The sequence below is a fragment of the Streptomyces regalis genome, from assembly GCF_001509475.1.
GTDB lineage: Bacteria > Actinomycetota > Actinomycetes > Streptomycetales > Streptomycetaceae > Streptomyces > Streptomyces regalis.
The window spans coordinates 57,672-148,058 of record NZ_LLZG01000036.1 but is presented as its reverse complement, the minus strand read 5'-3'; the positions used below and the strand labels follow the sequence as shown (position 1 = coordinate 148,058).

The 90,387-nt window shown below is 71.2% G+C and carries 79 protein-coding genes and 5 pseudogenes (1 of these 84 cut by a window edge); 42 read left to right on the top strand and 42 right to left on the bottom strand.

All coding sequences use genetic code 11. The annotated features are described in order from the left end of the window. Together ADL12_RS56205 and ADL12_RS08000 are read right to left on the bottom strand one after the other, a co-directional pair. A partial coding sequence (locus ADL12_RS56205; RefSeq protein WP_244187813.1) for a hypothetical protein occupies window positions 1-1,423 on the bottom strand: 1,423 nt, incomplete at its 3' end. A gap of 132 nt (window positions 1,424-1,555) precedes the next feature. Further along, window positions 1,556-1,816 carry a helix-turn-helix domain-containing protein gene (locus tag ADL12_RS08000; RefSeq protein ID WP_062700034.1) on the bottom strand — a complete coding sequence of 87 codons (261 nt, stop codon included), beginning with the start codon at window positions 1,814-1,816 and terminating at the stop codon, window positions 1,556-1,558. 65 nt (window positions 1,817-1,881) lie between these two features. Here ADL12_RS08000 and map point away from each other — a divergent pair, with 65 nt between their 5' ends. Continuing rightward, on the top strand, window positions 1,882-2,658 hold the full coding sequence (map, locus tag ADL12_RS07995; protein WP_062700009.1) for a type I methionyl aminopeptidase: 777 nt from the start codon (window positions 1,882-1,884) through the stop codon (window positions 2,656-2,658). A 482-nt stretch (window positions 2,659-3,140) separates the two neighbouring features. Further along, the gene (locus ADL12_RS07990; protein WP_062700008.1) at window positions 3,141-5,693 is read left to right on the top strand and encodes an ATP-dependent Clp protease ATP-binding subunit; all 2,553 of its coding nucleotides are present in this window, start codon (window positions 3,141-3,143) and stop codon (window positions 5,691-5,693) included. 39 nt (window positions 5,694-5,732) lie between these two features. Here the strand turns inward: ADL12_RS07990 and ggt are convergent, their stop codons facing one another. After that, on the bottom strand, window positions 5,733-7,532 hold the full coding sequence (gene ggt, locus ADL12_RS07985; RefSeq protein WP_062700007.1) for a gamma-glutamyltransferase: 1,800 nt from the start codon (window positions 7,530-7,532) through the stop codon (window positions 5,733-5,735). 117 nt (window positions 7,533-7,649) lie between these two features. Here ggt and ADL12_RS07980 point away from each other — a divergent pair, with 117 nt between their 5' ends. Together ADL12_RS07980 and ADL12_RS07975 are read left to right on the top strand one after the other, a co-directional pair. Beyond that, a complete protein-coding gene (locus ADL12_RS07980; RefSeq protein ID WP_208614496.1) occupies window positions 7,650-8,408 on the top strand; it encodes a hypothetical protein in 759 nt (252 codons plus the stop codon). A gap of 116 nt (window positions 8,409-8,524) precedes the next feature. Continuing rightward, a complete protein-coding gene (locus ADL12_RS07975) occupies window positions 8,525-10,093 on the top strand; it encodes a CocE/NonD family hydrolase (RefSeq protein WP_062700006.1) in 1,569 nt (522 codons plus the stop codon). Between the two features lie 225 nt (window positions 10,094-10,318). On the opposite strand, the gene ADL12_RS07970 is transcribed toward ADL12_RS07975, so the two are convergent. Then, the gene (locus ADL12_RS07970) at window positions 10,319-11,062 is read right to left on the bottom strand and encodes an amino acid ABC transporter ATP-binding protein (RefSeq protein WP_062700005.1); all 744 of its coding nucleotides are present in this window, start codon (window positions 11,060-11,062) and stop codon (window positions 10,319-10,321) included. 137 nt (window positions 11,063-11,199) lie between these two features. Continuing rightward, window positions 11,200-11,607: a DUF6278 family protein gene (locus tag ADL12_RS07965; protein ID WP_062700003.1), complete on the bottom strand. Its 408-nt coding sequence runs from the start codon at window positions 11,605-11,607 to the stop codon at window positions 11,200-11,202. 243 nt (window positions 11,608-11,850) lie between these two features. On the opposite strand from ADL12_RS07965, the gene ADL12_RS07960 reads away from it, so the two are divergent. Beyond that, window positions 11,851-13,617 carry an SGNH/GDSL hydrolase family protein gene (locus tag ADL12_RS07960; protein ID WP_062700001.1) on the top strand — a complete coding sequence of 589 codons (1,767 nt, stop codon included), beginning with the start codon at window positions 11,851-11,853 and terminating at the stop codon, window positions 13,615-13,617. Between the two features lie 240 nt (window positions 13,618-13,857). On the opposite strand, the gene ADL12_RS07955 is transcribed toward ADL12_RS07960, so the two are convergent. The 9 genes from ADL12_RS07955 to ADL12_RS07915 all read right to left on the bottom strand — a co-directional run bounded on the left by ADL12_RS07955 (window position 13,858) and on the right by ADL12_RS07915 (window position 25,963). Further along, the gene (locus ADL12_RS07955; protein ID WP_062699999.1) at window positions 13,858-14,637 is read right to left on the bottom strand and encodes an exodeoxyribonuclease III; all 780 of its coding nucleotides are present in this window, start codon (window positions 14,635-14,637) and stop codon (window positions 13,858-13,860) included. 56 nt (window positions 14,638-14,693) lie between these two features. After that, window positions 14,694-15,329, bottom strand: coding sequence for an MBL fold metallo-hydrolase (locus ADL12_RS07950; protein ID WP_062699997.1), 636 nt, complete (start codon window positions 15,327-15,329; stop codon window positions 14,694-14,696). A gap of 80 nt (window positions 15,330-15,409) precedes the next feature. Further along, window positions 15,410-16,708: a bifunctional 3-oxoadipate enol-lactonase/4-carboxymuconolactone decarboxylase PcaDC gene (gene pcaDC / locus ADL12_RS07945; RefSeq protein WP_062699995.1), complete on the bottom strand. Its 1,299-nt coding sequence runs from the start codon at window positions 16,706-16,708 to the stop codon at window positions 15,410-15,412. A gap of 109 nt (window positions 16,709-16,817) precedes the next feature. Continuing rightward, window positions 16,818-17,858 (bottom strand): hypothetical protein, encoded by a 1,041-nt coding sequence (locus tag ADL12_RS07940; protein WP_062699994.1) that lies wholly within the window; start codon window positions 17,856-17,858, stop codon window positions 16,818-16,820. A 131-nt stretch (window positions 17,859-17,989) separates the two neighbouring features. Beyond that, window positions 17,990-20,116, bottom strand: a complete 2,127-nt coding sequence (locus ADL12_RS49895) for an SWIM zinc finger family protein (protein ID WP_079051914.1) — start codon at window positions 20,114-20,116, stop codon at window positions 17,990-17,992. A 191-nt stretch (window positions 20,117-20,307) separates the two neighbouring features. After that, the gene (locus tag ADL12_RS07930; protein ID WP_062699990.1) at window positions 20,308-23,148 is read right to left on the bottom strand and encodes a DEAD/DEAH box helicase; all 2,841 of its coding nucleotides are present in this window, start codon (window positions 23,146-23,148) and stop codon (window positions 20,308-20,310) included. A 110-nt stretch (window positions 23,149-23,258) separates the two neighbouring features. After that, window positions 23,259-23,840, bottom strand: coding sequence for a hypothetical protein (locus ADL12_RS07925; protein WP_062699989.1), 582 nt, complete (start codon window positions 23,838-23,840; stop codon window positions 23,259-23,261). Then, a complete protein-coding gene (locus ADL12_RS07920; RefSeq protein WP_062699987.1) occupies window positions 23,837-24,988 on the bottom strand; it encodes an ROK family glucokinase in 1,152 nt (383 codons plus the stop codon). The genes ADL12_RS07925 and ADL12_RS07920 overlap by 4 nt, the downstream gene beginning before the upstream one ends. Window positions 24,989-25,225: 237 nt before the next feature. Next, entirely contained in the window at window positions 25,226-25,963 is a 738-nt protein-coding gene (locus ADL12_RS07915; protein ID WP_208614497.1) for a GntR family transcriptional regulator, read from the bottom strand. 129 nt (window positions 25,964-26,092) lie between these two features. Here ADL12_RS07915 and ADL12_RS07910 point away from each other — a divergent pair, with 129 nt between their 5' ends. Further along, on the top strand, window positions 26,093-27,115 hold the full coding sequence (locus ADL12_RS07910) for a Gfo/Idh/MocA family protein (RefSeq protein ID WP_062699983.1): 1,023 nt from the start codon (window positions 26,093-26,095) through the stop codon (window positions 27,113-27,115). Window positions 27,116-27,148: 33 nt separating this feature from the next. On the opposite strand, the gene ADL12_RS07905 is transcribed toward ADL12_RS07910, so the two are convergent. The 3 genes and pseudogenes from ADL12_RS07905 to ADL12_RS07895 form a co-directional block, all read right to left on the bottom strand. Then, window positions 27,149-28,330 carry a cytochrome P450 family protein gene (locus ADL12_RS07905; protein WP_208614495.1) on the bottom strand — a complete coding sequence of 394 codons (1,182 nt, stop codon included), beginning with the start codon at window positions 28,328-28,330 and terminating at the stop codon, window positions 27,149-27,151. A 42-nt stretch (window positions 28,331-28,372) separates the two neighbouring features. Beyond that, window positions 28,373-29,053 carry a response regulator transcription factor gene (locus ADL12_RS07900; RefSeq protein WP_062699981.1) on the bottom strand — a complete coding sequence of 227 codons (681 nt, stop codon included), beginning with the start codon at window positions 29,051-29,053 and terminating at the stop codon, window positions 28,373-28,375. 134 nt (window positions 29,054-29,187) lie between these two features. After that, window positions 29,188-30,400: pseudogene (locus ADL12_RS07895) on the bottom strand (sensor histidine kinase). Window positions 30,401-30,612: 212 nt separating this feature from the next. Between ADL12_RS07895 and ADL12_RS07890 the strand changes: the two are divergent. Continuing rightward, the gene (locus ADL12_RS07890) at window positions 30,613-30,813 is read left to right on the top strand and encodes a hypothetical protein (RefSeq protein ID WP_062699980.1); all 201 of its coding nucleotides are present in this window, start codon (window positions 30,613-30,615) and stop codon (window positions 30,811-30,813) included. Between the two features lie 217 nt (window positions 30,814-31,030). Next, a complete protein-coding gene (locus ADL12_RS07885; protein ID WP_062699978.1) occupies window positions 31,031-31,417 on the top strand; it encodes a ribonuclease domain-containing protein in 387 nt (128 codons plus the stop codon). A 150-nt stretch (window positions 31,418-31,567) separates the two neighbouring features. On the opposite strand, the pseudogene ADL12_RS55475 reads toward ADL12_RS07885, so the two are convergent. Continuing rightward, window positions 31,568-31,745 (bottom strand): annotated as a pseudogene (locus tag ADL12_RS55475) (WhiB family transcriptional regulator); the annotation flags it as partial. On the opposite strand from ADL12_RS55475, the gene ADL12_RS52475 reads away from it, so the two are divergent. The 6 genes and pseudogenes from ADL12_RS52475 to ADL12_RS07855 all read left to right on the top strand — a co-directional run. Next, window positions 31,744-32,220 carry a hypothetical protein gene (locus ADL12_RS52475; protein WP_167364383.1) on the top strand — a complete coding sequence of 159 codons (477 nt, stop codon included), beginning with the start codon at window positions 31,744-31,746 and terminating at the stop codon, window positions 32,218-32,220. The pseudogene ADL12_RS55475 and the gene ADL12_RS52475 sit on opposite strands and share 2 nt — an antisense overlap. Window positions 32,221-33,063: 843 nt before the next feature. Then, window positions 33,064-33,813: an SDR family oxidoreductase gene (locus tag ADL12_RS07875; RefSeq protein ID WP_062699973.1), complete on the top strand. Its 750-nt coding sequence runs from the start codon at window positions 33,064-33,066 to the stop codon at window positions 33,811-33,813. A 411-nt stretch (window positions 33,814-34,224) separates the two neighbouring features. Further along, window positions 34,225-35,064: a helix-turn-helix transcriptional regulator gene (locus ADL12_RS07870; protein WP_062699971.1), complete on the top strand. Its 840-nt coding sequence runs from the start codon at window positions 34,225-34,227 to the stop codon at window positions 35,062-35,064. A 333-nt stretch (window positions 35,065-35,397) separates the two neighbouring features. Beyond that, window positions 35,398-35,991 carry a TetR/AcrR family transcriptional regulator gene (locus ADL12_RS07865; RefSeq protein ID WP_062699969.1) on the top strand — a complete coding sequence of 198 codons (594 nt, stop codon included), beginning with the start codon at window positions 35,398-35,400 and terminating at the stop codon, window positions 35,989-35,991. Between the two features lie 111 nt (window positions 35,992-36,102). Further along, window positions 36,103-36,840 (top strand): NADPH-dependent F420 reductase, encoded by a 738-nt coding sequence (locus ADL12_RS07860; protein ID WP_062699967.1) that lies wholly within the window; start codon window positions 36,103-36,105, stop codon window positions 36,838-36,840. A gap of 177 nt (window positions 36,841-37,017) precedes the next feature. Then, window positions 37,018-37,803, top strand: a pseudogene (locus tag ADL12_RS07855) (amidase); the annotation flags it as partial. Window positions 37,804-37,860: 57 nt separating this feature from the next. Here ADL12_RS07855 and ADL12_RS07850 read toward each other — a convergent pair. The 3 genes and pseudogenes from ADL12_RS07850 to ADL12_RS07840 form a co-directional block, all read right to left on the bottom strand. Further along, window positions 37,861-38,652, bottom strand: a pseudogene (locus ADL12_RS07850) (alpha/beta fold hydrolase); the annotation flags it as partial. Window positions 38,653-38,805: 153 nt separating this feature from the next. After that, window positions 38,806-39,432: a dihydrofolate reductase family protein gene (locus tag ADL12_RS07845; protein ID WP_062699964.1), complete on the bottom strand. Its 627-nt coding sequence runs from the start codon at window positions 39,430-39,432 to the stop codon at window positions 38,806-38,808. A gap of 90 nt (window positions 39,433-39,522) precedes the next feature. Further along, on the bottom strand, window positions 39,523-40,347 hold the full coding sequence (locus tag ADL12_RS07840) for an AIM24 family protein (protein WP_079051909.1): 825 nt from the start codon (window positions 40,345-40,347) through the stop codon (window positions 39,523-39,525). A gap of 189 nt (window positions 40,348-40,536) precedes the next feature. Between ADL12_RS07840 and ADL12_RS07835 the strand changes: the two genes are divergently transcribed. Beyond that, window positions 40,537-41,283: an SDR family oxidoreductase gene (locus tag ADL12_RS07835; RefSeq protein WP_062699960.1), complete on the top strand. Its 747-nt coding sequence runs from the start codon at window positions 40,537-40,539 to the stop codon at window positions 41,281-41,283. Window positions 41,284-41,352: 69 nt separating this feature from the next. On the opposite strand, the gene ADL12_RS07830 is transcribed toward ADL12_RS07835, so the two are convergent. The 4 genes from ADL12_RS07830 to allB form a co-directional block, all read right to left on the bottom strand. Further along, window positions 41,353-42,144: a hypothetical protein gene (locus ADL12_RS07830; protein WP_062699958.1), complete on the bottom strand. Its 792-nt coding sequence runs from the start codon at window positions 42,142-42,144 to the stop codon at window positions 41,353-41,355. 34 nt (window positions 42,145-42,178) lie between these two features. Further along, entirely contained in the window at window positions 42,179-43,192 is a 1,014-nt protein-coding gene (locus ADL12_RS07825) for a DUF6236 family protein (protein WP_062699956.1), read from the bottom strand. Between the two features lie 82 nt (window positions 43,193-43,274). Then, complete coding sequence (gene alc / locus ADL12_RS07820; RefSeq protein WP_062699954.1) at window positions 43,275-44,399, bottom strand: allantoicase; 1,125 nt, start codon at window positions 44,397-44,399, stop codon at window positions 43,275-43,277. Window positions 44,400-44,449: 50 nt separating this feature from the next. Beyond that, on the bottom strand, window positions 44,450-45,787 hold the full coding sequence (gene allB, locus ADL12_RS07815) for an allantoinase AllB (RefSeq protein WP_062699952.1): 1,338 nt from the start codon (window positions 45,785-45,787) through the stop codon (window positions 44,450-44,452). Between the two features lie 249 nt (window positions 45,788-46,036). On the opposite strand from allB, the gene ADL12_RS07810 reads away from it, so the two are divergent. Genes ADL12_RS07810 through ADL12_RS07805 form a run of 3 tightly spaced genes read left to right on the top strand, consistent with a single transcriptional unit; the run spans window position 46,037 to window position 47,294 of the window. After that, complete coding sequence (locus ADL12_RS07810) at window positions 46,037-46,834, top strand: IclR family transcriptional regulator (RefSeq protein WP_062699951.1); 798 nt, start codon at window positions 46,037-46,039, stop codon at window positions 46,832-46,834. A 5-nt stretch (window positions 46,835-46,839) separates the two neighbouring features. Next, window positions 46,840-47,028 (top strand): DUF6304 family protein, encoded by a 189-nt coding sequence (locus tag ADL12_RS58040; protein ID WP_341846348.1) that lies wholly within the window; start codon window positions 46,840-46,842, stop codon window positions 47,026-47,028. Beyond that, window positions 46,953-47,294 carry a hypothetical protein gene (locus ADL12_RS07805; protein WP_062699949.1) on the top strand — a complete coding sequence of 114 codons (342 nt, stop codon included), beginning with the start codon at window positions 46,953-46,955 and terminating at the stop codon, window positions 47,292-47,294. Before ADL12_RS58040 ends, ADL12_RS07805 begins: the two co-directional genes overlap by 76 nt. A 135-nt stretch (window positions 47,295-47,429) precedes the next feature. Here the strand turns inward: ADL12_RS07805 and ADL12_RS07800 are convergent, their stop codons facing one another. Then, a complete protein-coding gene (locus tag ADL12_RS07800) occupies window positions 47,430-47,723 on the bottom strand; it encodes a DUF5955 family protein (protein WP_063806629.1) in 294 nt (97 codons plus the stop codon). Window positions 47,724-47,936: 213 nt separating this feature from the next. Here ADL12_RS07800 and ADL12_RS07795 point away from each other — a divergent pair, with 213 nt between their 5' ends. Together ADL12_RS07795 and aceB are read left to right on the top strand one after the other, a co-directional pair. After that, complete coding sequence (locus ADL12_RS07795) at window positions 47,937-48,539, top strand: nucleotidyltransferase family protein (RefSeq protein ID WP_062699945.1); 603 nt, start codon at window positions 47,937-47,939, stop codon at window positions 48,537-48,539. Window positions 48,540-48,750: 211 nt separating this feature from the next. Next, complete coding sequence (gene aceB, locus ADL12_RS07790; RefSeq protein WP_062699944.1) at window positions 48,751-50,376, top strand: malate synthase A; 1,626 nt, start codon at window positions 48,751-48,753, stop codon at window positions 50,374-50,376. A 4-nt stretch (window positions 50,377-50,380) separates the two neighbouring features. Here aceB and ADL12_RS07785 read toward each other — a convergent pair whose 3' ends face one another. The 3 genes from ADL12_RS07785 to ADL12_RS07775 are packed head-to-tail and all read right to left on the bottom strand — an operon-like array spanning window position 50,381 to window position 53,097. Beyond that, window positions 50,381-50,659, bottom strand: coding sequence for an Rdx family protein (locus tag ADL12_RS07785; protein ID WP_062699942.1), 279 nt, complete (start codon window positions 50,657-50,659; stop codon window positions 50,381-50,383). Then, complete coding sequence (locus ADL12_RS07780; RefSeq protein ID WP_062700029.1) at window positions 50,656-51,561, bottom strand: HipA family kinase; 906 nt, start codon at window positions 51,559-51,561, stop codon at window positions 50,656-50,658. The genes ADL12_RS07785 and ADL12_RS07780 overlap by 4 nt, the downstream gene beginning before the upstream one ends. 42 nt (window positions 51,562-51,603) lie before the next feature. After that, the gene (locus ADL12_RS07775; protein ID WP_062699940.1) at window positions 51,604-53,097 is read right to left on the bottom strand and encodes an IucA/IucC family protein; all 1,494 of its coding nucleotides are present in this window, start codon (window positions 53,095-53,097) and stop codon (window positions 51,604-51,606) included. 139 nt (window positions 53,098-53,236) lie between these two features. Here ADL12_RS07775 and ADL12_RS07770 point away from each other — a divergent pair, with 139 nt between their 5' ends. The 3 genes from ADL12_RS07770 to ADL12_RS07760 all read left to right on the top strand — a co-directional run bounded on the left by ADL12_RS07770 (window position 53,237) and on the right by ADL12_RS07760 (window position 56,923). Next, window positions 53,237-54,763, top strand: a complete 1,527-nt coding sequence (locus ADL12_RS07770) for an IucA/IucC family protein (protein ID WP_062699938.1) — start codon at window positions 53,237-53,239, stop codon at window positions 54,761-54,763. Window positions 54,764-54,830: 67 nt separating this feature from the next. After that, window positions 54,831-56,102 (top strand): VWA domain-containing protein, encoded by a 1,272-nt coding sequence (locus tag ADL12_RS07765; protein ID WP_062699936.1) that lies wholly within the window; start codon window positions 54,831-54,833, stop codon window positions 56,100-56,102. Further along, entirely contained in the window at window positions 56,102-56,923 is an 822-nt protein-coding gene (locus tag ADL12_RS07760; RefSeq protein ID WP_062699934.1) for a hypothetical protein, read from the top strand. Before ADL12_RS07765 ends, ADL12_RS07760 begins: the two co-directional genes overlap by 1 nt. Window positions 56,924-56,975: 52 nt before the next feature. On the opposite strand, the gene ADL12_RS07755 is transcribed toward ADL12_RS07760, so the two are convergent. Then, on the bottom strand, window positions 56,976-57,602 hold the full coding sequence (locus ADL12_RS07755) for a winged helix-turn-helix transcriptional regulator (RefSeq protein WP_062699932.1): 627 nt from the start codon (window positions 57,600-57,602) through the stop codon (window positions 56,976-56,978). Window positions 57,603-57,689: 87 nt separating this feature from the next. Between ADL12_RS07755 and ADL12_RS07750 the strand changes: the two genes are divergently transcribed. The 7 genes and pseudogenes from ADL12_RS07750 to ADL12_RS07720 all read left to right on the top strand — a co-directional run bounded on the left by ADL12_RS07750 (window position 57,690) and on the right by ADL12_RS07720 (window position 64,314). After that, window positions 57,690-58,898 carry a pyridoxal phosphate-dependent aminotransferase gene (locus tag ADL12_RS07750; protein ID WP_062699930.1) on the top strand — a complete coding sequence of 403 codons (1,209 nt, stop codon included), beginning with the start codon at window positions 57,690-57,692 and terminating at the stop codon, window positions 58,896-58,898. Window positions 58,899-59,000: 102 nt separating this feature from the next. Then, the gene (locus ADL12_RS07745) at window positions 59,001-61,319 is read left to right on the top strand and encodes a hypothetical protein (RefSeq protein ID WP_062700028.1); all 2,319 of its coding nucleotides are present in this window, start codon (window positions 59,001-59,003) and stop codon (window positions 61,317-61,319) included. 13 nt (window positions 61,320-61,332) lie between these two features. Then, window positions 61,333-61,737, top strand: a complete 405-nt coding sequence (locus tag ADL12_RS07740) for a DUF5955 family protein (protein ID WP_062699928.1) — start codon at window positions 61,333-61,335, stop codon at window positions 61,735-61,737. Between the two features lie 102 nt (window positions 61,738-61,839). Beyond that, window positions 61,840-62,458 (top strand): annotated as a pseudogene (locus tag ADL12_RS07735) (histidine phosphatase family protein). A 160-nt stretch (window positions 62,459-62,618) separates the two neighbouring features. Then, window positions 62,619-63,257, top strand: coding sequence for a hypothetical protein (locus ADL12_RS07730; RefSeq protein WP_062699926.1), 639 nt, complete (start codon window positions 62,619-62,621; stop codon window positions 63,255-63,257). A gap of 55 nt (window positions 63,258-63,312) precedes the next feature. Continuing rightward, entirely contained in the window at window positions 63,313-63,735 is a 423-nt protein-coding gene (locus ADL12_RS07725) for an acyl-CoA thioesterase (RefSeq protein ID WP_062699925.1), read from the top strand. A 129-nt stretch (window positions 63,736-63,864) separates the two neighbouring features. Then, on the top strand, window positions 63,865-64,314 hold the full coding sequence (locus ADL12_RS07720) for a hypothetical protein (protein ID WP_062699923.1): 450 nt from the start codon (window positions 63,865-63,867) through the stop codon (window positions 64,312-64,314). A 77-nt stretch (window positions 64,315-64,391) separates the two neighbouring features. On the opposite strand, the gene ADL12_RS53795 is transcribed toward ADL12_RS07720, so the two are convergent. Then, window positions 64,392-64,538, bottom strand: a complete 147-nt coding sequence (locus tag ADL12_RS53795; protein ID WP_159053103.1) for a hypothetical protein — start codon at window positions 64,536-64,538, stop codon at window positions 64,392-64,394. Here ADL12_RS53795 and ADL12_RS07715 point away from each other — a divergent pair. Then, window positions 64,537-64,716 (top strand): hypothetical protein, encoded by a 180-nt coding sequence (locus ADL12_RS07715; RefSeq protein WP_062699921.1) that lies wholly within the window; start codon window positions 64,537-64,539, stop codon window positions 64,714-64,716. The two genes, ADL12_RS53795 and ADL12_RS07715, sit on opposite strands and share 2 nt — an antisense overlap. Here ADL12_RS07715 and ADL12_RS07710 read toward each other — a convergent pair. The 7 genes from ADL12_RS07710 to ADL12_RS07680 all read right to left on the bottom strand — a co-directional run bounded on the left by ADL12_RS07710 (window position 64,682) and on the right by ADL12_RS07680 (window position 70,366). Next, the gene (locus ADL12_RS07710) at window positions 64,682-66,085 is read right to left on the bottom strand and encodes a nucleobase:cation symporter-2 family protein (protein WP_062699919.1); all 1,404 of its coding nucleotides are present in this window, start codon (window positions 66,083-66,085) and stop codon (window positions 64,682-64,684) included. The two genes, ADL12_RS07715 and ADL12_RS07710, sit on opposite strands and share 35 nt — an antisense overlap. A 193-nt stretch (window positions 66,086-66,278) precedes the next feature. Further along, the gene (locus tag ADL12_RS07705; protein WP_062699917.1) at window positions 66,279-67,658 is read right to left on the bottom strand and encodes an 8-oxoguanine deaminase; all 1,380 of its coding nucleotides are present in this window, start codon (window positions 67,656-67,658) and stop codon (window positions 66,279-66,281) included. A gap of 129 nt (window positions 67,659-67,787) precedes the next feature. Beyond that, complete coding sequence (gene pucL / locus ADL12_RS07700) at window positions 67,788-68,711, bottom strand: factor-independent urate hydroxylase (RefSeq protein WP_062699915.1); 924 nt, start codon at window positions 68,709-68,711, stop codon at window positions 67,788-67,790. 5 nt (window positions 68,712-68,716) lie between these two features. Further along, entirely contained in the window at window positions 68,717-69,109 is a 393-nt protein-coding gene (gene uraH, locus ADL12_RS07695) for a hydroxyisourate hydrolase (protein WP_062699913.1), read from the bottom strand. Between the two features lie 7 nt (window positions 69,110-69,116). Then, window positions 69,117-69,626, bottom strand: coding sequence for a 2-oxo-4-hydroxy-4-carboxy-5-ureidoimidazoline decarboxylase (uraD, locus tag ADL12_RS07690; protein WP_062699911.1), 510 nt, complete (start codon window positions 69,624-69,626; stop codon window positions 69,117-69,119). Between the two features lie 123 nt (window positions 69,627-69,749). Further along, window positions 69,750-70,118, bottom strand: coding sequence for a helix-turn-helix domain-containing protein (locus ADL12_RS07685; protein WP_062699909.1), 369 nt, complete (start codon window positions 70,116-70,118; stop codon window positions 69,750-69,752). Then, on the bottom strand, window positions 70,115-70,366 hold the full coding sequence (locus tag ADL12_RS07680) for a YkoF family thiamine-binding protein (protein WP_062699907.1): 252 nt from the start codon (window positions 70,364-70,366) through the stop codon (window positions 70,115-70,117). Before ADL12_RS07680 ends, ADL12_RS07685 begins: the two co-directional genes overlap by 4 nt. A gap of 138 nt (window positions 70,367-70,504) precedes the next feature. Here ADL12_RS07680 and ADL12_RS07675 point away from each other — a divergent pair, with 138 nt between their 5' ends. The 3 genes from ADL12_RS07675 to ADL12_RS07665 all read left to right on the top strand — a co-directional run bounded on the left by ADL12_RS07675 (window position 70,505) and on the right by ADL12_RS07665 (window position 73,940). Beyond that, on the top strand, window positions 70,505-71,344 hold the full coding sequence (locus tag ADL12_RS07675; RefSeq protein WP_062699905.1) for a TIM barrel protein: 840 nt from the start codon (window positions 70,505-70,507) through the stop codon (window positions 71,342-71,344). 37 nt (window positions 71,345-71,381) lie between these two features. After that, window positions 71,382-72,296, top strand: a complete 915-nt coding sequence (locus ADL12_RS07670; RefSeq protein WP_062699903.1) for a 2-hydroxy-3-oxopropionate reductase — start codon at window positions 71,382-71,384, stop codon at window positions 72,294-72,296. A 186-nt stretch (window positions 72,297-72,482) separates the two neighbouring features. Further along, entirely contained in the window at window positions 72,483-73,940 is a 1,458-nt protein-coding gene (locus ADL12_RS07665; protein ID WP_062699901.1) for a catalase, read from the top strand. Between the two features lie 611 nt (window positions 73,941-74,551). Here ADL12_RS07665 and gcl read toward each other — a convergent pair. After that, window positions 74,552-76,336: a glyoxylate carboligase gene (gcl, locus tag ADL12_RS07660; RefSeq protein ID WP_062699899.1), complete on the bottom strand. Its 1,785-nt coding sequence runs from the start codon at window positions 76,334-76,336 to the stop codon at window positions 74,552-74,554. A 232-nt stretch (window positions 76,337-76,568) separates the two neighbouring features. Here gcl and ADL12_RS07655 point away from each other — a divergent pair, with 232 nt between their 5' ends. Then, a complete protein-coding gene (locus ADL12_RS07655) occupies window positions 76,569-77,249 on the top strand; it encodes a hypothetical protein (protein WP_062700026.1) in 681 nt (226 codons plus the stop codon). Window positions 77,250-77,290: 41 nt separating this feature from the next. Then, window positions 77,291-77,794 carry a GNAT family N-acetyltransferase gene (locus ADL12_RS07650; RefSeq protein ID WP_062699897.1) on the top strand — a complete coding sequence of 168 codons (504 nt, stop codon included), beginning with the start codon at window positions 77,291-77,293 and terminating at the stop codon, window positions 77,792-77,794. 19 nt (window positions 77,795-77,813) lie between these two features. Here ADL12_RS07650 and ADL12_RS07645 read toward each other — a convergent pair whose 3' ends face one another. Beyond that, the gene (locus ADL12_RS07645; RefSeq protein ID WP_062699895.1) at window positions 77,814-79,406 is read right to left on the bottom strand and encodes an AMP-binding protein; all 1,593 of its coding nucleotides are present in this window, start codon (window positions 79,404-79,406) and stop codon (window positions 77,814-77,816) included. Further along, window positions 79,403-81,073, bottom strand: a complete 1,671-nt coding sequence (locus ADL12_RS07640; RefSeq protein WP_062699893.1) for an AMP-binding protein — start codon at window positions 81,071-81,073, stop codon at window positions 79,403-79,405. The genes ADL12_RS07645 and ADL12_RS07640 overlap by 4 nt, the downstream gene beginning before the upstream one ends. Window positions 81,074-81,196: 123 nt before the next feature. Between ADL12_RS07640 and ADL12_RS07635 the strand changes: the two genes are divergently transcribed. The 4 genes from ADL12_RS07635 (at window position 81,197) to ADL12_RS07620 (ending at window position 86,895) form a co-directional block, all read left to right on the top strand. Beyond that, window positions 81,197-82,042: a helix-turn-helix transcriptional regulator gene (locus ADL12_RS07635; protein WP_079051908.1), complete on the top strand. Its 846-nt coding sequence runs from the start codon at window positions 81,197-81,199 to the stop codon at window positions 82,040-82,042. A gap of 203 nt (window positions 82,043-82,245) precedes the next feature. Next, the gene (locus ADL12_RS07630; protein ID WP_062699890.1) at window positions 82,246-85,065 is read left to right on the top strand and encodes a helix-turn-helix transcriptional regulator; all 2,820 of its coding nucleotides are present in this window, start codon (window positions 82,246-82,248) and stop codon (window positions 85,063-85,065) included. 222 nt (window positions 85,066-85,287) lie between these two features. Beyond that, window positions 85,288-86,076, top strand: coding sequence for a S1 family peptidase (locus ADL12_RS07625; RefSeq protein WP_062699889.1), 789 nt, complete (start codon window positions 85,288-85,290; stop codon window positions 86,074-86,076). A gap of 171 nt (window positions 86,077-86,247) precedes the next feature. Continuing rightward, complete coding sequence (locus tag ADL12_RS07620; protein WP_062699887.1) at window positions 86,248-86,895, top strand: LysE family translocator; 648 nt, start codon at window positions 86,248-86,250, stop codon at window positions 86,893-86,895. A gap of 40 nt (window positions 86,896-86,935) precedes the next feature. Here ADL12_RS07620 and ADL12_RS07615 read toward each other — a convergent pair whose 3' ends face one another. Next, entirely contained in the window at window positions 86,936-88,117 is a 1,182-nt protein-coding gene (locus ADL12_RS07615) for a winged helix DNA-binding domain-containing protein (RefSeq protein ID WP_425265078.1), read from the bottom strand. Between the two features lie 143 nt (window positions 88,118-88,260). Here ADL12_RS07615 and ADL12_RS07610 point away from each other — a divergent pair, with 143 nt between their 5' ends. Together ADL12_RS07610 and ADL12_RS07605 are read left to right on the top strand one after the other, a co-directional pair. After that, window positions 88,261-89,421, top strand: a complete 1,161-nt coding sequence (locus ADL12_RS07610; protein WP_079051906.1) for a magnesium and cobalt transport protein CorA — start codon at window positions 88,261-88,263, stop codon at window positions 89,419-89,421. Window positions 89,422-89,814: 393 nt separating this feature from the next. Further along, window positions 89,815-90,387, top strand: the 5' portion of a protein-coding gene (locus ADL12_RS07605) for a maleylpyruvate isomerase family mycothiol-dependent enzyme (RefSeq protein ID WP_062699886.1). It continues 111 nt past the right edge of the window; only the first 573 of its 684 coding nucleotides appear in the window; the start codon lies at window positions 89,815-89,817; its stop codon lies off the right edge, out of view.

The following is a 90,387-nucleotide window of genomic DNA, read 5'->3' as shown; positions in this document are numbered from 1 at the left end:
GCCTGAACGGGGCCCCCACGAACACCACTTGGGCCTCCCGGGTGCCCCCCTCCCCGCCCTGCCTCGCGAGGGTTTCCGGGGCCAGGCCGCCCCCCCGCCGATCCGCCGGGTCCATCGGCTCACGCCGTGACTTCGGGGCCGTGTCCGCGGGCGTCTCGGCGGCGGCCCCGGCGAACCGGGCCCCGCGCGGGCTGCGGCCGGTGGTGACGGGCCGCGCGGGGAGGGTGGGTTCGGCGGTCGGCGGTACGACGACGGGGGCCGCCTCCTCCTCGTCCATCCCGGCGAAGCGGGCGCTGCCTCGGCGGCGTTTGCGTTGCTTGGGGGTGGGGTCGGGGGCAGGAGCGGGGTCGGGGGCGATCGAGGAGGCCTGGGCGTGGTGTTCGGGCATCGAGTCGGCGGAGTGCTGCACTTCCGGCCAGTCGGATGCCGCGGCGGCGCCGATCGGGGCGGTGTGGTCCATGGGCTGCCCGGTGGGGCGGGCCGTGCCGGCGCCCTGCGCGTCCGGCCAGTCGGACAGCCCGGCGATGCCTCCCGGGGCATAACGGTTCGCAGGACGCCCCTGGAGGGAGCCATGGCCTTCCGCCACCGACCCGGCACCGGGGCGTCGCCGCGCTGCGCGCCACTCAGCCGCTTCGGCGGCCGGGGTGGCGGTTCGACGCCCGTCGTGCCGGTCTGCGGCGGTCCCGGCAGGGGCTTCCCCCTGGGCCGCCGACTGCGCGTCGCGCTGATGCGGCATACCCGGGAATCCGCCGCCGTGAGAACCGGTCACACTCGACTGCCTACGGCCGGACCCGGACCCGACGTCCCTGACCCCCTCATCCGCGAACCCGTCGCCCTCGAACCCGTCGGCGACACGGAATACGGACCCCTCCCCCACCCGGTCCCGCCGTATCGCCTGGCCCCGTTCGCTCGCCGCCCGTCGGTCCAGGTCGGCCATCCGGGCCCGGAGTTCGGCACACCGGGCGGTCGCGCGTTCGTGGTCGTCGCGGGCCCAGGCGAGGTCGAGGCGGATGGCGTCGGACGCCTCCTGGCTGGTGGCGGAGGCGAGCGAGCGGCCGAGGTCAGCCTGCCGTTCGGCGGCGTACCGCTGCTCGCGGAGCATGACGTCGAGCCGGTCGCCGAGGGCGTCGCGGCCGCCGGGCCGGGAGTCGTACGTGGCGAGGGCGGCGGCATGCAGGGCGCGGGCGCGTTCCGTCTCGGGGCCTGCGCCGCCGGGGCCGTACTGGGCGGCGAGGTCGTGCAGGAGTGACTCCACCACGTCCCAGGGCGGCACTTCCCGTCCGTCGAGGCAGGCCTGCATGCCCTCCGGGTCGCGCTGCCAGAACACCCCGCACCAACCGCCGCCCTGATCCAGGCGCGCCAGGAGGCCGTCCAGGTAGTTCACGAACTCCCGTACCCGGGCCGGGAGTTGATCCACTGACATCGCCCAACTCCCGCCAGACCGGAGTGCTCCGGTCCGTTAGGCAACACCAGTCATGTTACGAATGGGCTACGGGGAGTTTTCCGAATGGACGCAGAGTGCGCCGCAGCTGCCGGAACGTGACGTGCGCGCCCGTCAGGCGGCGACCTCCACAACCGGTGTGCAGCGCCCGGCCAGTTCGTCCATCGACAGACCGAGGGCGTGCGCCAGCGCAGCCACCGTGAAGAAGGCCGGGGTCGGCGCCCGGCCGGTCTCGATCTTGCGCAGCGTCTCGGCGGAGATGCCGGCGCTCGCCGCGACCTCCACCATGCTGCGGCCGCCGCGCGCCTCACGGAGCAGCCGGCCGAGCCGCTCGCCGCGTTCACGCTCTTCGGGGGTGAGAGGGGTGCGCACCATGGCGCCCATTCTAATACCGCACCCGCCCAGCCGACCCCCATTTAAATACCGGTATAGTAATTGGCATGGTGGAACTGAAGACGGACACGTCGATCGATGAGATGTATGCGGCCGGGCAGGTCGTAGGCCAAGCCCTCACAGCCGTACGCAAGGCCGCTGACGTGGGGGTTTCCCTGCTGGAGCTGGACGAGGTGGCACGTGAGGTGCTCCGCGCCGCGGGCGCGACCTCCCCCTTCCTCGGCTATCGGCCCTCCTTCGCCCCCACCCCCTTCCCCGCCGTCATCTGCGCCTCGGTGAACGACGCGATCGTGCACGGCATCCCGACCAAGTACCGCCTGCGGGACGGCGACCTGGTGTCCATCGACTGCGGCGCCGAACTGGGCGGCTGGGCGGGCGACTCGGCGATCAGCTTCACGGTCGGCCGGGCGCGCCCCGCCGACGTACGCCTGGTCGAGACGGCGCAGCGGGCGCTGGCGGCCGGCATCGAGGCGGCCGTGGTCGGCAACCGCATCGGCGACATCGCGCACGCGATCGGCTCCGTGTGCCGGGCCGCCGGGTACGGCATCCCGGACGGTTTCGGCGGACACGGCATCGGCCGCAAGATGCACGAGGATCCGGGGGTGCCGAACGAGGGCCGCCCGGGCCGGGGCATGCCGCTGCGGCACGGCCTGGTCCTCGCCATCGAGCCGATGCTCATCGCGAGCGGCAAGGACGGCTACCACGCGGCCCCGGACGGCTGGACCCTGCGCACCAACGACGGCTCCCGGGCGGCGCACATGGAGCACACGGTGGCGATCACCGACGCGGGACCGCGCGTTCTCACCGCCCGGGAAGCCCTCTGACACCGAGGGTCTGTCTGACAATTCCCGCCTGCCCCGCGGCGTCTGGCTCGCACTCCCCAGAGGGGGACCCCCAGCCGCGTTGCCGAACCGCCCACGTGGCTCCTCGCCCATGACGCCGCGGGGCCCGCCCTCCGGGCGGACGACGGGAATTGTCGGACAGGCCCTGGGAACATTCCTTGCCTGGCTCGCCGGGCTGCCCTACGAGCGCTCCGCGTCGCCCTCACCAGACGCGATCCTGACCTGGGCCCTGCTCGCCCGCCCCGCGGCCGCAGCGCCGCCTGCGGACGCCAGCCGCGCCCTGCCACGCGCACCCGACCGCCGCAAGCGGTGGGAAGCGACTGGAGCCCGGGGGTTCCTGCACATGCCCCCCGAGCCGGAACGTGCCATCGTGGCATGAGCGAGCCCGAACCGGGTTACCCGGCCCCGGCACGTCGAGCAGCGAGGGCGACCCTGCCCGCGCAGGGACGCCGGATGGGAACGCCATGACCAGCGGCTTCAGTGGTCCGGAGGACTACGACCCCTTCGGAGAATTCCTCGCCCGCTTCTTCGGCGGACCGCGCCCCGGTCCCCGGCAGATCGACATCGGCCGCCTGCTCAGTCAGCCGGCCCGGGAGCTGGTACGGGGCGCCGCCCAGTACGCCGCCGAGCACGGCAGTCGCGACCTGGACACCCAGCACCTGCTGCGCGCCGCGCTGTCCGCCGAGCCGACCCGGAGTCTGCTCAGCCGGGCCGGCGCGGACCCGGACTCGCTGGCGACGGAGATCGACGAGCGGTCGGGCCCGGTCCAGCACCCGCCGGGCGAGGCCCCGCCGCCGACGTCGCTCTCCCTCACCCCGGCCGCCAAGCGCGCCCTGCTGGACGCGCACGACCTGGCCCGGGCGCGCGGCGCCGGTTACATCGGCCCTGAGCATGTGCTCAGCGCCCTCGCCGCGAACCCCGACTCGGCCGCCGGGCACATCCTGAACGCGGCCCGCTTCGCCCCCTCGGGCATGCCGCCCCAGGTCCCCGACGCCGCCCAGCCCGGCCCTCACGTCGACCAGCGGCCCCGCGTCGACACCGGGACCCCCACCCTCGACAAGTACGGCCGCGACCTCACCGACCTCGCCCGCCGGGGCCGTATCGACCCGGTGATCGGCCGGGACGAGGAGATCGAGCAGACCATCGAGGTGCTCTCCCGGCGCGGCAAGAACAACCCGGTGCTGATCGGCGACGCGGGCGTCGGCAAGACCGCGATCGTGGAGGGCCTGGCCCAGCGGATCGTGGACAGCGACGTGCCCGACGTGCTCAGCGGCCGCCGGGTGATCGCGCTGGACCTGACGGGCGTGGTCGCCGGCACCCGCTACCGGGGCGACTTCGAGGAGCGGCTCAACAACATCGTGGGCGAGATCCGCTCGCACTCCGGCCAACTGATCGTCTTCATCGACGAGTTGCACACGGTCGTGGGCGCCGGAGGTGGCGGCGAGGGCGGGTCCATGGACGCCGGGAACATCCTCAAGCCGGCTCTCGCGCGCGGCGAACTGCACATCGTGGGCGCGACCACGCTGGAGGAGTTCCGACGGATCGAGAAGGACGCGGCGCTGGCCCGCCGCTTCCAGCCGATCATGGTGCCCGAGCCGACCACCGCCGACGCGATCGAGATCCTGCGCGGCCTGCGCGACCGTTACGAGGCCCACCACCAGGTCCGCTACACCGACGAGGCGCTCGTCGCCGCCGTGGAACTGTCGGACCGCTATCTCACCGACCGCCGCCTGCCGGACAAGGCGATCGACCTGATCGACCAGGCCGGCGCCCGGGTACGGCTGCGCGCGCGGACCAAGGGCACGGACGTCCGGGCCATGGAGCGCGAGGTCGAGCAGCTGACCCGGGACAAGGACCAGGCGGTCGCCGACGAGAGTTACGAGCAGGCGACACAATTGCGCGACCGTATCGTCGAGTTGAAGCAACGCATGGCGGACGCGTCCGTCGACGAGGAGGTCGACGAGGGCCAGCACCTGGAGGTCACCGCCGAGGCGATCGCGGAGGTCGTCTCCCGGCAGACCGGCATCCCGGTGAGCAGCCTCACCGAGGAGGAGAAGGACCGGCTGCTCGGCCTGGAGGAGCATCTGCACGAGCGGGTCGTCGGCCAGGACGAGGCGGTGCGCGTCGTCTCCGACGCGGTGGTGCGCTCGCGGGCCGGACTCGCGAGCCCCGACCGGCCGATCGGCAGCTTCCTCTTCCTCGGCCCGACCGGCGTCGGCAAGACCGAGCTGGCGCGGGCGCTCGCCGAGACGCTGTTCGGCAGCGAGGAGCGCATGGTCCGCCTCGACATGAGCGAGTACCAGGAGCGGCACACCGTCAGCCGCCTGATCGGCGCCCCGCCCGGCTACGTCGGGCACGAGGAGGCCGGCCAGCTCACCGAGGTCGTGCGCCGGCACCCGTACTCGCTGCTCCTGCTCGACGAGGTCGAGAAGGCCCACCCGGACGTCTTCAACATCCTGCTGCAGGTCCTGGACGACGGGCGGCTGACCGACTCCCAGGGCCGGACCGTCGACTTCACCAACACGGTCATCGTGATGACCAGCAACCTGGGCTCCGAGGCGATCAGCCGGGGCGGCGCCGGGATCGGGTTCGGCGCGGGTGACGTGGAGGCCGACGAGGAGGCGCGGCGGGAGCGGATCCTGCGGCCGTTGCGTGAGCACTTCCGGCCCGAGTTCCTCAACCGCATCGACGAGATCGTCGTCTTCCGCCAGCTGACCCACGACCAGTTGGAGCGGATCACCAACCTGCTGCTGGACAAGACCCGCCGACTGCTGCACGCGCAGGGCGTCGCGGTCGACTTCACCGGCGCGGCCGTCGACTGGCTGTCCGAGCGCGGCTACCAGCCCGAGTACGGCGCCCGGCCGCTGCGCCGCACCATCCAGAAGGAGGTCGACAACCAGCTCTCCCGGCTGCTCCTGGACGGCCGGATCGGCGAGGGCGGCCGGGTGACGGTGGACGTGGCGGACGGGCGGCTCACCTTCCGCGCGGAAGAGCTGCCGCCCGCCCCCGAGTTGTGAACCGGGTGCTGCGAACCGGGTGGGGTGAGGCGGCAGGGCCTACGGCGCCGGGTGCACCACCATCGCCGAGCCGCCGCCCCGCCGTACCGTCTCGGCTGCGGCCAGCCACTTGCCGCCCGGCAGCCGCTGCACACCGGCCGTCGCGCCGATCTCGGGGTTCTGCCGGAAGCCGTGCCCGATCGCTTCCAGCTGAGCCTTCAACGGACTGTTCCACAGGCCCGGTTCGAGCTCGGTGGTGGTCTGGTTGCGCTGACTGGCACGCGGTGCGGCAATCGCGTCGACCAGCGGCAGCCCGCGGTCCAGGAACCCGGTCAGCGTCTGCAGCACGGTCGTGATGATGGTGGCGCCACCGGGCGAACCGAGCGCCACGACCGGCTTGTTGTGCTGGTCGAGGACGATCGTCGGTGACATCGAGGAGCGCGGGCGCTTGCCCGGCCCCGGCAGGTTCGGGTCGTGGACGGCCGGGCTCGCCGGGGTGAAGGAGAAGTCCGTCAGCTCGTTGTTGAGGATGAAGCCACGGCCCGGGACGGTGATGCCACTGCCGCCGGTCTGCTCGATGGTGAGGGTGTACGCGACGACGTTGCCCCACTTGTCGGCCGCCGTGAGGTGGGTGGTGCTGTCGCCCTCGTACGTGGTCGGCGCCGCCGTGCCACTCGCGTCGCAGGCCGCCGGGTTGCGCGGGTCGCCCGGCGCGACCGGGCTCGTCAGCACCGCGTCGTCCTTGATCAGGCACTCCCGCGAGTCGGCGTACCGCTGCGACAGCAGTTCCTTCGTCGGTACGTCCTCGAAGGCCGGGTCGCCGACCCAGCGCCCGCGGTCGGCGAAGGCGATGCGGCTGGCCTCGATGTAGCGGTGCAGGTACCGGGCCTCGCTCGCCTTCGACAGGTCCGTGCTCTCCAGGATGTTGAGGGCCTCGCCGACCGTGGTGCCGCCGGAGGAGGAGGGCGCCATGGAGTAGACGCCGAAACCGCGGTACGAGGTCTTTGTGGGCGCCTGGGACTTGACGCGGTAGGCGGCCAGGTCCTTGGCTGTCAGGTCGCCGGGGCGGGCGTTCCAGCCGGAACCCGGGTCCACGGGCGGCTTGTTGACCGTGTCGACGATGTCCTGGGCGATGTCGCCCCGGTAGAGCGCGCCGACGCCCTTCTTCGCCAACTCCGCGTAGGTGCGGGCGAGATCGGGGTTCTTGAAGGTGGAGCCGACGACCGGGAGGGCCCCGTTGGGCAGGAACAGCTTCGCGGTGTCCGGGAAGTAGCGGAACCGGGTCTCGTTCGCGGCGGTCTGCGCGCGGAAGGTGTCGTCGACGACGAAGCCGTCCCGGGCTAGCCGCTCGGCGGGCTTCAACAGGGTGCCCAGTCCCCTGCTGCCCCACTTGTCGAGCGCCTTCTGCCAGGTGACGGGCGTACCCGGAGTCCCGACGCTGAGGCCGCTGCTGACGGCCTCGGCGAACGGGATCGCCGCGCCGTTCTCCACGAACAGGTCGGAGTCGGCGGACAGCGGCGCGGTCTCGCGGCCGTCGATGGTCTGCACCGTGCGGGACTTGGCGTCGTAGTAGACGAAGTAGCCGCCTCCGCCGATGCCGGCGGAGTAGGGCTCGGTCACGCCGAGCGCGGCCGCCGTGGCCACGGCGGCGTCGACGGCGTTGCCGCCCTTCTTCAGGACCTCGATGCCGGCCGCGGAGGCGTCCGCGTCGACGCTCGACACCGCGCCGCCGTAGCCGACGGCGACGGGGACCTTCTCGGCGGGACTGCTCTGCGCGGCGGGTGGCGCCGCCGCTCCCACCGACACCACGGCGGCCGAGACCGCCAGGACCGACAGTTTCCGTGCGACACGGCGACGCATCCGCACCTCCAGTCAAGGGCTGTTGGCGCAGCCTAATCGATCGCCATGCCCTCGTCAGGAGCGCGCGGACTCCCGTCTCGAACAACGGTTTGCGTTCGCCCGCTACCATGCGCGCCCATGAATGACGACGTGCGCAACATCGTGCTGGGCGTGGTCGCGGCGGCCATCAGTGCCGCGCTGGGCTGGATCGCCCGTACGTACCTGTGGAAGCGGAAGCTCCGCCGCAAGCAGGCCTTCTTCGGGCTGCCCGACAACGCCGAGTCCCTGCTGGTGGTCAACCGCGGGGCCGGCGGACCCGAGCTGACGGTGATGCGCTACGACGTGTTCGCGCTCCTCGAACTCGCCGCCCTCATCAAGGACTGCAACGCCCACGCCCAGATCGTCCCGCACGACGCGGCACGCCAGGGCTTCGGGGAGCGCACCGAGTTCTGCGTCGGCGGCCCGGCGTCGAACCGCCGCATGACGGCGCACCTGGCCTCCCTGCTGCCAGGAGTGCGGGTGAACGTCGACACCGAACCCGGTCCGGACCGGGGTGCCCTGCAGGTCGGCTCCGAGCGCTACCGGGTGGAGGTCGGCAAGGAAGAGTACGCGCTGCTCGCCCGGCTCACCGTCGACCAGAGCCACGGCACCCGCCCCGTCTTCCTCTTCTGCGGCCAGACCTCGATCACCAACCAGGCCGCCACCCGCTACCTCGCCCGCAACCACGAGCGACTGACCCGCAAGTACGGCAACAGCTCCTTCGTCCTGCTGCTGAAGGTGGTCAACTCGCAGGCGTACGGCCCTGATGTCGTGGAGCTGGTCGCGGACGTCACCAGGGCGGCGCAGGCACCGCTGCCGGCACCGGCGGCTCCTCGCAATACCCACCGTGCCTCCTGAGGTTCCTCACATTCCACTAATCGTTACTGGCACGTAACTTACCGACGGGTTACTTGCGGTAAGGGGCCCCGGTTACCGTTCGGTCACTTTGCACTGACACGAGTGAGGAGTGACCCGTGGGACACCATCGCAAGGCCCTGCGTACGACCGCCGTGGGCGCCGTTTCCGCGACTCTGATCGCCGGTAGCGCCCTCGGTGCCGCCCCCGCCGCACAAGCGGCCACGAACGGCGTCCGCTTCGTCGACATCACCGGCGACGGCGGCACCACCCTCAAGGCGAACGTCATCACGCCGGCCGGCGCCGACGGCAGCCGCCGCTACCCGCTGCTCGTGCTGCCCACGAGCTGGGGCCTGCCCCAGATCGAGTACGTCGCACAGGCCCAGAAGCTCGCCAACTCGGACTACATCGTGGTGACTTACAACGTGCGCGGCTTCTGGCAGTCGGGCGGCGAGATAGAAGTGGCGGGCCCGCCCGACATAGCCGACGCGTCCAGGGTCATCGACTGGGCGCTCGCCAACACCCCGGCCGACGCGGGGCACATCGGCATGGCGGGCGTCTCGTACGGCGCCGGCATCAGCCTGCTGACCGCCGCGCACGACAAACGGGTCAGGGCGGTCGCCGCCCTCAGCGGCTGGGCCGACCTCATCGGCTCGATCTACTCCGGCCGCACCCAGCACGTCCAGGCCGGCGCGCTGCTGGACGGCGCAAGCCTGGTCACCGGCCGCCAGAGCGCCGAACTCCGGCAGATCTTCAACGACTTCTACGCCTCCAACCTGTCCAAGGAACAGGACATGATCAACTGGGGGAAGAAACGTTCGGCCGCCACATACGTGGACCAACTGAACAAGAACGGCGCCGCGGTCATGATGGCCAACGCCTGGGGCGACACGGTCTTCCCGCCCAACCAGTACGCGGACTTCTACGAGAAGCTGACCGGCCCCAAGCGGCTGGAGTTCCGTCCCGGCGACCACGCCACCCCCGAGCTGACCGGTCTGTTCGGCCTGCCCAACGACGTGTGGACGGACACCGAGCGCTGGTTCGACCACTACCTCAAGGGCGAGGACAACGGCATCAACGGCGAGCTGCCCGTCCAGCTCAAGTCCCGTTCCGCGGGCGGCTACGAGGGCTACCCGGACTGGAAGTCGGTCGGCGCGACGAACAAGAAGATCGCCCTCGCCGGAACGACCACCATCCACACGAACGTCAACTCGGGCGCGGACGGCGGGATCGTCTTCCTGTCCAGCATCCTCGACCAGGTGGCCCAACTGCCCCCGATGACCTCGATCCCGCTGATCCCCCGGCTCTGGGCGGGCGTCTGGCAGTCCGGGAAGTACGCCACGGCCCAACGCGTGCGCGGCACGGCGAAGTTGCACACCACGATCACCCCGACCAAGGAGAGCGGCACCCTCGTCGCCTACCTGTACGACGTGGGCCCGCTCGGCCTCGGCAAGCTGGTCAGCAACGCGCCGTACACCTTCCACGGACGTACGCCCGGAAAGCCGTTCGGCGTCGACCTGGAGCTGTACGCCACGGCATACGACGTCCCGGCAGGGCACCGGCTCGCCCTGGTCGTCGACACGGTCGACCCGCTCTACATCGAGCACAACCCGTCCGGCGCGCGGCTGACCTTCTCCTCACCGGCGAACGACCCGTCGTACGTGTCGATTCCACTGCGCGAGCAGTGATCTCCGGCCGGCGCCGGGCGGGTATGGCTCTGTGACTGCTGCCCCCTGCCGCCCCTGGTCCAGGGGCCGTGGGGGGATCCCCACCCGGCAGCAGCGTCCCTGGTCGCGGCCGGGGCCACCTCCACGGCCTTGGGGACGGACGGAACATCGTAGTCGAGGTCGGACACGGCGAGGATTCCGGCATGGAGAAACGCCGTTCCTCCCGGCATGGGTCGCACTCCCCGCTCAGTGGTGGAGGATCTTCGAGAGGAAGTCCCGGGCACGCTCGCTGCTGGGGTTGGTGAAGAACTCGTCGGGGGTGCGGTCCTCGACGATGCGGCCGTCGGCCATGAACACGACGCGGTTGGCGGCCGAGCGGGCGAAGCCCATCTCATGGGTGACGACCATCATCGTCATACCGTCGCGGGCGAGTTGGCGCATGACCTCGAGCACCTCGTTGATCATCTCGGGGTCGAGCGCCGAGGTGGGCTCGTCGAACAGCATCACCTTGGGTCCCATGGCGAGGGCCCGGGCGATGGCGACGCGCTGCTGCTGGCCGCCGGACAGCTGCGCCGGGTACTTGTCCGCCTGGTCGGCCACGCCGACGCGGTCGAGGAGTTCGCGGGAGCGCTTCTCGGCATCTTCCTTCTTGCGCCCGCGGACCTTGACCTGGCCCAGCGAGACGTTCTGCAGGACCGTTTTATGGGCGAAGAGGTTGAAGGACTGGAAGACCATGCCGACTTCGGCGCGCAGCCGCGCGAGGGCCTTGCCCTCCTCGGGCAGCGGCTGCCCGTCCAGGATGATCGTGCCGGACTGGATGGTCTCCAGCCGGTTGATGGCCCGGCACAGCGTCGACTTCCCCGAACCCGACGGGCCGATGACGACGACCACCTCCCCCCTGCCGACGGTGAGGTTGATGTCCTGCAGCACATGCAGGTCCCCGAAGTACTTGTTGACGTCACGCAGCTCGATCAACGGATCGACAGCCATGCCCAGCCCCAGTCCATGTCAGCTGTGTAGCGGTCATCGCAAACTATCCGGGTAAGGAGGGGCTTAATACACGACACGCACTTTTCGAGCATAAGCCGTATTTACGCCGAATTTATGTCGAACTCCAGGTCGGGGCCTCACGCTTCCGCGACTTCCGCGTACAGCTGCGACAGCTCGGGCACCCCGCTCGCGGCCCACTCCTGCCCCGAGGCCACGACATCGAACTCACGGCCGGACGCGAGCCGGACCACCGGCTGACCGTCCGGCCGGATCTTCCAGGCGGCTCCGGGCACGGTGCGCACGATGACGGTGCCGAGATACAGGCCGGCGTCATTGCCGAGCCAGGGCAGGATCTCCTCGTCGTCCCGCCAGCGCGGCACCAACTGGTCGACCGCCTCCAACGAGGCTGCGGTGTCGTCGAGTTGAACTCCTGCCCGGGACGCGTGGGAGCGCAGGAGTTCGCACTCGGCGAGGAGTTCGGCGATGCCCTCGGGGTCGGGGGCCCCGCGCTTCTCGGGCCGGTTGCCCAGAAAAGGGATCTTCATACCCCCAGCGTGTCATTCGCACTGCCGAACGCACCACAGGCGCGCGGGCCACCGATTCCGGTCGAGTTCACGCCGAGTTCAGGCATGGCTCGTTGACGGGTCACGGGCGCCTCTCTAACTTCACGGTGCGTCCCGCGTCTCGCCTGAACGTCTCACCTGAGCACCTCACCTGAGCACCTCACCTGAATTTGTCATGTGCAGTCATACGCGGTCCTGAGTGGTCGCGAACGGGAGGAGTCGGAGTTGCGCCGACGTGTGTGGAGTTCCGCGGTCGTCCTCGCTCTCTTCGCCACCCTGGTGCCGAGTGTCTCCGCGCAGGCGGCCGGCGAGCGCAGAGCGGGGCCGCTCCCACTGGAGCGGCTCTTCGACAACACGGCGGTCAGCTACAACGCCCGGCCCTCCGGGGCGGACTTCGACGGGTCGGGCGCCTCCCTGTCGGCACAGGACCTGGCGGCCGCGGGCTGGACACCCGGCCGCACACTCACCGTGCAGGGCGCCCGGCTGACCTGGCCCAAGCGGCAGCCGGGCGAGCCGGACAACGTGCGGGCCCGGGGACAGGACGTGCGGGTGCGCGGCCGCGGTGACGCGCTCGCCTTTCTGGTGGCGGGCACGGCCGGGACCGACGTCGGTGGAACGGGGACGGTGGTGTACGCCGACGGCACCCGGTCCGGCTACAGCCTGACCGCCCCCGACTGGCGCACCGGCCCGCTCGCCACCAAGGCCGTGGCCCTGCCGCACATCAACACGCCCGGCGGCCAACTCGCCGAGCGGGCGCGGTTGTACGTCATGACCGTGCCGTTGGCCGTGGGGCGCGAGGTCGCCTCGGTACGGCTGCCGCACGCGCTCGGGCTGCATGTGTTCGCGCTGGCAGTACGGGCCGCGACCCCGGGCTGGACGGGCAGTTGGGCGACCGCGACAGGCGGCTATCCAGCCGTGGGGCCGTGGGCCGACCGGACGCTGCGGCTGGTGGTGCACACCTCGGTGGGCGGGCCACGGGTGCGGCTGCGGTTCGACAACACCTTCGCGGCGGAGCCGGTGCGGATCGGAAGCGCCACGGTGGCGGTGCAGGAGGCGGGCGCGGCGGCCCAGGGAACGCCGGTTCCGGTGTCTTTCCGGGGTACGGCGGGGGTCGAGATCCCGGCGGGCGCGCAGGCCTACAGCGATCCGCTCCGCTTCGACGTGCCCGCGGACACCAATCTGCTGGTCAGCTTCCATCTGCCCCGGACCGTGCCGGCGGCACCCGTGCACCGGCTCGCACAGCAGCGGTCGTATGTGAGCGGGCCGGGCGACCACACGGCGGACGGCTCCGCGGCGTCGTACGGCACTGTCCTGACCAGCTGGCCGCTGCTGACGGGCGTCGACGTGGGCGGTGGGCCGGGGTCCGTGGTGCTGCTGGGGGACTCGATCACCGACGGCGACAAGTCCACGATGGACGCCAACCGACGGTGGCCCAATGTGCTGGCCACACGGCTGCTGAACCAGGGTGTGGTCCCGCACTATGGGGTGCTCAACCAGGGGATTTCCGGTAACCGTGTGGTCATGGACCGCTATCCCGGTGACGGGGTGTCCACGGACACGGCCGGAGTGAGCGCCTTGTACCGGTTCGACCGGGATGTCCTGGCCCAGACGTCGGCGCGCACGGTGGTGGTGTTCGAGGGCGTCAACGATGTGCGGTGGGGCACGACCGCGGAACAGGTGATCGCCGGGCTGCGCGCGATCGCGGACCGGGGGCACGCGCGGGGGCTGCGGATGCTGGCGGCGACGATCCTGCCTTGTGAGGGCGAGGTCCGGTGCACTGCGGCGGCCGACGCTGAGCGGGTCAAGGTGAACCAGTGGATCCGCTCCGGCCCCGGGTTCGACGGCGTGCTCGACTTCGACGCCGTGGTACGTGACCCGGCGCGGCCGACCCGGATGCTGCCCGCGTACGACAGCGGGGACCATCTGCATCCGGGGGACGCGGGGCTCGCCGCGCTGGCCGAGTCGGTGGACCTGCGGGGGCTGGTCCGGTGACCCCCTACGGCGCTAGGGCCTGTCCGGCGGATCATGCCGGCGTCGCGGCGCCTGGCACGCGCTCCCCCAGAGGGGGGACCCCAGCCGCGTTGTCGTCGGTTGCCGACCCCATCGCGTCGCCCGCCGCGGTAGCGGCTGATCGACACGGCTCCTCCGCCTTGCAGCTGCACGCACCAGACACCGCTCGGCTCGGCCGGTCTGCACTATTTCTTGCAGCCGGCCTGATCCGCCGGACAGGCCCTAGACGTCCAGGTCCACGACCACGGGCGCATGGTCGGACGCGCCCTTGCCCTTGCGCTCCTCGCGGTCCACGTAGGAGTCGGTGACCGCCTTGGCGAACGGCTCGTTGCCGTACACCAGGTCGATGCGCATGCCGCGGTTCTTGGGGAAGCAGAGCTGGCGGTAGTCCCAGTACGTGTACGGGTGGTCGTACTTGAGGGGGCGGGGGACGACGTCGGACAGGCCGGACTCGCGCAGGGACGCGAGGGCGGCGCGCTCGGCGGGGGTGACGTGGGTGAGGCCCTCGAAGGCGGCCACGTCGTAGACGTCGTCGTCCGTCGGCGCCACGTTGTAGTCGCCCATCACCGCGAACGGGCGGCTGCCGCCCGCGTCGCCGGCGACGGCCGCCTTGAGGGCCTCGAACCACTGGAGCTTGTAGGCGTAGTGAGGGTGATCCACCTCACGGCCGTTCGGCACGTACACCGACCAGACTCGGACCGGGCCGCAGGTCGCGGAGATGGCGCGGGGCTCCGCGGCGCCGTCGTAGCCGGGATCGCCGGGCACGCCCTTGACGACCTCCTTGAGGCCGACGCGGGAGAGCACCGCCACGCCGTTCCACCGGCCGGTGGCGTTGACCGCCGCCTCGTAGCCGAGGTCGCGCAGCGGGTCGAACGGGAACTGTTCCTCGGCGACCTTGGCCTCCTGGAGGCACAGCACGTCGGTGCCGCTGCTCTCCAACCAGGCCAGGAGCCTCGGCAGGCGGGCGGTGATCGAGTTCACGTTCCAGGTCGCAATGCGCATGCCTGCCAACCTACCGGGCGGGACTGACAACCCGGCTCCGCCCGGGGTGGGGCCGCTCACACCTCCGCCGAGTCCCCCGGTGTCAGGCGCAGGTGCTCCGAGCCGCCGAGGCCGCCGATCTGGCGGTCGTAGATCGGGCGGGCCAGATCGGTGAGCAGGGCGTCGTGGATGTCGTAGGCGCGCTGCGGCTTGACCTCACGGACGTAGTCGATGACCTCCGAGATCTTGCTCCAGGGCGCCATGACCGGGAGCATCAGCGTCTCGACGGGGTGGTCCGGCACGGTGAGGGCGTCGCCGGGGTGGAACACCTTGCCGCCATCGATGAGATAGCCGACGTTCGTGATGCGTGGGATGTCCGGGTGGATGACGGCGTGCAGTTCGCCGTGGACCTGGACGTCGAAGCCGGCCGCGGTGAAGGTGTCGCCGCGGCCGACGGTGTGCACGCGGCCCGGGAACGCCGCCGAGATCTGCTCCGCAACGGACTTGAGCGTCCAGATCTCGGCTGCGGGGTTGGCCTCCATCGCCGCCCGCAGGTGCGCCTCGTCGAAGTGGTCGGGGTGCTCGTGCGTGACGAGGATCGCATCCGCGCCGACGGCGGCGTCCTCCTCGCTGAACCCTCCAGGGTCGAGAACGAGCGTGCGCCCGCCCTTCTCGAGGCGGACACAGGCGTGCGACTTCTTCGTGAGCTTCATGACACCATCCTGCCCCCGCGGCCCGCTCGAAGGGCGGCGCTGGGCGGTGCTTGCGGCGCCTGGCCGGCGATCACTGACGATCACTCCGTGGGAGTGGTCTCCTCCCTTATCACCTGCTGCGCCACCTTGAACGCGCTGTTCGCCGCCGGTACGCCGCAGTAGACGGCCGCCTGCAGCAGCACTTCCTTGATCTCGTTCGGCGTGAGGCCGTTGCGCAGCGCGGCGCGGGTGTGGAAGGCGAGTTCGTCCATGTGGCCGCCCGCGACCAGGGCGGTGAGGGTGACACAGCTGCGGGAGCGCCGGTCGAGACCGGGTCTGTCCCAGATCTCGCCCCACGCGTACCGGGTGATGAACTCCTGGAAGTCCCCCGAGAACTCGTCCGCCTGCGCCAGCGCCCGGTCCACGTGCGCGTCCCCGAGGACCTCGCGGCGGACCTTGATGCCCGCGTCGTACGGGTCCGGCCGTCCCGTGGTCTGCGGCTGTACGGCGGCCGGGGCTATTTCGGCGATCGGCGCGGGCTGCGGGGGCGCAGCAGCCAGGACCGGCTTGACGGGGGCGGCCAGGATGGCGATCTGGCCGGTGGAGGAGTCGTAGGCGGGCTGCCAGGCGGTGGAGAAGTGCCGGACCAGCAGGTCGGTGACGGCGGCGGGCTGCTCCACGGGCACCAGGTGGGAGGCGCCGGGGACGACGGCGAGGCGGGCGTCCGGTATGCCGGCGACCAGGGTGCGGGCCTCGGCGGGGCCGGTGACCTGGTCGTCCGAGCCGACGAGGACGAGTGTGGGCACGGTGACGCCACCGAGCTGGGGGCGTACGTCGAAGGAGGCGAGTGCCTCGCAGGCGGCGATGTAACAGCCGGGGTCGGTGGTGCGCACCATCTGTACGGCCCACTCGGTGATCGCGGGCTGGGCGGCGGCGAAGCCGGAGGTGAACCAGCGGTCCGGCGAGGTGCGGGCGATGGGGTCGAGGCCGTTCGTGCGCACGATCACCCCCCGCTGCCGGAACTCGTCGGCCGTGCCGAAGCGGGGCGAGGCGGCAATCAGGGCGAGCGAGGCGACGCGCTCCGGGTGGCGCAGGGCGAGTTCGATGCCGAGCGCCCCGCCGAGCGCGCAGCCCGCGTAGCCGAAGCGCTGCACGCCGAGGCCGTCGAGGGTGGCGAGCAGCCGGTCGGCGAGGTCGGCGACGGAGCCCGCCGGGTACGCGGGCGCGCCGCCGTGTCCCGGCAGATCGAACCGGAAGACGCGCCACTGTTGCGTCAGCTCGGGGACCTGCCGGTCCCACATGTGCCATGTCGTACCGAGCGAGGGGCCGAGGATGAGGACCGGGGCGTCTTCCGGGCCGTCGAAGCGGTACTGGAGGGCAGGGGTCTTCGTCTCACTCACTGCTCCACGCTAACCGCCACCTCTTACGGCCCCACCCCTGGGCCCCCAGTCCCCACACCTGGCTCCCGAACATCAGCGGCGAACCCTCACACCACCTTCACCCAAGACTTCACCGAAGACCCGGGGCGGTGGCCGTACCGCAGACGGTGACCCCGAACCGGGTCCGCATCCGCCGCATCTCCCACAGCGAAACGGCGGTCACCGACAACGGGCCGCCCAGCAGGGAGCAGAACTGCACGACCGGCGGGCCCTGCGGCATACCGCTGTCGATCAGATTGAAGACCGCGAGCACCCACACCAGGGCCACGGTGACCACGGGCGGCAGCATCGGATGGACGTGGGCGCTGTTGAAGGCGCTGCGCGCGGAGTACAGCGACGCCAGGAAGAAGAAGGGCAGCCCCCACACGATCGCGACCAGCGCCACGAGTCCCACCAACACCCCTTGCCAGCCCCTCATGTCGTTCTGAGCGGCCAGGCTCGCTCCGTAAATGATCCCGCCGAGCGCGACCACCGTCAGCAGATACCAGCCGACCGCCTTCAGCGGGGCACGGAGCCGGGAGCGCAGCTGGGGCCGCAGGTGCGGGGGCACGTAGAGGATGAAGCCGAGCATGACCAGCGGTCCCGCGCAGATCAGCAGGACGGGGGCGATGATCGCGTTGCCGATGCCGTTGGTCGCCGCGTCCTCCCAGCGGTCCTTCTCCACGCCGTACACCAGAAGCAGTGCGAGGGTGGCGACGGCGCCGAGCACCGTGCGGGCCACCTGCACGCGGTCCACGGTGCGGTCCTCGATCCGGCCGTCGCCCTCCTGCACGAAGAGCCGGGTAGCGACGCGGTGCGCGGAGCGGATGACGGCGGCGGCGAGGTAGGGCGCGGAGAAGAACCACAGGCGGCTGCGGCGGCGCCGGGCAGGAACGGGGGGCGCGGGAGGCGGGCCGTAGGGGTACGGATTCGGGTACGGGTACGGGTACGGATTCGGGTGGGGGTTCTGATTCGGATACGGGTCCGCATTCGGTGCGGGCGGGCCGTAAGGGGCGCCCGGCGTCGGCCCGTACGGAGCGCCCCAGCCCTGACCGCCTGGTCCTTGGCCGCCGGGTCCTTGGCCGCCGGGTGGCCCCGATCCGGGTCCAGGACCCCATCCCCCCGTTGCCATGGCCTCTCCCACCGTTCGTTTCCGGCCAGTTGCTGTGTCGCCTGGCGACTTCGCGGCAGTGAAATGGGCGTGGGGAGGCTCAAGCCTCCGCTTCCGTCACGGTCGTTGGCGGTCACGGCGCCTCGCCCGTGTCAGCCTTCCGGCGAAGCGCCCAGGCCCGTCAGGGCGCCGACCGGGTCGAGGTCGGGAGTGCCGCGGGGCCACCAGTCGTCGTGGCCCGGTTCCGATTCGTACGGGTACCAGAGGCCGTCGCGGCCGAGGCGGAGTTGGACATGGCCGCGGGGGTGGGTGAGGTGGTTGCGCCAAGGGCGGAAGGCAGGGAGGTCGGCGGCGAGGAGGAGGGGGCGGGCACGGTCGAAGCGGCCGGCCGGCGGGTCCCAGGGCTCTTCGAGGACGGCGAGGCCTTCCAGGCCGCCCTGGCGCCAGGCGGCGACCGCGCGCGCCAGCTCTGCCGGGGTGCGGTCGGCCGCGGAGGCGAGGGAGGCGTACAGGGCACGGGTCGCGGCCGTGAGGCCGGAGCCCGGGCGGGCGGCGGCGAGTCGTACCGCGTCCTGCCACAGGGTCAGTTCGGCGACCGGATCGCGGCCGGTGCTGAGCAGGGCGTGCGCGCGGGCGGCCGCCTCGGTCGCCAACTGGTCCAGCGCGAAAGGGTCCGGGCCGCCCGGCGCCGCGGGGTAGACGGGAGGCTGCTCGGGGTGCGCGGGCGCAGGCAACGGGGGTGGGAGGGGAGGCAGTTGGCGGTCCGAAGCCAGGACGTCGGCGGCGCGTACGCCCGGCAGGGGCGCCGGCTCCCGTTCCTGTGCGGCACGGGCCGCGCGGGCCGCGCTCAGGCGTGAGAGGGCGTCGAGCAGCTCGCGTTCGCCGCGGCCGCGCAGCAGGAGCAGGACGAAGGGGTCGGCGTCCAGCAGGCGTGCGGTCTGGTAGCAGAGGGCGGCGGCGTGCTTGCAGGGGTGGCCGCGGTCGGGGCAGCTGCAGTGGGGGTCGAGGTCACCTGGGCCCGGCAGCAGGGGCACCCCGCACTCGGCGAGGGAGTGGGGCATCTCCTTGTCGAGCAACGCCGCGATGTGTCCCGGCCGGTCGGCCGCGGCGTCCAGGAACCGCTCCCAGTCGCCGTCACCGAGCGTCCGCAACCGCACCTGCACACGGTACGGCCGCGGACGGCTGCCCCGCACATACGCCAGGACCAGCCCCGGCGTCACGGTGATGGCATCGACGTGCCCCTCCTGCGCGTAGCCACGTCCGCGGGCGAGCCGCTTGGGATCGAGGGCGCCCTCTTCCAGGGCGGCCACCCAGGCATTGCCCCACCAGGTCTCGGCGAAGCGGATGTCCTCCGCCGGGCGGGGCGCGAACGCCGGGAAGGTACGGCGGAGTTCGCCGTCCCGGCCCGGGGCCGCCATGGAACGGGGGACCTGGGGTGCGGCGGGAACAGAGGGCAGGGGCAGGGTGTCGTCGCCGGGAGGCACCGAGGGTGGTGCGGGGTGGGCAGCAGGCTCGGACGAGATGCCGGATCCGGAGCGCGCCGAGGGTGCTGCGGATGGCCGGCCCGGTGTTGAGCCGGAGTCGGTGGGTGCCGGGGAGGCGGAGGGCTGCGGGGCCGACGTGGAGGGCGAGTCGGGGGTGGAGCGAGCCGGGTTGCCTCGGCGCCCGGTGTCCGGATCGGGCGTCGCCGGTTCGTCCGCAGGGGGCTCGTCCATGGGTGGCATCCGGAAGGCGTCGGCGAGCAACTCCCTTACCTCACGCGCACGGAGAGCGGCAGTCCCGCCGACGGGGCCCTTTCGAACCGGGGGATCGGTCGGGGCCGCCGAACGTCGCGAGCGACGCGTGCGGTCCTTGTCCCCGCCCTCTTCTTCGTCCGCCCGGGCCTGCCGCCTCTCGCCGAGGGCGGCCCGCAACGCCTCACGGGCAGCGTCGGCGGGACGTGCCCCTCGCCGATCGGATGCGAGGTCGGGCATCTGCGGGACAGGCTCTGCTTCGGTGCCGGGTCGGTCCGCTTCGGTGCCGGGTCGGTCCGCTTCCGCACCCGACGTGCCGGTCCCGGCACCGGTACGGCGCAGTGCCGCCCGGGCGGCGTCACCCGGCCGGGTCCTCGGGCGCTCACCCCGCTCTCCGCTGTCCGAAGCCGGCTCCTCGTCGGCAGACTCCACCTGCGGCAGGTCCCGGCCCGGGGAGGAACCTCCCGGCGCCCCCTCGCGTCGCTCCCGCGCGGCCCGCAGCGCCCGGCGTGCCGCGTCGGCCGGGCGGGCCTCGGACGATCGCATCGGCTGCTCCTGAACCGCTGCCCGGTCCGCGTCCCGCTGGACCGGTGCCCGGTCCGCATCCAGCTCGGCGTCGAACTCGGCTGCGGCCACGTCCGCCTCGGTCGGGCGCGCCGGATCCGGCCGGCCGACGGCACCCGAATCAGCGTCACGGCTCGCCCCACCGGGCGCACTCCCCCGCTCCACCGGCCCCGTCATGACGCCCTCCGCAGTGACACGAGGTCGGACAGCTCACGGTCCGTCAGTTCCGTGAGGGCCGATTCGCCGGAGCCGAGGATCGCGTCGGCCAGGGCCCGCTTGGACTCGAGCATCTCCGCGATGCGGTCCTCGACGGTGCCCTCGGTGATGAGGCGGTGGACCTGGACGGGCTGGGTCTGGCCGATGCGATAGGCGCGGTCGGTGGCCTGTTCCTCGACGGCTGGGTTCCACCAGCGGTCGAAGTGGACGACATGGCCCGCGCGGGTCAGGTTCAGGCCGGTGCCCGCCGCCTTCAGGGACAGCACCAGGACCGGGGTCGCGCCGCTCTGGAAGCGGTCCACCATGCGTTCGCGTTCCGGGATCGGCGTGCCGCCGTGGAGCAGGTCCACCGGGACCGCCCGGGCGGCGAGGTGGGAGGCGATCAGCCGGGCCATCCCCACGTACTGCGTGAAGACCAGCGCCGAGCCGTCCTCGGCCAGCAAGGTGTCCAGCAGTTCGTCCAGCAGGGTCAGCTTGCCGGAGCGGACGGCCGACCGCTCGGTCGCCGCCGCTTCGGTCTCCTTCAGGTACAGCGCCGGATGGTCGCAGATCTGCTTCAGCGACGTCAGGAGCTTCAGCACCATGCCTCGGCGCGCAATGCCCTCCGCCGTCTCGATGGCGAGCATCGACTCGCGCACCACCGCCTCGTAGAGCGCGGCCTGTTCCCGGGTGAGCGGGACCGGGTGGTCCGTCTCGGTCTTGGGCGGCAGCTCCGGGACGATGCCGGGGTCGGACTTCTTGCGGCGCAGCAGGAAGGGGCGGACCAGACGGGCCAGCCGGGCCACTGCCTCCTCGTCTTCGCCGTTCTCCACCGCGCGGGCGTGCCGGGCGCGGAAGGACTTCAGGGGGCCGAGCAGGCCCGGAGTCGTCCAGTCGAGCAGGGCCCAGAGCTCGGAGAGGTTGTTCTCCACCGGTGTGCCGGTCAGCGCCACGCGCGCGGGCGTCGAGATCGTGCGCAGGGCCTTCGCCGTCGCCGAGTACGGGTTCTTGACGTGCTGTGCCTCGTCGGCGACGACCATGTCCCAGGTGTGCCGGGCCAGTGTCGGTGCCGTCGACCGCATCGTGCCGTACGTGGTGAGGACGAAGCCGCCGTCCATGTCCTCCAGGGTGCGATCCGGGCCGTGGAAGCGGCGGACGGGGACGCAGGGCGCGAAACGGGTGATCTCCCGCTGCCAGTTGCCGAGCAGCGAGGCGGGGCAGACCACCAGGGTCGGGGCCGTCCGGGCGCGCTTGAGGTGCAGGGCGATGACGGTGATCGTCTTGCCGAGCCCCATGTCGTCGGCGAGGCAGCCGCCGAGGCCCAGGGAGGTCATGAGATCCAGCCAAGCCAGGCCCCGGAGTTGGTAGTCGCGGAGGGTGGCCTGGAGGCCGGGCGGCGGTTCAGCCGGGCGTACGCCCGCCGTCAGGCGGTCGCGCAGGGCCGCCAGGGCGCCGGCCGGTACCGCCTCGACCGTTTCGCCGTCGACCTCCGCGCTGCCGGTGAGGGCGACGGACAGGGCGTCGACCGGGTCGAGCAGGCCCAGTTCGCGTTTGCGGGCCTTGCGGACGAGGGCCGGGTCGACCAGCACCCAGCGGTCCCGCAGCCGGACGACCGGTCGGTGCGCCTCGGCGAGCGCGTCCATCTCGCCCTCGGTGAGCGGGTCGCCGCCGATCGCCAACTGCCAGCGGAACTGGAGTAGTTCCTCGCTCTCGAAGAAGCCGGTGCCGTCGGTCGCCGAACCCGGCGCCGGCCGTACGACCGCGGCGGCGCTCAGGTCCTGCGCCAGGTCCCGGGGCCAGTGCACCGCCACCCCGGCCGCCGCGAGCCGGGTCGCGGCCACGCCCAGCAGGTCGCCCAACTCCTCGTCGGACAGGGCCAGCACATCGGGCGCGTCCTGCTCGGACAGCCGGTCGAGCGGGGCCCACACCCGGGCCGCGCGCCGCACCGCCAGCGCCGCGTCCACCCGCGCGCGTGGCCCGAACGCCGCGTCCGCCTCGCCCGACCACAGGGCGGCCGCGTCGGCCACCAGGGTGGGGTCGGCGAGGCTGTGCACCTGGACGACGGCCGCGCCCGCGCTGCGCACGCCGTCACCCCCGTGGTCGAAAAGGTCGTACGCCGACAGGTCCAGGCGCAGCGAGATCCGCACGCCCGCGTCCATGCCGGCGGCGACCTCGGCCGCCCAGTCGTGGGCGTCGGGCAGCCGCTGGGCCTCGCGCGCGGCGAAGGGCCTGCCCGAGGCGTGCGGTGCGGCGGGGGTGCGGGGCAGGGTGTCCGCGACCGCGTCCAGGAAGGAGCGCATCAGCGCCTCCGGCTCGGGCAGCCGCAGCGGGCCCGGGCCGGTCAGGGGGACCGCATGACCTTCGTACGGCAGGGCCGCGGCGACCGCTCGCAGGTGCGCGATGTCGTCCGGGTCGAGGGGGCCGGCCCGCCAGGCGTCGTGGCCGGTGGGGGTCAGGCCGGGCAGCAGCCGGCCGCGGGCGGCGAGCCGGAGCGCGTGCAGCGCGGCCGCGCCCCAACAGGCGGTGGCGGGATGGGCGGCCGGGTCGCGCCGGGCGCGCACGAGCAGCGGCAGCGCGTCGGCGATCGGCAGGGACAGCGCGGGTGTGGTCCTGCGGCGGACTCCGGCCCCATGACGCCGTACGACGGTGAGCTCCGTGTCCTCGGCGGGCAGCGGGCCGCCCTCCGGGTCCCAGAAGGCCATCCGCCCCTCGCGCGGGAGGGGCGCGGGCAGGAAGAGGGCAGCGAGCCGAACAGGGACGGCCTCCCCCGCGCGCTCGGCCACCGCGGTGCTGCCGCGCTGCGCGGCCCTGTCGCTCATACGTCCTGCCACCTCCCGCCCATGAGTCGGATCAACCGTCTTCGACTCTACGGGCGGGGTCTGACAATCGGCCCCGGCGCCCGGCTCGGGCCGGAAACCTCACGGGGTGATCAAGGGACCGTGCGCGAGACGACGTACACGAAGGGTTGGTCCGGGTCGGACATGTTCACGACGATGTCGTGGGTGGGCGCCGGGTTCTTCTGCTCGTGGAGGAGGCCGTACCACGGGCCCGGGCCGGTGAACTCCCAGCCGGTGATCTTCTGGTCGCGGGCGCTGATGGTGATGTCGTCCGGCTTCAGGTCGTCCCGGCTGAGGCCCATGGTCTTCAGGTAGGCGTCCAGGCCGACGCCGGTGGTCTCGAACTGGACGTAGAGGCGGCTGGTCCTCCAGTTGTTCGTCTCGTAGTACGCGACCTTGTACGAGGGAACCGGGATCGTGATCTTGTAGATACGGCGCTGGACCCTCGACGGCCAGCCCTCCGTCAGGCCGGTCGCCGAGTACTTCGCCTCCTTGTCCTTGCCGCTGTCGCGGCTCTGGTTGGCGGAGATCACCAGATAGCCGGCCGGTACGCCGATGAGCAGCACGATGATGAGCAGGGTGATCGCCCTGCGGCGGATCTTGTGGCGGCGGTCCTCGGTCGGCTGCTGCGGCTCGTCCGGGGAGTCTGCCTGGCGAGGTACGGTCACGGTCACGCGGACCCCTGCGTCGACCGGCGTGCCTCCGCAAACCGCGCGTAGCGCTCATAGCGCTCGACCCGGCGCCGGTTGGCGCGCCGGAAGCGGCGGGCGACCAGGCGGGCCAGGTCCGCGGCGCCGACCATGCCGGCCTCGGGGCCGAGCTGGGCCCGCGTGACACGGGCCTCGGGCCGGTAGCCGCGGCCGGTGAGGTGGCGTTTGAAGGCGTCCCGCGCGGGGCCGATCAGCAGGTCGTCGGCGGCCGACACGCCGCCGCCGATCACGAAGCAGGACGGGTCCAGGGCGGCCGCGAGGTTGGCGATGCCGACGCCGAGCCACTGGCCGATGTCCTGCAGCAGTTCGATGCACATGGCGTCGCCCTCGCGGGCCAGCTCGGTGATCATCGGGCCTGTGATGTCGGCGATGTTGCCCTTGACGTGCTCGATGATCCCGTACGCCACCGGCGAGTCGGCGGCGGCGAGCTCGCGCGCCTCCCTGACCAGTGCGTTGCCGGAGCTGTACTGCTCCCAGCAGCCTCGGTTGCCGCACGGGCAGCGGTGGCCGCCGGGCACGACCTGCATATGGCCGAACTCACCGGCGACGCCGTACTTGCCGCGCTTGACCTGCCCGTCCTCCAAAATCGCGCCGCCGATGCCGGTGCCCAGCGTGATCATGACGAGGTGGTCCTCGCCACGGCCGGCGCCGAAGCGCCACTCGGCCCAGGCGGCCGTGTTGGCGTCGTTGTCGACCAGGACGGGTACGGCGAGGCGGCCCGCGATGCGGTCGCGCAGCGGCTCGTTGCGCCAGGACAGGTGCGGCGCGAACAGGACGCGGTTGCGGTCGGCGTCGACCCAGCCGGCCGCGCCGATGCCGACGGCGTGCACATCGTGGCGGTCGGACAGGTCCAGGACCAGCTCGACGATCGTGTCCTCGACGACCTTCGGGCTCTTGGACTTGTCCGGGGTCTCCGTGCGGAGCTTCTCCAGGATGTTGCCGTCGGCGTCCACGACGCCCGCCATCACCTTGGTGCCGCCGATGTCGATGCCCACGGTCGGCACGCGGGGCGCCGACAGGTGTGAGCGGCGCTCCCGGGGGCCGACCGTGCGGAGCGCGGGCGCGCGGCGGGAGCCGATGGGGGCGGCTGTGAGGTCGCGGTAGGTGCTCATCACGGCCGATTCTGCCTCACCGTCGGGACGTGTGCCGGGCGGGGGAACAATGGGGCGGTTCCTGTGATCTGCCGAGTGCGGGCGGTTTGTGGTGGATCGCGCCCACGCGGCGGAGCCGCATATCGACACAGCCCCGCGCCCCTTCAGGGCGTCGCAGCGCAGGGACGGCGCATTGTCCTGACATTGCAACGTACCAAGCGGTCTATTTCACCTGACCCGGAGCGTACGAGCTGACGCTCATGACCGCACCAGCAACTGGAACTCGAAGGAGTACCGCGTCGGACGATACGTGTGGGTGCCGTACTCGACGGCTCGCCCTGTGTCGTCGAAGGTGACGCGCTGCATCGTAAGGAGCGGGGCGCCCTCCTCCTCAGCCAGGCGCTCGGCTTCCTCGGCGCCGGCCGCGCGGGCGCCGATCGTCTGGCGGGCGCTGTGCAGGGTGATGCCCGCGGCACGCATCAGGCGGTACAGGCCGGTGGCCTCCAATTGCGCGGTGTCCAGGTCGATCAGGGCGGGCGGCAGGAAGTTGCACAGATACGCCATCGGCTCACCGTGCGCGAGGCGCAGCCGCTCGATCCGGTGCACGTCGCTGTCCTCGGCCACTCCCAGCGCCGCCGCGACCTCGGCGGACGCCGGGACGACGGTGTTGACGAGCACCTTGGTCGCCGGGCGCTGGCCGGCCGACTCCAGGTCGTCATAGAGGCTGCTGAGTTCCAGCGGGCGCTTGACCTGGCTGTGCACGACCTGCGTACCGACGCCTCGACGGCGCACCAGCAGACCCTTGTCGACCAGCGACTGGATGGCCTGGCGGACGGTCGGCCGGGACAGGCCGAGGCGTGCGGCGAGTTCGATCTCGTTGCCCAGCAGACTGCCGGGCGTCAGCGCTCCGTGCTCGATCGCGGCCTCGAGCTGCTGGGAAAGCTGGAAGTACAAGGGCACCGGACTGCTCCGGTCCACACTGAGCTCGAGTTCCACGATCGGATCCACTTCTGGTTTCGGCACGGGCCGAGCGTAGCTCTACGCGTTGTTGACGGGAAGTAGTGTAGTTCGATTGTCCTGACATATTCATTGACAGCGTACGCACTGAACCCCCACTTTGTTTCCATGCGCATCGGGGTCATCGGTACGGGCCGCATCGGCACGATTCACGCCAACACGCTGAGCCGCCATCGCGAGGTCGGCTCCCTGATCCTCACGGACGCGGACGGCGGGCGGGCCCAGGAACTGGCGCGGCGCCTGGGCGAGACGGCGGCGCCCGGAGTGGACGAGATCTTCAGGTGGGGTGTGGACGCGGTGGTGATCACCACGGCGACGTCGGCCCACGCCGAACTGATCGGTCGGGCAGCACGGGCGGAACTTCCGGTGTTCTGCGAGAAGCCCATAGCGCTCGATCTGCCGGGCACGCTGCACGCGATCGGGGAGGTGGAGAGCGCCGGGACCATTCTCCAGATGGGTTTCCAGCGCCGCTTCGACCCGGGGTACGTGGGCGCACGTGAGGCGGTGCGGTCCGGGCGGCTCGGGCGGTTGCACACCGTGCGGGCACTCACCAGCGACCAGAAGCCGCCGCCGGTCGAGTGGCTGCCGCTGTCCGGCGGGCTGTACCGGGACACGCTGATCCATGACTTCGACGTGCTGCGCTGGGTGACCGGGCGCGAGGTCGTCGAGGTGTACGCGGCCGGGTCGGACGCCGGGCCCGCGATGTTCCGCGAGGCGGGCGACGTCGACACGGCCGCGGTGGTGCTGACGCTGGACGGCGGCACGCTCGCCACGGCCACGGCCACGCGACTGAACGGCGCCGGGTACGACGTACGCATGGAGCTGGCCGGGGAGTTGGACCAGATCGTGGTCGGTCTGGACGACCGTACGCCGATCGCGTCCACCGAGCCGACCGGGCCGCCCGCGGCGGACAAGCCGTGGTCGGGGTTCCTGGAGCGGTTCGGACCGGCGTACGAGGCGGAGCTGAACGCGTTCGTGGAGGTGGTGCGCGGGGAGCGGGCCAATCCCTGCGACGGGCGGGAGGCCTTGCAGGCGTTGCGGATCGCGGAGGCGTGCGAGCTGTCGCGGAGCGAGAGAAGACCGGTCGCGCTCGCGGAGATCGCGGGCGGGGCTCCGGCTGCGGCTCTGTGAGAACCGGACTCGGCAACCCGGGCGCCCGGTCCGCTACCAGCGCACCGGCAGACTCCGCACCCCCCGCACCAGCATCCCCGGCAACCACTCCCCAGGTGGACCGTCCGGCGCCAGACCGGGAGCGCGCTCCAGCAGGGACCGTATCGCCGTGCGGGCCTCCAGACGGGCCAGGGGGGCGCCCAGGCAGAAGTGGATGCCGTGGCCGAAGGCGACGTGGCCCCGGGCGTCACGGCGGATGTCGAAGGTGTCGGGAGCGGCATAGCGGCTCGCGTCCCGGTTGGCCGCCGTGAGGCCGACCATCACCGGTTCGCCCTTCCCGACGGTGATGCCGGCGATCTCCAGGGGCTCGGCGGCATACCGGTACGTCGCCGTCTCCACCGGGCCCTCGTGGCGCAGCATCTCCTCCACCGCGCCGTCGAGGAGGGTCATGTCGGCGCGCAGGGCGGCGAGTTGATCGGGGTGGGTGAGCAGGGCGTGCACGCCGCTGGTGATGAGGTTGACCGTCGTCTCGTGCCCGGCGATCAGCAGGATGAAGGCCATGCCCCGCAGTTCGTCCGGGGAGAGCCGGTCGCCGTCCTCGGCCGTGGTGCGGATCAGGTCGCTCAGCAGGTCACCGCCGGGCCCGGCAGACCTCTTGTCCTCGATCAGGTCGGTGAAGTAGGCGCCGAGGCCCGTGAAGGCGTCGACCTCGTTGCCCGGGCTGGTGGGCGCTATCGCCTCCGTCGACATCTTGCGGAACTCCCCGCGGTCCATCTCGGGCACGCCGAGCAGTTCGCAGATGACGATGAGCGGCAGCGGGTGGGACAGGGACTCCACGAGGTCGGCGCGGCCCCGCGGCAGCATGTCGTCGAGGAGGTCGTCGGTGAGCTGCTGGATCCTCGGCCGCAGCTCCTCCACGCGGCGCATGGTGAAGGCACGCGAGATGAGCCCGCGCAGCCGGGTGTGCTGGGGCGGGTCGGTGGCCAGCAGGTTCTTCCCGATCATCTCCTCTTCGAGCGACTTCAGGCCGATCTTGGAGCCGTCCTTGGACAGCCGCTGGTCGGCGAGCGCCGCGCGAGCCTCCTCGTGTCCGACGACCAGCCAGACCTCGGACTGCCAGTCGGGCAGCCGGACGCGGTGCACGGGGCCCCGCTCACGCAAACGCGCGTACACCGGATGCGGGTTCTCGCGAAAGCCCGCTCCCCCGAGCTCCCCCAGGTCGATCACTTCTGCCATGTCGCTCCCCTCCGACACACCGACAACGCTCGGGATCCCCGACTAGTGCCCGTCGTCCTCCGCTTCCTCCAACAGCCCCGCGTCGTACGCCAACAGGGCGATCTGCACACGGTTGTTGAGGTCGAGCTTGGCCAGGATGCGCGAGACGTGAGTCTTGACGGTGGCGACGCTCATGAAGAGGCCCGCGGCGATCTCGGCGTTGGACAGACCCCGGCCCACCGCGACGGCGACCTCGCGTTCGCGGTCGTTGAGGGCGGTGAGCCGCTCACGCGCGCGTGCGCGGCGCGTGTCGGCTGCGGTGCCGGCCGCGTGATCCATCAACTGACGGGTCACCGTGGGCGACAGGACCGGGTCACCGGCCGCGACCCGGCGCACCGCGTCGACGATCTCGACGGGCGGGGTGTCCTTGAGCACGAACCCGGCGGCGCCGGCCCGCAGGGCGCGCAGCACCTGTTCGTCGGCGTGGAAGGTGGTCAGCAGCACGACCTGCGGGGCGTCCTTCCTGCCGCGCAGCCGCTCCGTGGCGGTGAGGCCGTCGACCGACGGCATCCGGATGTCCATCAGGACCACGTGCGGCCGGGTCCGGTCGACCAGCGACTCGACCTCGGCGCCGTCGGCCGCCTCACCGACGATCTCGATGTCCTCGGCGCCGCCCAGCATGAAGGACAGGCCGGCCCTGACCAACGGGTCGTCGTCGACGAGGAGGAGTCTGATCGCAGTCATGTGCCTTACGTAATCACGGTTGTACGACGTGGATGTGCCGGACGGCGAGGAGCCCTCCCCGGGCACGCGGGCTCACTCTGTGAGGTGTGCAGCGCCTCACGCGCGCGTGGCGACGGGCGCCCCCGCTCATCCCCTCATCCCCACGGCAGCCAGGCCCGCACCTCGAACCCCCCGCCCGCGCTCGGCCCGTGCTCCAGCCGGCCGCCCGTCAGCGTGGCCCGTTCGGTCAGCCCGATCAGGCCCTGTCCGGAGCCGGGAACATGGGGAACCTCGCCCTCGGGCGCGGGGTTGCGTACCGATACCGACAGGCCCTCACCCGGTGCGCCGGTCACCGTGACCGTGACCTCCGTGCCGGGGGCGTGCTTGCGGGCGTTGGTCAGGCCCTCCTGGGCGATGCGGTAGGCGGTGCGGCCGACGGAGGCGGGCACGGCGGCGGGGTCGGTGACGCGCTGGTCGAGGGTGACCTTCATGCCGGCCTCGCGAGACTCGGTGACCAGCGCCTCCAGCGCCCCGAGGGTCGGCTGCGGGCGGCCGGAGTCGTCGGGTTCACCGGCCCGCAGCACACCGATGATCTCCCGCAGGTCCTGGAGCGCCTCGTGGGCGCTCTCCCGGATGACGCCCGCCGCCCGCGCGATCTCCTCACGGGGCGCGTCGGGCCGGAACTCACGCGCCCGCGTGCACGCTGAGCAGCGTCAGCCGGTGCGCGAGGACGTCGTGCATCTCCCGGGCGATGCTCTCCCGGGCGAGCCGCTGGGCCTGCTCGGCACGCAGCCGTGCCTCCGTCTCGGCGCGCCGGGCCCGGTCGCGCAGGCTCAGCATGAGCTGCCGTTTCGACCGGACGAACATGCCCCAGCCGACGACCGCGCCGAGCAGAGCAATGGAGAAGGCGAGTGCGGCGAGGAAGGGCATGCCGGGCTCGGGGCGCAGCCAGATATAGAGCGGGAGCAGCGCCAGGTTGGCGCCTGCGACCCAGGCCACGTACCGGAAGGGACGGTGCACGGCGAGGGTGAACAGGGCGATCAGGCCCACGCCGCCCGAGGTGTCGGAGACCATGGCGATCGGGGTCATCGCCACGGCCAGCCCGAGCGGCCAGCGGCGCCGCAGCCAGACCGCGCCCAGCGAGAGCGCACCGATCCACTGGTCGACGACGACGAGGGTGTGCGGGAGGTCGGGGTGGTCGTCGAGCGCGTCGGCGGCGGTCAGTCCCACCAGGACGGCGACCAGGAAGCAGCAGAAGTCGACCACCCAGTCGCGAGCCGTACGCCGGGGCCGTCCGGAGCGCTCCGCGTCGGGATCGAGTTCACGCAGCATGGCCGAGGGCAGCAGCCAGCGCCGCCCCTCGAACATCCGGGGCACGGCCTCCGGCTTGTCACCACTCACGGCCGACAAATCTACGCAGTGACGGCCGGCGCCACCTCATCGCACGCCTGATCGTCGACCAAAGTCGCACGGCGGCAGACTTTCGGCGTGCGTCGCCCGTACGGAACGTCTACTTCCGTCGGGCATGGCTCGCCCCGCGGCCGATTGGCGTGGGGGGTCCGCGGGGCGAGAGTCATGGCATGAAGCAGTTGCTGGAAATCATTGGATTCATCGCCCTGGTGCAGGGCGTCGCCGGCCTGGTGCACGAGTTCACCGACTGGCACTGGGGACTCGTACAGCGGATCGACTTCCTCGACGGCTTCGAGATCTACGCGAGCGTCGCACTGCTGGTGCTGGCGTTCGCGCTGTTCGCCGCCGCCGAGAGCCGGAGGTCCGGTTGAGCGTGGACCGGACTTCCCGCTGGTCGCGCCGTTGGTCGGCGTCCATCTGGAACCCGGCGCACCCCTCTGAGCTGTCAGCGCCGTGCGCCGCCGAGTGTGCAGGCTTCGTGGGGCCACCGCGCGCCAGGTTAACTTCCAGAAAACTCATCGGACTTGCCGGGAAAATCTCCAGTCTTGACATTGACATGCCACTGTCTACGCGCGTCATCATGAGGGCATGAGATTCCCCCCACGAATCACTCGCATCGGCGCCGCAGCCGCCGTCCTGTCCGCCCTCCTCGTCGGCGGCACCGTCACCGCCACGCCGGCCGCCGCCGCGGTCGGCAGCATCTGCTACGGCGCCCTGCCCTCGCAGGCGCACAACACGCTCGACCTGATCGCGCAGGGCGGGCCGTACCCCTACTCGCAGGACGGGACCGTCTTCCAGAACCGGGAAGGCATCCTGCCCAGCCAGTCGTCCGGGTACTACCACGAGTACACGGTCATCACGCCTGGTTCGTCTACGCGCGGAGCTCGCCGCATCGTCACCGGTGAGGAGAACCGGGAGGACTACTACACGGCCGACCACTACGCGTCGTTCGACCTGATCAACTACAGCTGCTGAGGAAGCCTGTACGGACCCCTCGCCCCGCGGACCCCCCACGCCCATCGGCCGCGGGGCGAGGTATGTCCTTGGGACACAGCGCCACCATCCGGCACCGGCCCGGATCGCTCGCCCCCACGCCGGCCGCCGCTCCGGCAACCACGGCCGGCACTACCCGCAGGACGATCGTCCATGCTCGGAGCCTCTGCCGGCCGACACCCTGGCGGCACAGTGCTTCATCGCACGACGCTCGTCCTCACTCAGGCCACCCCAGACCGGCCTCCTGGCCCGAGTCGAGCGCCCACTGCCGACATTGCGCCATCACAGGACAAGGACGGCACAGAGCCTTGCCGTTCCACCAGGCCGGTATGGCCGCTGCCGCCAACAACGCCTTCCGCCAGCTCGGCGCCGCCCTCGGCCCCGCTGTCCTGGGCGCGCTGCTGTCCGCTCGGGCCGTGGACGCTCTGCCCGGACATCTCACCGCCGCGGGCCTGGACGGGGCGACGGTCCGGCGCGTCACCGAGGCCGCGGACGCCGGCGGACTGAGTGCGGTCGGCGGGCTTCGCATGGGCGCGGACACCCCGCGTGTCCTCGGCGCCCTGTCGCAGGCATTCGTCGACGGTCTTCAGCTCTGCCTGGTCGTCGCGGCCGCCCTGACCGTGCTGGCAGCCGCGGTGGGCTTCGTCCTGCTGCGCCGGCCGCAGCAGGCGGCCCTACCGTCCGCAGGCCCGGCTGTCTCCGTCCAAGGGCCTCGCACCCCCGGCCTGCCCACCGCCGACACTCGTACGGCAGCCCGGCCGCAGTCAGCCGCCTCCCATCGGTGAGCGCCGACCCTGCACCGAGGTGACACCTGACGTACCGGCACGGCTCAGGAGCGGATAGTCACCGCGCCGGTACAGGCGCCGTCCGTGGGGACGGGCACGGCGCCGCTCAATGGCCTGGGACCGGACCCTTCCGGTCCAGGCGACTGAGATCGCACATGGCCCCTTGCGTACGGACCGATGGAGCGACCGTGGTTGGGTGCTGCACAGTCGACGGACGCGCTCGTCACCTCTTCGTCTCGCCGACTCGGGGTACAGGGCAGGCGGCCCGGCAGCCCGCGTTGCTTTCCAGCAGCCCTACAACCGCTCGCTCATCGGCGACCAAACGGTGCTCATGCCCGTATGCCGTGCAGCGAGGTCCACAACCGGAGCCACGGTGCCGACCGTCGTCCGGGCCGCCACCACCAGCATCGGGTTGGAGGGAAGACCGCAGGACTGTCCGCGGTTGGCCAACCCGGCTATTCAGCGGAATCCTTTCTGGTGGTCAGGCGTACGGGGGGCATGGGCTGTCGGTGGCGGCCGATGGGAAGACGCTGGCTGGGCACGCGGGCGCAGCGCTGCTGCGGAAGCTCGCGGACGCTGGAGCCGGGCGGGTCCGCGCGGATGCTGCGGTTCAACGACGGATCCGCCGTTACCGCACAGACCGTGACCCTGGCCACCAGGGTCTCCTACCGGCGGCTCGCTGCGCCTGGTCTGGAGGCGCTGACCGGCTGTGGCGCCTTCTACGGCTCAGCCAGGGACCGCCGATCCATGGATAAACCTTCCTCTCCCGCCCCTGCGCGGGCGCCCCTACGGTCGAGGCTGCGGGCGCTCACCGGCCCGCCGTACCGAAGGAGCGAGACCCCCATGAAGATGACCGGCAACACGATCCTGATCACCGGTGGAACCTCGGGCATCGGCCTCGGTCTGGCCCTGCGTCTGCACGAGGCCGGCAACAAGGTGGTCGTCGCCGGCCGGCGCAAGGAACTCCTCGACGGGATCACGGCCGAGCACCCGGGCATCGACGGGCTCGTCCTCGACATCGCGGACCCCGACTCGATCGCCCGGGCCCGTGAGACCGTGGCGGCGAGCTACCCGGGGCTGAACGTCCTGGTCAACAACGCGGGCATCATGTTGCGGGAGAACCTCCTCGACCCGGCCGAACTCCCGGTCGCCGAGGATCACGTCGCGACCAATCTGCTCGGCACGATCCGGATGACGTACGCCTTCCTGCCCCTGCTCGCGGGCAAGGACGACGCGGTCGTCATGAACGTCACCTCCGCGCTGGCGTTCGTACCGTACCCGAGCACCCCGACCTACAGCGCGACCAAGGCCGCGCTGCACTCCTTCTCCGAGAGCCTGCGCATCCAGCTCGCCGGTGCTGACGCCGGCGTCCAGGTGATCGAGGTCGCCCCGCCGGGCGTGCGCACGACCCTGCTGGGCCAGGAGGACAACGAGCACGCCATGCCGTTGGACGACTTCCTCACCCAGACCCTCGACCTGCTGCGCGAGAAGCCCGACGCGAAGGAGCTTGTCGTCGAGGACGCCAGGTTCATCCGCGACGCGCAGGCCAACGGCTCCTACGACAACGTCCTCGCCATGATCACCAGCAGCTGACCGACCTGCAGTGACCGACGCGGAACAACAGCACGCAGGCAGGTGCGGGGAGGCACGACCGGCTCGGTCCTGAGTACCGACGGGCCCGAGCGCCCGGCCGACACGGCGCACATCGTCGTCTCGGCCAGGCCGGGCCGGCGAGGCCCGGGGCCGCTCCCAAAGCGTCGGGCGTCGTCGACGGGGGACCGTCGCCGCAGGCCGTCTTCCCTGCCGGCGGTCGGCGGCGCACCGCCGACGGTCAGCGAATTTCCCAGCGGGTCATGCAGGTCAAGGGACCATTGGATCGTCCCGCCGCGAGCGCCCTCGGCGTCAGCCTCACTCATGGGCGGCTTCGCGCAGGTGGGAGAGGAGTGCTCAGCCATGGATCGGCGGTCTCTGGATAGCCGGCCGGGATACGGTGAGGATGGGGGCATGGACAAGAAGGAACTGGCGGCATTCCTGCGCCACCGGCGTGAGACGCTGCGGCCCCGCGACGTCGGGCTGGTCGAGGGGCCACGCAGGCGTACCCAGGGGCTGCGTCGCGAGGAGGTCGCGCAGCTCGCCGGCATGTCCACCGACTACTACGCCCGGCTGGAGCAGCAGCGTGCTCCGCAGCCTTCCGTCCAGATCACCGCGGCTCTCGCCCGGGCGCTGCGGCTGTCCCTGGACGAGCGCGACCATCTCTTCGTGCTCATCGGCCACAACGCCCCGGCCCGCTTCCAACGCTCCGAACATGTCAGCCCGCCGCTGATGCGGGTCCTGGACCGCCTGGACGACTCCCCGGCCCTGGCGCAGACCGATCTGTTCGACACCCTCGCGATGAACCCCTTGGCCGTGGCGCTGCTCGGCGACCAGACCCGCCACACCGGTCTGGCCCGCAGCGGCTACTACCGCTGGTTCATGGACCCGGCCGAACGTCTGATGGTTCCCGAGGAGACCCACGAACGCCACGGCCGTGCCCAGGCAGCGCGCCTGCGGGCCGCGCTGACAGCCGGCAGCAACACCCCCCGGGCCGCCCGGATCCTCGCCGAACTCCAGGAACACAGCCCCGAGTTCGTCCGCATGTGGGAACTTCAGGAGGTCGCACAGAGCTACGACGACTGCAAGACCATCCTCCATCCCGAACTCGGCCGCATCGACGTCGACGCCCAGATCCTGTTCACCGAGAACCGCGCCCAGACCCTGGTGGTGCTGACCACTCGCCCCGGCACGGAGAGCCACAGCAAGCTCGAACTGCTCTCCGTCATAGGGCACCAGCAGCTCACCCCCTGACGTCCTGGGCCGGGGGACGGGTCAGGGCTCGGCGCAGGAGGGCCGAACAAGTTGGAGACCTGTGTCCCGAACCCGGTCAGGGGTGCTGGTGATGCATGCGGGTCACGGTCCAGGACGCCGGAAGTCGGGACCGGCGGCGCGGCACCCCGCACGCCCACTTCCGCACGGCTCTTGCTCTGCGCGCTGCGGCCAGACAGGTGGGCCCTGTGCTGTCCGGGCTCCGTGGTCGGGTCGCCGAATTGACCGGATGCCGCCTCCGCTTTACTCTCGAATGCATACGGAGGCAGCATCCGCTTTGATGCGGCCGCAGGATCAGGGCAGGCAGGAGGGCGCATGAGCGCCGGTGAACTGCGGGGACGCAAGCCCCGCGCGGACGTTCAGCGCAACCGCGCTGCCCTCCTGGAGACCGCGCAGCGCCACTTTCTGCAGCACGGGGTCGGCACCTCCCTCGAGGCGGTGGCCAAGGAGGCGGGCGTCGGGCCCGGCACTCTGTACCGGCACTTCCCCACCCGGGAGGCGCTGCTGGCGGCTGTGCTGCAGACGCGCTCCGAGGAGCTGGCGGCTCGTCAGGCGGACATCAAGCGGCTCGACGACCCCGCCGAGGCGCTGGAGCAGTGGCTGCGGGCGATGGAGGACTACTTCAGCGCCTTCAGCGGGCTGCCGGACCCGCTCATGGCCGCGGCCCGGGCGCAGGAGCCGGACAACCCGCTCACGATTCCCTGCGACATCCTCATCTCCGCCACCGATCAGTACGTGCGAGCCGCGCAGCTCGCGGGGCGCGTGCGCGCGTCGGTGCGCGGGCACGACCTGTTCCTCGCGGCCTGTTCCGTTGCCTGGATCAAAGGCACCGGTACCGAGGAGGAGCCGCTCGACCGGCTCCGCACGCTCATCGCGAACGGCTACAGCCAGGGGGACACCCCGGCGTAAACCGCCAGGCCCCTCGCCCTGCCCCGACCCCCGCAACGCCAGGTGGCGCCACCACCCAGCCATCACATCGCGCTGCCCTCAGGGGCAGCACAACCCCCCGAGGACCAAATCATGAAAATTACCGTCATAGGCGCCGGTGCCATCGGCGGGAATCTCGCCGCCAAGCTCAGCACGGCCGGTCACGACGTCCAGGTCGCCGACGCCCGCGGCCCCGAGGCCATAGCGGCCGACGTGCTGGAGTCCGGGGCCCGCGCTGTGGCCCTGGAGGAGTCGGTCCAGGGCAGGGACGTGATCATCCTGTCGATCCCGTTCGGGGTGGCGGGGCAGCTGGCGGACCTGTTCGCGTCGGTGCCCGCCGAGACGGTGGTCATCGACACCTCGAACTACTACCCGGGCATCCTCAGCGGGCAGATCGAGGCGGTGGACAACGGCCAGATAGAGAGCGTGTACACCGCCGAGCAGCTCGGCCGTCCCGTCGTCAAGGCATGGAACGCCGCGCTGGCAGAAACCCAGCGCACGCGGGGCGTCCCGGCGGGAACCCCCGGCCGTATCGCCATCCCGGTCGCCGGCGACTCCGACGAGGCGCGGAAGGTGGCCATGAGCCTGGTGGACGACACGGGCTTCGACCCGTACGACGCGGGCGGCCTGGCCGACTCCTGGCGTCAGCAGCCGATGGGCCCTGCCTACTGCACCGAGCTCACCCTCGACGAACTCCCCGCCGCCCTGGCCGCGGCCGATCCTGTCAAGGACAGGGCCGTCCGCGACAGCATGCTGGAGCGCAGGGCCGCCCTCCCGGCCGACCCCACCCTCGACGACGTCGTCGAGATGAACCGTGCCGCCCACCGCTGACCCGCCCGACGCGGCTCTCGTGCACGCAACGGCACGGGGGCGGCATCGGCACGCCACAAACACACAAGACGAACACGAAGAGCGCACAGTCCCCCGCGCTGCGGCCTGCAGCCTCGGCACGCCGCTGCCTGCGAGCATCCGCGAGCCGGCCGGTACCCGCAAGGGTGCGTCCGCACCCGGCCCATGGGGCTGAAGGACCTGATCGATGTCGCCGGCGCGGCCACCACGGCCGGCTCCCGGGTGCGCGCCGACCACCGCGCCGAGGCCGACAGCACGGTCGCCGCCCGCCTGACCGCGGCCGGCGCGGTCCTGATCGGCAAGACCCACACCCATGAGTTCACCTACGGTCTGACCACTCCCCAGACCAACAACGCCTGGGACACCGGCCGGGTCGCAGACGGCTCCAGCGGCGGGTCCGCCGTCGCCGTCGCCGCGGGCACCGCGACCTTCGCCCTGGGGACCGACACCGGCGGATCGATCCGCGTGCCTTCCGCGCTCAACGGGGTCGTCGGCCTCAAGCCGACCTACGGCCTCGTCCCCCGCCACGGCGTCACATCGCTCTCCTGGTCGCTGGACCACGTCGGGCCGATCACCGGCACCGTCGAGGACGCGGCGCTGGTCCTCGACGCCCTGGCCGGGCACGACCCGCGCGATCCCGCTTCCCTCACCGCGTCCACCGCGGACCACCGGCCGGGCGGGAGCACGGATTTGACGGGCCTGCGCGTCGGAGTGCCGAGCAATTACTACTTCGACCACGTCGGCCCCGAGGTCGAGGCCACGGTCCGGCGCGCGATCGACCGTCTCGAGAGCCTCGGTGCCCGCCTCGTCGACGTCGAGATCCCCATGACGCGCTACATCCGGGCCACTCAGTGGGGCCTGATGGTCCCGGAGGCCACCGCCTACCACGAGCGCACCCTGCGCGCCGTCCCCGAGCTGTACCAGGCGGACGTACGCATCCTCCTCTAGGCCGGCGAACTCATGCCCGCCGGGACTACCTGCGCGCCCAGCGCTCCCGCACCCGTGGGTCCAGAGCAGGCCGTGCGGCGCGCCCTCGATCTCCACATAGTTGGCGGACGGGAGGGCCTTGTGGAACGGCCGCGCGGTGCCCTCGACGGGCAGGATGCGGTCGCCCGTGCCGTGCAGGATCAGGGCCGGTACGTCGAGGGCCGGGATGTCGGCCCGGAAATCGATGTACCAGGTCGACGGCGCGGCAGCCGCCGCGTGGAAGCCACCGCCGGCGGCGACGTTCCAGCTGTTGCGCACGGCCTCCTCGCTGATCCTGGTGCCGAGGTTCTCGCCGAGGTTGTAGAAGTCGTTGTAGAAGGCGGTGTAGTACGCATAGCGGTCCGCCTTGACGGCCGCGACGACGCCGTCGAAGAACTCCTGCGGGGCGACCCCGTCCGGGTTGTCGTCGCTCTTGAGCAGGCAGGGCTCCAACGAGGCCAGGAAGGCGGCCTTGGCAACCCGGGCGGAGCCGTAGTGGGACACGTAGCGGGCGACCTCACCGGTGCCCATGGAGAACCCGACCAGGACGGTGTCGGTCAGGTCGAGGGTCTCCATCACGGTGTTCAGGTCAGCCGCGAAGGTGTCGTAGTCGTAGCCGGTCGTCGGCTGGCTGGACTGCCCGAACCCGCGGCGATCGTAGGTGATCACGCGGTAGCCGGCGTCGAGCAGCACGGCACTCTGTCGCTCTCAGGGGTGTCCGTCGAGCGGGAAGCCGTGGATGAGGACGACCGGCTGCCCGGTCCCGTGGTCCTCGTAATAGAGGTCGATGGTGGTGGAGTTCTCCTGGCCCACGGTGATGAACGGCATGCGCTGCTTCCTCGATTCCGGGTGGCTGGCAGGCGACTCGGTCACGCTGGGCCGGGACGCCGGGGGCCGGTTGACGCGCAGTGCACCACTCCTTGCCCGCACGCGCAGGACCCTCCATGAGGTGGCTGTGCGAGAACGCCGCGGGACGGGTCGTCAGGCGTTCTCGGGGAGCTCGAACGAGCCGTATTCGGGGCGGCCCGCGAGGTCGTACGAATGGATGGCGACGCCCTTGCTCGTGGTGCGGCCGGCGGTGTGCCTGAACGCGGTGGGCACGGCGCCCTCCCCGAACAGGCGGTGGCCCGTGCCGAGCACCACCGGGAAGGTCAGCAGGTGGAGGGTGTCGACCAGGTCGAAGGCCAGCAGAGACCTGACCAGGGCGCCGCTGCCGTGGACCTGGAGCTCGCCGTCGGTGCGCTCCTTCAGGGCGGTGACCTCCTTGGCGAGGTCGCCGCTGACCACGGTGGTGCCGGACCACTCGGGGTCCGTCAGCGTCGAGGAGGCGACGTACTTCGGCAGCCCGTTGAGCTTGGACGCGACCGGGTCGGCCGGGTCGGTCACCTTCGGCCAGTACGACGCGAAGATGTCGTACGTACGCCGCCCGAGGAGGAAGGCGCCGGGGCGTGCGAAGACCTCGTTGATGAACTGGCCGAAGTCGTCGTCGGCGTACGGAAAGCTCCAGCCGCCGTGCTCGAAGCCGCCGCGGGTGTCCTCCTGCGGGCCGCCGGGAGCCTGGTAGACGCCGTCGAGCGTGACGAAGAGGGTGGAGACGAGCTTGCCCATGAGGGGTGCCTCTTTTCCGGGGTGGGGGTCCTGCTGTCATCACCTCAGACCCCACCGGCACCCGCAACTCATCGGTGGGCCGCGTGCGCCTCAGCCCGCGTTCGTCGAGAACAGGCCGCCCGTCGGGCCCTGCTTGTCGCCGCCCTGGGCCTTCTTCAGGGCGTTGGCCAGGCTTTCGATGGTGAGGGACTGCAGGATGACGCGGCCGTTGCCCTCCAGGGTGGCCAGGGAGAGGCCCTCACCGCCGAAGACGGCGTTCATCAGGCCCTGCCGGTTCAGGCCGCCGACGCGCTGGACGCCGTACTGGATGCCCTCCTCGAAGGCGACGACGCAGCCCGTGTCGACCTCGATACGGCCGCCGAAGTCGGCCGGGTTGAGGTCGATGAAGTTGCCCGCACCGGCGATGATCACCGTGCCCCGCCCGGTGAACTTCTCCAGGACGAAGCCCTCGCCGCCCTTCATGCCGGTCCTGCCGCCCTGGAAGGCGATGCCGAAGTCGACGGTGGACTCGGCGGCGACGAAGGCGTCCTTCTCGGCGAACCACGCGCGCGTGCCGTCGAGCTCCAGGGCGCGCATCTCGCCCGGGAGGACGCCCGCGAAGCCGACGGTGCCCTCCCCGCCCTGGGACGTGAAGTACTGGAACGCGATCGACTCGCCCGCGAGGACGCGCTGGCCGACCTGCATGGCGGTGCCCATGGCCTGGCGCAGCATGCCGCCCATGCCGCCTCCGCCGCCGGCGGTCGAGCCGCCTTGGGGTTGCTGTCCGTTCGACGGACCGGTCAGGCGGGTCTCCATGGTCACGTTCGTGGTCTTGAAGAGAAACTTGCCCGCCTCGCAGTACACGGTCTGGCCGGGCTGCAGGCTGACGACCGCCATCTGCATGGCGTTGCCGACGATTTCTTGCTGAAGAGTCACGTGGGGTGAACGAGAGAACCGGAGCAAAGAGTTCCGATGCGTTTCGCCGGGTTCCGATGAGTTCCGCCGGTTTTCATCTGGTTCCGACTGGTTCCATCTCCCCGCGATCTCGGTGTCCGTTCGCCGCCAGCGCTTCGGCCCGCGCGGCGCTGGGATGGACCCATGACAACCACCACCACTCATGTACCCATGACCACCGCACCCGGTGCCCTGCACGGCAAGGTCGCCCTGGTCACCGGCGGCAGCCGCGGCATCGGCGCGGCGACGGCACTGCGGCTCGCGCGGGAGGGCGCGGACGTCGCCGTGACCTACGTGAACGGCAAGGAGGCGGCCGAGGAGGTCGTACGGGCCGTTCAGTCGCTGGGACGGCGGGCCGTGGCCCTGCGGGCGGACTCCGCGGACGCAGACGAGGCGGCGGGCGCGGCGGGGCGTACGGCGGAGGCACTGGGAGGCCTGGACGTGCTGGTGAACAACGCCGGCGTCGGCGTGCTGGGCCCGCTGGAGGGCCTCTCGCTCGCGGACGTGGACCGGGTCATCGCCGTGAACGTCCGGGGCGTCTTCCTGGCCTCCCAGGCAGCGGCCGCCCGCATGACGGAAGGGGGCAGGATCATCACGATCGGCACCTGCATGACCCAGCGTGTGCCGGGCCCCGGCGGAACGCTCTACGCGACCAGCAAGTCGGCCCTGATCGGCCTGACGCGAGCCCTGGCCCGCGAGCTGGGCCCGCGCGGCATCACGGCGAACATCGTCCACCCCGGCCCCATCGACACGGACATGAACCCCGCCGACGGCCCCCACGCGCCCGACCAGGCGGCGATGACCGCACTGGGCCGCTTCGGCACGGCCGACGAGGTGGCGTCGACGGTGGTGCACCTGGCCGGGGCGGACTACGTCACGGGGGCGGAGTTCGCGGTGGACGGGGGCCATGCTGCCTAGCTCCTGCGGCCGGGCCGACTCGCCGGCCCGCCGGTTCGCCGGCCGGCCAGCCGGCATCGACGACGGAGCTCAGGGTTCCGCCCGCTCCCCCGCCGCCCTCTCCGCCTGCAAGCGCCGCTGCTCCGCATCGTCCGCCGCCGTCGCCGCCGCGTGGGCGTCGGTGAATCTGCGGAGGACGGTGAGCAGTTCGTCGCGTGCGGCCAGTCCCTCGGCGCCGGGGCGGGACAGGGCCTCGCGCAGGGCGTCCTGCAAGGTGCCCCGGACGTGGCGCCAGGGGCCGGCACCGGGCTGCGACATGCCCACGTACCGGGCGAGGTCGCCCACCACGCGCGCGGTGTCGTCGTCGAGACCCTCGGTCCAGGGGCCGATCACCGACAAGGTGTGGTGGAGGGCGCCGGCGGTGGCGGCGGGGAGCGCCACTGTCACCGTGTCGACGGCGTCCAGGGCCGCGATCAGCGCGGAGATCCGTGCGGTCTGCTCGGGCCGGGGGAGATGGGCCCGCAGCGCGTCCAGGGCCCGCCGTATCTCCCCCACCTCCACCAAGGGCAGCGCCACGGTGACGTCCTGCGCCGGCCCGGCCCGCTCGGGGTCCTTCTCTCGCCGGAGCGATCCTCCGGGGGCGTGCCCGCTCCAGCCCACGACGTCGAACTCGTCGCCTGCCCGGGGGGCCCGGCAGGGCGCCGGTGCCGTCCGGGCGTAGCCGCTCTCCGCGAGGAATCGGTCGATCTCGTCCCACGTCGGTGCGGCGCCCCCGGACGAGAGGCGCAGTGCGTGCCACCCTCGTGCGTAGGTGATCTCGACACGCCAAGGGCGTCCTGCCTCCAGCCGTGCGCTGCCCGGGTGTCTCGACGCCAGTGCCACCGTGATGCCCTCCTTCAGGCCACTTCAGGCCACTTCAGGCCAGTCCGCTCTGCACCCGGTGCAGATAGCTGAAGTCGTGGTCGTCCCGGGCCCTGGCCAGCGGGCGGATCTCCCGGGTGGCCACGTTCAGGGCGTAGCCGCCGATCGTGCCGAGCAACCAGCCGAGGTCCGGCAGCAGCAGGGCGCCGCCGGCCGCGGCGGCAAGCGCGACCGACACCGTGACCGAACGGTGCGCCCAGGCCATACGGCTGCTGCGGCGCGCTGCTCGGTAGTCCTCGACCGCCTCGGAGAGTTCCAGGCGCAGCTGGGCGAAGACGTCCGCCGGGTGCTCGTAGTCACGGCGCAGATCGCCCAGCATGCGGTGCAGGGCGCGCATCAGGCGGCGTCGTTCGTCGGCGTACTTCTCGCGGAAGGCGAGGACGTCCTCGGTCGGGGTGTCCGGCGCCGGGACGGGCAGCAGCCGGCCCAGTTCCATCTCCCAGGCCAGACAGCGGGTCGGGGAGGCCGGCCGCAGGCTGTTGCGGTACGCGTCCTCGCTGTCCGTGTACGGGAAGAGGGCGCTGTCCGTGGTGGCGGCGAGCTCGCGGGCCAGCACACCGACGACCAGGCTCTGGACCTCCTTGGAGACGGAGAGCTGCGCCCCGAAGGACCAGGGCACGAGGTTGGTGGCCAGCCCGAGCTCCAGCAGCAGCTGCTTGAGCGGGTAGGTGATCTTCGACGTGAAGAGGACCGCTTCGGGCGGTGACGTGGGCACGGGCGGATCCGGGCGGGCCGCGATCCGCCGGAGCTCACCGGTCAGGACGGACCAGTTCTGGTCCGCGTGGGGCGAGGGCCCGTATCTGTCCAGGACATCGAGCGACTCATCGGTGAAGGCGAGCGGCCGGTACAGCTCACGCTCTTCCAGCCGCCTCAGTTCGGGGCCGACGAGCGCCTCGTACAGCCGAGGGTCGCGTGGCACGACCGAGGCGATGCCGTCCCAGTAGAGCAGGGCCTGGTGGACGACCTCGGTGGGCGGATTCACCGTCGGGTAGTACAGCAACACGCCCATCGAGTCCCCCTGGTCCGTTTACGGCAACCAGGTCAACGATAGCGAGGCGCACCGGTGTTGGCGGTCCGGTGCGCCACCGGGGTCAGCCGCCCAGCTCCTGGTGTCGGGCCGCCAGCGCCGCCGCCCCCTGCTCCGTCAGCGAGCCGTGCAGCCGCAGCCGGGAGATACCGCCGTCCGGGAAGATGTCCACGCGCGCGTGCGTGCCGACGGCAGGGGTCGGCAGGACGAAGCGGTGGTTGGTGTCGGGCTGGAGGCGGGTGCGCGGGAGGATCTCGGTCCACTCACCGGCCCCGCTCTCATCGGCATCCTTCACCGACACCGACGCCCAGCCCGCGCTGTTGCCCTTCAGATACGCCGTGTCGATCTCGATCGCCCGGATCTGGGACTGCGCCGCCAGCCGGTAGCGGATCCAGTCGTTGCCCTGGTCGCGGCGTCGGCGGGTCTCCCAGCCGTCGTCCATCTTGCGGGAGCGGCCCGGCTGGATGGTGTTCGTGGCGGGCGAGTAGAAGAGGTTGGAGGCGTCCTCGACCTGGCCGCCGTTCTCCAGGGCGACCACGTCGAAGGTGCTCAGCACCTTCAGCCACTGCGGGTCCGGTGCCACCTCGCCGTACACCCGCAGGCGCGCGATGCCGCCGTCGGGGTGCTGGTTGACCCGCAGATGGGTGAAGCGCTGTTCGACGGCGATGGAGAAACCATTCTCCGCATGTCCGCCCACCGGCGTGCGCGGCACCAGCGGGGTCCACTTCACGTCGTCGGCCAGCAGTTCCTCGGGCGACGGAGAGCCCGGAACCGACGTGCCCTCGACGGACACCGCCTGCGGGTAGTTGCCGCGGAAGTGGGCCGTGTCGACGACGATCCCGCGGATCACCCCGGGCGCACCCAGGCGTACCAGCGCCCAGTCGTGGTCCTCGGCCGTCGGCCACGGGTGCTCGGCGGAGGCACCGCGCCGCCGCCGCGTCTCCCAGCCGTCCATGATCTTGCCCTTGTGCCCGAAGTGCTCGGGGTCGAACTCGGCCCGCTCGGGCACCAGCAGGTTCTCGCGCTGGGCGAAGAACTCGTCGTTGGCGGCGACGACACCGGCGCCGAGCCGGCGGTCGGCGAGGTTGGCGTACTGGGTGAAGGGGAAGTCGGCGGTGCGGTAGTCCGCGTACGGGTCACCGCCTCCGTAGGGGTTCGCGTCGCCGGTGAAGCTGGGTATCGCCGTCACGAGGTGTGCCTTTCAGGAATCGGCCGCTGCGGGTGCGGGATGGGGGACGGTCAGTGGGCGCGCGTGAGCAGTCGGCCCTTCGGATCGGTGAACTCGCCCTCGGCCACGATGCGTTCGCCGCGCAGCCAGGTGGACTTCACGACGCCATAGAGGGTCTTGCCCGCGTACGCCGTCACGCGGTTGCGGTGCTGGAGGGCGGCCGGGTCCACGGTGAAGGTCTCGTCGGGCGCGAGGACGGCGAAGTCGGCGTCGCGGCCGGCCTCGATGGCGCCCTTCTGATCCAGTCCGACGAGCTGCGCCGTCCGCGCGGACATCCAGCGGACCACGTCCTCCAGGCCGTGCCCGCGCCTGCGGGCCTCGGTCCACACCGCGGCCAGGCTCAGCTGGAGTCCGGAGATACCGCCCCAGGCGGTCGCGAAGTCGTCGGTCTTCAGGTCGGCCGTGGACGGCGAGTGGTCGGTCACCACGCAGTCGATCGTGCCGTCGGCCAGCGCCTGCCAGAGCAGGTCCTGGTTGGCGGACTCGCGGATCGGCGGGCAGCACTTGAACTCGCTGGCGCCGTCGGGGACTTCCTCGGCGGTGAGGGTCAGGTAGTGCGGGCAGGTCTCGACGGTGATCCGTACGCCGTCCCGCTTGGCCTCGGCGATCAGCGGCAGCGCGTCGCTCGACGACAGGTGCAGGACGTGCACGCGCGCGTGCAGGCGCCTCGCCTGGGCGATCAGCTGGGCGATCGCCGTGTCCTCAGCGTCGCGCGGGCGGGAGGCCAGGAAGTCGGCGTACTTGGGGCCGCCCTGCTGCGGGGCGGCTTCGAGGTGATGCGGGTCCTCGGCGTGCACGATCAGCAGGCCGCCGAAGGAGGCGATCTCGGCCAGCGACTGGGCGAGTCGGTCCTGGTCGAGGTGCGGGAACTCGTCCACCCCGGACGGCGACAGGAAGGCCTTGAAGCCGAAGACACCGGCCTCGTGCAGCGGGCGCAGGTCCTTGACGTTGTCGGGCAGGGCGCCGCCCCAGAAGCCGACGTCGATGTGCGCCTTGTCGGCGGCGACGTCCTGCTTGGTGCGGAGGTGGTCGACCGTCGTGGTGGGCGGGAGGGAGTTGAGCGGCATGTCGACGAGGGTGGTGATGCCGCCGGCCGCCGCCGCGCGCGTGGCGGTCCAGAAGCCCTCCCACTCGGTGCGGCCGGGGTCGTTGACGTGCACGTGGGTGTCGACCAGGCCGGGCAGCAGGACATCGTCGCCGAGGTCCTCCAGCCGGGCGCCGGAGGGTACTTCGGCGTCGTACCCGAGCACGGCCGTGATCTTGCCGGCGGAGACCGTGACCGAAGCGGCCCGCGTCCCCTCAGGAGTGATGACGCGCGTCGAGCGCAGCACCAGTTCGACGTCGGACACCCGGACCCCTCTCTGCCGCCGTTAACTTCCGCGTAACGGAATTCAACTTTCTGTTGAAGGAGTCTCCGCTCCCGTTCCCGCGCCGTCAAGGGCACACTTCTCCACAGTGCACCCACCCCGCGCACTCTGGACGTTTCCACAAAGCGGAATTAGAATTCCAGCACGCAGAACGTAGCTATGTACAAGCGGGGAGTCAACCGACTGACGGGTAGGCTTCTGCCCTTCCCACCGCCCCGAAAGGAACGCGCCGTGCCGACGTCCAGCGCCAGCACCACCGACTCCGCCAGGTCCAGCAACGGCGGCGGTGTCCAGTCCCTCGAGCGCGCCTTCGACCTGCTGGAGAGGATGGCGGACGCGGGCGGCGAGGTCGGTCTGAGCGAGCTGTCCGCGAGCAGCGGGCTGCCGCTGCCCACCATCCACCGCCTCATGCGGACGCTGGTGGCGTGCGGATACGTACGCCAGCAGCCCAACCGCCGCTACGCCCTCGGCCCGCGCCTGATCCGCCTCGGCGAGTCCGCCGCCCGGCTCCTCGGCACCTGGGCCCGGCCGTACCTCGCCCGGCTGGTCGAGGAGACCGGCGAGACGGCGAACATGGCCCTGCTCGACGGCGACGAGATCGTGTACGTCGCCCAGGTGCCGTCCAAGCACTCGATGCGCATGTTCACCGAGGTCGGCCGGCGCGTCCTGCCGCACTCCACGGGCGTCGGCAAGGCGCTGCTGGCCGTGTTCCCGCCGGAGGAGGTGCGCGCCCTGCTGTACCGCACCGGCATGCCCGCCGCGACAGAGAAGACGATCACCACCCCGGACGGCTTCCTGGCGGCCCTGGAGGACGTGCGGCGCAACGGCTACGCGGTCGATGACAACGAGCAGGAGGTCGGCGTCCGCTGCCTCGCGGTCTCGGTCCCCAACTCCCCCACCGCGGCCGCCATCTCGATCTCGGGCCCGGCGGGCCGCGTCACAGAGGCCGCGACGGACAAGATCGTGCCGGTGCTGCAGCAGGTGGCCAGTGAGTTGTCCGAGGCACTGGCCAGCCAGAACCAGTCCTGACGGCGATGCAGCGCCGGCCAGGGCGCTACACCGACCGGCATGGCTCAGAGGAGATCGTCTTCGAGTCGGACGGCCGGGATTCGATCCGTACGACGATCAGGGGCGCCGCCTTCGGGGCATGTCCGCAGGAGTGCTGCACTGCGCCCTGCGGCTCGGGGACCCGGTGGGCCCGGGCCTGGACGAGCAGAACCTGATCACCCGGATCAAGGCGTGCGTCGCGTGCGTCTGGTCCGACTACAGCCCCGCCGGCGTCCCGCTGATGGCGGGGCCGGCCTGCTTCCGTGACGCCAAGGACCTCTACCGGCGGTGCGACGGCAAGCACGGCCCGCACGGCATCTTGGCGATCTGGCAGGAGCGCACCGAGTTCGCCCAGGAGACGTGGCTCTGCGAGGAGTTCGAGCACCGGACCTCCGACCGGGGCTACCGGGGGCCGTTTCCCCACCTCGGCACGCCTTGGTGATCTAGGGCCTGTCTGACAATTCCCGCCTGCCCCGCGACGCCTGGCACGCACGCTCGAACAACCTCGCGCGGGGGGACCCCCATGACGCCGCGGGGCCCGCCCTCCGGGCGGACGACGGGAATTGTCAGACAGGCCCTAGCCCCGCCCGCGCGGCGGTTCCCCGAACAGCTCCACCGCGTCACGCACGTCCGACAGACCCCGGGACAGCGCGCTGACCGACCCGATCGCGCCGGCGATCAGCAACAGTGACCGGCGCAGCCGCGGAATCTCCGGCGCCCCCTCGATCGTCATCGCGGCCAGCGCGCCGAGTTCGTCCTCGGCGATGCCCCGGTCGGGGAACTCGGAGGGATGCGCGGCGAGTTCGCGGCGCAGACGGGACACCGCCGTCCGCAGTTCCGCCACCCTCGGGTCCTCGTCGCTGCCCGTCACCGGCCTCTGTCCCAAGCTCCGCAACACAGCACTCCCCCCTCGCACGCCGTTGTGCGCCAGTAGTCCCGCTCCCCCGTTGAGCCACCCTGGCGGTGGTCGGGCGCCGGGGACGCGGGTCAGTAAACGCCACCGGTGCCGGGCGCGCCACCGTACGGACCGAAATTCAGTCCAAGGAAACCCGGCGCACCCGTGGACGTCAGGTATGCAGGACGCATGACGGAGAAAGAAGCACGCCCGGTCGCCGGTCTGATCCTCGCCGCGGGCGGTGGACGACGGCTCGGCGGACGCCCCAAGGCACTCCTCCGGCACCGCGGCCGGCCGCTCGTCGAGTACGCCGTCGGGGTGCTGCGCGCGGCCGGCTGTGCCCGCGTGCATGTGGTGCTGGGCGCGCAGGCCGCCGCCGTACGGGAGCGGGCGGAGCTCGGTGGCTGCGTGCTGGTGGAGAACCCCGACTGGGCCGACGGGATGGGCTCCTCCCTGCGCGCCGGGCTCGACTCGCTCGCCGGTACGGGGGCGAGGGCGGCGCTCGTCTCGCTCGTCGACCAGCCCGGCATCGGACCGGAGGCCGTCGCGCGCGTGCTCGCCGCGTACGAGGACGAGACGTCGCTCGCCTCGGCCGCCTACGACGGCGTACGCGGCCATCCCGTCCTCTTCGGCGCCGCCCACTGGGCGGGTATCGCGGCGACTGCGACCGGCGATCGAGGGGCCCGCGCCTATCTGAAGGAGCGGGAGGAGGCGATCAGGCTCGTCGAGTGCGGGGACGTGGCACGGGCGTACGACATCGACACGGAGGCCGATCTCGCCCACCTTGAGTAAGTGCGGTGGCACCCAGAGCCACGTTGCCTCGACTCAGAGAATCTCGACATCAACAAACCATTGAACTTCCACCATGAGGAAACTAGTATCCACTGTTCAGAAGCGCCCGCCCGCTCCGCGGGCCTTCGCAGCCGTACCCGGGAAGACTGGCACCCGGTGCCAGACAGCTCGACCGCTCGTCTTCGTAGCTCGCTGAAGGAAGTGACAGCTCATGTCCGCACCAGCGCCGTCCCCGCTGGCCATCGTCGACGCCGAGCCCCTGCCCCGGCAGGAGGAGGTGCTCACGGAGGCGGCCCTCGCCTTCGTGGCCGAGCTGCACCGCCGGTTCACGCCCCGGCGTGACGAGCTCCTCGCCCGCCGCGCGGAGCGTCGCGCCGAGATCGCCCGTACGTCGACCCTCGACTTCCTCCCCGAGACGGCCGCGATCCGCGCGGACGACTCCTGGAAGGTGGGCCCGTGCCCGCCCGCGCTGCAGGACCGCCGGGTGGAGATCACCGGCCCGACCGACCGCAAGATGACCATCAACGCCCTCAACTCGGGCGCGAAGATCTGGCTCGCGGACTTCGAGGACGCCTCGGCTCCCACCTGGGAGAACGTGATCCTCGGCCAGGTCAACATGGCCGACGCCTACACCAGGAACATCGACTTCACGGACGAGCGCACCGGCAAGTCGTACGCCCTGCGGCCGAACGAGGAGCTGGCGACGGTCGTCATGCGCCCCCGCGGCTGGCACCTGAACGAGCGCCACCTCGTCGACGCGGACGGCACCCCGGTCCCCGGCGCGCTGGTCGACTTCGGCCTGTACTTCTTCCACAACGCCCAGCGCCTGCTCGACCTCGGCAAGGGCCCGTACTTCTACCTCCCGAAGACGGAGTCGCACCTGGAGGCCCGCCTCTGGAACGAGGTGTTCGTCTTCGCCCAGGACTACGTCGGCATCCCGCAGGGCACCGTCCGCGCGACCGTCCTGATCGAGACGATCACGGCCGCGTACGAGATGGAGGAGATCCTCTACGAACTCCGCGACCACGCCGCCGGGTTGAACGCCGGCCGCTGGGACTACCTGTTCTCCATCGTCAAGAACTTCCGTGACGGCGGCGCCAAGTTCGTCCTGCCGGACCGCAACGCGGTCACGATGACGGCCCCGTTCATGCGCGCGTACACCGAACTCCTCGTCCGCACCTGCCACAAGCGCGGCGCGCACGCGATCGGCGGCATGGCGGCGTTCATCCCGTCGCGCCGGGACGCCGAGGTCAACAAGGTGGCCTTCGAGAAGGTCCGCGCCGACAAGGACCGCGAGGCCGGCGACGGCTTCGACGGCTCCTGGGTCGCCCACCCCGACCTGGTCCCGATCGCCATGGAGTCCTTCGACAAGGTCCTCGGCGACAAGCCGAACCAGAAGGACCGGCTGCGCGAGGACGTGCACGTCGAGGCGGCCGACCTGATCGCCGTCGACTCGCTGGACGCCAAGCCGACGTACAACGGCCTGATCAACGCCGTGCAGGTCGGCATCCGTTACATCGAGGCGTGGCTGCGCGGCCTCGGCGCGGTCGCCATCTTCAACCTCATGGAGGACGCGGCGACCGCCGAGATCTCCCGCTCGCAGATCTGGCAGTGGATCAACGCGGGCGTCGAGTTCGAGAACGGCGAGAAGGCCACCCCGGAGCTGGCCCGCAAGGTCGCCGCCGAGGAACTGTCCGCCATCCGCACCGAGATCGGCGAGGAGGCCTTCGCGGCCGGCCACTGGCAGCAGGCCCACGACCTGCTCCTGGAGGTCTCCCTCGACGAGAACTACGCGGACTTCCTGACGCTGCCGGCGTACGAGCAGCTGAAGGGCTGAGCCCTCAGGAAGCCGGTTTGTCCGAGTGGCCCAGGGACCTTCCCGGGGCCACTCGGTCGCGTACGGCCTGCTTCACGGCCGTGGGCTCCGGGAAGCCCTGTTCCTTGCGGTCCCATACGACCTCGTCGTCGACGCGGACGACGAAGACGCCGCCCTTGCCGGGCTTCAGCGCCAGCTCGGACAGCTCCGCCTCGAAGGTCGTCAGCAGCTCCTGTGCCAGCCAGGCCGCACGCGGCAGCCAGCGGCACTGGGTGCAGTACTCGATCTCTACCCGGCCACTCATCCGAGGTGCACCGACCAATCCTGTTCCGCGGCCGGCTTGCCGTGCAGGTCGGGGACCCGCTTCAGCCAGTTCGGCCGGCCTTGCTGTGTCTTCGCCGCCCGGAGGGCCTCCTCGGCGGCGAGTTCCTCCCGGCTGGGGAAGTCCGTGGGCAGCCACTGCTGCGAGGCGCGCACGCGCGTGTGGAGGTACGTCACGTAGGCCTCGCGTGCCTCGCCGGGCGAGGCGAAGTCGGTGAGCCAGGCATCGGGGACCTCCGCCACGATCTCGCGCAGCAGTTCCTCCGTCACCTTGGGCGCCAGTTCCGCGTCGGCGGCACGCACGTAGGGCCCGTAGTGGCCGAGGGCGTGGTGGCGGAAGTCGTACGCCTTCTCGGGGTCCGAGCCGTCCCAGCGGTGGTGGAAGATCAGGGCCGCTCCGTGGTCGATCAGCCACAGGCGCGGGGGAACCGTGCCCAGCGTCGGCCAGACCATCAGGTTCGAGCTGTGCACCGTACGGTCGACGTTCGCGGTCAGAGCGTCCAGCCAGACGATCCGGCCCGCCTCCAGCCGGTCGACGCGGAAGGCCTTGGCGACCTCCGGGGTGAAGTCCACCGCGCCCGGCAGGTAGTCCATGCCGAGGTTGACGCCCGCGCTGGACGCGTGCAGCTCCCGCACCTCCTGGTGCGGCTCGTGGTCGGCGATCGCCGGGTCGAAGTGGACCAGGACCAGCTCGGGGAAGCGCAGCCCCAGGGCGCGGGCCAGTTCACCGACGATCACCTCGGCGACCAGCGCCTTGCGGCCCTGCGCGGAGCCGGTGAACTTGACGACGTACGTGCCCAGGTCGTCGGCCTCGACGACTCCGGGCACGGAGCCGCCGGACCGCAACGGGGTCACGTATCGAACAGCAGTCACGTCGCGCAGCACACCGGCCAGGGTACGGCAGCACCCCACCGAGCTGATCAGCAATTACGCGCCGGCCAGTGGGTTCGGCAGGGGCCGGTAGCGGGCGTCGGCGCCGTCGGCGTTCGTCCAGCGCAGGAGCAGGTTCGTCTTGCCGGGCAGAGTGGGCGCGGTGAGCAGGCCGGCGATCTCGGGGAGGTCGTGGCGGGAGAGTTCGCGGCGTACGGCGGGCCAGGGGTCCAGGGGCGGGTGGCGTTCGGCCAGGGCGCCGGCGACCTCCACGAGGTGGTTGACGACCAGGCAGTACACCAGCCGCTCCCAGCCGGCCGCCCGTGTCACGTCCGGGAGCAGCTTCACGCCCTCGGCATCCCGGAACAGCGCCTGTACCGGCATGCCGTCGCTGCCGACGGCGACGAGCGTGTTCTGCAGATGCGCTTCGAGTACGACGCCGTGCTCGGCGAAGGCCGCGAGGGCGGGCGGTACGACCGCGCCCAGGTACGCCTCCCACCAGGCCGCCGGGTCCGCCGTGGCGTCGAGCGGGCTGCCCTCGAAGCCCTCCACGAGGGCGGCGGCGAGCAGCGGGGTCGTGCCGGGCGGCAGACGGTCGTGGAAGCCGTCGCGGACGAGGACGGCGAGTTCCTCGAAGGCGAAGCCGGCGGTGCGGTAGCCGCGGTCGCTCAGCCAGGCCGCCCGGTCGGTGGCGAGGGCGGCCGCGACAGCCGCGTCGGTGCGGCGCAGTTTCATCAGGTCGTGACGCCACAGCCGGCGGATGTCGTTCGTGATCCGCACATCGAGGCTGAACTTCAGGAACAGGTCGCGCTCGGGGGCGTACAGGGTGCGGATCGCGGCCGTGGGCCAGACGTCCAGGTCGGTGGTGCCCAGCCGGATCAGCGTGCCGTCCGCGAAGGCCGGTGCCAGGTCCACGAGGCCGAGCTGCCAGGGGTGCGCGGGCAGCAGCCGGTAGCCGGGCGGGGCCTTGCCGAGGGCGTCCAGGGCGGAGGTGTCGCCCTCCTCGACGACCGTGTCCTCGCGCAGGCCGAGCAGCGCCAGCGGGAAGCGGGCGTGTGCCTCGGGGGCGTACGGCAGCCAGGCCGCGACCGGGCCGCCGCCGCGCGCCTTGGGGGCGGGGTGGTAGAGGTGGCCGGTGAGGAGGGACTGCTCGGAGCGCAGGTACGCGTCGTCCGGCGGCGTCGCACGCGCGCGTGCGGTGAGCAACGCGGCCACCGCGTCGCGGCTGTCGATCATCTCGGCGGGCAGTTCGTGGTTGGACAGACCGGTGTGGCGGCGCAGTTCCTCGGCGACGAGTTTGACGAGCTCGGTGTGCCCGACGCGCTGCCACGCGCCGGCCACGTACACCTCGGGCTCGGCGGGCCGCCGCTCGCCGAGGACCCGCAGCAGGCGGCCCGTGCCGGGCAGCCGGTACACGTGCCGCTCGCCGGACCCGCCCTGCGGTTCGGCCACCTCGCGCAGCAGGCAGTTGAGCAGGGGCGCGACCGCGTGGGCGTCGGCGCGTGCCGCGATGTCGGCGGCGGGTGGAGGGTTGAGGTGCACGCGATCCACTCGTTCTCTACGGTCCGTCCGGGACGGGTCTTACGTCCGCTCAGGACGGTCTCTACGGTCCGTTCAGGCAGGAAGACGATCAGTATGTCTGTCGTCGGTGCCTGCTCCGACGCCCTACTCGTACCCGAGGAGCCCGCCCGTGCACCGTCCCCCCAGCGCCGAGGCCGAGGTCGCCGCCGAACTTGCCGATGTACGCCCCCACCTCGCATCGCGGTACGCGGCCGAGCTCCCCGGGGCCCGGGCGGCGGTGCTGACCCGGCTGTGGCGTGCCCTCGCGCACGAGCCCCTGCCCTGGGTCGCCCGGCGCGAGCCGGGCCCGGAGGGCCTCACCCTGCGCCTCTCGGACGGCCGCCGACTGCACGGCCCGCACGCGGACCCGTACGCCACCACCGCGTACGTCACCGCCGTACGGCTCGACGGGACGTCGTACGACGATCCGGCCCGGCTGCTCGCCGACCTCTCCGTACCGCACGGCACCTCCTTCGCCGCCGAACTCGGCCACAGTGTCGCCTCGTTGGCGCTGTCCCGGGCCGGGCAGGGGGCCGGGCGGGACGCTCACTCGAAGGAGTGGCCGCTGTGTGACTGGGAGTGGGAGCAGCGGGTGGTCGACGGGCATCCGTTCCATCCCAACTGCCGTTCCCGGCCCGGCTTCTCGGTCGCCGAGCAGCTGGCGTACGGGCCCGAGCACCGGCCGGTGGTCACGCTGGGGCTGGTGCCGGTGCGGGCGGACGAGTGCCTGGTGACGGGCGAGTGGCCGGAGGGGATGCGGGACGGGCAGCGGCTGCTGATCCCCGTGCATCCGTGGCAGGCCGAGCATGTGCTCAAGCGCCCCTGCGATCCCTACGGCGACGGAATCGCCGCGCACCCGCTGATGTCCCTGCGGACGCTCGCCCTCCCCGACGGCCCGCACGTCAAGACCGCGCTGAGTGCCCGGCTGACGTCCTCGGTGCGGGACATCTCGGTGTACTCGATCGCTCTGTCGGCCACGGTGTCGGACTTCGCGGAGGCGCTGGCGGCGCGGACGGACGGGCTGCTGCACATCACCCGCACGCTGGGGGCCGCCACGGCCAACTCGCCCGATCTCGCCGCGGTGTTGCGCCAGTCGCCGCAGGAGTACGCGGGGCCCGGAGAGCGGGTCGTACCGGTGGCCGCGCTCGCCACCACCGAGCTGCCCGAGAAGCCCGCGTGGCTGGCCGAGTTCGCGCGTCTCGCCCTCACTGTGGGGCTGCGGCTGCTGGAGCTGGGGGTCGCGCTGGAGGCGCACGGCCAGAATCTGCTGGTGGTGCTGTCCGCGAGCGGCTCCCCGGTACGCCTGGTCTACCGGGACCTCGCCGACATCCGGGTCGGTCCGGCCCGGCTGGCCCGGCACGGCATCCCCATACCGGAGCTGACCGGCCGGATCGTCACGGACGACGTGACGACCCTGCGCCGTAAGCTGTTCGGCTCGCTGGTGGCCGGGGCGCTGGCGGGTACGGCGGGTTCGGCGGCCGCGTTGCGCGGGGCGCTGGAGTCGGTCGTACGGGATCTGCCGGGCACCGTGGATCTCGCGGCACTGCGCGAGGAGCCACTGCCGACGAAGGCGCTGACGCTGATGCGGCTGTCGCCCGGGACGCCCGGGGATCAGTGGGCCGAGTTGCCCAATCCGCTGGTCACCGACGTGCGCTGACGGGTGGTCCGGCAGGTGTTCTGATCTCGTTTTGAAGGGGAGCACCTCTGATCAATAAGATCCGCCGATGATCAGAACACAACGGCTGACGGCCGGGGTCTGTGCCCTGCTCGCCGCGCTCACGGCCGGGATAGCCTTCCCGGCCGGGGCGGTAGCCGACGAGACCACCGCCACCGCCCCGAAAGTCGATCTCGTGATCGACGTCAGCGGCTCGATGCGGGCGAATGACATGGACGGCCAGTCGCGGATGGCCGCGGCGAAGCAGGCCTTCAACGAGGTGCTGGACGCGACGCCCGAGGAGGTCCAGCTCGGTATCCGCACGCTGGGCGCCAACTACCCGGGCGACGACCGCAAGACGGGGTGCAAGGACACCGCGCAGCTCTACCCGGTCGGCCCGCTGGACCGCACCGAGGCCAAGACGGCGGTGGCGACCCTGACGCCCACCGGCTGGACGCCGATCGGTCCCGCGCTGCTGAAGGCGGCCGAGGATCTGGACGGCGGCGAGGGCTCCAAGCGCATCGTGCTGATCAGCGACGGCGAGGACACCTGCGCCCCGCTCGACCCGTGCGAGGTGGCCCGCGAGATCGCCGCCAAGGGCATCGGCCTGACCATCGACACGCTCGGCCTGGTCCCGAACACCAAGCTGCGCCGGCAGCTCAGCTGCATCGCCGAGGCGACCGGTGGCACGTTCACCTCGGTCGAGCACACCGACGAACTCGCCGACAAGGTCAACCAGTTGGTGGACCGCGCGGCCGACCCGGTGGTGACGCCGGTCGCGACGACGGGCGCGGAGCAGTGTGCGAAGGCGCCGACCCTGAAGTCCGGTCTGTACACCGACCGCGAGGAGTTCGGGCAGCAGCGCTGGTACCGCGTGGACGTCGAGCCCGGCCAGGAACTGCGCGCCTCGGTGAGCGTGTCGGCCGACCGGGCCGTGAGCCCCTCCTACGGGGTGCTGTTGCGGGCGGAGACCGCGCGCGGCCGGGAGATCGTACGCGGTGAGGCGGCGGGCAACGGCCGTACGGACGTCATCTCGACCGGTCTGCGCTATCCGAAGGCGCAGAGCGACGACGAGGACGAGGACACCGCGACCGCCGAGACCGTCTGCCTCCAGGTCACCCACTCCTTCTCGGCGGGCTCCGGCGTGCAGGCCACGCCTGGACTGCCGCTGGAGCTGACGGTCGACGTCGTCGACGGGCCGTCGCAGTCGAGCGACGTGGCCTCCTTCGGCCTCGGGCGCGGCTGGTGGCTGCTCGGTGCGCTGATCCTCGCCGGCTTCCTCGCCGGTCTCGTCTGGGGCTGGCTGTCGCGCTGGCGGGTCGCGGTCTGGAGGACCAACTGATGCGGATCACACGCGTGTTGAGCGCCACGGCGCTGATGCTCGGCCTTGCGGTCACCCCGGCGGTCGCCGACTCGTCGCCGTCGCCGAGCCCGTCGGAGGACTCCGGCGCGCCGACCCAGGCGGGCACCTCCTTCCGTACGGCGACCGAGATCGAGCAGGGGCAGACGGCCACCGCGAGCGCCTCCACGGGCGACTACCTGTACTGGTCGTTCCCCGCGGACGCCGGACAGCGCCCCACCGTCAAGGCGACGGTGAAGCTGCCGGACACGCACGCCGCCGAGACCTGGCAGATCGACGTGTACGACGGCCTGCGTCGCCGCCAGGCCTGCCAGTACGGGGCACAGACGCGCACGGCCGCGGCTGGGGGTACCCCCTCTGGGGGAGCCTCGTCCGTGGAGTTGGCCTGTGTGCTGCGTACCGTCCACGCCTGGTCGGAACCCTGGGCCAATGACCCGCTGCCGGGCACGTACTACATCCGGCTGACGGTCGTGAACCTGGCCACGTCCGACCTCGGTCTGCCGGTCGACGCCGAGGTACGGGTCGACTCCGAGGACATCGGCGGGGCGGCGGCGGTGGACGGGTCGCTGGCTCAGCCGTTGGTGCCGGGGGCCGGCGCCATCTCCCAGGGCGGCGAGGAGGAGTCGACCAAGGAGGCGCTGCTCGCGAGCCTCGAACCCAGCGGCGGCTGGGCGTCCGGCTGGTGGTCCGACCGGTGGGTGTGGACCGGGATCGGCGGCATGCTGGCCGCGCTCGCGGGTGTCGGCGGCTATGCGCTGACGCGCGGCGCGGGTCGGCCGACGCGGGTGCCGCCGGGGGCCTGACACCTCGCCAACTCGCCAAGGGGCCCGCTGCGCTCGGCAGCGGGCCCTTTCGTCATCCCTCCCGCAGCACCTTGGCGAGGGTTCCGTCACCGGTCACGTCGATACGGCCGTCCCGCACGGCGTCGGCGACACTCAGCTCCCCCCGCGCGACCGCCTCACACGTCCCGGAGTCCAGCACCAGCCGCGCATCGGGCTCCCCGGGGGCGGGCCCGTCGCCGTAGACCGGCCCGTCCTCGGCACCGACGTACAGGTGGAAGTTCCCCTCCTCCAGGCGGACTTCGACGAGCCCTTCCCCCTCCAGCGACCGCAGCAGCGGCAGCGCGAACCAGTGCGCGCGCACCGCGTCGGTGGGCCGCCGCTCGCCGAGCTCGGCCTGGCCCCACTCCCCCAACGCCTGGAGGACCGACAGCAACTCCCGCCCCCGGGAGGTGAGTTCGTACACGTACGCCGCGCCGGGCGGCGGCAGCCGGCGCCGCGTGCCGAGCCCGTCCCGCTCCATGTCCTTCAGCCGTGAGGCGAGTACGTCCGTGCTGACGCCCGGCAGGTCGGCGTGCAGGTCGGTGTAGCGCCGCGGGCCGGCCAGCAGCTCCCGGACGATCAGCAGGGTCCAGCGGTCGCCGACGACGTCGAGGGCGCGGGCGGCAGAGCAGTACTGGTCGTAGCTTCGGCGAGGTGACATGCGACGCAGTCTAGACAAGTTGTTGGACTTTCCAAGCTCGAACTTGGTAAAACCAAGCAACACACGAAACCGGAGAGGCAGCAGCGCATGGAGTTCCGGCAGTCCAGCAAGCTCAGCGAGGTCTGTTACGAGATCCGCGGCCCGGTGATCGAGCACGCGAACGCGCTGGAGGAGGCGGGCCACAGTGTGCTGCGCCTGAACACCGGCAACCCCGCGCTCTTCGGTTTCGAGGCGCCGGAGGAGATCCTCCAGGACATGATCCGGATGCTGCCCCAGGCGCACGGCTACACCGACTCACGCGGCATCCTCTCCGCCCGCCGGGCCGTGGCCCAGCGGTACCAGACCCTGGGCCTGGAGGTCGGCGTCGACGACGTCTTCCTCGGCAACGGCGTGTCCGAGCTGGTCTCCATGGCCGTACAGGCGCTGCTCGAGGACGGCGACGAAATCCTCATCCCCGCCCCGGACTTCCCGCTGTGGACGGCGGTGACGACACTCGCCGGCGGCAAGGCGGTCCACTACCTCTGCGACGAGCAGGCCGACTGGTACCCGGACCTCGACGACATGGCGTCGAAGATCACGGACCGCACGCGCGCGGTGGTCATCATCAACCCGAACAACCCGACCGGCGCGGTCTACCCCAAGGAGGTCCTGGAGGGCATCCTCGACCTCGCCCGCCGGCACGGCCTGATGGTGTTCGCCGACGAGATCTACGACCAGATCCTGTACGACGACGCGGTCCACCACTCGGTCGCCGCCCTCGCCCCCGACCTCGTGGTCCTCACCTTCTGCGGCCTGTCGAAGACGTACCGGGTGGCGGGCTTCCGCTCCGGCTGGCTCGTCGTCACCGGCCCGAAGCAGCACGCGAAGGACTACCTGGAGGGCCTGACGATGCTGGCCTCCATGCGTCTGTGCGCCAACGCGCCCGCGCAGTACGCCATCCAGGCCGCGCTCGGGGGCCGCCAGTCCATCCGCGAGCTGACCATGCCGGGCGGGCGGTTGTACGAACAGCGCAACGTGGCCTGGGAGAAGCTCAACGAGATCCCCGGTGTGTCGTGCGTGAAGCCGAAAGGCTCGTTGTACGCGTTCCCGCGCCTCGACCCCAAGGTGTACAAGATCCACGATGACGAGAAGTTCGTCCTGGACCTGCTGCTGCGGGAGAAGATCCAGGTGGTCCAGGGCACGGGCTTCAACTGGCCGACCCCCGATCACTTCCGGATCCTGACGCTCCCCTACGCGGACGACCTGGAGGCGGCGATCGGGCGGATCGGGCGGTTCCTGAGCGGGTACCGGCAGTAGTCGTCGGGCCCGACGATGTTCGCGGATTCGCGGTCGCGGAGAGCGGGAATGGCATAGGGTGCGGCCACTGATCTCCGGGATCGGGGGATGGGGGAACCCCAGGTGTTCTTGTCTCGTCGGAGTGCGTCAGGCTCACCATCGTTCTTACGCGGCCGTGTCGCGCTGCTGCTCCTGGTCGTCCTCGTCGCGGGCAGCCCCTGGGTGCAGCGGCCGTACGGCGACTTCTACGTAGAGAAGTTCTACATAGAGGATGTCGGCAACGAGACCTTGCGCACGATCGCCCAGGCGGCGTTCGTCCCTGGCTGGGAGTACTCCTCCGAAGCGTACGACAGCGTGTCCTTTCTGGTCGTCGACGATGTCGGCACCCTGCTGCTGCTCGTGGGGCTCGCCTTCTTCGCGGCACGGCTCCTGGCCCGCGGGGCGGGCTGGATCCGCTGCCTCGCCGTGGGTGTGCTGGCGTCCGAGGTCGAGGCCCTGCTGCGGTTAGGCATGCTCAAGGCCTTCGTCTCCGATGTGGAGTTCGCACCGCTCGGCACCCTGCTCAAGAACCTGACGCTCTCGGCCCTCGTCTTCGGCCTGGTGGCCGGCGTACTGCTCGCGCTCCTGACCGACGGGCTGCCGGGGACACGTGCCACAAGGACCGTCGGTGCCGCGACGGCCTCGCTCCGTCGGAGGAAAGCAGGAGGGCTCGCCATGACGACCCCGCAGGTCCACATGCCGGTCGGGAGCGCGCCGGGTGACGTCACCCGGTATCTGTGCGCCGCGGCCTACGTCGACGAAGGCTTCGCCGACCGGGTGGTGGAGGACGTCCTGGCCGACGAGGCCAGCGCCGTGGCACCCTCGCCCGACGTCGATCTGGTGGCGGTGGTGCGCCACTGCCTGACGGCCCAGGAGATCCGCCACCGCCGCGATCTGCGGCTGACGGCGGCCTTCGCCGGCGTGGCAGTCGTCGCGCCGCTGTGGCTCGTCTTCTCCCTGATGTTCCTGGGGATCACCGGGCGCCCCGGCTCCCAGCCGAGCCTGGCCACGCGCGGCCACCGCCAGCCCGACCGCAAAGTGCTGGTGCGCACCGGGATCGCGGCCGGCGTGGTGGTGCTCCTCGCCTTCTACTTCGCCGTCATCCTCTCGTTGCTGCCCGTGCCCGGATTCGTGAGCTGGCTGCTCGGCGCCTATCTGGCCGGGATACCGGCCGCGCTCACGTCCCTCGGCGCGGTGGCCTTCGCGTACGTGACGGTCGTACGCCATGAGCTCGACGTCGACCGGCTGCTGCGCACCACCATGACCCGCGAGACGTTCGCCCGACAGCCTCGCCCCACGGTGCCCCGGCGGAAGTGGATCGCCGACCGGCTCGCGGCCATCAAGGAGGCGAGGGACGGAAACGCCACCGTGTACAGCGGGTACACCCCCTTCATCGGCTTTGCGGCGAGCAGCTCCAAGTGGCCGCTCACCGTGCCGCTCCTGCCCGCCGACGACCCCGCCGGCATGAGGGCACGCCCCGCCGAGCCCCGGCCGTTCACCGTCACCGAACTCGTCGACCACGTGCGCGAACAGCTCCAGGCGGTCGCCGCGGGCGGCGCCTTGGACGGAACGACGACGTCCGGCGAGGAGACTCTCGGCTCCCTCCGCATCGAGGACCGGGTCTTCGCGAGCGGCACAACCATCGGGGACGACGACCGGTTCATCAGGCCCACGACGCTGGCCCCGGCCACCCGGCTGCCGGCCGAGGCGGTCGAGCAGATCATGCGGCGTCCGACCGGCACGGTGCGCCACTACCTGGCGATCCATGTGCCGCTGTGGGGCGGCGACGTGGTGCCGAGTGTGTTCCTGCACTTCTCGACCGTGGGCAGGACGCTCCACCTGCACATCAGCAACCACGTGCTCGGCCCGGTGCGCGCGGACTACCACGTCGTGGACCGCCTGCGCGGCCCCCTCACTCCCGAGGCGAAGCGGGGACTGCTGATCGACGCTCTCCTCCGCACGGGCAGAGCGTTCGCCGGGGCGCCGTTCCGGGCGGGACGCCACGCCCGCTTCGAGACCCGCCACAACCAGCGGATGGCGGACGAGATCAAGGCCATGGAGCAGGACCCGGTCTACGACTACGGCGCCCGGGTGAGCATCCGGGAGATGGCGCTGAGCCCCGACTACCACAACTACTTCCAGGTCGTGGACGCCGAGCGGATCACATCCCTGGTGCAGCGCCACGTCTTCGCCGCCATCCGCGAGTTCCTCGACTCGCACGGCTATGACACCACCGACTTCCGAGCCCAGCAGCAGACCATCCTCAACCAGGGCGTCATCCAGCAGGGCGGGACGAGCATCATCGGCAACCAGGCGATCGGCACCGGGGCGACCGCCACCCAGAACATCCCGCAGCAGTCCGGCGCGGCCGCGATGAGCGCCGCCGGCGGATCCGACAAGTAGAGGGGTCCTCCTCATGCGCGACGACGACGCACGAGACGGCGCACGACACGATCCTCCCGTCAACGAGGGGGTCATGATCAGCGGCGGCACCCACTACGTCGGCAACCAGGCCGTAGGGCGCGGCGCCCAGGCGTTCTCCGGCTCCGTCTCCTTCCAGCAACAGGACTCCGGACGGACGGCCGAACTCCTGGCGCAGGTCGAGCGGTTGCTGGAGGAGCACCGCACGGAACTCGCCGATCCCGATGGCACCACCCGGGAACTGCGCCGCCTGCGCGAGGAGCTGGACGAGCCGCAGCCCGAGCCCGGCGTCGTGCGGCGTGCTCTGGACCGCCTCAACGAGTTCGTCCAGCCCGTGGCCCCGCTCGTCGTCGCGGTCGGACAACTCGCGCAGTCGGTACAGGGTCTCCCGGGGATCTGAGGCCGCCCGGGAGTCTCGGACGGCCGTCCGGCCCAGTCCGCCCTGCGGGCCTCAGGAACCGTGTGGCACGGTGCCGGGAGGCGAGCGGGAAGGGCCACGCACGTGGGTGATCTCTTGTTGGTCCGGCACGGTGAGACCGAGTGGTCGCGGTCCGGGCGGCACACCAGCTGGACGGACGTGCCGCTGACCGGACACGGGCGGGAGGAGGCGCGGCGGCTGGTGCCGCTGATCCGGTCCCATCGGATCGGGGCCACGTTCGTCAGCCCGTTGCAGCGGGCGCGGGAGACCGCCGAGCTGATCGGGCTGAACGACGTACGGGTCGACGCGGATCTGCGCGTGGGGGTGCCCCCTCTGGGGGAGGGACTACGGCGGGTACGAAGGGGTCACCACCGTCGAGATCCAGCGCGAGCGACCGGGGTGGTTCCTGTTCAAGGACGGGGTCGTGCCCGGGCCGTCCGACCATCCCGGGGAGGGCGTGGAGCAGGTCGGGGAGCGCGCCGACCGGATGCTGACCAAGGTGGACGCGGCGTTCGCCGACCGCGAGGGGTGCGTAGTGCTCGTGGCGCACGGGCACTTCCTGCGGGTGCTCACGGCCCGGTGGCTCGGACTGCCGGCGGCGGACGGGGCGTTGTTCCAGCTGGCGACGGGGGCGGTGGGCCGGCTGGGCACGGAGCACGGGCAGCCCGTGATCGCCGGGTGGAATGTCAGACCCGGGTCGTAGCCTTCCAGCAGATGGGGACGGTGCTTGGCCAGGACGGGGCCGGCCGGTGCCTTGGCCGGCATGGGCCGTGCCTTGGCCGGCATGGTGCCGGTGCCTTGGCCGCTATGGCTATGGGCCGGGGCCGACGGGGCCGATCCCCCGCGTCCGAAAGGAGCACGCCGTGACCAGACCACCGACCGCAGCTCAGCGGCGTGTCATCGACGCCGCCGATCCCGTCACCGGACGGCTCAGGGGTACGGAGGCGCAGCTCGCGGCGCTGGTGAAGCGGGGGCTCGCCTTCCGGCATCCGCGGCCGCCGCACGATCACTTTCTGACGCCGGCAGGGCATCGCATACGGGAGGCCGAGCCGACGGCGCCTCCGGAGCATGGGGCTCCCGCGGCCACCGGGGTGTTCGCCGCGCGGATCGGCGGTGAGGAGGGCGCCCCGGGGGCCGGACCGGCCCGGCTGCGTGAGGTTCGTGGCGCCTGGCAGGGCCTGCTGGAGCTGCGCCGGATGACCAATCCGGACGGGGCCACGGACCGGCCGTGCGGGTGGGAGCGTACTCATCTGGTGCAGGCCGCCGCACTCGCCCTGGAGGCGGCCGGGCACCGTCCGGCAGGGCCCGATCCGGAGCCGGAGGCCGAGGGATACCGGGTCCGGGCGACGCCGCAGCCGGAGGCGGTCGCCGTACACGAGCCGGGCATCGACGCGCTGCATGCCTGTGCGGCGACCTTGGAGAAGGCCGGCTGGCAGGTCGGCGAGCACACCGAGCCCCGTACAAGAGCGCGCTATCTCTTGGCTTCCCCGCGACGGATGTAGAGGGCACATGTCAGGATCGGAACGACGAGCAAGCGTGGCACGCGAAGGGGAAGTAGTGACCGAGCCGTTTTCCGTTCCGGTGACCGTCCGTGGGTACGAGACGGATGTGCAGGGGCACCTCAATCAGGCCGTGTACCTCAACTACGCGGAGCACGCCCGCTGGTCCCTGCTCCAGGCCGCCGGGATCAGCCAGACGGGCCTGATCAGCAGGGGCGTGGGCCCGGTGGCTCTGGAGACCACGATCCGCTACAGGCGGGAGCTGCTCGCGGGCGACGAGGTCGAGGTGACATGCGCCTTCGACTGGGGCAGCGGCAAGACGTTCCGCATCGAGCAGACGATCCGCAAGACGGACGGCACCGTTGCAGCCGAGGTCACCGGGGTCGGAGGGCTGCTGGACCTCAAGGAGCGCAGGCTGGTCGCCGATCCGCGGGAGTACTTCAAGGAACTCGCCTCGGACCCCGCTCTGTTCGGCCTGTAGGCGCGGAGGACGCGGGACTGGCGTCCGGGCTCTTCAACACCACGCGGCAGAACTCCGCACAACCATTCGCATACCCCGTGGGTCACACCATGCAGGAGCAACCATCTCCAATGGATACCAGGGGGAAATATGCGATACGCGCGTTCCGTCCTGTCCGCCGCCGCGTTAGCGGCCCTGACGGTGGGGACCACGGCCGCCCTTTCGGCGCCCGCCTCCGCCGCGCCCAACACCACACCGCAGAAGGTCTGCGGAAGCGGCTACAAGACCGTGAACTCGGCGCCCATCGGCTCGCTGGGCACCGTCTACCTGACGTACAACGCCTCCAACGGCGAGAACTGCGTGGCGACCATCCGCAACAACCCGGGTACCGCCCTGGAGATGTCCGCGTGGGTCTACGTCCCCGACACCGAGGAGGCGGACGAGGACTGGGGGCTGTACACGTCGTACGCCGGACCGACCTACGTCTATGGCAAGGCCCACTGCGTCGACTGGGGCGGTCACATCAACAACGTGTACGTGCAGGTGACGGGCTCCAACTGCGGCGCCCTGAAGGAGCACCGGGTCACCTTCACTCGCTGACCCGGCACAGCGGTACGGCTCGCCCTGGCAGGACTCGCGGAGTTCGGCCGGGGCGAGCGTGTGTTGCCGTGCCGTGCCTAGGCCGCCGCCCGCCGGATCGTCATGTCCAGCTGCAGGAAGGCGAGTTCCGGCAGGGCGGTCGACTTCGTCTGGATCACGATCAGTCCGATGTCGCCGGATGAGTGCTTGACGCAGATCTCGCTCCACTCGCACTGCCTGGACATGAAGACGCTCTACGCCACGAAGGCCGGGCTGCCGCTGCGGGCGGTGGCCAAGGGCACGATGCCGCGCGAGCTGCTGTCGCGGCGCCGGCACACACACCACGCCCTGGACGACGCCATCGAGCAGGCCGAGCTGTTCGCCAACCTCATGGCGTGGTCACCGGTTCCATCGGGGCCGTGACCTCGTCGGCCTCGCGGCCCCTGCCCAGGTGGTTGAAGACCACGTTCAGCAGGACCGCCGCCACGCACCCCGTCGAGATGCCCGAGTCGAGCACGATCTTCGCCGTCTCCGGGAAAGCGTGGTAGAACTCCGGCGCCGTGATCGGGATGATGCCGACGGCCAGCGATACGGCGACGATCAGGACGTTGTTGTCCCGGTCGAGGCCGGCCCGGACCAGGGTCTGGATGCCGCTCGCGGCGACCGAGCCGAAGAGGACCACGCCCGCACCGCCGAGCACCGGGCGCGGTACGACCGCGATGAGCGACGCCGCCATCGGGCACAGGCCCATCAGGACCAGGAAGCCGCCGCCCACGGCGACGACGTACCGGCTGCGGATCTTCGTCATCGCCACCAGGCCGATGTTCTGCGCGAAGGCGCTGCACATGAAGCCGTTGAAGAGGGGGCTGATCGCGGAGCCGAGGGTGTCGGCGCGCAGACCCGCCGCGATGGTCTTCTCGTCCGCCGGGCGGTCGACGATCTCGCCCAACGCCAGCATGTCGGCCGTCGATTCGGTCATCGAGACCACCATGACCACGCACAGCGAGATGATCGCGGCGAGCTGGAACTCCGGGGCGCCGAAGTGGAACGGCGTCGGGAAGCCGATGACGTCCGCGTCCGCGACGGGGCCGAAGTCCGTGACGCCGAACGGGATCGCGATCAGCGTGCCGGCCACCAGGCCGAGCAGTACGGCGATCTGCTTGACGAACCCTGTGGTGAAGCGGCGCAGGAGCAGGACGATCAGCAGGGTCCCGGCCGCGAGGCCCAGGTTGGTCGCCGAACCGTAGTCGTGCGCCGCGGGGTTGGGGCCCTGTGCCCAGCCGAAGGCGACCGGGAGAAGGGAGATGCCGATCAGGGTGATGACCGTACCCGTCACCACCGGCGGGAAGAAGCGGACCGCCTTGCTGAAGAAGGGGGCCGCCAGGAAGCCGAGGAAACCGGCGACGATGACCGCGCCGAAGATGATCGGCAGGGCGTCGGACTTGTCCTCGGTGGAGGCGACGATCGCGGTCATCGGGGCGACGCCGGCGAAGGTGACGCCGTTGACGAACGGCAGCCGGGCGCCGATCTTCCAGATTCCGAGGGTTTGGAGGAAGGTCGCGAGGCCCGCGGTGAACAGGCAGGCGCCGGTGAGGAAGGTCAGGTCGGTGGCGGTCAGGCCTATGGCCGCGCCGACGATCAGAGGTGGGGCGACGACTCCCGCGTACATGGCGGCCACGTGTTGCAGACCGGTGGTCGCCATTTTCAGGGCGGGGAGTTTCTCGTCGACTGGGTGAGCGGACTGGGCGGACACTGCGGCTCTCCTCCGGTCGGGTACACGGCTGCGCGACATGGCCGCCGTGGGTTTCAGGGAGGTGGTGCGCGGTCGTGCGGGACCGGGGGACGGTGACCGTTCCGGGGCGCACGCGTCCACGCGCGCCCCGGAGACGGCCGCCATGGACCCCGCTCGGGTCCACGGCCACCGGTCGGGAGCCGTCCCTCCCGACCGGAGATCTTCAACTGGTCAGGCCTGTATCAGGCCTGCGTCACGCCTGCGCCGCGATCCTCGCCAGGCGCTGTGCCTCTTCCCTCGTCGAGCGGGCGATCGCGTCCTCGTCGGCCGTGAGCAGCCGCCCGTCCTCCACGATCTGGCGGCCGTTCACGAACGACGCCGTGACCGGAGCCGCCGCGCCGAAGACCAGCGCGGTCACCGGGTCGGCGATGGAGGCGTGGGCGAGGGTGTCCAGCTTCCACAGCACGAGGTCGGCCAGCTTGCCCGGCTCCAGCGAGCCGATCTCGGCGGCACGGCCGAGGACCTGGGCGCCGCCGTACGTCCCGAGGCGCAGCGCCTGCCGGGCGTTCAGGGCGGCCTCGCGGTGGGCGCCGAGGCGGTTGATGAGGAGGGCGTTGCGCAGTTCGGTGTGCAGCTCGCCGGACTCGTTGGAGGCGGTGCCGTCGACGCCGAGGCCGACCGGGACGCCGGCCGCCAGCATGTCGGGGACGCGGGCGATGCCGGCCGCGAGGCGGGCGTTGGAGGACGGGCAGTGGGCGACACCCGTCTTCGTGCGGGCGAAGGCGGCGATGTCGGAGTCGTTCATGTGGACGCAGTGCGCCATCCACACGTCCTCGCCGAGCCAGCCGGTGGACTCGAAGTAGTCGGTCGGGCCCATGCCGAACAGCTCGTGGCAGAACTTCTCCTCCTCGACCGTCTCCGAGCCGTGGGTGTGCAGCCGTACGCCGAGGCGACGGGCCAGCGCGGCGCCGTCACGCATGAGTTCGGTGGAGACGGAGAAGGGGGAGCAGGGGGCGACGGCGACCTGGGTCATCGCGTCGAAGGAGGCGTCGTGGTGCTGCTTGACGGTCTCCTCGGTCCCGGCCAGCGCGCCCTCGAGGGTCTCGACGGCGAAGTCCGGGGGCAGGCCGCCGTCCTTCTCGCTGCGGTCCATGGAGCCGCGGGCGAGGGTGAAGCGGACGCCCATGTCGCGGGCGGCGCCGATGATGGCGCCGGAGAGGTCGCCGGAGCCCTGCGGGAAGACGTAGTGGTGGTCCATGGCAGTGGTGACGCCACCGCGGGCCATCATCGCCAGCGAGCCCTGCGCGGCGGAGCGGACCATCTGTTCGTCGATGCGCGCCCACGTCGGGTACAGCGCGACGAGCCAGTTGAAGAGGTTGTGGTCCGTGGCCAGGCCCCGGGTGATCCACTGGTAGAAGTGGTGGTGGGTGTTGACCAGGCCGGGGGTGACCAGGTGCCCGGTGGCGTCGATACGGCGTACGACGTTCTCCAGGCCCTCGGGTGCCTTGCCCGCGCCGAGCGACTCGATGCGGTTGTCCGCGATGACGACGTGGCCCGTGGCGTGTTCGGTGTCGTTCGCGTCCACCGTCGCGATCGAACAGTTCTCGATGACGATGCGCTGGGCTGCTGCCATGATTCGCCCCTTTTTCACGGGAGTTGTGCTGAGTTCGAGAGGGCACGGCAGGACCCTGGGGGATTTGAGTACCGCGGCCGGCGGGGTGGGAGCCGCCCCGGCCGCGGGTGCCGAAATGGAGTTGCAGGCTTACAGGTTGGTGAGGTCCATGGGGATCTTCGCCTCGCAGCCGTCCCGCAGGATGGTGGCCTCGATCAGGCCGTAGGGGCGGTCGGCGGCGAAGTACACCTCATTGTCGTTCTTCAGCCCGAACGGCTCCAGGTCCACCAGGAAGTGGTGCTTGTTCGGGAGGGAGAAGCGGACCTCGTCGATCTCGCTGCGGTTGTTGATGATGCGCGAACCCATTTGGTACAGGGTCTGCTGGAGCGAGAGCGAGTAGGTCTCGGCGAAGGCCTGGAGCATGTGCTTCTTGGTCTGCTCGTAGGACTTCTCCCAGTTGGGCATCCGCTGGTCGTCGTCGGTCCAGTTGAACCGCCAGCGGCCGGAGACCTGGGTGGCCAGGATGCGGTCGTACGCCTCCTTCAGCGTCGTGTACTTGTCCTTGACGTAGCCCCAGAATTCGGAGTTGGTCGAGTTCATCACGACGAGGTCCTTCAGGCCGGAGATGACCTCCCACTTCTCACCGTCGTAGGTGATCTGGGTGACCCGGGTCTCCTGGCCCTTGCGGACGAAGGAGTGCTTGACCTCGTCCGCGCCGATGAACTGGGAGTTGGCGTCGGAGGCGGCGATGCGCTCCCAGGCGTACTCCTCGATGCGGATCCGGGCCTGGTGGATCGGCTCCTGCGAGGTGACGAAGTGGCGGGCGAGGTGGATGCCGAACTGCTCGGCGGACTCGATGCCGTACTCCTTGGCGAACGCGTACACCGTGTTCTTGGTGGTGTCGGTCGGCAGGACGTTGGCGTTCGAGCCGGAGTAGTGGACCTCGTCCATGTCGCCGCTCAGCGCCACGGATACGTTCAGGTCCTTGATGTGATGGGTGGCGCCGTCCCGCGTGATCTTTACGACTCGGTTCTCGGCCTTGCCGTACTGGTTCTGTCCCAGGATCGTGGGCATGTCTGCTAGCTCCCTCGGTATACGGAGTAGCCGAACGGGTTGAGCAGCAGCGGCACGTGGTAATGCTCCCCGGGCTTCACGGCGAAGGTGATCGCCACCTCGGGGAAGAACACGGCACCGCTGTCCCGATTCGCGGGGGCGTCCTGCTGCGCATCGGCTTGCTTCTTCTCGAAATACGGCTCCACCGCGAAGTCGAGCCGTACGTGTGTGGTCCCCTCCGGCAGCGCCGGGAGGTCCTTGCACCGCCCGTCCGCGTCGGTCGCGGAGCCGCCGAGTGCCTGCCAGTCCGCGGCGCGGCCACTGCGGGCCGCAAGCTGGATGGCGACGCCCTCGGCGGGGCGGCCGATGCTGGTGTCCAGGATGTGCGTGGACACCGAGGCGGTGGTGCTGGTGCTCATGGCTTGGTCAGTCCTCTTCGACGAGTCGGGCGAGCCGGATACGGTTGATCTTGCCCAGCTCGGTGCGGACGATCTCCCGCTCCTGCTCCGGCGAGTTGCCGATCCGCTCCTTGACGGCGTCGCGCATCTGCTCGCCGGTCCGGCCGGTGGCGCAGATCAGAAAGACGTGGCCGAACTTGTCCTGGTAGGCCAGGTTGAGTTCGAGCATCTGAGCCTTGAGCTCCTCGGAGGCGCCGGCCATGCCGCGCTGCTCGCGGGCCGAGGTCGGATCGCCCGGCTTGGGGCGGCCGATCGGCGGGTGCCCGGCCATCGCCTCGGCCAGGTCCTCGGCGGTCAGCTCGGCCATGGCGGCGTCGCTGGCGGCGTAGAGGGCGTCGGCGGTGGCGTAGGGACGGGCGGCGAGCAGCTGCTTCGCCCACGCCGTGGAGGCGCACGCCTCGTGGAGCGCGGCGTGGGCCGCGTGCTCCTCCAGGGCGTTGAACCGGGCCAGGCCCGAGGGCGTGGAATTCGACGTCACGGGAGCCTCCGTGGCCGCGAAGGGCCTTCGTACTGAACGGGCGTGCCGATAGCTAACGCCCTACGACGACGAGACGTCAACACTTTGTTGAAAATTCCCGGTAACGAAACCCGGTAGGGCGCTTCAGGCGCCCTTCTCACGGTTCAGATAGTTGTAGACCGTGAAACGGCTCACCCCGAGCGCGCTCGCCACGGTCTCCACACCGTGCCGCACGGAGAAGGCGCCGCGCGCCTCGAGTATCCGCACGACCTCCTGCTTGGCCTTGCGGTCCAGGTCGGCCAGCGGCTTGCCCTTCCTGCGCTCCATGGCCGCCAGGATGTGATCCAGGGAGTCGGCCAGCTGAGGCAGGCGCACGGCGACGACGTCGGCACCCTCCCAGGAGAGCACGACATCCTCGGGACCGGCCTCGTCCGGCGCGATGATCTCGCCGCCCATGGCGTCGACCAGCGGCTTCACGGCCGCGATGAAGGGCTCGTCCCCGGTACCGGTCACTCCTCGCCCTCCCCGACCACATTGAGCTGAAGCGAGATCCGGGTGGCACCGGCCTCCAGGGTCTTGCGCAGCAGGGCGTCCACGGCGGTGAGCACGGCGTCGGTGCCCCCCTCGGCCGTGTTGCCGAACGGGCCGACGTCCACCGCATCGAGCTCGGCCGCCTCGATGACCTCGCGGGCCACCAGCGCGTGCGCGGGTGCCTCGTCGAGGTCGAAGGGCTCGGTCGTGAACTCCACTCTCAATCGCACGCGCTCAACCTAACGTGCGGTACCGCCTTCCGCCGAGCCCTCTTGACAAGCTCGGACACACAACGGCAATCTTCCAGTACGCAGAAACTAACTTCCGCTATACGGAATCTCGACAAACGGAAGGGAGCGCCGACCCACATGGGATTCGCAGAGCAGCGCTTCAACGTCAACCTGTCGATCCTCTTCACGGAACTCCCGCTCCTGGAGCGCCCCGCGGCCGCCGCCGCGGCCGGCTTCACCGCGGTCGAGCTGTGGTGGCCCTGGGTCGACTCCCCCACCCCCGAGCAGTCCGAGCTCGACGCCCTGAAGAAGGCGATCGAGGACGCGGGCGTCCAGCTCACCGGCCTGAACTTCTACGCCGGTCAGCTGCCCGGCCCCGACCGCGGCGCCCTGTCGATCCCGGGCGAGGAGTCGGAGAAGTTCCGCGCCAACATCGACGTGGCTGCGGACTTCGCGGCCTCCCTCGGCTGCAAGGCGCTCAACGCCCTGTACGGCAACCGCGTCGAGGGCGTGGACCCGGCCCAGCAGGACGCGCTCGCGCTGGAGAACCTGGCCCTCGCGGCCCGGGCGGCCGACCGCATCGGCGCGATCCTGCTGATCGAGACCCTCAACCAGCCGGAGTCGCCGCTGTACCCGCTGGTGACCGCCCCGGCAGGCGTCGGCATCGTCGACAAGGTCAACGAGGCGACGGGGCTGGGCAACGCGAAGTTCCTCATGGACCTCTACCACCTGTCCATGAACGGCGAGGACCTGCCGCAGGTGATCGCCGCATACGCGGACCGGACCGGTCACGTCCAGATCGCCGACAACCCGGGCCGTGGCGCGCCGGGCACGGGCACGCTCCCGCTGGAGGAGCTGCTCGACCAGCTGAGGAAGGCGGGCTACGAGGGCTGGGTCGGCCTCGAGTACAAGCCGGGCGACCGCCCGAGCGCCGAGGCCTTCGACTGGCTGCCCCGCGAAGCGCGCGCCGCCCGCTGAACACCCCCCCCCCCCCGTATTTGAGAGGCACCCCATCATGAGCAACCTCGCAGACTCTTCCCACCCGACCCGCCCGGCGATTGCCTGGATAGGCCTCGGCATCATGGGCTCCCCCATGTCCGAGAACCTCATCAAGGCGGGCTACGACGTCACCGGCTTCACCCTGGAGCAGGACAAGCTGGACCGCCTGACCGCCGCTGGTGGCACGGCCGCCGGTTCGATCGCCGAGGCCGTGCGGGACGCCGACGTCGTCATCACGATGGTGCCGGCCTCCCCGCAGGTCGAGGCCATCTCCTACGGCCCCGACGGCATCCTGGAGAACGCGAAGTCCGGCGCGCTGCTGATCGACATGTCCTCGATCACCCCGCAGACCTCGGTCGACCTGGCGAAGGCCGCCAAGGACAAGGGCATCCGCGTCCTGGACGCCCCCGTGTCCGGTGGCGAGGCGGGCGCCATCGAGGCCGTGCTGTCGATCATGGTCGGCGGTGAGCAGGCCGACTTCGACGCCGCGAAGCCGATCCTCGAGGCCCTCGGCAAGACCATTGTGCTGTGCGGTCCGCACGGCTCGGGCCAGACCGTGAAGGCGGCCAACCAGCTGATCGTCGCCGTGAACATCCAGGCGTGCGCCGAGGCCGTGGTCTTCCTGGAGAAGTCGGGCGTGGACCTCAAGGCGGCGCTGGACGTCCTCAACGGCGGCCTGGCCGGCTCGACCGTGCTGACGCGCAAGAAGGACAACTTCCTCAACCGCGACTTCAAGCCCGGCTTCCGCATCGACCTGCACCACAAGGACATGGGCATCGTCACGGACGCCGCCCGCAACGTCGGCGCTGCCCTTCCGGTCGGTGCCGTGGTCGCCCAGCTGGTCGCGTCCCTGCGCACGCAGGGCGACGGCGGCCTGGACCACTCGGCCCTGCTGCGGGCCGTGGAGCGCCTCTCCGGCGCCCAGGTCTGACCCACCCCGAGACTTCCGGGCGGCGCCTCCGCTGACACTTGTCCTGTCGCGCCCAGGCGGGGGCGCCGCCCGGAATCAACTTCAACAAACTGTTGACGCTAGATTCCCTCACTTCTAGGCTCCACCAAGCGGAAAGAGTTTTCCGCTGCCACCAGCACGGAAGTGCCATCGCACGGAAGGTCCACGATGTCGAAGCGCGTGCTCACCACCGAGTCCGGCGCCCCGGTCGCCGACAACCAGAACTCAGCCTCCGCCGGCGTCGGCGGCCCGCTCCTGCTCCAGGACCAGCACCTCCTGGAGAAGCTGGCGCGCTTCAACCGCGAGCGCATCCCGGAGCGCGTGGTACACGCCCGGGGCTCCGGCGCGTACGGCCACTTCGAGGTGACCGACGACGTCACCGGCTTCACCCACGCCGACTTCCTGAGCGCGGTCGGCAAGCGGACCGAGGTGTTCCTGCGCTTCTCGACCGTGGCCGACAGCCTCGGCGGCGCGGACGCGGTCCGCGACCCGCGCGGCTTCGCGGTCAAGTTCTATACGGCCGAGGGCAATTACGACCTCGTCGGGAACAACACCCCGGTGTTCTTCATCAAGGACCCGATCAAGTTCCCCGACTTCATCCACTCGCAGAAGCGCGACCCGTTCACGGGTCGTCAGGAGCCGGACAACGTCTGGGACTTCTGGGCGCACGCCCCCGAGGCCACGCACCAGGTGACCTGGCTGATGGGCGATCGCGGCATCCCCGCGTCGTACCGCCACATGAACGGCTACGGCTCGCACACCTACCAGTGGACGAACGCCGACGGCGAGGCCTTCTTCGTCAAGTACCACTTCAAGACGAACCAGGGCATCCGCTGCCTGAGCGCCGAGCAGGGCGCCGAGCTCGCGGGCAAGGACCCGAACTCCCACCAGACGGACCTGCTCCAGGCCATCGAGCGGGGCGTGCACCCGTCCTGGACCCTCTACGTCCAGCTCATGCCGGCGGCCGAGGCGGCCGACTTCCGCTTCAACCCGTTCGACCTCACCAAGGTCTGGCCGCACAAGGACTACCCGCTGCAGCGCGTGGGCCGCCTGGTCCTGGACCGCAACCCGGACAACGTCTTCGCCGAGGTCGAACAGGCCGCGTTCTCCCCGAACAACTTCGTGCCGGGCATCGGCCCCTCCCCCGACAAGATGCTCCAGGGCCGCCTGTTCGCCTACGCGGACGCGCACCGCTACCGCCTGGGCGTCAACCACACCCAGCTGGCCGTCAACACACCCAAGGCGACCGTGGCCGACAACTACGGCCGTGACGGCTTCATGGCGAGCAACTCCCAGGGCCGCGCGGCGAAGAACTACGAGCCGAACTCCTACGACGGCCCGGTGCAGACCGGCCGCCCGCTGTCGGCCCCGCTCGCGGTGAACGGCCACACGGGCACCCACGAGGCGCCCCTGCACACCAAGGACGACGACTTCTTCCAGGCCGGTGAGCTGTACCGCCTGATGTCCGCCGAGGAGAAGTCCCGCCTGATCGCCAACATCGCCGGCGGCCTCTCGCAGGTCTCCCGCGACGACGTGATCGAGAAGAACCTGGCCCACTTCCACGCCGCCGACCCGGAGTACGGCAAGCGCGTGGAGGAGGCGGTCCGCGCCCTGCGCGAGGACTGAACCCCATGGCGGCGTCCGTCTGCTGACGGTAAGTCACAAGACGGACGCACCGCCCGCGCCGCACGCCCGAGCGACCCGGATGAGGGGTGGTCGCCCGGGCGGGGCGCGGGCAACGCGAGGACCGCGGCGGCGTGCGAGCCAGTGCGGTGGTGAAGGCCCCGGCCTCCTTCTTCGACCTGAGGGAAGGAGCCCCGGTGCCGTCGCAACCGCCGCGGTCCCGAGCCCCCAAGACTCCGTCCGGCGGCGCGAACGTCCTGTCGCGCCCAGCCTCGCACCGTCGGACGGCCACAACCGAATACCTCACCGGCTGAAGAGCGCCGGGTACGGACGGTCCCGTACCCGGCGCTCTTCGGCGTGCTGCGCGCGTACGCGTGGCGCCGTAGATCGTCTACGCAATCCTCAAATGAAGCTCTGAACCTGGTTCAAGAGGCTTCAACCGCCGCCGCTCGCGGGCACATTCTTCTCACACGGGGCCCGCCGGCACGGGGGCGGCGGGTCCCGTGAACGGGGGAGCACCACACGGGGGAACAGCGCACGGGGGAACACCAAAGGGGCGGCCCAACCTCTCGGTTGGGCCGCCCCTTGCTGACGGTGGCGTAAGGTCCGCCGCGTCAGACCTTCAGCGTCTTGATCGACGTCGGCGCGTGACCCGGCTCCGTCGCGAGTTCCTCGAACTCCACGACGTTGCTGATGTCGTTCGTCGTCGACATGGAGATGTTGGTGACGCGCTCCAGGATCGCCTCGACGACCACCGGCACCTGGTACTCCTGCGCGAGCTTCTTGGCCTGCTCGAAGGCCGCGCCCAGCTCGTTCGGGTCGGTCACGCGGATCGCCTTGCAGCCGAGGCCCTCGGCGACCTTGACGTGGTCGACGCCGTAGACGCCCAGCTCGGGCGAGTTGACGTTCTCGAACTCCAGCTTGACCTGGAAGTCGATGTCGAACGCCCGCTGCGCCTGGCGGATCAGGCCCAGGTAGGAGTTGTTGACCAGGACGTGGACGTACGGGATCTTGTGCTGCGCCCCGACCGCCAGCTCCTCGATCATGAACTGGAAGTCGTAGTCCCCGGACAGGGCGACGACCTGCGCCTCCGGGTCGGCCTTCGCCACGCCCAGCGCGGCCGGGATCGTCCAGCCGAGGGGGCCCGCCTGGCCGCAGTTGATCCAGTGCCGCGGCTTGAAGACGTGCAGCATCTGGGCGCCGGCGATCTGCGAGAGGCCGATGGTGGAGACGTACCGGGTCTCCGGGCCGAAGGCCTTGTTCATCTCCTCGTAGACGCGCTGCGGCTTGATCGGGATGTCGTCGAAGTGCGTACGGCGCTGGAGGGTCGCCTTGCGCTCCTGTGCGGAGGCCGCCCACGCCGAGCGGTCGGGCAGCTTGCCCGCCGCCTTCAGCTCCCTTGCCACCTCGACGAACAGCTCCAGGGCGGCCTTGGCGTCGGACGCGATGCCGTAGTCGGGCGCGAAGATCTTGCCGATCTGGGTGGGCTCGACGTCCACGTGGACGAACTTCCGCCCGGCCGTGTAGACGTCCAGCTTGCCGGTGTGGCGGTTGGCCCAGCGGTTGCCGATGCCGAGGACGAAGTCGGACTCCAGGAAGGTGGCGTTGCCGTACCGGTGCGAGGTCTGCAGGCCGACCATGCCGGCGTTCAGCTCGTGGTCGTCGGGCAGCAGGCCCCAGCCCATCAGGGTCGGGACGACCGGGGTGCCGGTCAACTCGGCGAATTCGACGAGGAGTTCGACGGCGTCGGCGTTGATGACACCGCCGCCAGCCACGATCAGCGGGCGCTCGGACGCGTTCAGCATCCCGATCGCCTTCTCGATCTGGGCGCGGGTCGCGGCGGGCTTGTAGACCGGGAGCGGCGCGTACGTCTCCGGGTCGAACTCGATCTCCGTCAGCTGGACATCGATCGGCAGGTCGATCAGGACCGGGCCGGGACGGCCGGAGCGCATCAGGTGGAACGCCTGCTGGAAGACGCCGGGGACCTGCGCGGCCTCCAGCACGGTCACCGCCATTTTCGTGACCGGCTTGGCGATCGAGGCGATGTCGACGGCCTGGAAGTCCTCTTTGTGGATCACGGCGGTCGGCGCCTGGCCCGTGATGCACAGGATCGGGATGGAGTCACCGATCGCGGAGTACAGGCCGGTGATCATGTCGGTGCCGGCGGGCCCGGACGTGCCGATGCAGACGCCGATGTTGCCCGGGTGCGTGCGGGTGTAGCCCTCGGCCATGTGCGAGGCGCCCTCCACATGGCGGGCGAGGGTGTGATGGATCCCGCCGGAGGCCTTGAGCGCCGCGTAGAAGGGGTTGATCGCCGCGCCCGGCACGCCGAACGCGTTGCTGACGCCCTCGCGCTTGAGGATCTCGACTGCCGCTCGGGCAGCGGTCATACGAGCCATTGAGTACTCCTGCTTCGGCTGTCGGATTCGCACTCCCGTCGCGCCCCGCGGTGAGCAATTCCGTGACGATGACATTCCCGCGATCTTGTTAATTCCGTATCGCGGAAACTATTTTCTACTATCTGGAAGCAATGTAGGTGGGTGGGTGAAGACCGTCAAGAGGCGGACAACCGGGCACCACCTGGAGGACGATGGGAGCGCTGTCCGATGCGAGGTCGTCCTGGAGTGGGCCATGTCCGAGAGCGTGTCGGTGCGCTGCCCGGCCTGCCGGCGCGAGCATCTCTACGAGGCACCTGCCTATCCGTGTCAGTGCGGGGCGCCCGTCGCACCGGCGCTCGATCCGGACGGGGCCGCGACGGCCGTCGTGCATCGGGCCTGGGACGACGAGTGGATCGGCGTGCGCTGTGCGGCGTGCGGCAGAAGGAGCGAGTGGCCCCGTCCGGAGGTGGGCTGTCCCTGCGGGACGCTGCTGCGCGTTCCGGTGGCGCGGGCCGACACGGGCTCGGCGCGGCAGAAGGCGCCCGCCGCGCGCCGCGTCTTCCAGCCCGTCACGATCCGCACCGCGCGCGACGCGGTCACGGCAGCCGCCGTCTATCTGCGCTGGCTCGGCTACCGGGACATCCGCCGCGCCGACCAGCGGCCCCCGACCGGCATCGGCATCGCCGCCCACGGTCTGCTCGCCCAGGTCGACCCGACCGTACGTCCGGCCTCCCTGCGGGACGTGGAGTGCCTGTGGCTGACGGCCATGACGGAGTCCGCGGCCTGCGTGTACTTCTCCCTCTCCGGATACGCCCCCGAGGCCCGCACCCGAGCCGACACCCTCGGCGTCCCCCTGTTCGTCCTCGACCTCACGGGCACGCCCCAGCCGGTCAACAGCCTCGCCGACGAACTGGACGCGACGGGGGCCCGGTAGTCCGCTCGCGCCGAGCGCAGCCACCGGCGGACACTCGGCACATGCGCATCCGCCCCGCCACGCCCGCCGAGCTCCCGGCCCTCCAGGACATCGAGCGCGCCGCAGGATCCGCCTTCCGTGCCCTCGGCATGGCGGCGATCGCCGACGACGAGCCGCCCGCCCTGGACGTCCTGGAGCAGTTCCGCCGGGCAGGGCGCGCCTGGGTCGCCTGCGACGACGGTGACCGCCCGGTCGGCTATCTGATCTCCGAGCCCGTAGACGGCGCGCTGCACGTCGAGCAGGTCTCGGTACACCCGGACCACGCGCACCGCCGCATGGGCCAGGCCCTCCTCGCGCACGCCGCCGACCGCGCACGCGAGGAGGGCCTGACCGCTCTCACCCTGACCACCTTCACCGAGATTCCGTGGAACGCGCCGTACTACGAACGCCTCGGCTTCCGCGTCCTGGACGAGGCCGAGCTCACCCCGGGGCTGCGGAAGATCCGCGCCCACGAGGCGGAACTCGGCCTCGACCGATGGCCACGGGTCTGTATGCGCCGGGGCTAGGCAAGCGCCGCAGCCGGCCTCAGTGGGCCCCGTACTTCTCCCGCAGCTCCACCTTCCGCACCTTCCCGGACACGGTCATCGGGAAGGAGTCGAGGATCCGCAACCGGCTCGGGATCTTGTAGTGCGCCAGCCGCCCGTCGCAGAACCCCCGTAGCTCCTGCAGCGTCAGCGGGTCGCCCGTGTCGCGCGGGATGACGCAGGCCAGCACCTCCTCGCCGTACCGCTCGTGCGGCACCCCGACGACCTGGACGTCCGCGATCTTGGGGTGGGCGTACAGGAACTCCTCGATCTCGCGCGGGTAGATGTTCTCGCCGCCCCGGATGATCATGTCCTTGATGCGGCCGACGATCTCGACATAGCCGTCCTCCCGCATCGTCGCGAGGTCACCGGTGTGCATCCAGCGGCCGCGGTCGACGGCCTCGGCGGTCTTCTCGGGCTCGTTCCAGTAGCCGAGCATCACGCTGTAGCCGCGGGTGCACAGCTCCCCCGCCGTTCCCCGAGGCTGGGTCACGCCGGTCGCCGGGTCGACGACCTTCACCTCGATGTGCGGCAGCACACGGCCGACCGTGCCGGTGCGGTGTTCCAGGTCGTCGTCGCGCCGGGTCTGGGCGGAGACGGGCGAGGTCTCCGTCATGCCGTAGCAGATCGACACCTCGGCCATGTGCATCTCGGTGACCACCCGCCTCATCACCTCCACCGGGCAGGGCGAGCCCGCCATGATCCCGGTGCGCAGGGAGGAGAGGTCGTACGAGGCGAAGTCGGGGTGGTTCAGCTCCGCGATGAACATGGTCGGTACGCCGTACAGGGAGGTGCAGCGCTCCTGCTGGACGGCCTCCAGGGTGGCCTTCGGATCGAAGGACGGGGCCGGGATCACGATGCAGGCGCCGTGGGAGGTGGCGGCGAGATTGCCCATGACCATGCCGAAGCAGTGGTAGAAGGGCACGGGGACGCACACCCGGTCCTGCTCGCTGTAGGCGATCAGCTCCCCCACGAAGTAACCGTTGTTGAGGATGTTGTGGTGGGAGAGGGTCGCCCCCTTGGGGAAGCCCGTCGTGCCCGACGTGTACTGGATGTTGATCGGGTCGTCGCAGGACAGCTCCTCGAACGGAACCGGCGTTCCCCGCCCGATCAGCGCCTCCCAGCTCGGGTCCCCGATGAACACGGTCTCCCGCAGCTGCGGGCACTTGCCGCGCACCTGCTCGACCATCGCCCGGTAGTCGCTGGTCTTGTGGCTCAGGGATGCGAAGAGCAGCGAGATCCCGGCCTGGTTGAGGACGTACTCGACCTCGTGGGTGCGGTAGGCCGGGTTGATGTTCACCATGATCGCGCCGATGCGGGCCGTGGCGTACTGGACCAGGACCCACTCGGGACAGTTGATCGCCCAGATGCCCACCCGGTCGCCCTTGGCGACCCCGCTCGCGAGCAGCGCGTACGCCAACTCGTCGACGTCGGCGGCGAACCGGGCGTACGTCCAGCGCCGCCCGGACGGTACGTCGACCAACGCCTCCCGGTCCGGCCAGGCGGCGACGGCCCGGTCCAGGCCGGCCCCGATCGTCTCGCCGAGCAGAACCGTCTCGCTCGTCCCGTGGGTGTACGACAGCTGTGCGGTCACCGGAAGTCCTCCTCGCGGTACTCGGCGTCCGAGCCCACCGCCGTGGCCTCGCGCAGCTCGATCCGGCGGATCTTGCCGGAGACGGTCTTGGGCAGCGGCGCGAACTCCAGACGGCGGACGCGCTTGTACGGCGCCAGGACCTCCCGTGAGTGCTCGAAGAGCACCTTGGCCGTGTCGGGGCCGGGCTCCCAGCCCTCCGCCAGGACGACGTACGCCTTCGGCACCGCGAGCCGCAGCTCGTCCGGCGCGGGCACGACGGCGGCCTCGGCCACCGCGTCGTGCTCCAGCAGGGCGCTCTCCAGCTCGAAGGGGCTGATCTTGTAGTCCGACGCCTTGAAGACGTCGTCGGCCCGCCCGACGTAGGTGATGTATCCGTCGGCGTCTCGCGAACCGATGTCTCCTGTCCGGTAGTAACCGCCGGCCATCGCCTCCGCCGTACGGTCGGCGTCACCGTGGTAGCCGGTCATCACGCCGACGGGGCGGGCGGACAGGTCGAGGGCGATCTCGCCCTCCTCGGCCCCCGGCGCGCCGGAGACCGGGTCGAGGAGTTCGACGCGGAAGCCGGGGCTGGGGCGGCCCATCGAGCCGGTCTTCAGCGGCTGGCCGGGGCTGTTGGAGACCTGGACGGCCGTCTCGGTCTGCCCGAAGCCGTCCCGGATGGTCACGCCCCAGGCCTCCCGCACCCGCTCGATGACCTCGGGGTTGAGCGGCTCACCGGCTGCCACGGCCTCGCGGGGCGGGGTGCGCAGGGCGCTCAGGTCGGCCTGGATGAGCATGCGCCAGACAGTCGGCGGGGCGCAGAAGGTGGTGACGCCCGCGCGGTCCATCTCCGCCATCAGCCGGACGGCGTCGAAGCGCGTGTAGTTGTGGAGGAAGACGGTCGCCTCCGCGTTCCACGGCGCGAAAAGGTTGGACCAGGCGTGCTTGGCCCAGCCGGGCGAGGAGATGTTCAGGTGCACGTCGCCGGGCTTGAGGCCGATCCAGTACATGGTGGCCAGGTGCCCGATCGGGTACGAGGTGTGGGTGTGCTCGACCAGCTTGGGGCGGGCGGTGGTGCCGGAGGTGAAGTAGAGCATCAGCGGGTCGTCGGAGGCGGTCGAACCGTCGGGGGTGAACTCGGCGGAGGCGGTGTACGCGTCCTCGTACGACTGCCACCCCTCGCGCACCCCGCCGACGCTGATGCGCGTGTAGCGGCCGGGCACCTCGTCGAACTTGCCGGTGTCCTCGGCCCGCACCAGCACATGCCGGACGCGTCCCCGCTCCACCCGGTCGCGCAGGTCGGCGGGGCCGAGCAGCGGGGTGGCCGGGATGACGACGGCGCGCAGCTTCATCGCGGCGAGGGCGGTCTCCCACAGCTCGGCCTGGTTGCCGAGCATGACGAGGATGCGGTCCTCGGCGCGGACGCCGCGCGCCCGCAGCCAGCCCGCGACCCGGGCGGACCGCTCGGCCATCTCGGCGAAGGACAGCTGGACCTCGCTGCCGTCCTCCTCGACGATGTGCAGCGCGGTGCGGTCGTTTCCGTCCGCGATGACGTCGAACCAGTCGAGGGCCCAGTTGAACCGCTCGGGCCGGGGCCAGGCAAAACCTTCGTAGGCAGTCGCGTAGTCCTCGCGGTGCTCGAGCAGGAAGTCCCGCGCGTTGCGGAACAGCTCCGTCCCCGTCGTCATCTGTCCTCCTGGTTACCGGACCTTGCCGGGCGGCTCTCGGTCATCGTCTAATCCGTGACGTGGGTCTCACTACCCCCGAACGGGGGTGTGCGCTCCAGGAAGCCGCACTGAAAGGGCAAGGACGTGGCAGTGGACGCGGCCGCAACTGTGGAGATAAGGGGCGCGCTGGCGCGCCTGCGTCGCTCGACCGGGCTCCCGGTCGCCTTCGGCGGCCTGGTGGAGTCCGGGCGCTCACGCATGCGCATCAGCGAACTGAACGGCACAGCCACCGAGTCCCTGAGGAGACTCGCGGTGACCGCCGGCAATGGCTTGGGCGGCAAGGCGGTGGCCCTCGCCCGCCCCTGCGCGGTCACGGACTACTCCGTCTCCCGGCAGATCACCCACGAGTACGACGCCGCGGTCGCCGCGGAGGGACTGCGTTCGGTGCTGGCGGTCCCCGTCGTCGTACGACGCCGGGTACGCGGTGTCCTGTACGGCGCCCTGCGCACGGCCCAGCCTCTCGGTGACCGCACGCTGACGGCTGCCGTGGCGGCGGCGCGGGACGTGGAGCAGGCGCTGGTGGTGCGGGACGAGGTGCGGGTGTTGCTGGAGGCGGCCCGGCCGGAGACGGCTCGGCTGGAGACGGCGCCGTCCGACCGGGTCTCCGCGTGGGAGCAGGTCCGCGAGGCCCACGCGACACTGCGTGCCCTGGCCCCGCGGATCAGCGACCCCGCCCTGCGCGCGGAGCTCCTCGAGGCCTGCGGCCTGCTGACGGAGGGGCCTGCGCGAAGCGGCGTAGAGCTGTCCCCCCGCGAACTGGATGTGCTGGCGTGCGTGGCCGCAGGCTCGACGAACGCGGCCGCCGCCGAGCGGCTGGGGCTGCGGGCGGAGACGGTCAAGGGCTATCTGCGCTCGGCGATGCAAAAGCTGGGCACGCACACCCGTGGTGAGGCGGTGGTGGCGGCACGTCGGGCGGGTTTGCTGCCCTAGGGCCGGAATCTGCGGGAGTGGGGTCCCGCAGGACCGCAGGTCGCCCCCCTCGGGCCGGCTCTCCCGGGCGATCTTTATTCATTCGACCGAGCCTTGAATTTCCCCATGCTGCGCGGCTGTTATTTGCCTCACCATGCCTTCGGTCCGAATTTCAAAGATCCGTTGCCTAATATTGGCCCGAACACGACACACGGAGGGGAGCGGTGACCGTGCGACGGGACTTCAAGGAGCCTGCCAGATGCCGCCCCGACCAGGTCATCGGCAGGGAGGAGCTGTTCACCGCGGCGCGTGAGCAGCTCGGACGGGGCGGCAGCGTGCTGCTGCACGGCCCTGCCGGAATTGGGAAGTCGACGGTCCTGCGGGCATTGGCCGCGGAATACGGCGGGGCGGCACGCACCGTGTTGCGCTGCTCGCCCACGGAGTCCGAATCCCATCTCCCCTTCCTCGCCCTGGCCGACCTCCTCGGCCTGGTCCTGGACGAGGTCTCCGAGCGGCTCCCCACCGCCCAGCGCACCGCCCTGGAGTCGGCGCTCACCGGCCGCGGCGAGTCCACCCTCCAGCGCGACGGCCTCGCCCTGCGGCTGGCCGTACTGTCCACCCTGCGCGCCCTCGCCGACACCGGCCCCGTCCTCGTCGTCGCCGACGACCTCCAGTGGCTCGACCCGGCCAGCGCCGAACTCCTCGGCTTCGCCGCCCGCCGCCTCGGCGACACCCCGGTACGGATGCTGTGCGCGGTACGGACCGACGGCCAGGAGTACGACCGCCATCTACGCGCGTCCCCGCCGGACACCCTCGCCGTACGCCTCGGCCCCCTCTCGCGCGCCCAGATGTCCGTCCTCCTCGACCACCGCGGCTACACCGGCCTGCCCCGCTCCACGGTCCGGGACATCCACCGCACCAGCGGCGGCAACGCCCTGTTCGCCCTCGAACTGGGCCGCGCCCTCGCCGAGAACCCCACCCCGCCCCGCCCCGGCGAACCCCTGCCGGTGCCCACCTCGCTGCGCGCCCTGGTGCTGAACCGCCTGGAGATGCTCTCGGAGGAGGCCCGCCGCACCCTCCTCGTCGCAAGCGCGGGCGCCCGCCCCACGCTGGCCCTGCTGCACGCGGCCGGCCGCGACAACGCCGAGGCCGAGACCGCTCAGGCCGCCGAACTCGGGCTGCTGGCGACCGAGCCCGAGGGTCCCGCCCTGCGGTTCGCGCACCCGATGGTCTCCGCCGCGCTCTACGCGGAGGCGCCCGCGCAGGAGCGCCGCGCCGCGCACGCCGCGCTGTCCACGGCGGCCTCCGACCCGATCGAGCGCGCCCGGCACCTGGCCCTTGCGACCACCGGCACCGACCCGGAGGTCGCGGCCCGTCTCGCCGAGGCCGCCGCCCTGGCCCGGGACCGGGGAGCGCCGTCGGTGGCCGCGCAGCTCTCCCTGCTCGCCGCCCGGCACACCCCGGCGGACGGCCCGCAGAGCCCGGAGGTGCTGCGCCTGGAGGCCGCCGAGGACGCGATCACCGCCGGCGAGCTGGATCTCGCCCGGGACATCGCCCGGGAGGTGCTCACCCGGGCGACCGTCCCCGCGGACCGGGTGCGGGCCTGGATCGCGGTGATCGAGACGGCGGGGCATGCCATGGCGGAGGTCGACGCGATCTTCCCGCAGGCCCTGGCCGACGCGGGTGACGACCCGAAGCTGCTCGCGCTGGTCCACTACCAGCTGACGTGGCGCGCCCTGCTCGTGGAGGGGGACTTCGACGAGGCCCGGGGGGAGGCCGCGTATGTGGCGGAGCTGGCCGCGCGGGCCGGCGACCGGTACACCGAGCTCATGGCGCTCGCCTTCCAGGCCCAGATCGAGACCCTCATGGGCCACGCGGACGCCCCCGGGACCATTCGACGGGCGCTGGAGGAACCCCAGGACCCGAGGGTGGCCTGCCATCACAACGGGGCCGGCTACTCCCGCTTCCGCTGGCTGATCATGAGCGACCAACTGCCCGAGGCCCGCGCGGCGGTCACCACGCTGCTGCGCGAGGTGCGCCGGCACGGCTGGGTGGAGAGCGAGGTGCACTTCCTGCGCGGGGTCGCGGAGACCGAGCTGCACTCCGGGCACTGCGGGCGCGCCCTCGACCTGGCCCGCGAGAGCCTGCGCCTCGCCCGCGACACCGGCATCGGCGAGGTCGCCTCCGCCGTGCTGACCTCCCTCGCGGAGGCCGCGGGCGGGGACGTGGACCGGGCGCTGGCCCTGGCTCGGGAAGCGGTGGAGCACGCCGAGGAGGACGGCGACCAGATGTACGTCTCCCGCGCTCTGGCCGCCCTCGGCCACGCCCAGTTGGTGGCCGGGGACACTGAGGGAGCGGTCCGTTCGCTGCGCCGGGTGCGCGAGGTGGAGCAGAGCCTCGGCATCACCGACCCGGCACGGGGCCGCTGGCACGGCGACCTGGCCGAGGCCCTGGTGCGCAGCGGCGAGTTCGCGGAGGCGCAGGACGTCATCGACGTCACGCGCGAGCAGGCGCTGCGGCTGGACCGCGAGAGCGTCCTGGCCGTCCTCGACCGGGCCGAGGCGCTGATCCGCGCCGCACGGGGCGAACAGGACGCCGCCATCGCCCAGTTGACGTCGGCACAGGACCGGCTCGGCAAACTGGGCTACGGCCTGGAGGAGGCCCGGGCCGCCTTCGCGCTGGCCCAGCTGCGCACAGGAACTCCGGGCCCGACCTCGTACGACGAGGCGGCCCGGCTGTTCCGCCGCTGCCGGGCGCTGCCCTGGCTGCGGCAGGTCGAGGCGGCCGCCGCCGCGCGCCCCGCGGAGGCGGTCCCCACCCCCGCCGCCACGCCGGACGGTCTCGACGGCCTGGACGGGCTCGCCTCGATGGAGCGTCAGGTCGCCGCGCTCGTCATGGAGGGCGCGACCAACCGGGAGATCGCCGCGCGCCTGTTCATCAGCGTCAAAACAGTCGAAGCGACACTTACCCGCGTATACCGCAAGCTCGGGATCCGATCGCGGGTCGACATCGTCAGATTGGCGGCGGGGCGCCGTACGACGTGAGTTCACCCGTCTTTGTCGGTCCGTGGAGGTTTAGCCGGACTCGACCGAGGGTTTTCCCTGCCCAACTCCCTTAGGGGGTTCCCTCATTGGGAAGGGGAACTTCCGGGACCTACCTTGTGGATGTGCCGCTCGCCGGGCACACGGGGGTCGGTCCCGCGACCCCCGTGCACAACCCCCCACACCCGCGCGACCCCCCACCGGCAACCCCCAATGAGGAGACCCATGTTCGGGCTCACCCGTGCCAGAAAGACCGCCGCCGTCGTGGCGACCGCTGCCGCCGCCGCGGCCGCACTGCTCAGCGCCCCCACCGCTGAGGCCGCGTCGACGCGCATCGTGGGCGGCACGACGACCACGACGACCGCGTACCCCTTCATGATGCAGATCACGGACGCCTCGCAGAGCCAGTTCTGCGGTGGCACGCTCGTCTCCGCGACAAAGGTGGTCACCGCCGCCCACTGCATGGTCGGCGAGACGACGAGCAGTGTCCGCGTCGTCGGCGGCCGCACCTACCGCAACGGCACGAACGGCACGGTCAGCCGGGTCAGCGACATCTGGGTCCACCCGGACTACACGGACGCCACCGACGGCAACGACGTGGCCGTGCTGACCCTGTCGACCTCGATGCCGTACACGACGGCCTCGTACGTCGACTCCTCGGACACCGGCGTGTACGCGGCCGGCACCACCGCCCGCATCGTCGGCTGGGGCACCACGTCCTCGAACGGCAGCTCCTCCAACCAGCTGCGGACGGCGACCGTGCCGACCGTCTCCAACTCCAGCTGTGCGAGCTCCTACGGTTCGGACTTCCTCGCGTCCGACATGGTCTGCGCCGGATACACCTCCGGCGGCACTGACACCTGCCAGGGCGACAGCGGCGGTCCCCTGCTCATCGGGGGCGTCCTGGCAGGGATAACTTCCTGGGGCGAAGGCTGCGCCCAGGCCGGTTACCCGGGTGTCTACACCCGGCTGACCACCTTCTCGGACGAGGTGACCGAACAGGTCCAGTCGTAACCGGGAACGGCACCCAGAAGGTCTCCTGAGCACACCTCAGGTGCAAGACCAGGGGGCGTTGCGGGCCTCCACGAGCGGCCCGCAACGCCCCCTATCCATGTCCGTCGTCACCTGTCCATGTCCGTTGTCAGAGGGACCTGTTTCAATGGGCTGCGGATGGGGGTGGCGGGCATGGTGTCCACAGATCGTTTCCTGGCCTTCGCGGCGATGTCGCTGCTGGTGATCGTGATTCCGGGGCCGAGCGTGCTGTTCGTCATCGGCCGCGCGCTGGCCCACGGTCGGCGTACCGCCGTGGCCACGGCGATCGGCAATGTCTTCGGCTCGTATCTGCTGGTGGTGGCGGTCGCCATCGGGATCGGCTCGCTGGTCGAACGCTCGGTGGCCGTCTACATGACGGTGAAGCTGGCGGGCGCGGCCTATCTGGTCTATCTGGGTGTGCAGGCGTACCGGCACCGGGGTGAGCTGAAGGCGGCGGCGATCGGAGCGACGCCGGCCGCACCGAAGCGCGGCGATCTGCGAACCCTCCTCGACGGCGTCCTCGTCGGTGTCACCAACCCGAAGGGCGTCGTGTTCTTCGCCGCCGTACTCCCCCAGTTCGTGGACCACTCGGCGGGCCATGTCCCCCTGCAGATGCTGCTGTTGGGTCTGATCCCGATCTCCATCGGCCTGGTCACGGACACCCTGTGGGGCCTGACCGCGTCGGCGGCCCGCACCTGGTTCGCCCGCTCCGACCGCCGACTGTCACTGATAGGCGGAGCGGGCGGCTGCACGATGATCGGGCTCGGGGTGACGGTCGCGGTGACGGGGCGGGCGGAGTGACGCCTCGGGAAGACGGTCGCCAGGGGTAGCCGGACAGGCCCTAGGGGATGACGGTCCCGAAGCGGATGTCGTACGACACCTCCGGATGCATCACCTTCACCATCCGCTCCCCCTCCTCGGTCACCTCCCCGCGCTGGGCCTTGGTGAGCTCGGTGAACTCCTCGATGACGAGGGCGTCGCCGAGGATCCGCCATACCCCCGCGAGGAAGCCGTCGACGAGGAGGGGGCAGTAGACCGTGTTCGCCTGCCAGGTGCGGCCACGGTTGGCGGGCGGAATCACACGGGTGCGGTCGGCGTGGGAGAGGAGGAGGTTGTCGAACTCTGGCAGGAAGCGGGGCGGCGCCGGGGTGTCCGGGTCCGGGCGCGGGGCGTCGGGGAGGTCGAAGAGTTCGACGCCGCCTTCGTCCCGGAAGGTGACCAGCGCGGGGCGGAGCCGTTCGAAGGCAGGACGCATCCGGGTGAGACCGGACCAGGTCTGCATGTCCTTCACGGAGGCGGGCCCGAAAGCGGCCAGGTAGCGCAGAACCGTGGCGTCCGGGGAGGCGGCCGGCTCGGCGGGGCGGCCCAGCCAGTGCTCGGCGGTGGTGAGGCAGACCTGGGCGCTGCGGCCCCACATTCCGCGCGGGGTGACCTGGACGAGGGGCAGCGTGCAGCGGGCGGCGACGGCGAGGGACTGCGGGTCGGCGTCCGGCCACTCGGCGCTGAGGGCCTCGCGCAGCTGCTTCATGGTGCGAGGCTCGGCCTCGACAAGGTCGCGGGCGAGTACGGCGAGCCGGTCCAGGTCGACACCGACGAGGCCCTTGCGGAAGTAGTTGATCTCGCGGTCCCGGGCGGGCTGGACCAGCGGACGCAGGGTGAGACTGTCGTCGGCGGTGTGCAGGTGGATGGTCGAGCGCATGGTGACGATGCGCACGGCCGCACGGTCGGCCAGCAGCCCGGACAGCTCCTCGGGCGTGAAGCCGTCGAGACGGGCGGCGAGCGCGTAGTACGGCGGCTTGACCTCCTGGGCCTGCAGGCCGACCAGATGCTCCACGGCCGCCCGCGCGGACAGCGGCGCCCGGTGCAGCAGCAGCTGCCGGTCGAGGGTGGCACGGTTGAGGGCGCGGGTGCTGAGCACGGGGCCCGTCGCGGTCGCCGTCTGCTGAGTGCCGCGCTTCGTCTGATGTGTGCCGGGCTTCGTCGTGGTCCGCTTCGTCGTGGTCCGCTTCGTCATGCTCCGCACGCTAGCGAGGCTTGCGGACACCGTCAGTCCGCAACTCTCACGAAATCCGGGATCGGCTCGGTCCCACCCATGCCATTCGCCCCGTATATCCTGCTCCGTGATCACGCACACGCACTCGTCGTCCCCACCGGGAGGCAGCCGCAGTGTCCGAGCGACGCGCACGCCCCGCCTCGAAGAACCCCGTGAAGTCCGCCTGGCGCCGAGCCCTCACTCCCCCGCAGCCACCGGAGCCACCGGCCCCGACGCCTCCGGCACGCGCCACGGCTCCCGACTCCTCCGAGGTGGCGAGCGTCGTGGAGGCGGCGCTGTACCAGGACGGCGTCCGGGTCTCCTCCCCCGCCACCCTCGCCGAGACCTACCGCGAGCTGCGCGACCAGCCGTCCGGGATGGCCTGGATCGGCCTGGCCCGTCCCACGGAATCCGAACTCCTCTCCTTGGCCGCGGAGTTCGACCTGCACCCGCTCGCGGTCGAGGACGCGATGGAGGCACACCAGCGACCCAAGCTGGAGCGCTACGGCGACACGCTCTTCGTGGTCCTGCGCGCGGCCCGCTACCTGGACGCGCCCGAGGAAGTCGACTTCGGCGAACTCCACGTCTTCGTCGGCCCCGACTTCGTGATCACGGTCCGTCACGGTGCGGCCCCCGATCTGTCGTCGGTGCGCCGGCGCATGGAGGAGACGCCGGAACTGCTCAAACTCGGCCCGGAGGCGGTGCTCTACGCGATACTGGACGCGGTGGTCGACGGCTATGAGCCGGTGGTGGTGGGCGTCCAGAACGACATCGACGAGATCGAGACCGAGGTCTTCCGCGGCGACCCCGAGGTCTCCCGCCGTATCTACGAACTCTCCCGGGAAATGGTCGAGTTCCAGCGCGCCACCCGCCCCCTGGTCGGCATGCTGCACGGCCTGATGGCCGGCTTCTCCAAATACGGCACGGACGAGGAACTACAGCGCTACCTCCGCGACGTGGCCGACCACGTCACCCACACCAGCGAACGCGTCGACGGCTTCCGCCAAGCCCTGACCGAGATCCTCACGGTGAACGCGACGCTGGTCACGCAGCAGCAGAACGCGGAGATGCGGGCGTTGGCGGAGGCGGGGTTCGAGCAGAACGAGGAGATCAAGAAGATCTCGTCGTGGGCGGCCATTTTGTTCGCTCCGACGCTGGTCGGGACGATCTACGGGATGAACTTCGAGCACATGCCGGAGTTGCGCTGGGTGCTCGGATACCCCTTCGCGATCGCCCTAATGGGGATCGTTTGTACCAGTTTGTACGTCATCTTCAAGCGGCGAGATTGGCTCTGAGTAATCGCCGCGGAGGGCTGCCGTCTTGAGCGCGTGCAGCTCCGATCGAGGGCGCAGATGACGCGTTCGGGGCCGCTGGGGAGTGTGTGGGCTGGAGTGGTGGTCTACGCGGCCGTGGCAGCGGCGGCAGGTTGGCCGAGCAAGGCGTCGATGGCCCAGCCGGCGGGCGAGTGTGACGACGGACTCGCCCGCTTCGAGGATGACCGAGGCGTACGAGTGGCTTGTGTCCGCAGAGACCGTGTGCGATGGAGTCCGTGTCGCCATTGAGCAGGCATCCTCGCCGAGCGTCGATTCGCGACGCTCATGGTCGGTGGTGTTGCATTCCGGCCTCGTCGACGTGATGCAGATCACCCTCTCGGGTGCGAGGTAGAGGCCTCCGATAGCTTGATCAGCATGGATCAGGGTCGTGTGCTGGAAGCGTTCCGCCTCGAAGCGGGGGAGCTCTCCCGGGCGGTTGCCGGGCTGTCCGAGTCGGAGTGGGATCGTCCGACGCGGTGTGAGCCCTGGTCCGTGCGCGAGTTGTTGGGTCACGTCCGGGTGGTGATCGCGTGGCTGCCACAGATGCTGGGCGGCCTTGCTCCGGACAAGGCCGAGGTCAGTGCAGCGCAGTACTACCGGCCCGACGATCGGTTCAGCCCGCAGACCAACGCTGCCCGCATCGGCCTGGCCCAGAACCACGCGGCCGAGCATGCCAACGGCGCCGCCCTCGCCGCGGACTTCGCCGCGACATGGCGGCAGGTGGATCAGATGTGCCAGGACGAACCGGAAGACCGAGTCGTGCGTACTCGTCACGGCGACGCGATGCTCCTCTCGGAGTTCCTGCTCACCAGAGTGGTGGAGGTCGCGGTTCATGGCTTGGACTTGGCGGACGCGCTGGGACGCGAACCGTGGCTGACTCCGGAGGCCGGGGTGGCAGTGCTGGAACTTCTGCTCGGGCCCGAGCAGTTGGACGCTGCGGGTGAACTC

What these genes read in the sequence shown, in the direction of transcription:
- ADL12_RS08000 (WP_062700034.1), bottom strand. Translation starts at nt 1,816, where the DNA reads ATGGTGCGCACCCCTCTCACCCCCGAAGAGCGTGAACGCGGCGAGCGG.
- map (WP_062700009.1), top strand. Translation starts at nt 1,882, where the DNA reads ATGGTGGAACTGAAGACGGACACGTCGATCGATGAGATGTATGCGGCC.
- ADL12_RS07990 (WP_062700008.1), top strand. Translation starts at nt 3,141, where the DNA reads ATGACCAGCGGCTTCAGTGGTCCGGAGGACTACGACCCCTTCGGAGAA.
- ggt (WP_062700007.1), bottom strand. Translation starts at nt 7,532, where the DNA reads ATGCGTCGCCGTGTCGCACGGAAACTGTCGGTCCTGGCGGTCTCGGCC.
- ADL12_RS07980 (WP_208614496.1), top strand. Translation starts at nt 7,650, where the DNA reads ATGAATGACGACGTGCGCAACATCGTGCTGGGCGTGGTCGCGGCGGCC.
- ADL12_RS07970 (WP_062700005.1), bottom strand. Translation starts at nt 11,062, where the DNA reads ATGGCTGTCGATCCGTTGATCGAGCTGCGTGACGTCAACAAGTACTTC.
- ADL12_RS07965 (WP_062700003.1), bottom strand. Translation starts at nt 11,607, where the DNA reads ATGAAGATCCCTTTTCTGGGCAACCGGCCCGAGAAGCGCGGGGCCCCC.
- ADL12_RS07955 (WP_062699999.1), bottom strand. Translation starts at nt 14,637, where the DNA reads ATGCGCATTGCGACCTGGAACGTGAACTCGATCACCGCCCGCCTGCCG.
- ADL12_RS07950 (WP_062699997.1), bottom strand. Translation starts at nt 15,329, where the DNA reads ATGAAGCTCACGAAGAAGTCGCACGCCTGTGTCCGCCTCGAGAAGGGC.
- ADL12_RS07940 (WP_062699994.1), bottom strand. Translation starts at nt 17,858, where the DNA reads ATGGCAACGGGGGGATGGGGTCCTGGACCCGGATCGGGGCCACCCGGC.
- ADL12_RS49895 (WP_079051914.1), bottom strand. Translation starts at nt 20,116, where the DNA reads ATGCGATCGTCCGAGGCCCGCCCGGCCGACGCGGCACGCCGGGCGCTG.
- ADL12_RS07930 (WP_062699990.1), bottom strand. Translation starts at nt 23,148, where the DNA reads ATGAGCGACAGGGCCGCGCAGCGCGGCAGCACCGCGGTGGCCGAGCGC.
- ADL12_RS07920 (WP_062699987.1), bottom strand. Translation starts at nt 24,988, where the DNA reads ATGAGCACCTACCGCGACCTCACAGCCGCCCCCATCGGCTCCCGCCGC.
- ADL12_RS07910 (WP_062699983.1), top strand. Translation starts at nt 26,093, where the DNA reads ATGCGCATCGGGGTCATCGGTACGGGCCGCATCGGCACGATTCACGCC.
- ADL12_RS07905 (WP_208614495.1), bottom strand. Translation starts at nt 28,330, where the DNA reads ATGGCAGAAGTGATCGACCTGGGGGAGCTCGGGGGAGCGGGCTTTCGC.
- ADL12_RS07900 (WP_062699981.1), bottom strand. Translation starts at nt 29,053, where the DNA reads ATGACTGCGATCAGACTCCTCCTCGTCGACGACGACCCGTTGGTCAGG.
- ADL12_RS07890 (WP_062699980.1), top strand. Translation starts at nt 30,613, where the DNA reads ATGAAGCAGTTGCTGGAAATCATTGGATTCATCGCCCTGGTGCAGGGC.
- ADL12_RS07885 (WP_062699978.1), top strand. Translation starts at nt 31,031, where the DNA reads ATGAGATTCCCCCCACGAATCACTCGCATCGGCGCCGCAGCCGCCGTC.
- ADL12_RS07875 (WP_062699973.1), top strand. Translation starts at nt 33,064, where the DNA reads ATGAAGATGACCGGCAACACGATCCTGATCACCGGTGGAACCTCGGGC.
- ADL12_RS07870 (WP_062699971.1), top strand. Translation starts at nt 34,225, where the DNA reads ATGGACAAGAAGGAACTGGCGGCATTCCTGCGCCACCGGCGTGAGACG.
- ADL12_RS07865 (WP_062699969.1), top strand. Translation starts at nt 35,398, where the DNA reads ATGAGCGCCGGTGAACTGCGGGGACGCAAGCCCCGCGCGGACGTTCAG.
- ADL12_RS07860 (WP_062699967.1), top strand. Translation starts at nt 36,103, where the DNA reads ATGAAAATTACCGTCATAGGCGCCGGTGCCATCGGCGGGAATCTCGCC.
- ADL12_RS07845 (WP_062699964.1), bottom strand. Translation starts at nt 39,432, where the DNA reads ATGGGCAAGCTCGTCTCCACCCTCTTCGTCACGCTCGACGGCGTCTAC.
- ADL12_RS07835 (WP_062699960.1), top strand. Translation starts at nt 40,537, where the DNA reads ATGACCACCGCACCCGGTGCCCTGCACGGCAAGGTCGCCCTGGTCACC.
- ADL12_RS07825 (WP_062699956.1), bottom strand. Translation starts at nt 43,192, where the DNA reads ATGGGCGTGTTGCTGTACTACCCGACGGTGAATCCGCCCACCGAGGTC.
- ADL12_RS58040 (WP_341846348.1), top strand. Translation starts at nt 46,840, where the DNA reads ATGCAGCGCCGGCCAGGGCGCTACACCGACCGGCATGGCTCAGAGGAG.
- ADL12_RS07805 (WP_062699949.1), top strand. Translation starts at nt 46,953, where the DNA reads ATGTCCGCAGGAGTGCTGCACTGCGCCCTGCGGCTCGGGGACCCGGTG.
- ADL12_RS07795 (WP_062699945.1), top strand. Translation starts at nt 47,937, where the DNA reads ATGACGGAGAAAGAAGCACGCCCGGTCGCCGGTCTGATCCTCGCCGCG.
- aceB (WP_062699944.1), top strand. Translation starts at nt 48,751, where the DNA reads ATGTCCGCACCAGCGCCGTCCCCGCTGGCCATCGTCGACGCCGAGCCC.
- ADL12_RS07785 (WP_062699942.1), bottom strand. Translation starts at nt 50,659, where the DNA reads ATGAGTGGCCGGGTAGAGATCGAGTACTGCACCCAGTGCCGCTGGCTG.
- ADL12_RS07765 (WP_062699936.1), top strand. Translation starts at nt 54,831, where the DNA reads ATGATCAGAACACAACGGCTGACGGCCGGGGTCTGTGCCCTGCTCGCC.
- ADL12_RS07760 (WP_062699934.1), top strand. Translation starts at nt 56,102, where the DNA reads ATGCGGATCACACGCGTGTTGAGCGCCACGGCGCTGATGCTCGGCCTT.
- ADL12_RS07755 (WP_062699932.1), bottom strand. Translation starts at nt 57,602, where the DNA reads ATGTCACCTCGCCGAAGCTACGACCAGTACTGCTCTGCCGCCCGCGCC.
- ADL12_RS07750 (WP_062699930.1), top strand. Translation starts at nt 57,690, where the DNA reads ATGGAGTTCCGGCAGTCCAGCAAGCTCAGCGAGGTCTGTTACGAGATC.
- ADL12_RS07740 (WP_062699928.1), top strand. Translation starts at nt 61,333, where the DNA reads ATGCGCGACGACGACGCACGAGACGGCGCACGACACGATCCTCCCGTC.
- ADL12_RS07720 (WP_062699923.1), top strand. Translation starts at nt 63,865, where the DNA reads ATGCGATACGCGCGTTCCGTCCTGTCCGCCGCCGCGTTAGCGGCCCTG.
- ADL12_RS07715 (WP_062699921.1), top strand. Translation starts at nt 64,537, where the DNA reads ATGAAGACGCTCTACGCCACGAAGGCCGGGCTGCCGCTGCGGGCGGTG.
- ADL12_RS53795 (WP_159053103.1), bottom strand. Translation starts at nt 64,538, where the DNA reads ATGTCCAGGCAGTGCGAGTGGAGCGAGATCTGCGTCAAGCACTCATCC.
- ADL12_RS07710 (WP_062699919.1), bottom strand. Translation starts at nt 66,085, where the DNA reads ATGTCGCGCAGCCGTGTACCCGACCGGAGGAGAGCCGCAGTGTCCGCC.
- ADL12_RS07705 (WP_062699917.1), bottom strand. Translation starts at nt 67,658, where the DNA reads ATGGCAGCAGCCCAGCGCATCGTCATCGAGAACTGTTCGATCGCGACG.
- pucL (WP_062699915.1), bottom strand. Translation starts at nt 68,711, where the DNA reads ATGCCCACGATCCTGGGACAGAACCAGTACGGCAAGGCCGAGAACCGA.
- uraH (WP_062699913.1), bottom strand. Translation starts at nt 69,109, where the DNA reads ATGAGCACCAGCACCACCGCCTCGGTGTCCACGCACATCCTGGACACC.
- ADL12_RS07675 (WP_062699905.1), top strand. Translation starts at nt 70,505, where the DNA reads ATGGGATTCGCAGAGCAGCGCTTCAACGTCAACCTGTCGATCCTCTTC.
- ADL12_RS07670 (WP_062699903.1), top strand. Translation starts at nt 71,382, where the DNA reads ATGAGCAACCTCGCAGACTCTTCCCACCCGACCCGCCCGGCGATTGCC.
- ADL12_RS07665 (WP_062699901.1), top strand. Translation starts at nt 72,483, where the DNA reads ATGTCGAAGCGCGTGCTCACCACCGAGTCCGGCGCCCCGGTCGCCGAC.
- gcl (WP_062699899.1), bottom strand. Translation starts at nt 76,336, where the DNA reads ATGGCTCGTATGACCGCTGCCCGAGCGGCAGTCGAGATCCTCAAGCGC.
- ADL12_RS07655 (WP_062700026.1), top strand. Translation starts at nt 76,569, where the DNA reads ATGTCCGAGAGCGTGTCGGTGCGCTGCCCGGCCTGCCGGCGCGAGCAT.
- ADL12_RS07650 (WP_062699897.1), top strand. Translation starts at nt 77,291, where the DNA reads ATGCGCATCCGCCCCGCCACGCCCGCCGAGCTCCCGGCCCTCCAGGAC.
- ADL12_RS07640 (WP_062699893.1), bottom strand. Translation starts at nt 81,073, where the DNA reads ATGACGACGGGGACGGAGCTGTTCCGCAACGCGCGGGACTTCCTGCTC.
- ADL12_RS07625 (WP_062699889.1), top strand. Translation starts at nt 85,288, where the DNA reads ATGTTCGGGCTCACCCGTGCCAGAAAGACCGCCGCCGTCGTGGCGACC.
- ADL12_RS07620 (WP_062699887.1), top strand. Translation starts at nt 86,248, where the DNA reads ATGGTGTCCACAGATCGTTTCCTGGCCTTCGCGGCGATGTCGCTGCTG.